Origin of the sequence: Caballeronia sp. LjRoot29 (assembly GCF_964252755.1) — a bacterium.
Classification (GTDB): domain Bacteria; phylum Pseudomonadota; class Gammaproteobacteria; order Burkholderiales; family Burkholderiaceae; genus Caballeronia.
The window spans coordinates 1-114,697 of sequence record NZ_CAXUPU020000013.1; the positions used below are offsets into that span (position 1 = coordinate 1).

101 protein-coding genes, 3 tRNA genes and 2 pseudogenes are annotated in these 114,697 nt (G+C 60.1%); 66 read left to right on the forward strand and 40 right to left on the reverse strand.

All coding sequences use genetic code 11. From position 1 onward, the window contains the following. Positions 1 to 364: pseudogene (locus ACSQ83_RS16105) on the reverse strand (hypothetical protein); the annotation flags it as partial. 450 nt (positions 365 to 814) lie between these two features. Between ACSQ83_RS16105 and ACSQ83_RS16110 the strand changes: the two are divergent. Then, complete coding sequence (locus ACSQ83_RS16110; RefSeq protein ID WP_436228854.1) at positions 815 to 1,372, forward strand: GNAT family N-acetyltransferase; 558 nt, start codon at positions 815 to 817, stop codon at positions 1,370 to 1,372. Between the two features lie 15 nt (positions 1,373 to 1,387). Here ACSQ83_RS16110 and ACSQ83_RS16115 read toward each other — a convergent pair whose 3' ends face one another. After that, the gene (locus tag ACSQ83_RS16115) at positions 1,388 to 2,029 is read right to left on the reverse strand and encodes an SCO family protein (RefSeq protein WP_436228855.1); all 642 of its coding nucleotides are present in this window, start codon (positions 2,027 to 2,029) and stop codon (positions 1,388 to 1,390) included. Between the two features lie 369 nt (positions 2,030 to 2,398). On the opposite strand from ACSQ83_RS16115, the gene otsB reads away from it, so the two are divergent. Together otsB and otsA are read left to right on the forward strand one after the other, a co-directional pair. After that, positions 2,399 to 3,169 (forward strand): trehalose-phosphatase, encoded by a 771-nt coding sequence (gene otsB / locus ACSQ83_RS16120; RefSeq protein WP_436228856.1) that lies wholly within the window; start codon positions 2,399 to 2,401, stop codon positions 3,167 to 3,169. Continuing rightward, on the forward strand, positions 3,166 to 4,545 hold the full coding sequence (gene otsA, locus ACSQ83_RS16125; protein WP_436228857.1) for an alpha,alpha-trehalose-phosphate synthase (UDP-forming): 1,380 nt from the start codon (positions 3,166 to 3,168) through the stop codon (positions 4,543 to 4,545). Before otsB ends, otsA begins: the two co-directional genes overlap by 4 nt. A gap of 81 nt (positions 4,546 to 4,626) precedes the next feature. On the opposite strand, the gene ACSQ83_RS16130 is transcribed toward otsA, so the two are convergent. Then, positions 4,627 to 6,465: an ABC transporter ATP-binding protein gene (locus ACSQ83_RS16130; RefSeq protein ID WP_414949044.1), complete on the reverse strand. Its 1,839-nt coding sequence runs from the start codon at positions 6,463 to 6,465 to the stop codon at positions 4,627 to 4,629. A gap of 974 nt (positions 6,466 to 7,439) precedes the next feature. Here ACSQ83_RS16130 and ACSQ83_RS16135 point away from each other — a divergent pair. Further along, complete coding sequence (locus ACSQ83_RS16135) at positions 7,440 to 8,504, forward strand: glycosyltransferase family 4 protein (protein ID WP_414949046.1); 1,065 nt, start codon at positions 7,440 to 7,442, stop codon at positions 8,502 to 8,504. 330 nt (positions 8,505 to 8,834) lie between these two features. Then, the gene (locus tag ACSQ83_RS16140; protein WP_436228858.1) at positions 8,835 to 9,674 is read left to right on the forward strand and encodes a hypothetical protein; all 840 of its coding nucleotides are present in this window, start codon (positions 8,835 to 8,837) and stop codon (positions 9,672 to 9,674) included. 397 nt (positions 9,675 to 10,071) lie between these two features. Here ACSQ83_RS16140 and ACSQ83_RS16145 read toward each other — a convergent pair. The 4 genes from ACSQ83_RS16145 to ACSQ83_RS16160 all read right to left on the reverse strand — a co-directional run bounded on the left by ACSQ83_RS16145 (position 10,072) and on the right by ACSQ83_RS16160 (position 12,278). Next, positions 10,072 to 10,146, reverse strand: a tRNA-Val gene (locus ACSQ83_RS16145). Positions 10,147 to 10,225: 79 nt separating this feature from the next. After that, positions 10,226 to 10,963, reverse strand: a complete 738-nt coding sequence (gene dnaQ, locus ACSQ83_RS16150) for a DNA polymerase III subunit epsilon (protein ID WP_436228859.1) — start codon at positions 10,961 to 10,963, stop codon at positions 10,226 to 10,228. Between the two features lie 11 nt (positions 10,964 to 10,974). Then, positions 10,975 to 11,433, reverse strand: a complete 459-nt coding sequence (gene rnhA / locus ACSQ83_RS16155) for a ribonuclease HI (RefSeq protein ID WP_089159174.1) — start codon at positions 11,431 to 11,433, stop codon at positions 10,975 to 10,977. Next, positions 11,433 to 12,278, reverse strand: a complete 846-nt coding sequence (locus ACSQ83_RS16160) for a class I SAM-dependent methyltransferase (RefSeq protein ID WP_414953878.1) — start codon at positions 12,276 to 12,278, stop codon at positions 11,433 to 11,435. The genes rnhA and ACSQ83_RS16160 overlap by 1 nt, the downstream gene beginning before the upstream one ends. An 18-nt stretch (positions 12,279 to 12,296) precedes the next feature. On the opposite strand from ACSQ83_RS16160, the gene gloB reads away from it, so the two are divergent. From gloB to ACSQ83_RS16195, 7 genes are all read left to right on the forward strand, one after another. Continuing rightward, positions 12,297 to 13,100 (forward strand): hydroxyacylglutathione hydrolase, encoded by an 804-nt coding sequence (gene gloB / locus ACSQ83_RS16165; protein WP_436228860.1) that lies wholly within the window; start codon positions 12,297 to 12,299, stop codon positions 13,098 to 13,100. Positions 13,101 to 13,257: 157 nt separating this feature from the next. Next, a complete protein-coding gene (locus ACSQ83_RS16170) occupies positions 13,258 to 14,928 on the forward strand; it encodes a transglycosylase SLT domain-containing protein (protein ID WP_436228861.1) in 1,671 nt (556 codons plus the stop codon). 107 nt (positions 14,929 to 15,035) lie between these two features. Continuing rightward, on the forward strand, positions 15,036 to 16,271 hold the full coding sequence (locus ACSQ83_RS16175; RefSeq protein ID WP_436228862.1) for an MFS transporter: 1,236 nt from the start codon (positions 15,036 to 15,038) through the stop codon (positions 16,269 to 16,271). Between the two features lie 364 nt (positions 16,272 to 16,635). After that, positions 16,636 to 17,775: a glutamine-hydrolyzing carbamoyl-phosphate synthase small subunit gene (gene carA / locus ACSQ83_RS16180; RefSeq protein ID WP_436228863.1), complete on the forward strand. Its 1,140-nt coding sequence runs from the start codon at positions 16,636 to 16,638 to the stop codon at positions 17,773 to 17,775. Positions 17,776 to 17,841: 66 nt separating this feature from the next. Beyond that, the gene (carB, locus tag ACSQ83_RS16185; RefSeq protein WP_436228864.1) at positions 17,842 to 21,096 is read left to right on the forward strand and encodes a carbamoyl-phosphate synthase large subunit; all 3,255 of its coding nucleotides are present in this window, start codon (positions 17,842 to 17,844) and stop codon (positions 21,094 to 21,096) included. A gap of 153 nt (positions 21,097 to 21,249) precedes the next feature. Beyond that, positions 21,250 to 21,726 (forward strand): transcription elongation factor GreA, encoded by a 477-nt coding sequence (greA, locus tag ACSQ83_RS16190; protein ID WP_414953872.1) that lies wholly within the window; start codon positions 21,250 to 21,252, stop codon positions 21,724 to 21,726. Next, positions 21,726 to 22,247 (forward strand): DUF4149 domain-containing protein, encoded by a 522-nt coding sequence (locus ACSQ83_RS16195; RefSeq protein ID WP_436228865.1) that lies wholly within the window; start codon positions 21,726 to 21,728, stop codon positions 22,245 to 22,247. Before greA ends, ACSQ83_RS16195 begins: the two co-directional genes overlap by 1 nt. Before the next feature lie 70 nt (positions 22,248 to 22,317). Here ACSQ83_RS16195 and ACSQ83_RS16200 read toward each other — a convergent pair whose 3' ends face one another. After that, on the reverse strand, positions 22,318 to 22,872 hold the full coding sequence (locus tag ACSQ83_RS16200) for a YhbY family RNA-binding protein (RefSeq protein ID WP_414953870.1): 555 nt from the start codon (positions 22,870 to 22,872) through the stop codon (positions 22,318 to 22,320). 395 nt (positions 22,873 to 23,267) lie between these two features. Between ACSQ83_RS16200 and ACSQ83_RS16205 the strand changes: the two genes are divergently transcribed. The 11 genes from ACSQ83_RS16205 (at position 23,268) to phoR (ending at position 35,794) form a co-directional block, all read left to right on the forward strand. Next, positions 23,268 to 23,930 carry an RlmE family RNA methyltransferase gene (locus tag ACSQ83_RS16205; RefSeq protein ID WP_089159164.1) on the forward strand — a complete coding sequence of 221 codons (663 nt, stop codon included), beginning with the start codon at positions 23,268 to 23,270 and terminating at the stop codon, positions 23,928 to 23,930. A 197-nt stretch (positions 23,931 to 24,127) separates the two neighbouring features. After that, positions 24,128 to 26,023 carry an ATP-dependent zinc metalloprotease FtsH gene (gene ftsH / locus ACSQ83_RS16210; protein WP_414953868.1) on the forward strand — a complete coding sequence of 632 codons (1,896 nt, stop codon included), beginning with the start codon at positions 24,128 to 24,130 and terminating at the stop codon, positions 26,021 to 26,023. Positions 26,024 to 26,238: 215 nt separating this feature from the next. Next, positions 26,239 to 27,177 carry a dihydropteroate synthase gene (gene folP, locus ACSQ83_RS16215; RefSeq protein WP_436228866.1) on the forward strand — a complete coding sequence of 313 codons (939 nt, stop codon included), beginning with the start codon at positions 26,239 to 26,241 and terminating at the stop codon, positions 27,175 to 27,177. 75 nt (positions 27,178 to 27,252) lie between these two features. Next, the gene (glmM, locus tag ACSQ83_RS16220; protein WP_436228867.1) at positions 27,253 to 28,611 is read left to right on the forward strand and encodes a phosphoglucosamine mutase; all 1,359 of its coding nucleotides are present in this window, start codon (positions 27,253 to 27,255) and stop codon (positions 28,609 to 28,611) included. Between the two features lie 378 nt (positions 28,612 to 28,989). Beyond that, positions 28,990 to 30,021, forward strand: coding sequence for a phosphate ABC transporter substrate-binding protein PstS (gene pstS / locus ACSQ83_RS16225; RefSeq protein WP_436228868.1), 1,032 nt, complete (start codon positions 28,990 to 28,992; stop codon positions 30,019 to 30,021). Positions 30,022 to 30,105: 84 nt separating this feature from the next. Continuing rightward, complete coding sequence (gene pstC / locus ACSQ83_RS16230; protein WP_414953864.1) at positions 30,106 to 31,089, forward strand: phosphate ABC transporter permease PstC; 984 nt, start codon at positions 30,106 to 30,108, stop codon at positions 31,087 to 31,089. Then, a complete protein-coding gene (pstA, locus tag ACSQ83_RS16235) occupies positions 31,086 to 31,982 on the forward strand; it encodes a phosphate ABC transporter permease PstA (RefSeq protein WP_414953863.1) in 897 nt (298 codons plus the stop codon). The genes pstC and pstA overlap by 4 nt, the downstream gene beginning before the upstream one ends. Positions 31,983 to 32,135: 153 nt before the next feature. Beyond that, on the forward strand, positions 32,136 to 32,891 hold the full coding sequence (pstB, locus tag ACSQ83_RS16240) for a phosphate ABC transporter ATP-binding protein PstB (RefSeq protein WP_031363387.1): 756 nt from the start codon (positions 32,136 to 32,138) through the stop codon (positions 32,889 to 32,891). Positions 32,892 to 32,929: 38 nt separating this feature from the next. Continuing rightward, positions 32,930 to 33,634, forward strand: a complete 705-nt coding sequence (gene phoU, locus ACSQ83_RS16245) for a phosphate signaling complex protein PhoU (protein ID WP_414953862.1) — start codon at positions 32,930 to 32,932, stop codon at positions 33,632 to 33,634. Positions 33,635 to 33,694: 60 nt separating this feature from the next. Beyond that, complete coding sequence (gene phoB, locus ACSQ83_RS16250; RefSeq protein ID WP_299718529.1) at positions 33,695 to 34,405, forward strand: phosphate regulon transcriptional regulator PhoB; 711 nt, start codon at positions 33,695 to 33,697, stop codon at positions 34,403 to 34,405. A gap of 75 nt (positions 34,406 to 34,480) precedes the next feature. Continuing rightward, positions 34,481 to 35,794 (forward strand): phosphate regulon sensor histidine kinase PhoR, encoded by a 1,314-nt coding sequence (phoR, locus tag ACSQ83_RS16255; protein WP_436228869.1) that lies wholly within the window; start codon positions 34,481 to 34,483, stop codon positions 35,792 to 35,794. A 48-nt stretch (positions 35,795 to 35,842) separates the two neighbouring features. Here the strand turns inward: phoR and ppk1 are convergent, their stop codons facing one another. Then, a complete protein-coding gene (gene ppk1, locus ACSQ83_RS16260; RefSeq protein ID WP_436228870.1) occupies positions 35,843 to 37,906 on the reverse strand; it encodes a polyphosphate kinase 1 in 2,064 nt (687 codons plus the stop codon). 342 nt (positions 37,907 to 38,248) lie between these two features. Here ppk1 and ppx point away from each other — a divergent pair, with 342 nt between their 5' ends. After that, the gene (ppx, locus tag ACSQ83_RS16265) at positions 38,249 to 39,766 is read left to right on the forward strand and encodes an exopolyphosphatase (protein WP_414953859.1); all 1,518 of its coding nucleotides are present in this window, start codon (positions 38,249 to 38,251) and stop codon (positions 39,764 to 39,766) included. 189 nt (positions 39,767 to 39,955) lie between these two features. On the opposite strand, the gene ACSQ83_RS16270 is transcribed toward ppx, so the two are convergent. Continuing rightward, positions 39,956 to 40,789 (reverse strand): GNAT family N-acetyltransferase, encoded by an 834-nt coding sequence (locus ACSQ83_RS16270; protein WP_414953858.1) that lies wholly within the window; start codon positions 40,787 to 40,789, stop codon positions 39,956 to 39,958. Positions 40,790 to 40,985: 196 nt separating this feature from the next. After that, positions 40,986 to 41,444: a phosphohistidine phosphatase SixA gene (gene sixA, locus ACSQ83_RS16275; RefSeq protein ID WP_414953857.1), complete on the reverse strand. Its 459-nt coding sequence runs from the start codon at positions 41,442 to 41,444 to the stop codon at positions 40,986 to 40,988. A 143-nt stretch (positions 41,445 to 41,587) separates the two neighbouring features. Here sixA and ACSQ83_RS16280 point away from each other — a divergent pair. The 3 genes from ACSQ83_RS16280 (at position 41,588) to ACSQ83_RS16290 (ending at position 42,621) form a co-directional block, all read left to right on the forward strand. Continuing rightward, positions 41,588 to 41,664: transfer RNA gene (locus ACSQ83_RS16280), tRNA-Pro, on the forward strand. A 32-nt stretch (positions 41,665 to 41,696) separates the two neighbouring features. Then, the gene (locus ACSQ83_RS16285; RefSeq protein WP_436228871.1) at positions 41,697 to 42,017 is read left to right on the forward strand and encodes a hypothetical protein; all 321 of its coding nucleotides are present in this window, start codon (positions 41,697 to 41,699) and stop codon (positions 42,015 to 42,017) included. Positions 42,018 to 42,081: 64 nt separating this feature from the next. Beyond that, positions 42,082 to 42,621 carry a transcriptional repressor gene (locus tag ACSQ83_RS16290; protein ID WP_436228872.1) on the forward strand — a complete coding sequence of 180 codons (540 nt, stop codon included), beginning with the start codon at positions 42,082 to 42,084 and terminating at the stop codon, positions 42,619 to 42,621. Positions 42,622 to 43,185: 564 nt separating this feature from the next. Here ACSQ83_RS16290 and ACSQ83_RS16295 read toward each other — a convergent pair. From ACSQ83_RS16295 to ACSQ83_RS16305, 3 genes are all read right to left on the reverse strand, one after another. Next, positions 43,186 to 43,461, reverse strand: coding sequence for a hypothetical protein (locus ACSQ83_RS16295; protein WP_414953882.1), 276 nt, complete (start codon positions 43,459 to 43,461; stop codon positions 43,186 to 43,188). Between the two features lie 128 nt (positions 43,462 to 43,589). Further along, positions 43,590 to 44,288: a peptidoglycan DD-metalloendopeptidase family protein gene (locus ACSQ83_RS16300; RefSeq protein WP_436228873.1), complete on the reverse strand. Its 699-nt coding sequence runs from the start codon at positions 44,286 to 44,288 to the stop codon at positions 43,590 to 43,592. Between the two features lie 175 nt (positions 44,289 to 44,463). After that, entirely contained in the window at positions 44,464 to 45,366 is a 903-nt protein-coding gene (locus ACSQ83_RS16305) for an aldose epimerase (protein WP_436228874.1), read from the reverse strand. Between ACSQ83_RS16305 and ACSQ83_RS16310 the strand changes: the two genes are divergently transcribed. The 4 genes from ACSQ83_RS16310 (at position 45,365) to ACSQ83_RS16325 (ending at position 46,937) form a co-directional block, all read left to right on the forward strand. Beyond that, positions 45,365 to 45,718 (forward strand): hypothetical protein, encoded by a 354-nt coding sequence (locus ACSQ83_RS16310; RefSeq protein ID WP_414953852.1) that lies wholly within the window; start codon positions 45,365 to 45,367, stop codon positions 45,716 to 45,718. The genes ACSQ83_RS16305 and ACSQ83_RS16310 overlap by 2 nt on opposite strands. A gap of 7 nt (positions 45,719 to 45,725) precedes the next feature. Then, positions 45,726 to 45,992: a hypothetical protein gene (locus ACSQ83_RS16315; protein ID WP_436228875.1), complete on the forward strand. Its 267-nt coding sequence runs from the start codon at positions 45,726 to 45,728 to the stop codon at positions 45,990 to 45,992. Next, on the forward strand, positions 45,943 to 46,773 hold the full coding sequence (locus ACSQ83_RS16320; protein ID WP_414953850.1) for an undecaprenyl-diphosphate phosphatase: 831 nt from the start codon (positions 45,943 to 45,945) through the stop codon (positions 46,771 to 46,773). Before ACSQ83_RS16315 ends, ACSQ83_RS16320 begins: the two co-directional genes overlap by 50 nt. 87 nt (positions 46,774 to 46,860) lie before the next feature. Further along, a tRNA-Arg gene (locus ACSQ83_RS16325) sits at positions 46,861 to 46,937 on the forward strand. A 108-nt stretch (positions 46,938 to 47,045) separates the two neighbouring features. Here the strand turns inward: ACSQ83_RS16325 and ACSQ83_RS16330 are convergent. Beyond that, positions 47,046 to 48,032: a sulfonate ABC transporter substrate-binding protein gene (locus ACSQ83_RS16330; protein WP_436228876.1), complete on the reverse strand. Its 987-nt coding sequence runs from the start codon at positions 48,030 to 48,032 to the stop codon at positions 47,046 to 47,048. 174 nt (positions 48,033 to 48,206) lie between these two features. Next, entirely contained in the window at positions 48,207 to 48,494 is a 288-nt protein-coding gene (locus ACSQ83_RS16335; protein ID WP_414952239.1) for a hypothetical protein, read from the reverse strand. Between the two features lie 313 nt (positions 48,495 to 48,807). Between ACSQ83_RS16335 and ACSQ83_RS16340 the strand changes: the two genes are divergently transcribed. Both ACSQ83_RS16340 and ACSQ83_RS16345 read left to right on the forward strand, forming a co-directional pair. Continuing rightward, positions 48,808 to 49,215, forward strand: a complete 408-nt coding sequence (locus ACSQ83_RS16340; protein ID WP_414952240.1) for an RT0821/Lpp0805 family surface protein — start codon at positions 48,808 to 48,810, stop codon at positions 49,213 to 49,215. 62 nt (positions 49,216 to 49,277) lie between these two features. Further along, the gene (locus ACSQ83_RS16345) at positions 49,278 to 49,730 is read left to right on the forward strand and encodes an NUDIX domain-containing protein (RefSeq protein ID WP_414952241.1); all 453 of its coding nucleotides are present in this window, start codon (positions 49,278 to 49,280) and stop codon (positions 49,728 to 49,730) included. 25 nt (positions 49,731 to 49,755) lie between these two features. On the opposite strand, the gene ACSQ83_RS16350 is transcribed toward ACSQ83_RS16345, so the two are convergent. Further along, the gene (locus tag ACSQ83_RS16350; RefSeq protein WP_436228936.1) at positions 49,756 to 50,649 is read right to left on the reverse strand and encodes a transporter substrate-binding domain-containing protein; all 894 of its coding nucleotides are present in this window, start codon (positions 50,647 to 50,649) and stop codon (positions 49,756 to 49,758) included. 103 nt (positions 50,650 to 50,752) lie between these two features. Then, on the reverse strand, positions 50,753 to 52,462 hold the full coding sequence (locus ACSQ83_RS16355) for a glutamine--tRNA ligase/YqeY domain fusion protein (protein ID WP_436228877.1): 1,710 nt from the start codon (positions 52,460 to 52,462) through the stop codon (positions 50,753 to 50,755). 347 nt (positions 52,463 to 52,809) lie between these two features. Here ACSQ83_RS16355 and ACSQ83_RS16360 point away from each other — a divergent pair, with 347 nt between their 5' ends. From ACSQ83_RS16360 to ACSQ83_RS16410, 11 genes are all read left to right on the forward strand, one after another. Continuing rightward, entirely contained in the window at positions 52,810 to 53,031 is a 222-nt protein-coding gene (locus tag ACSQ83_RS16360) for an ornithine acetyltransferase (RefSeq protein ID WP_436228878.1), read from the forward strand. Between the two features lie 629 nt (positions 53,032 to 53,660). After that, positions 53,661 to 56,285, forward strand: a complete 2,625-nt coding sequence (gene alaS / locus ACSQ83_RS16365) for an alanine--tRNA ligase (protein WP_436228879.1) — start codon at positions 53,661 to 53,663, stop codon at positions 56,283 to 56,285. A 229-nt stretch (positions 56,286 to 56,514) separates the two neighbouring features. Beyond that, positions 56,515 to 56,751, forward strand: coding sequence for a hypothetical protein (locus ACSQ83_RS16370; protein WP_414952246.1), 237 nt, complete (start codon positions 56,515 to 56,517; stop codon positions 56,749 to 56,751). 128 nt (positions 56,752 to 56,879) lie between these two features. Beyond that, positions 56,880 to 57,914, forward strand: a complete 1,035-nt coding sequence (locus ACSQ83_RS16375) for a threonine aldolase family protein (protein ID WP_414952247.1) — start codon at positions 56,880 to 56,882, stop codon at positions 57,912 to 57,914. A gap of 135 nt (positions 57,915 to 58,049) precedes the next feature. Further along, entirely contained in the window at positions 58,050 to 58,580 is a 531-nt protein-coding gene (locus ACSQ83_RS16380) for an NUDIX domain-containing protein (protein WP_414952248.1), read from the forward strand. A 101-nt stretch (positions 58,581 to 58,681) separates the two neighbouring features. Next, entirely contained in the window at positions 58,682 to 59,836 is a 1,155-nt protein-coding gene (locus tag ACSQ83_RS16385; protein WP_436228880.1) for an iron-containing alcohol dehydrogenase, read from the forward strand. 3 nt (positions 59,837 to 59,839) lie between these two features. Then, on the forward strand, positions 59,840 to 60,277 hold the full coding sequence (locus tag ACSQ83_RS16390; RefSeq protein WP_414952250.1) for an acyl-CoA thioesterase: 438 nt from the start codon (positions 59,840 to 59,842) through the stop codon (positions 60,275 to 60,277). Between the two features lie 19 nt (positions 60,278 to 60,296). Then, complete coding sequence (locus ACSQ83_RS16395; RefSeq protein ID WP_436228937.1) at positions 60,297 to 61,250, forward strand: branched-chain amino acid ABC transporter permease; 954 nt, start codon at positions 60,297 to 60,299, stop codon at positions 61,248 to 61,250. Next, positions 61,243 to 62,418, forward strand: a complete 1,176-nt coding sequence (locus tag ACSQ83_RS16400) for a branched-chain amino acid ABC transporter permease (RefSeq protein WP_436228881.1) — start codon at positions 61,243 to 61,245, stop codon at positions 62,416 to 62,418. Before ACSQ83_RS16395 ends, ACSQ83_RS16400 begins: the two co-directional genes overlap by 8 nt. Then, positions 62,415 to 63,155 carry an ABC transporter ATP-binding protein gene (locus ACSQ83_RS16405; RefSeq protein WP_436228882.1) on the forward strand — a complete coding sequence of 247 codons (741 nt, stop codon included), beginning with the start codon at positions 62,415 to 62,417 and terminating at the stop codon, positions 63,153 to 63,155. Before ACSQ83_RS16400 ends, ACSQ83_RS16405 begins: the two co-directional genes overlap by 4 nt. Next, positions 63,152 to 63,853 (forward strand): ABC transporter ATP-binding protein, encoded by a 702-nt coding sequence (locus tag ACSQ83_RS16410; RefSeq protein ID WP_414952253.1) that lies wholly within the window; start codon positions 63,152 to 63,154, stop codon positions 63,851 to 63,853. The genes ACSQ83_RS16405 and ACSQ83_RS16410 overlap by 4 nt, the downstream gene beginning before the upstream one ends. A 1-nt stretch (position 63,854) precedes the next feature. Here the strand turns inward: ACSQ83_RS16410 and iolB are convergent, their stop codons facing one another. The 7 genes from iolB to ACSQ83_RS16445 all read right to left on the reverse strand — a co-directional run bounded on the left by iolB (position 63,855) and on the right by ACSQ83_RS16445 (position 72,745). Further along, positions 63,855 to 64,664 (reverse strand): 5-deoxy-glucuronate isomerase, encoded by an 810-nt coding sequence (gene iolB, locus ACSQ83_RS16415; protein ID WP_436228883.1) that lies wholly within the window; start codon positions 64,662 to 64,664, stop codon positions 63,855 to 63,857. After that, positions 64,661 to 65,566, reverse strand: a complete 906-nt coding sequence (gene iolE, locus ACSQ83_RS16420; RefSeq protein WP_436228884.1) for a myo-inosose-2 dehydratase — start codon at positions 65,564 to 65,566, stop codon at positions 64,661 to 64,663. The genes iolB and iolE overlap by 4 nt, the downstream gene beginning before the upstream one ends. 3 nt (positions 65,567 to 65,569) lie before the next feature. Beyond that, entirely contained in the window at positions 65,570 to 67,432 is a 1,863-nt protein-coding gene (iolD, locus tag ACSQ83_RS16425; protein ID WP_436228885.1) for a 3D-(3,5/4)-trihydroxycyclohexane-1,2-dione acylhydrolase (decyclizing), read from the reverse strand. Next, positions 67,429 to 69,423 (reverse strand): bifunctional 5-dehydro-2-deoxygluconokinase/5-dehydro-2-deoxyphosphogluconate aldolase, encoded by a 1,995-nt coding sequence (locus tag ACSQ83_RS16430; protein WP_436228886.1) that lies wholly within the window; start codon positions 69,421 to 69,423, stop codon positions 67,429 to 67,431. The genes iolD and ACSQ83_RS16430 overlap by 4 nt, the downstream gene beginning before the upstream one ends. Positions 69,424 to 69,475: 52 nt before the next feature. Continuing rightward, on the reverse strand, positions 69,476 to 70,294 hold the full coding sequence (locus tag ACSQ83_RS16435) for an ATP-binding cassette domain-containing protein (protein ID WP_436228887.1): 819 nt from the start codon (positions 70,292 to 70,294) through the stop codon (positions 69,476 to 69,478). 37 nt (positions 70,295 to 70,331) lie between these two features. Next, entirely contained in the window at positions 70,332 to 71,534 is a 1,203-nt protein-coding gene (locus ACSQ83_RS16440; RefSeq protein WP_436228888.1) for an ABC transporter permease, read from the reverse strand. A gap of 158 nt (positions 71,535 to 71,692) precedes the next feature. Next, positions 71,693 to 72,745, reverse strand: coding sequence for a sugar ABC transporter substrate-binding protein (locus tag ACSQ83_RS16445; RefSeq protein WP_414952259.1), 1,053 nt, complete (start codon positions 72,743 to 72,745; stop codon positions 71,693 to 71,695). A 223-nt stretch (positions 72,746 to 72,968) separates the two neighbouring features. Here ACSQ83_RS16445 and ACSQ83_RS16450 point away from each other — a divergent pair, with 223 nt between their 5' ends. The 4 genes from ACSQ83_RS16450 to ACSQ83_RS16465 are packed head-to-tail and all read left to right on the forward strand — an operon-like array spanning position 72,969 to position 76,151. Then, a complete protein-coding gene (locus tag ACSQ83_RS16450; protein WP_414968396.1) occupies positions 72,969 to 73,865 on the forward strand; it encodes a MurR/RpiR family transcriptional regulator in 897 nt (298 codons plus the stop codon). After that, on the forward strand, positions 73,855 to 74,853 hold the full coding sequence (iolG, locus tag ACSQ83_RS16455) for an inositol 2-dehydrogenase (protein ID WP_436228889.1): 999 nt from the start codon (positions 73,855 to 73,857) through the stop codon (positions 74,851 to 74,853). Before ACSQ83_RS16450 ends, iolG begins: the two co-directional genes overlap by 11 nt. Beyond that, positions 74,850 to 75,869 carry a Gfo/Idh/MocA family oxidoreductase gene (locus ACSQ83_RS16460; RefSeq protein ID WP_436228890.1) on the forward strand — a complete coding sequence of 340 codons (1,020 nt, stop codon included), beginning with the start codon at positions 74,850 to 74,852 and terminating at the stop codon, positions 75,867 to 75,869. Before iolG ends, ACSQ83_RS16460 begins: the two co-directional genes overlap by 4 nt. A 54-nt stretch (positions 75,870 to 75,923) precedes the next feature. Further along, positions 75,924 to 76,151 carry a sulfurtransferase TusA family protein gene (locus ACSQ83_RS16465; RefSeq protein ID WP_031360613.1) on the forward strand — a complete coding sequence of 76 codons (228 nt, stop codon included), beginning with the start codon at positions 75,924 to 75,926 and terminating at the stop codon, positions 76,149 to 76,151. A gap of 100 nt (positions 76,152 to 76,251) precedes the next feature. Here the strand turns inward: ACSQ83_RS16465 and galU are convergent, their stop codons facing one another. After that, positions 76,252 to 77,133 (reverse strand): UTP--glucose-1-phosphate uridylyltransferase GalU, encoded by an 882-nt coding sequence (gene galU, locus ACSQ83_RS16470; protein WP_414952264.1) that lies wholly within the window; start codon positions 77,131 to 77,133, stop codon positions 76,252 to 76,254. Positions 77,134 to 77,348: 215 nt separating this feature from the next. Continuing rightward, a complete protein-coding gene (locus ACSQ83_RS16475; RefSeq protein ID WP_436228891.1) occupies positions 77,349 to 80,231 on the reverse strand; it encodes a valine--tRNA ligase in 2,883 nt (960 codons plus the stop codon). A 221-nt stretch (positions 80,232 to 80,452) separates the two neighbouring features. On the opposite strand from ACSQ83_RS16475, the gene ACSQ83_RS16480 reads away from it, so the two are divergent. The 5 genes from ACSQ83_RS16480 (at position 80,453) to ACSQ83_RS16500 (ending at position 86,746) form a co-directional block, all read left to right on the forward strand. Beyond that, positions 80,453 to 82,813 (forward strand): UvrD-helicase domain-containing protein, encoded by a 2,361-nt coding sequence (locus ACSQ83_RS16480; protein ID WP_436228892.1) that lies wholly within the window; start codon positions 80,453 to 80,455, stop codon positions 82,811 to 82,813. Continuing rightward, complete coding sequence (locus ACSQ83_RS16485) at positions 82,810 to 83,601, forward strand: 5'-methylthioadenosine/adenosylhomocysteine nucleosidase (RefSeq protein ID WP_436228893.1); 792 nt, start codon at positions 82,810 to 82,812, stop codon at positions 83,599 to 83,601. Before ACSQ83_RS16480 ends, ACSQ83_RS16485 begins: the two co-directional genes overlap by 4 nt. Before the next feature lie 382 nt (positions 83,602 to 83,983). After that, positions 83,984 to 84,205, forward strand: coding sequence for a hypothetical protein (locus tag ACSQ83_RS16490; protein ID WP_436228894.1), 222 nt, complete (start codon positions 83,984 to 83,986; stop codon positions 84,203 to 84,205). Positions 84,206 to 84,279: 74 nt separating this feature from the next. After that, positions 84,280 to 84,705 carry a hypothetical protein gene (locus tag ACSQ83_RS16495; RefSeq protein ID WP_436228895.1) on the forward strand — a complete coding sequence of 142 codons (426 nt, stop codon included), beginning with the start codon at positions 84,280 to 84,282 and terminating at the stop codon, positions 84,703 to 84,705. A 76-nt stretch (positions 84,706 to 84,781) separates the two neighbouring features. After that, complete coding sequence (locus tag ACSQ83_RS16500) at positions 84,782 to 86,746, forward strand: propionate--CoA ligase (protein ID WP_436228896.1); 1,965 nt, start codon at positions 84,782 to 84,784, stop codon at positions 86,744 to 86,746. 10 nt (positions 86,747 to 86,756) lie between these two features. On the opposite strand, the gene ACSQ83_RS16505 is transcribed toward ACSQ83_RS16500, so the two are convergent. The 3 genes from ACSQ83_RS16505 to ACSQ83_RS16515 all read right to left on the reverse strand — a co-directional run bounded on the left by ACSQ83_RS16505 (position 86,757) and on the right by ACSQ83_RS16515 (position 88,950). Beyond that, entirely contained in the window at positions 86,757 to 87,281 is a 525-nt protein-coding gene (locus ACSQ83_RS16505) for a helix-turn-helix transcriptional regulator (protein WP_436228897.1), read from the reverse strand. Then, positions 87,260 to 87,565 (reverse strand): hypothetical protein, encoded by a 306-nt coding sequence (locus tag ACSQ83_RS16510; protein WP_414968406.1) that lies wholly within the window; start codon positions 87,563 to 87,565, stop codon positions 87,260 to 87,262. Before ACSQ83_RS16510 ends, ACSQ83_RS16505 begins: the two co-directional genes overlap by 22 nt. Positions 87,566 to 87,705: 140 nt before the next feature. Continuing rightward, a complete protein-coding gene (locus ACSQ83_RS16515) occupies positions 87,706 to 88,950 on the reverse strand; it encodes an MFS transporter (RefSeq protein ID WP_414952272.1) in 1,245 nt (414 codons plus the stop codon). Between the two features lie 297 nt (positions 88,951 to 89,247). On the opposite strand from ACSQ83_RS16515, the gene ACSQ83_RS16520 reads away from it, so the two are divergent. Beyond that, the gene (locus ACSQ83_RS16520) at positions 89,248 to 90,903 is read left to right on the forward strand and encodes a methyl-accepting chemotaxis protein (RefSeq protein WP_414952273.1); all 1,656 of its coding nucleotides are present in this window, start codon (positions 89,248 to 89,250) and stop codon (positions 90,901 to 90,903) included. Positions 90,904 to 91,112: 209 nt separating this feature from the next. Further along, positions 91,113 to 91,562, forward strand: a complete 450-nt coding sequence (locus ACSQ83_RS16525) for a hypothetical protein (protein ID WP_436228898.1) — start codon at positions 91,113 to 91,115, stop codon at positions 91,560 to 91,562. Positions 91,563 to 91,614: 52 nt separating this feature from the next. On the opposite strand, the gene ACSQ83_RS16530 is transcribed toward ACSQ83_RS16525, so the two are convergent. Further along, a complete protein-coding gene (locus ACSQ83_RS16530) occupies positions 91,615 to 93,090 on the reverse strand; it encodes an HDOD domain-containing protein (RefSeq protein ID WP_436228899.1) in 1,476 nt (491 codons plus the stop codon). 230 nt (positions 93,091 to 93,320) lie between these two features. Next, positions 93,321 to 95,420, reverse strand: coding sequence for a putative bifunctional diguanylate cyclase/phosphodiesterase (locus tag ACSQ83_RS16535; RefSeq protein ID WP_436228900.1), 2,100 nt, complete (start codon positions 95,418 to 95,420; stop codon positions 93,321 to 93,323). Positions 95,421 to 95,957: 537 nt separating this feature from the next. Here ACSQ83_RS16535 and ACSQ83_RS16540 point away from each other — a divergent pair. The 3 genes from ACSQ83_RS16540 to ACSQ83_RS16550 all read left to right on the forward strand — a co-directional run bounded on the left by ACSQ83_RS16540 (position 95,958) and on the right by ACSQ83_RS16550 (position 98,463). Continuing rightward, complete coding sequence (locus tag ACSQ83_RS16540; RefSeq protein WP_436228901.1) at positions 95,958 to 97,289, forward strand: EAL and HDOD domain-containing protein; 1,332 nt, start codon at positions 95,958 to 95,960, stop codon at positions 97,287 to 97,289. 105 nt (positions 97,290 to 97,394) lie between these two features. Beyond that, positions 97,395 to 97,958 (forward strand): peroxiredoxin, encoded by a 564-nt coding sequence (locus ACSQ83_RS16545; RefSeq protein WP_414952278.1) that lies wholly within the window; start codon positions 97,395 to 97,397, stop codon positions 97,956 to 97,958. Between the two features lie 28 nt (positions 97,959 to 97,986). After that, positions 97,987 to 98,463 (forward strand): hypothetical protein, encoded by a 477-nt coding sequence (locus tag ACSQ83_RS16550; protein WP_436228902.1) that lies wholly within the window; start codon positions 97,987 to 97,989, stop codon positions 98,461 to 98,463. 76 nt (positions 98,464 to 98,539) lie between these two features. Here the strand turns inward: ACSQ83_RS16550 and cydB are convergent, their stop codons facing one another. Beyond that, a complete protein-coding gene (cydB, locus tag ACSQ83_RS16555) occupies positions 98,540 to 99,547 on the reverse strand; it encodes a cytochrome d ubiquinol oxidase subunit II (RefSeq protein ID WP_436228903.1) in 1,008 nt (335 codons plus the stop codon). Further along, entirely contained in the window at positions 99,544 to 101,019 is a 1,476-nt protein-coding gene (locus ACSQ83_RS16560; protein ID WP_436228904.1) for a cytochrome ubiquinol oxidase subunit I, read from the reverse strand. Before ACSQ83_RS16560 ends, cydB begins: the two co-directional genes overlap by 4 nt. Before the next feature lie 471 nt (positions 101,020 to 101,490). Here ACSQ83_RS16560 and sugE point away from each other — a divergent pair, with 471 nt between their 5' ends. From sugE to ACSQ83_RS16600, 8 genes are all read left to right on the forward strand, one after another. Next, entirely contained in the window at positions 101,491 to 101,811 is a 321-nt protein-coding gene (gene sugE / locus ACSQ83_RS16565; protein WP_436228905.1) for a quaternary ammonium compound efflux SMR transporter SugE, read from the forward strand. Positions 101,812 to 102,273: 462 nt separating this feature from the next. Further along, a complete protein-coding gene (locus ACSQ83_RS16570) occupies positions 102,274 to 102,915 on the forward strand; it encodes a DUF4126 domain-containing protein (RefSeq protein ID WP_165092081.1) in 642 nt (213 codons plus the stop codon). Between the two features lie 107 nt (positions 102,916 to 103,022). Further along, positions 103,023 to 105,527, forward strand: coding sequence for an ABC transporter permease (locus ACSQ83_RS16575; RefSeq protein ID WP_436228938.1), 2,505 nt, complete (start codon positions 103,023 to 103,025; stop codon positions 105,525 to 105,527). A 63-nt stretch (positions 105,528 to 105,590) separates the two neighbouring features. Then, the gene (locus ACSQ83_RS16580) at positions 105,591 to 105,998 is read left to right on the forward strand and encodes a group II truncated hemoglobin (RefSeq protein ID WP_436228906.1); all 408 of its coding nucleotides are present in this window, start codon (positions 105,591 to 105,593) and stop codon (positions 105,996 to 105,998) included. 263 nt (positions 105,999 to 106,261) lie between these two features. After that, the gene (locus ACSQ83_RS16585; protein ID WP_436228907.1) at positions 106,262 to 106,564 is read left to right on the forward strand and encodes a helix-turn-helix domain-containing protein; all 303 of its coding nucleotides are present in this window, start codon (positions 106,262 to 106,264) and stop codon (positions 106,562 to 106,564) included. Then, complete coding sequence (locus tag ACSQ83_RS16590; protein ID WP_436228908.1) at positions 106,561 to 107,784, forward strand: type II toxin-antitoxin system HipA family toxin; 1,224 nt, start codon at positions 106,561 to 106,563, stop codon at positions 107,782 to 107,784. The genes ACSQ83_RS16585 and ACSQ83_RS16590 overlap by 4 nt, the downstream gene beginning before the upstream one ends. Positions 107,785 to 107,926: 142 nt before the next feature. Next, positions 107,927 to 108,658 (forward strand): alanyl-tRNA editing protein, encoded by a 732-nt coding sequence (locus ACSQ83_RS16595; protein ID WP_436228909.1) that lies wholly within the window; start codon positions 107,927 to 107,929, stop codon positions 108,656 to 108,658. After that, positions 108,658 to 109,248, forward strand: coding sequence for a DUF924 family protein (locus ACSQ83_RS16600; RefSeq protein ID WP_436228910.1), 591 nt, complete (start codon positions 108,658 to 108,660; stop codon positions 109,246 to 109,248). The genes ACSQ83_RS16595 and ACSQ83_RS16600 overlap by 1 nt, the downstream gene beginning before the upstream one ends. 4 nt (positions 109,249 to 109,252) lie before the next feature. On the opposite strand, the gene ACSQ83_RS16605 is transcribed toward ACSQ83_RS16600, so the two are convergent. The 6 genes and pseudogenes from ACSQ83_RS16605 to ACSQ83_RS16630 all read right to left on the reverse strand — a co-directional run. After that, on the reverse strand, positions 109,253 to 109,999 hold the full coding sequence (locus tag ACSQ83_RS16605; protein WP_436228911.1) for an SDR family oxidoreductase: 747 nt from the start codon (positions 109,997 to 109,999) through the stop codon (positions 109,253 to 109,255). Positions 110,000 to 110,021: 22 nt separating this feature from the next. Next, positions 110,022 to 110,606: a TIGR00730 family Rossman fold protein gene (locus ACSQ83_RS16610; protein ID WP_436228912.1), complete on the reverse strand. Its 585-nt coding sequence runs from the start codon at positions 110,604 to 110,606 to the stop codon at positions 110,022 to 110,024. Further along, a complete protein-coding gene (locus ACSQ83_RS16615; RefSeq protein WP_414952290.1) occupies positions 110,606 to 111,322 on the reverse strand; it encodes a TetR/AcrR family transcriptional regulator in 717 nt (238 codons plus the stop codon). The genes ACSQ83_RS16610 and ACSQ83_RS16615 overlap by 1 nt, the downstream gene beginning before the upstream one ends. A 165-nt stretch (positions 111,323 to 111,487) precedes the next feature. Beyond that, entirely contained in the window at positions 111,488 to 111,985 is a 498-nt protein-coding gene (locus ACSQ83_RS16620) for a diacylglycerol kinase (RefSeq protein WP_436228939.1), read from the reverse strand. A 303-nt stretch (positions 111,986 to 112,288) separates the two neighbouring features. Continuing rightward, a complete protein-coding gene (locus ACSQ83_RS16625; protein WP_436228913.1) occupies positions 112,289 to 113,320 on the reverse strand; it encodes a glycosyltransferase family 4 protein in 1,032 nt (343 codons plus the stop codon). A 51-nt stretch (positions 113,321 to 113,371) separates the two neighbouring features. Beyond that, positions 113,372 to 114,208: pseudogene (locus tag ACSQ83_RS16630) on the reverse strand (UDP-2,3-diacylglucosamine diphosphatase); the annotation flags it as partial. Between the last annotated feature and the right edge of the window lie 489 nt (positions 114,209 to 114,697).

Below are 114,697 nucleotides of genomic sequence, written 5' to 3' on the forward strand. Positions count from 1 at the left end.
CGTTAACTCCCATCACATTGTGGAGATCAAGCGCACCATAATCGATGTCATTGACCGATGGACCCGTCGCAATCAAATGGCAATCGCCTGTCTGAGAGGCGAGCAGGTCGTCCGGATTTTCCACCAGCAAATCGTGGCCTTCAATTGACATCTGTTTCAGAAAGCCGTGTGAATCTCGCTTAATCGACACACCGTGCCACAAGCGCTCGTTGTGTCGAAACGCACTTGAATGGGACCAACGATAAACAAGTTTGAAAAACGTGTTTGACAGACGTTGTGTCGGCTTGGGCCATGCATATTCATGCACTATCGACATCTCGCTTGCGGCGGATTGGGATGGCCGTATCTGGTCTACCGAAATCATAGAGCGCATCACTCCAGAAATGTGACGGGAAAAGAAGCGCCCGACGGGGTGACGAGTAGTCTAGTTAAACGTCCTCCGCTCTGCGTTACAGTCGATCCCACAACAGTTACACCTTGTTACGAGTTCGTTAAAGTTTTGTTTAAGTTGAATGGGGTGTGGTGGTCCTGATTTACTTGGCTGAAACGCTTTGACAGAGGATGGCGCAGCAAGAGTAGGATGCTTTAATAAAAACGTAATAATTATGTTGGTAAGGATTGATGGTTGTCGGACCATGCTATTAGTTATTGAAACCGCCGCATGCGCTTTCGCAAACCAGGACTTTCTTCCTGCGCCCGGCTTCGGCGCGCCGACGCGCCGCTTGCCTCACACGGCATAATCACGGATTCAGACCTGCCAGCATCTTCACTTTCACGATGCTCATCGCAGGAGAATTCCATCGAAAAAAATCCCATGACTGAGCCGCGCATCGAGCCACTTACCGACCCATTTCACGACTTTGAATGGTGCTGGAAGCCATTCGACGACCTGAGCGCACTCGACGTTTACACCATGCTGGCTGCGCGCAGCGAGGTGTTCGTGGTGGAGCAGCAGTGCGTGTACGGCGATGTCGACGGACAGGACGCCGATGCCTGGCATTTGCTTGTTTATGGGCGTTGGGCGGATGCACGGCCGGCCCTCGCCGGTTATTTGCGAGTCCTGCTTCCGAACTCGGCAGACGGCGCGAAAGGATCAGAAGGAACAGAAGGAACAGAAGGATCAGAAGGATCAGAAGAGTCCGATATCCGGATTGGCCGCGTGCTGACGATGGCCGGCTTTCGCGGTATCGGATTGGGCCAGGCGATGCTCGAACGCACGCTGGAATTCATACGCGAACAATGGCCCGGCCAGCCGATACGCCTGCATGCCCAAGCGCGGCTAGAACGCTTTTATGCGGGCTTTGGCTTCGAGCCAATCTCCGAGGTTCACATCGAAGACGATATTCCGCACATCTGGATGCGCCGCGTATAGAAGAACGGGAGAAACTCAGGAACTGGTCGAGTCGATCACGCGGCGTAGATCGTGCGTGATCGTATCGATAGAATCGCTCTCGGTGGCGAGGAGGCGCGCGTGGCCGTGGGTATCGAAGATATACACGGCTGAACTATGCGTGACGTCGTACGCGCCGGAAGGGTCGCGTTTTTCCATCTGGTACGCCACACGGTAGCGCTTGGCAATGCTCTCGATCGCCGCGTCCGTGCCGGTCAGGCCGACCGCGTGCTGAGCGTCGAACGCGCGCACGTAGTCATGTAGCGCGGCGGCGGTATCGCGGGCGGGATCGACAGTGATAAACACAATGCGCGCGTTTTTCGCGTCGGGTCCAAGTTGCTGCATGACTTGAATCAGCCGGGCCATGGTCTCCGGACACACGTCCGGGCAATGCGTGTAGCCGAAGTAGACCAGCGTGGTTTGGCCCAGGAACGACTGACCGGTGACGGGCTTGCCGGTATCGTCGATAAGCCTGAAGTCGAGGTCGGGCAGATGGCCGCTGACATCGGTCAGTTTCCAGGGCGTTGTATCCGGCCGCGAACACGCAGCAAGCCCCGCGCTCAGGATCAAGGCGGTGGTTAACGCGGTGAGTACGGCGGCGAACCGGCCCTTGGATTGAAAACTGAACCAGGAAGACATTTTGCAACTCGGACGAGGGTAGGGTGCATCAAGGCAGCAACGCGGACGAGTGACAAAGAAACCGTCCGCGAAGCCATCCGGGTGTCGACTCTATCTCAGAATAGAACCTTACGCCGGGCTCACGGCCGCGCCGTTACGTGGCCGAGTCGTTATGCCGCACGCCTCTAGCACGCCTCTAAAATAAGGGCGAAAGGGCGTCGAAGCAGGTTCGAAAGCTGCGTGAGGGGATAAGCGGACATAGCATCGGCTGTTGGCTTGCCGCATGAGCGTGCAACGACGAGTCCAGCGCCGCTTTCCCGGACGGGGTTACAAAGCGCGGTAACATGCGCACACTTTTCCGGTCTTTCTCCGGCTGAAAGGCAGATATAGATGCAAAAGCTCCCAGACAATTTTCCGCTTGCCACTACCGCTTTTTTCTTCGATTTCGACGGCACGCTCGTCGAACTTGCCCCCACGCCGGACGGCGTCACCGTGCAGCCGGCCGTGCCGGCCATCGTGAGTGCCTTGCGCCGCGCGACCAACGGCGCGGTAGCAATTGTGTCGGGACGCGGGATTGACAGCATCGACTCGTTTCTTTCGATGCCCGACCTCCCCGTGGCCGGTTTGCACGGCGCTGAGCGGCGCGACTCGAACGGCGATGTCCTGCGCGTCGGTTTCAACGACGAGCGCCTGCTGCGCATGGAACACGTGCTCGAAGGCACGGTGACGGCCAATCCCGGCATGCTGCTCGAAATCAAGGGCGCGGCGCTCGCGCTGCATTACCGCAACGCGCCGGAACGCGGCGCGGCGGCGCGCGAGGCGACCGAGAAACTCGTCGCCCAATACGCCGATGCCTACGTGCTGCAACCCGGCAAGATGGTCTACGAAATCAAGCCAAAGGACGTCGATAAAGGCCGTGCAGTGCGAGCCTTCCTCAATGAACCGCCGTTTGCGGGCCGCCGGCCCGTGTTTATCGGCGACGATCTGACGGACGAGAAAGGCTTCGCCGTGGTGAACGAGCGCAACGGCGTTTCGATCAAGGTCGGCGCCGGCGACACGCTCGCGCATTCACGCGTGGAATCGGTTGGCGCACTGCTCGAATGGCTGGAGCGTATAGCGGGAATTGAAGGTGTAGACGGTTCTCAAGGGACGCGTTCGTGAGCAGGCTGATCATTGTTTCGAACCGGGTCGCGCCAATCTCCGAAGGCGGCCCGGCGGCGGGCGGTCTCGCGGTTGGTGTGTACGACGCGCTCAAGGAAACCGGCGGCATGTGGTTCGGCTGGAGCGGCGATGTGGTCGCCGAGCCGCCCGAAGGCATCACGCTGGAGGAACGTGGACGCGTGACGTTTGCGACCATCGGCCTGGCGCAACGCGACTATGACCAGTACTACCGCGGCTTTTCGAACGCCACGTTGTGGCCGGCGTTTCACTATCGGCCGGACCTGATCCAGTTCGACCGCGATGAATTCGATGGTTATTGCCGCGTGAATCGCTGGCTCGCCAAACAACTGGCGCCGCTGCTGAAACCCGACGACGTCATCTGGGTCCACGACTATCACCTGATCCCGTTCGCCCAGGCGCTGCGCGATGAGGGCGTAACGAACCGCATCGGCTTTTTCCTGCACATTCCGTTTCCAGCCGCGCAGGTTCTGCTCAGCGTGCCGCGCCATCGCGTGCTGGTCGAGGCGCTGTGTTCCTTCGACCTGCTCGGCTTCCAGACAGCGCCCGATCTGCGCGCGTTTTGCGATTACATCGAAACGGAAGCGAATGGCTCGGTCGTACGTATTGCCGGCGAGCCGAATGCGGTGAGCGCGTTTGGCAAGAATTTGCGGGCGGCGGCTTATCCGATCGGCGTGTACCCCGATGAAATTGCCTCGCTCGCCAAAGACGGCGAAAGCGGGCGCGAAGTGCAGACCGTCAAGACGACGCTGCGGGACCGCAAGCTGATCATGAGCGTTGATCGGCTCGATTATTCGAAGGGGCTGGTCGAGCGTTTTCGCGCGTTCGAAAAGCTGCTGGAACATCAGCCAGCGCAGCGCAACAACGTCTCGTTCGTGCAGATCGCGCCGCCCACGCGCGCCGATATGGACACGTACAAGGAGATCCGGTTGCAGCTCGAAGGGGAATCGGGGCGCATCAACGGACGCTACGCGGAACTCGACTGGACGCCGATCCGCTATATCCATCGGCAATATGAGCGGCCTGTGCTTGCCGCGTTGTTTCGCGCGTCGCATGTGGGCTTCGTCACGCCGTTGCGCGATGGCATGAACCTGGTCGCGAAGGAATACGTGGCGGCGCAAGATCCCGACGATCCCGGCGTGCTCGTCCTGTCGCAATTCGCGGGCGCGGCGCAGGAATTGAATGGGTCGCTGATCGTGAATCCGCTCGATATCGACGGCATGGCGGACGCATTGGCCACGGCCCTCGCCATGCCGTTAAATGAGCGAAAGGCCCGTTACACGGATATGTTCGCGCAGCTTCGCGAGAACAACGTCTCGGTATGGCGCGACAACTTCATGCGGGATCTGCAGGCGTAGAAACGTGCAGGGGTAAAAAAGCCGCTTCTGTCTGACGAAACCGAAGCGGCTTTTTTTCGTTCGAGTCACGACAAAACCAACTCAGGTCGATTCAGCCTTCGCCGCCAATTGTTGCGAGGGCATGGTTGTCGGCGGCAACTTGCCGTGCTGCTTGGACAGCAGTTCCCGATACAGCCCCGGCCGATTGCGCAACTGATCCGGCGAGCCGTCGTCGATCACCTTGCCGGCGCTCATCACGATAATCCGGTCGAATCCTTGCAGCGTGGACAACCGGTGCGCAATCGCGATCACCGTACGGCCGACCATCAGCCGGTCGAGTGCTTGCTGAATGGCTTCTTCCGACGAGCTATCGAGCGCCGACGTGGCCTCGTCGAGTAGCAGGATAGGCGCGTTCTTCAGGATCGCGCGCGCAATGGCGATGCGCTGACGTTGTCCGCCCGATAACTTCACGCCACGATCGCCCACGATGGTGTCGAACCCTTCCGGCATTGCGTCGATGAAATCCGAGCAGCGCGCCTCACGTGCGGCGGCGAGCACTTCTTCACGCGACGCGTCTGGTCGGCCGTACGCAATGTTCTCGTACACGGTCCGATGAAACAGCGAAATGTCTTGTGGCACGAGCGCAATCGACAACCGCAGGCTGTCCTGCGTGATCAGCGAGATATCCTGCCCGTCGACCTTGATCGAGCCGCCCTGCGGTTCGTAGAAACGTTGCAACAGCGCGAGCACCGTCGATTTCCCGGCGCCTGACTTGCCGATCAGCCCGACACGCTGACCCGGCTCGATGTGCAGGTTGAATTTATCGAGGATTGGACGGCGGCGCGGATACGCGAACGTGACTTCCTCGAAGTCCACGCGGCCGCCTTGCGGCACGAGTTCCGTTGCGTCGGACCGGTCGGGCATGCCGTGCGGCTCAAGCAGCGTTTGCACGGCTTCCGCCAGACGCGCGACGTGCTGGGTGACATCCACAAGGGCAACGGCCAGATCACGTGTGCCGTGCAGAATCGTGAAACCGAGTGAACTGACCAGCACGATATCGCCTGACGTTGCTCGCCCCTTCGACCATAGCCACAACGCCCAGCCAAGCAGTCCAGCCGAAAGAATTGCGGTGACGACAGCGTGGAAAAGCCGCAGCTTCTCGAGGTACAGCAAGCTCTGCTGACGCGCGACCATTTCGGCTTTAACCGTCGAGCCGAAACGCTTTTGCTCGCGAAAGGTCATACCAAACGCCCGCACGAGAGCCATGTTGCCGATCACGTCGACCAGTTCGCCATCAACCGATGCCGCTTTCGTCGCAAACGTGTGATGCCGTGCCGAGCCGCGTCCGGCGAGCCGGTAAAGCACCAGCGCAAGAATGGCCGAGGCGAGCATCAGGCAGCCGGCCATCAGCGGATTCACGGCCACGATCATCACAATGGCGCCGATCACCGCGATGCACGGCGGCAACACGTTCCACGCCATGGTGTTTTCGGCGGTGTAAATCGCATTCGATGTCGCCGTGATCCGGCTCGCGAGCATGCCGGGCTGTTTCTCCGAGAAGTACGTCGGAGAATGGCCGCTGAGGTAGGAGAACAAGTCGCGCCGCAAGTCGCCCGTCACCACGACGAACGCGTGCGCGCCGACCCAGCCGCCGACTCGCCACAGCATGTTGTCGGCGGCAATCAGGCCGACCAGGATCATGAAGGCGGCCCAAAGCGGACCGGGATGGCCGCGCCCTTGGCCGAGTACATCGATCAGATGTTTGATCGCGTACTGCGAGGCGAGCGCGCAGCCGACGGCGGAAAGCACACTGACCAGCACGATGGTGTGTGCGACCGGGTGCCGGCGGATGTAACGGAACAGGAAGGCCAACGGGCGATTTGCATAGCTCGCGAGCTTCGCGTTGTGTACGTTACGCTGAGAGACAGTGAGTTGGTCCAATGGTCGTTTTCGTTCGAGTAGAGCGGTTGAGCGCGATGCTTCGCCGTGAGTCGCCAAGCGCTGCGCTTCTGGCCAGCGAGGCAATGATGTGCCAATGGCGTGCAGCACCGATTGCTGAATTGTAGCGAGTGTAGCGAGCCAAATCGTCTCGCATCATGCTTTCCGTGCCGCATATTCATCAGTCGACGCTGATTTTTAGCAAAAGTGCGTTGTCTGCGCACTGTCTAAATTGGGCAATCGATGCCTGCTGGTGAGGCGTTGTGCACATTTCACTGTCCGCCCGGTGCTGGTCGCGGTACGTCGACATGAACTAGCCTCAACTGGAAACTTCGCCCTTGGCAGGGTGAAAGCACGTCGCGGTCCCGCTACCTGCAGAGCGGCGCTTAATGGCAAATCCGGCAGCGGCAAATAAATGTCAGATAAGTTCTGGCAGGTTCTGGCGCACGCGGATTTGAAGAATTTCGCAGCGCCCTCACATTCCGAGCGTGGCTACGATCGATTTAGGCCATGAGTGCGTCCAAGTGGTCAGCGTAGAACAGCCTTGATAAACAAGGGCTTGCAAAGTGTATCGACGGTGTAACAACGTAAATAAGTTGAAATGTAAGGTTGGAAACCTTGTAAAAACCGGGATACTGCACCCCGGGTTTCCCCTTAGGTGTTTTGATAGGTAGTTGTAGGTTCCGGTCAACGACTCCGCAGGTTCTGCGTTTATGGCTGGGTGCGTTGCATTTACGAGATGGAATCGATCTTGCTCTGCCTGATCGCGCTCTGAATCAGACGCCCCGGTACCCAAAGAAGCAGCAACGCAGTAGCAACACCCAAGCAACAGCGAAGCATCGCGATTTTTTCTCGTGCTATCGGCCATTCCGCTGGAGACACCAGCACCGTGCCGAGTCCGGGTAGGGCGATTCGCTTGATTAACGACCGATGCCAAGCGCATCAATTTTTGCCTGACATTATTAGGAGTTTCCGACATGCGAATCGCTCAAATCGCGCCTCTTCACGAAGCCGTCCCCCCGAAGTTCTACGGCGGCACGGAGCGCGTGGTGTCCTATCTGACAGAAGCGCTGGTTGAGGCCGGCCATGACGTCACATTGTTCGCGAGCGGTGATTCGCAAACGTCGGCGAAGCTCGAAGCCTTCTGGCCCCAGGCGCTGCGCCTCGACCCGACCATCCGTGACACGATGGCGCCCCACATGCTGTTGCTGGAAGAAGTCCGCCGCCGCGCTGACGAATTCGATGTGCTGCACTTTCACATCGACTATTACCCGTTTTCGCTGTTCTCGCGTCAGCCGGTGCCATTTCTGACGACGATGCACGGCCGCCTCGACTTGCCGGAATTGCAGCCGATCTTCAGCACGTTTAACGACGCGCCGGTTGTTTCGATCTCCGACAACCAGCGTCAGCCGCTGCCGCAAGCCAACTGGCTCTCGACCGTTTATCACGGCCTGCCGGAAAACCTGCTCACGCCGATCCCGAATGTTGAACCGGGTTACCTCGCGTTCCTCGGGCGTATTTCGCCGGAAAAGCGTGTCGACCGGGCAATCCGCATTGCTGGCGCGGCGGGCATGAAGATCAAGATCGCGGCAAAAATCGATAACGCCGATCGTGCGTATTACGAAGAGCAGATCAAGCCGTTGTTCGCGCTGCCGCATGTGGAATACATCGGCGAGATCAACGAGCAGCAAAAGACCGAATTCCTCGGCAACGCACACGCGCTGTTGTTCCCGATCGACTGGCCGGAGCCGTTTGGCCTGGTGATGATCGAAGCCATGGCGTGCGGCACGCCTGTGATCGCGTTCAACCGCGGTTCGGTGCCGGAAGTGATCGAAAACGGCGTGTCGGGTTTTGTCGTGGAAGACGAGCTGAGCGCGATCGCCGCCGTGAAGCGCCTCGACATGCTGCCGCGCGCCAAGGTGCGTCAGGCATTCGAAACGCGTTTTTCGTCGAAGGTCATGGCGGCGCGTTACGTCCAGACGTATGAAGAGCTGCTGCGTGCCAAGCGCCGTACCGTTCTGCGCGAAGTCAACGCGGGCTGATTTTTAGGTTCTAGAGATCTTGCGGATCCCGCCTGATCGCTAGGTTGCCGATTCAGCGGAAACAACGCCCCGTGCGCCTCTGGCGCGCGGGGCGTTGTTGTTTTGACACACTGCGGCGGCAAGCTTCAGGCGTTATCGTCGGGTTGAGCCTGCCAGGCCGATGCCGTTTTCGACATTCTCCCTATAATGTGCGGGCTCGTGAAATGCAGTGCAGCATGTGCGCGAACGTGTGGGCAGGCGTGGAAGTCTCTCGAAAATCGCATCGTGCGACGGGAGGAACTTACCGCGCTTGCCGGACTATTAAGGACAGTTGTGAACAGGAGCGAAGTTTTGGCGAGAACGAAGCAGAGTAGCGCGAGCCCGGCACCCGGTGCTGGCACCGTGTTCGCGCTGCGCGCGATCGGACTCGTGCTGGCCGCGCGCTGGTTGCTGTCGATGTCGCAGATGGGCTACCTCTCTTCAATGCGCGCGATGACTTCATCGCCGTGGGCCTGCGTCACGATCGTCCTCTTGTTTCTGCTGCTGTTCCTTCCGGGCGCCCGGGCGCGCGCGGAAAGGCCGCTGCATCCGCTGCCGCAATGGTTGCGGCAAGCGCTGCGGCTGCTCGCGCTACTGAGTTTCGTGTTCGCGGTGTGGTCGGTCGGGTTCTTCACATGGACCGCCGGCTGGAAAAATGCCGTGCACGCACTCGGCGAAACCAATGGCTGGCTGCTTGTCGCGCCCGCGCTTTATGCCGTGGTGCTGTGGATTTGCCGTCCGCGCGCGCTGTGGCGAACGAATATCGCGGCACGGCGGTTTGCTATCGGGCGTTACGCTATTTCCATCGATACCACCACGCGGACCGCTGTCGTCTGGGCCGAAAGCCGCAAGCTTGGTCAGTACGATGCGCGAGAGTTATCGGTGAAATGGCCTGACGGGATGGCCTCCGATTTGGGTTCCGCGGGCTCGGAAAGTACCGCTACCTTTGCGTCCGCCGACGTTGTGCCGAAAAAGCGTGGTTTGTGCGGCCGGGACGCGCGTCCCAAGATGGAATTGCTGTGGGATTCGCCCGCCGCCGCCGGACATAATCGTAAGACTGTCTTTCGCACTGCGCTGACAAGCGAAGGCGACCGGGACACGGCGCGCGCGCTCGACATGTCGTTGCGGCATAGTGCGAGCGTTGGGGCTTGAACCCCAGGTGTAGGCACTGACAACGAACGAAGCCCTCACGTATTCATTGAGGGCTTTTTTATTCGTCTCTATCCCCTCATTTGTTAATTCGTATTCCTGATTATTTTCGGCCTCCACGCGCTAATGTGTATTTGCCCTTCGTTGACGTGGTCGGCACCCTCCGTCTATTCTAAATTTATTTGAGAGGCACTGTCTCTTATGGAGAAACACCAACAAAAGAGAGACGGAAGAAGGTTCTGGGGTGCAAGTATCGGAACAGACGTGACCTTTGGGTCGTTTCGGAAAACGGTGGCGGAATTAGGCCAGTGCTATCCGTCTTGCAGGCACAAAAGAAAAAGGCCCTATGGCTTTCGCCGTAGGGCCTTGATTCTTCTGGGCTTTCACGTACCAAAAATTCTGGTGGGTGGTACAGGGATTGAACCTGTGACCCCTGCCGTGTGAAGGCAGTGCTCTACCGCTGAGCTAACCACCCGAAGAGCTTTGGATTATGTCAGAGCTTCTCGATTTCGTAAAGAGAATCTTGAGCATTTCAATAATCGCATAGGCTCCAATCAAGGAGCTGCTGCAACCTCAACCTCGATCACCGTCTCGATCCGCCACACGCTTGTGCCCTTGACGGCCCTATCGAGATCGTCGAGAACCGCGAGATGCGCGCTCAATTCTTCCTCCGATGCCACCAGCACCGGCAATTGCAAATCATCGAGCGCAATACGCGGCGCGAAACCTTCGCCCGTCGACTGCGCTTCGCCGAGCATGTCGATTACCAGGCTTTCCTGGCCACGCGTCATCGCCAGATAAACTTCCGCCAGCAATTCCGAGTCGAGCAGGGCGCCATGCAGCGTCCGATGCGCGTTGCTGATCCCAAACCGGTCGCACAGCGCATCGAGCGAATTGCGCTTACCGGGGAACATCTGCTTCGCTTGCACCAGCGTATCGATCACGCCACCGCACACTTCCTTCACGCCCGGCATGCCGACCAAACCAAATTCCACGTCCATGAAACCGACGTCGAACGGTGCGTTGTGAATGATCAACTCAGCGCCCGCCACGAAGTCGCGCAGTTCGGTGGCAATATCGGCGAACTTGGGTTTATCGCTGAGAAATTCGGTGGTCAGGCCGTGCACCGCGAGCGCGCCCGGATCGCTGTCTCGCCCGGGATTCACATAAAAGTGCAGGTTATTGCCGGTGAGCCGTCGATTCACAAGCTCGACGCAGCCGATTTCGATAATACGGTCGCCCGTGCGGGCGTTGAGGCCGGTGGTTTCGGTATCGAGTACGAGTTGGCGCATAGAAATAAAAATTAACCTTCGGCGAGTGAAGTGACGCCGCGATTCGCGAGCGCGTCGGCGCGTTCATTTTCCGGGTGGCCCGAATGGCCTTTCACCCAACGCCATTCAATCTGATGCTGGACGACTAACGCATCAAGCCGCTTCCAGAGATCCGCGTTCTTGACCGGCGTTTTCGCCGCCGTCATCCAGTTCTTCTTTTTCCAGCCGTGAATCCACTCGCTGATGCCCTTCTGGACATATTGCGAATCGGTGTGGATGACCACGCGACACGGCCGCTTGAGCGCCTCAAGCGCCGAAATCACGCCCATGAGCTCCATGCGATTGTTGGTCGTCGGCGTTTCGCCGCCGAACAATTCCTTTTCCTGATCGCCGAAACGAAGGAGGGCGCCCCAGCCGCCGGGGCCGGGATTGCCTTTGCAGGCGCCGTCGGTATAAATGTCGATTACTTTGTCTGTGGTGTCTAAGGTCATCAATGCTCGTTGCGTGTATGCGGCGTGGCGACCGGGGCGAGGCCCGGTGCGAGGGCAGGTTTTTTCAGCTTGCGCGGCCCGATCAGGCGCATGCCGCGCACGCGCTTGATGGCCGTGATCATGTAGGCAGCGCCGAAGATCGGCCACCAGCGGTCGCCGGCGGCTTCCATGAACTGATAGCGCGCCAGCCATTGTTCGGTCAGGAGAGGCGGACGATAGCAGCCGAAGCGCCCGCGTTCAAGGTCGAATCCGAGCAGCTTGATCCAGTCCTTGATCCGCGTGAACGCGATCATTTCGTGCGCGGACGGGACAAACGGCTTGCCGGCAACCTTGCCGAGCGATTGCCGCGCACCCCACAGGCTCAGGGAATTAAACCCCAGGATGATCAACTGTCCTTCAGGCACCAGCACGCGTTCGGCTTCTCTCAACAACCGATGCGGATCGCTCGTGAATTCGAGCGTATGCGGCATCACCAGCAAATCAACGCTTTGCGCCTCGAACGGTAAATCGAGCAGATCGCACCACACGGCGCTGCGTCCTTCCGGCGCGTGCAGGCCGCGGCTTGCCGACGGGAGCGACGTCACGCCCGGCCGCGCGTCGGCTGAAACCGGCGGGGGCAGCGTGAAAGGCGCGCTGGCGGCGCTGGCCGTATCGAGCACGAGGCCTCGATACGGCATGCGATTCTCGCGCAAGGCGTCAAGCCCGGGCAGGCCGAGCTGCAGCGCGTGATAGCCAAAGATGTCCGACACTACGCGGTCGAGCTGCGCCTGCTCCCAATCGAGCACATAGCGGCCGGGCGCGGAAAGTGTCCAGGCGGGCCAGTCTATAATTGTTCGCTCTGACATGTTCGGGTGAGTCGCCTTATGAAAACGCTTGAGTACGTGCCGGTTCCGGCGTTCGAAGACAACTACATCTGGCTGGTGTCGGACGGTCACAATGCCGTCGTGGTCGATCCTGGCGACGCCGCGCCCGTGGAAGCCTATTTGACGAAACGCGGGTGGCGGCTGACCGCTATTTTACTCACGCACCACCATCACGACCACGTCGGCGGCGTCGCAAAACTGCTCGTTAGCCAATCAGCCGATGGCGAAATCCCGGTGATCGGCCCGGCTGGCGAGGCTATCGAGCATCTGACGCGGCGTGTGAAGCAGGGCGATCACGTCAGTATCGCGAGTCCGGCGCTGGAATGCTCGGTTATCGACGTACCCGGGCATACCGCCGGACATATAGCGTACTTCCAGCCGGCTGATCCGCAAGGCATGCCGCATCTTTTTTGCGGCGACACCCTGTTCGCCAGCGGCTGCGGCCGTCTGTTCGAAGGCACGCCGCAACAAATGCTGACTTCCCTCGACGCGCTCGCCGCGCTCCCCGACGCCACGCTGGTTCACTGCGCCCACGAATATACGCTGTCGAATATCCGTTTCGCCCGCGCGGCCGAGCCCGATAACGCGGCGCTGGCGCAATGGCAGAAGGAAGCGGAGAGCCTGCGCGCGCGCAACCAGCCGACCATTCCGACCACGCTCTTGCACGAACGAAACGCGAATCCGTTCCTGCGCGCCGGCGAAAAAAGCGTACAGGCCACGCTCGCTGCGCAGTTCGAGCGTCCGGTGCGCGACCGGCTCGACGCTTTCACGCTGCTGCGCGGCTGGAAGGATAAATTTCGCTAACCCGTTGCGGCCTGCGGTTATCTTCATCTGAAACGTTGAAAACCCTTGCAGGCCCCGGATTTTGCTGAGTTTTTTGCATTTATATTGACGTGGTGAGTGCGGTTCCGTACTATCGGGTCCAAATTTCCAAGCACATTTTTTGGAATCCGAGACGTTCATGCGATTGATTTTAAGCGCGCTCCTCGTCCTGACATTGGCTGCATGTGCCAGCCAGGGACCGACAGCGACCAACTCCCTTTCTTCACTCCCTTCCGCTCAGAATCAGCAAGCCGTAGCAGACACCATCCGCAAGACTGCCGCCGCCAAGGAAACGATCAACGTCGACAAGACCTCGCTCGATTCACTTAGCGGACCCGACGGCGATTTGTGGGGCCGTATCCGCCGTGGTTTCCAGATTCCCGATCTGCAAAGCGACCTCGTCGATATGCAGGTCAACTGGTACGCCCAGCGCCCGGATTACGTCGAACGCATGACGGGCCGCTCGCAAAAATACCTGTATCACATCGTCGAAGAGCTCGAACAGCGGCACATGCCGACCGAACTCGCGTTGCTGCCGTTTATCGAATCGGCCTATAACCCGCAGGCGCTGTCGGTCGCGAAGGCCGCGGGCATGTGGCAGTTCGTGCCGGGCACGGGCCGCGACTACAACCTGAAACAGAACATGTTCCAGGATGAGCGGCGCGACGTGCTGGCGTCGACCAGCGCGGCGCTCGACTATCTTTCGCGTCTCCACGATATGTTCGGCGACTGGGATCTGGCGCTCGCCGCGTACAACTGGGGCGAAGGCAACGTGCAGAAGGCGATCGCGAAGAACGAGGCGATGGGCCTGCCGACCGATTACCAAAGCCTGCGGATGCCGAACGAGACGCGCAACTACGTCCCGAAGCTGCAGGCGGTGAAGAACATCGTCGCCAATCCGCAAATGTATGGGCTCACGCTTCCAGACATTCCTAATCACCCGTATTTCGTGACGGTCACCACGTCGCGCGACATGGACGTGACCATGGCCGCGAAGCTCGCGGGCATGACGGTGGAGGAGTTCCGCTCGCTGAATCCATCATTTGCGAAGCCGGTCATTCTCGGCGCAACGAGCCCGCAGATCCTGCTTCCCTTTGACAATGCCAGCGCGTTCCAGAAGAACCTGAAGTCATATTCCGGCCAGTTGTCGTCGTGGACCACGTATACGGTGAGCGAACGGGCAACCCCCGCAGTCATCGCGCAGAAAATTGGTGTCGACGCGGATACGCTCATGTCGGTGAACCGCATTCCCGCCGGCATGCGGCTGAAAGCGGGCTCGACCATCGTGGTGCCGCGCAGCGATGACGACGATGAGGACATCAGCGCTGACGTCGCCGAAAGTGCGATGCTGGCCGTCGAACCCGACGTTCCCGATACCCGCAAGATGCTGATCCGCGTGCGCCGTGCGCAATCCATGTCGACCTTCGCCGATCGCTACAACGTGTCGATATCGCAGGTTAAAAGCTGGAACCGTACTCATCGTGACTCCGTCATGCCTGGTCAGTTGATTGTGCTGCATGTGCCGGTCGGGCGTGCTGTCCCGGCCGAACCTGGTCCGGTGCGCGTGGAAACGGTCGCCGTGTCGAGCCGGAACAGAGGCGGTGTGACGAAGATCGGCACGCACGTGCCGGAATCGAAGAGCGTGTCGAAGAGCGCGGCGCGCGGCGGTAAAGCGAGCGCCCCCGCGGCCAAGGTGAAGGCGACGCGGGTAAGCGAGAAATTCGACGCACCGTCCAAGGCAGTCAAGCCTGTTGCAGTAGCCAGGACCCCGAAATCAACCAAGTCGACTGATAAAAAGAAGAAGCAATAACCTGTCTACGCGGTCAAGAATCCACGCCGTCACCAAGGTGACGGCGTTTTCATTTAAGCGCGCGCGTTAAACTGCCGCTTCATACAAAAGAGGCCCTTGCGCCGCACATGACGTCCTCCGTTCGTCTTCGCGTGTTCTTCCTGTTTTCCGCCGGATATTTCGTCTCGTACGTATTCCGCGGAGTCAATCTCGGCTTTGCGCCCTATATCACGCACGACCTGGGTTTGTCGGGCGCGGATCTTGGTTTGCTCACGTCGCTGTATTTCCTTGGTTTCGCGGCGGCGCAAATTCCCGTGGGCATGTTGCTCGATCGCTTCGGCCCCCGCCGGGTGACCGCAGGCATGCTGTTGTTCGCGGCGCTTGGGATCGGCGTATTCGGGGCGGCGCACGGCATTGGCGCGATGATGCTGGGGCGGCTGCTGATTGGCGTGGGCGTGTCCGTCTGCATGAGCGCGGCGTTCAAGGCGCTTGCGCAAATCCTGCCCGTCGCACAATTGCCGATGGTCAACGGCCTCGTAATGGCCGTGGGTGGTCTGGGCGGCGTGGTCGTCGGCTCGCCGCTCGCCATCCTGCTCGGCGTGACCGACTGGCGCAACATCTGTTTCGGACTGGTGGCCATGACCCTCGCGGTCGCGGCGGCCATTTTCCTTTTTGCCCCGGAACATCGCGATGGCGTGCATCGAAAAGCCGACATGCTCACGCAGTTCAAGGGCACGTGGCACATCCTCGGCAGCGGCGCGTTCTGGAAGATCGCGTCGTTTTCGGTCGTGACGCAAGGCGTTTTCTACGCGATGCAATCGCTATGGATCAGGCCCTATCTGCTCGATGTCATGGGCCTGAGCGCTCAATACGCCGCGGTGCTGGTATCGGTGCTCGGTATCGCGATGATGATCGGCTGCGTCGGTTTTGGCGTAGCGGCGCGCGGCCTGCAGAAACGCGGAGTGACGGTGTACGCGTTCTGCGGCTTCGGCATGGGGCTGTTTGTGCTCGTTCAAGTGCTGATGCTCGTGCGCGCGCCGATTGCCCCGGCGTTACTGATCGCGAGTTACGGTGTGTTTGGCGGAACGGGCATCCTGAGCTACGCGGTGATGGCCGAATATTTCCCGACGCACATGATCGGCCGCGCGCACAGCACGCTCACGCTTGTCCTGTTCATCCTGATCTTCGGATTGCAGGTGGGCATAGGCGCGATGCTGTCGCGATGGCCAACCCAGGGCGGCCATTATCCCGTTACGGCGCACCTAAGTGTCTGGGGTGCGCTGATCGCGATGCAAATTGCTAGCGCCATCTGGTATGTCCTGCCGAGCAGCGTTCTCGAAAAGCGCGGCGGCGTGGCGTCATGATGGCCGCAAGCCCGCCGGATAAGGCTTGCCACGATTAACCTGGAACGCGTCTTGCGTGTTGCGCGTCTCAAATTTGGAGGGAAGGGCGTTTTACGGCTATAATTCGAAGGTTTGAGCAAATCAACCTACACCCTAGCGCCTACCTCCCACTCACCGTTCATCCGCCGCGCCTTGCACCACGCGCGCATCCCGCCAAACGCCTGATTCGCGCGTCCAGTCATTGGAGCCCGAACAGCGAAACCGGCGAGGCTTGTGCCCGATGCAATCGAACGCGATGCGGGTCTGCGCGCGCCACTTCTCGGCCGCGCGCGACCCCACGGTCGGATGACAGGTCGGCAAACAGGGTGTTCCAAAGGAGCCTCCCGTGTTGCCGTCATTCTCTCCCGCAATCCTCGCACTCGCCGACGGCACGGTCTTTCGTGGTCACTCGATCGGCGCGTCCGGTCACACGATCGGCGAAGTGGTGTTCAACACCGCTATCACCGGTTATCAGGAAATCCTGACGGACCCAAGCTACGCCCAGCAAATCGTCACCCTGACGTATCCGCACATCGGCAATGCCGGGGTGAACGCTGAAGACGTCGAATCCACCAAAGTCCATGCCGCCGGCCTGATCATTCGAGATCTGCCGGTGCTCGCCTCGAATTTTCGCTCCGAACAATCTCTCGCCGACTATCTGAAAGCGGAAAACGTCGTCGCCATTTCGAACATCGATACCCGCAAGCTCACGCGAATCCTGCGCGACAAGGGTGCGCAAAACGGCTGCATTCTCGCCGGCGACGACGAAGTCAAGGCTTTGGAACTCGCGCGCTCGTTCCCGGGTTTGTCGGGGATGGATCTCGCCAAAGTCGTGTCGACGAAAGAAAAGTACGAATGGACGCAGTCCGAATGGCGTCTGGAAAGTGGCTACGGCGAGCAAAAGGCGCCGCAGTACCGCGTGGTCGCGTTCGACTACGGCGTGAAGTACAACATCCTGCGCATGCTGGCCGAGCGCGGTTGCCACGTCACCGTGCTGCCGGCTCAGTCCACCGCTGAAGACGCTCTTGCGCTGAACCCCGACGGCATCTTCCTCTCGAACGGCCCCGGCGACCCGGAACCGTGCGATTACGCGATTGAAGCCACGCGCGAATTCATCAAACGCGGCATTCCGACGTTCGGCATTTGCCTCGGGCACCAGATCATGGGCCTGGCTGTCGGCGCGAAGACATTGAAGATGAAGACCGGCCATCACGGCGCGAATCATCCGGTCAAGGATCTGGAAAACGGCCGCGTGGTGATCACGTCGCAGAATCACGGTTTCGCCGTCGATGCGACCACGCTGCCCGCCAACGCAAAGGTCACGCATACCTCGTTGTTCGACGGCACGCTGCAGGGCTTCGCGCTCACCGACAAACCCGCGTTCTGTTTCCAGGGCCATCCGGAAGCATCGCCGGGACCGAACGATATTGCGTACTTGTTCGATCGGTTCGTCGGCCTGATGGAAGCGCAAAAAGAAGCGGCTTGAATATAGGCGCGCAGACACGCCAGACACGCAAAGACAGAACACGCAACACAATCATTGAGAGCAGTTATGCCGAAGCGGACAGACATCAAGAGCATCCTCATCATCGGCGCGGGACCGATCATCATCGGTCAGGCGTGCGAGTTCGACTATTCGGGCGCGCAGGCTTGCAAGGCGCTGCGCGAGGAAGGCTACAAGGTCATTCTCGTCAACAGCAATCCCGCGACGATCATGACCGACCCGAACACGGCCGACATCACGTATATCGAGCCGATCACGTGGGAAGTCGTCGAGCGCATCATCGACAAGGAACGCCCGGACGCCATCCTCCCGACCATGGGCGGACAAACCGCGCTGAACTGCGCGCTCGATTTGTTCCACCACGGCGTGCTGGAAAAGTACAAGGTCGAGTTGATCGGCGCGTCGCCGGAAGCTATCGATAAAGCCGAAGACCGCCAGAAGTTCAAGGAAGCGATGACGAAGATTGGCCTCGGTTCGGCCAAGTCGGGCATCGCGCATTCCATGGAAGAAGCGTTGCAGGTGCAGGCGGAAATTGCCGCGCTGACGGGCAGCGGCGGTTATCCGACGGTGATTCGTCCGTCGTTCACGCTGGGTGGATCGGGCGGCGGGATTGCGTATAACAAGGAGGAATTCGAAGAGATTTGCAAGCGCGGGCTGGATTTATCGCCGACGCGTGAATTGCTGATCGAAGAGTCGCTGCTGGGCTGGAAAGAGTTCGAGATGGAAGTGGTCCGCGATACAAAGGACAACTGCATCATCGTGTGCTCGATCGAAAACCTGGACCCGATGGGCGTGCATACCGGCGACTCCATCACCGTCGCGCCGGCTCAAACGCTGACCGACAAGGAATATCAGATCCTGCGTAACGCATCGCTTGCGGTGCTGCGCGAGATTGGCGTGGACACGGGCGGTTCCAACGTACAGTTCGCGATCAACCCGAAAGACGGCCGCATGGTGGTCATCGAGATGAATCCGCGCGTGTCGCGTTCGTCGGCGCTGGCATCGAAGGCGACGGGTTTCCCGATCGCCAAGGTCGCAGCGAAACTGGCCGTGGGCTATACGCTCGATGAACTCAAGAACGAGATCACCGGTGGTCAGACGCCGGCATCGTTTGAGCCGACCATCGACTATGTGGTTACCAAGATTCCGCGTTTCGCGTTCGAGAAATTCCGCGAAGCCGATGCACGCCTGACAACGCAAATGAAGTCGGTCGGCGAAGTGATGGCCATTGGCCGCACGTTCCAGGAATCGTTCCAGAAGGCGTTGCGCGGACTGGAAGTGGGAGTGGACGGTCTCGATGAAAAGACCACCAGCCGCGACGAAGTGATTCGCGAAATCGGTGAGCCGGGTCCGGACCGGATCTGGTTCCTGGGCGACGCATTCCGTCTTGGCCTGACCGCTCAGGAAATCTTTGAAGAGACATCGATCGATCCGTGGTTCCTCGCGCAAATCGAGCAGATCATCCAGAAGGAAAAGGCGCTCAGCGGCCGCACGGTCGATAGCCTGACCAAGGATGAAATGCTGTATCTGAAGCAGAGCGGTTTTTCGGATCGACGCCTCGCCAAATTGCTTGGGTCGGATCAAACGGCTGTGCGCAAGCATCGTCACGGGTTGAAGGTGCGTCCTGTCTACAAGCGCGTGGACACGTGCGCCGCCGAGTTTGCAACGAAAACCGCCTACATGTACTCGACCTACGAGGAAGAGTGCGAAGCGAATCCGACCGATAAAAAGAAGATCATGGTGTTGGGCGGCGGCCCGAACCGGATCGGGCAGGGCATCGAGTTCGACTATTGCTGCGTGCATGCAGCCTTGGCGATGCGCGAAGACGGCTATGAAACCATCATGGTCAACTGCAATCCCGAGACCGTGTCCACCGACTACGACACGTCCGATCGTCTGTACTTCGAGTCGCTGACGCTGGAAGACGTGCTTGAAATCGTCGATCTGGAAAAGCCGGTTGGCGTAATCGTGCAGTACGGCGGACAGACGCCGTTGAAGCTTGCGCTGGACCTCGAGGCGAACGGCGTACCTATCGTTGGAACGTCGCCGGACATGATCGACGCCGCCGAAGACCGCGAGCGTTTCCAGAAGCTGCTGCAGGACCTGAACCTGCGTCAACCGCCGAATCGCACGGCACGCGCCGAAGACGAAGCGCTGCGCCTCGCCGAAGAAATCGGCTATCCGCTGGTCGTGCGTCCGTCGTACGTGCTCGGTGGCCGCGCAATGGAAATCGTCCACGAGCCGCGTGATCTCGAACGCTACATGCGCGAAGCCGTGAAGGTTTCGCATGATTCGCCCGTGTTGCTCGACCGCTTCCTGAACGACGCCATCGAATGCGATGTCGACTGTATTTCCGATGGCGAAGCGGTGTTTATCGGCGGCGTGATGGAGCACATCGAACAGGCGGGCGTGCATTCCGGCGACTCGGCATGTTCGCTGCCGCCGTATTCGCTGTCGCAGGAAACCATCGACGAACTCAAGCGCCAGACCGGCGCCATGGCTCGCGCGCTGAACGTGATCGGCCTGATGAACGTGCAGTTTGCGATCCAGCAAGCGGTACAGGAAGACGGGTCGAAGAAGGACGTGATCTACGTGCTCGAAGTGAATCCGCGCGCTTCGCGGACGGTGCCGTATGTATCGAAGGCGACGGGTTTGCCTTTGGCCAAGATCGCCGCCCGCGCGATGGTCGGTCAAAAACTCGCCGATCAAGGCATAACGAAGGAAGTGATCCCGCCGTATTTCAGCGTCAAGGAAGCGGTGTTCCCGTTCGTGAAGTTCCCGGCTGTCGATCCGGTGCTCGGACCTGAAATGCGCTCGACGGGCGAAGTAATGGGCGTGGGCCGCACGTTCGGCGAAGCGCTGTTCAAGTCGCAACTCGCGGCCGGTTCGCGCTTGCCGGAAAGCGGCACGGTCCTGCTGACGGTCATGGATGCCGACAAGCAAAAGGCCGTGGAAGTCGCGACCATGCTGCACGAGCTGGGCTACCCGATCGTGGCGACCAAGGGCACGGCGTCGGCTATCCAGGCCGCGGGCGTGCCGGTTAAGGTGGTCAACAAGGTGAAGGACGGCCGGCCGCACATCGTGGACATGATCAAGAACGGCGAGATTGCGCTGGTCTTCACCACCGTCGATGAAACCCGCGCCGCGATTGCCGATTCCCGCTCGATCCGCATGAGCGCACAGGCCAACAAGGTCACGTACTACACGACCATGTCGGGCGCGCGCGCGGCGGTCGAAGGACTGCGATATCTGAAGGACCTGGAAGTCTATGATTTACAAGGACTCCATGCTCGCCTAAACTAAGGTTTCTGATTCGAGTCTCTGCAGTATCAGCAGTCTCCAAATGAAGTCTAAGTTTCAAGGGCCGCGGTTAAGCGGCGTCTTCCTTTTTTACCGGGAGATGCACTTAACCGCGGTAATTTTTTTACGTCTGCATCTTTGCGTAATGAGTTGTTTATGAGCACAGTTCCTTTGACTAAACGCGGCGCGGCAATGCTCCGCGACGAATTGCAACGCCTCAAATCCGTGGAGCGCCCGGCTGTCGTGAATTCGATCTCCGAAGCCCGCGCGCAGGGCGACTTGTCCGAAAACTCCGAATATGACGCGGCCAAGGAGAAGCAGGGCTTTATCGAAGGCCGGATTGCCGAGATCGAGTCGAAGCTGGCCGGGGCGCAAGTGATTGACCCAACGACCGTGGAGGCTGACGGGCGCGTGATTTTCGGCGCGACGGTCGAACTGGAAGAGACGGCTACGGGCGACACGGTCACTTACCAGATCGTCGGCGACGACGAAGCGGACATTGACCACGGCCTGGTCTCCATCAGCTCGCCCATCGCCCGTGCGCTGATTGGCAAGAGCGAGGGCGACGTGGCGTCGGTCCAGGCGCCGAGCGGCGCGCGCGAGTACGAAATCATCGCGGTCAAGTACGTCTGATGGCCCATCGATTTTTTCGGATTATCGCCATGATCTGGGTCGGCAGCGTGCTGACGCTCGGGTACGTGGCGGCCCCGGTGCTGTTCAGCATGCTTGACCGGACGTCGGCGGGATCGGTTGCTGCGCAACTGTTTCGCATCGAGGGATTTCTCGGCGTGATCTGCGCGCTGCTGCTGCTGGTGTTGGCTAACCGCCTCGTTCGAACGGGTTTCGCCGAATACAAGCGGACCCGTTGGGTCATCGCGGGCATGTTGTTGTGCGTGTTGATCGGGTATTTCGCGCTGCAGCCATTCATGAATGCGCTGCGCGTGGCGGCCCAGGAAGGCGGGATGGAACTCGCGCAATCGCCGAATGCAAGCCGCTTTGGCATGCTGCACGGCTTCTCCAGCGCGTTCTATCTGGTGGAGAGCGTGCTCGGATTGTTGTTGTTCTGGCGCCTGCCGCCTGCAAAATTTCCAGCGCAATCGGTCATTCCGAAGGGAAAAACGGCTAGCGTCGCGGCACGTCGCGCGCGCGGTTAAAAAAAGCCGGTTATGCCCGAGGGTATCGGGCGTGACCGGCTTTTTGCTTTCCAGACGAACCGGAACAGGCTTATTTCGACGATTGATGGTGCCGCTTGGCGCTCGGCAGACGCTTCTTTGCGCGTTTGACGTTGCCGCCAGCGGTCACACGTTCGTTGCCGCGAACCAACAGTTTTTGCTTCTTCGGCTTGCGGACCACAGGCGCGTCACGCGTGATCTTGACGACCTTGACCACGCGCGGCGCACGTCCCTTCGACGAGGTCTCAGCGGCGGCTTCGCCGGCGCTCGGAGGCGCTATGCGGTTGGCGCCGCGGACACCGGCAACGCGCGACGGCTTGGGCGCTTGGTCGCTTTCCGGCCGCCATACCACGAGCAACTTGCCGATTTGCTGGACCGGCGCGGCATCTAGCTTGTCGCAGATCTCGGCGTAGGCGGCGACACGGGCTTCACGGTCGTCGCCGAACACGCGGATCTTGATGAGCTGATGTGCAGCAAGGTGCACCTCGATCTCGGCCAGAACGGCCTCGGTCAGCCCGTCACCGCCAACGAGTACGACGGGCTTGAGCGCATGAGCTTGGGAGCGCAGGTCGGCGCGTTGGGCGGGAGAAAGTTTGAGAGCTGACATGAGAAGTAACGGACTCGACTAAAATGAGAGGCGCCGTAGCGTAAAAGTGGCTAAACGGTCGCGATTGCAAAACAAAGACGGGCAGGGCAGGAGGCCTTGCTCAAGAAAATGACGGACGGCGCGAGGCGATGCGGCGAGCAACGGACTTGATTTTAACGAATCTTTAATCGCCGGAGCTCGGACGCCGCCCCTTGCCAGATAAGCCCGAAGCACATTATCAGCTTCGGGTCTCCGGCAAACGTCGCTGGCAAACACAGGGCGCAACGGTGTCTGAGTCGGCTAGCTACTTCGGCTGTCCACATCGACGAAGGCTGCCTCATAAATGAGCAGCAGCCCGAATTAGACGCGTATTATCCGCTAAAAGCACAGCTTCACGCAGCAAGAGTTCATTCTTAATGGCAAAAAACCGCTTCAATTACTCGTGGCTGCACGACCACATCAACGACCCATACGTGAAACTCGCGCAGCGCGAGGGCTATCGGGCGCGCGCGGCATACAAGCTGAAGGAGATCGACGAGCAGGATAAGTTGATCAAACCGGGCCAGATCATTGTCGACCTTGGCTCGACTCCGGGGAGCTGGAGCCAATACGCGCGTAACCAATTGGCTAAAGGGTCCAAGCGGGGTGAAACGCGCGAAGGCGGGATCGATGGCAAGATCATCGCGCTCGACCTGTTGCCCATGGAGCCGATTGCCGACGTGATTTTCATCCAGGGTGATTTCCGCGAAGACTCGGTACTGGACCAGTTGAAGGAAATCGTGGGCGACCATCAAGTCGACCTTGTAATTTCTGACATGGCCCCCAACCTCTCAGGAGTTGCAAGCGCGGATGCGGCGCGAATGGAACATCTGTGCGATCTGGCGCTGGACTTCTCGCAAAACCATTTAAAGCCGGAAGGTGCCTTATTGGTCAAATGTTTTCACGGCAGCGGCTATAGTCAAATAGTGGAGAAGTTCAAGCATCAATTCAAAATCGTCGCGCCGCGCAAGCCAAAGGCATCGCGCGACAAATCGTCCGAAACGTTTATTTTGGGCAGGCAACTCAAGCGTCGGGATTGAGAGTTGCAGGTGGAAGCGCCGCCGGGGACCGGGTGTCCCGACGGTTGATTTGCCGAATATGTCCAAACAATCGGGTCCCGGCCGCTATCTTCGTGCTAGCTAAAGGTTATAGCAGGGGTTTGCGGTCTGGATTAGAATGCTTTGGTGGTGCCGCAAGGCGAATGTAGGCGCCCGTCTATGAGTGAAGGAGTGGTGCTTTGAACAACAATATGTTCTCTAAGGCAGCGGTGTGGCTGGTTATCGCACTGGTGCTGTTCACGGTGTTCAAGCAGTTCGACAAGCCCCGCGTCCAGGAAGGTGTTTCGTATTCGCAATTCATGGACGACGCGAAGTCCGGTAAGGTCAAGACAGTTACCGTTCAGGGCCGTAATCTCACCGTTACTCCCGCAGACGGTCAGAAATATCAAATCGTGTCGCCTGGCGATATCTGGATGGTCGGCGACTTGATGAAGTACGGCGTCCAGGTCAGCGGCAAGGCTGATGACGAACCGAACGCGCTCGTTTCCGCGCTGTATTACCTCGGACCGACGATCCTGATCATCGGTTTCTGGTTCTTCATGATGCGGCAGATGCAGGGCGGCGGGAAAGGCGGAGCATTTTCGTTCGGCAAGTCGCGAGCGCGGCTGATCGACGAGAACAACAACGCGATCAATTTTACCGACGTCGCAGGCTGTGACGAAGCGAAGGAAGAGGTCTCCGAGCTAGTCGACTTTCTGCGCGATCCGCAGAAATTCCAGAAGCTGGGCGGGCGTATCCCTCGCGGCGTATTGCTAGTCGGGCCTCCGGGTACGGGTAAGACGCTGCTGGCGCGCGCCATTGCAGGCGAAGCGAAAGTACCGTTCTTCAGCATTTCGGGTTCGGACTTCGTTGAAATGTTCGTTGGTGTGGGCGCGGCCCGGGTGCGCGACATGTTCGAGCAGGCCAAGAAGCACGCGCCGTGTATCGTGTTTATCGACGAAATCGATGCCGTGGGCCGTCATCGCGGCGCCGGCATGGGGGGCGGTAACGACGAGCGCGAACAGACGTTGAACCAGATGCTCGTGGAAATGGACGGGTTCGAGGCGAACTCCGGCGTGATCGTGATCGCTGCAACCAACCGTTCCGACGTGCTGGACAAAGCGTTGCTGCGTCCGGGCCGTTTCGACCGTCAGGTGTACGTGGGCTTGCCGGATATCCGCGGCCGCGAACACATCATGAAGGTTCATCTGCGCAAGGTGCCTATTTCGAACGACGTCGATGCTTCGGTGATCGCACGCGGCACGCCGGGCTTCTCGGGCGCCGATCTGGCGAACCTTGTGAACGAAGCAGCGTTGTTTGCAGCGCGTCGCGGCAAGCGGATCGTCGAAATGGCTGACTTCGAAGACGCGAAAGACAAGATCTTCATGGGTCCGGAACGTAAGTCGGCCGTGATGCGTGAAGAAGAGCGTCGCAATACGGCTTACCACGAGTCGGGTCACGCGGTGGTGGCGAAGCTCCTGCCGCACGCCGATCCGGTTCACAAGGTCTCCATCATGCCGCGCGGCTGGGCGTTGGGTATCACGTGGCAGTTACCGGAGCATGATCGGGTCAATCTGTATCGTGACAAGATGCTCGAGGAAATCGCCATCCTGTTCGGCGGCCGTGCAGCGGAGGAAGTGTTCCTGAACTCCATGTCCACGGGTGCTTCGAATGACTTTGAGCGCGCGACCAAGATGGCGCGTGACATGGTGACGCGTTACGGCATGTCGGATGTGCTCGGCACGATGGTGTATGTCGACACGGAACAGGACGGCGTGTTCGGCAAGATGGCGTCGAAGACGGTGTCCGAAGCCACGCAGCAAAAGGTCGATGCTGAAATTCGCCGGATTCTTGACGATCAGTATGGTCTTGCCCGCAAGCTGCTGGAAGACAACCGCGACAAGGTCGAATCCATGACGAAGGCGCTGCTGGAATGGGAAACCATCGACGCGGAGCAGATTAGCGACATCATGGGCGGTCGTCCGCCACGTCCGCCGAAGAATCTGCCGCCGCCGTCGGGTGATCCGTCGTCGGGTGGTGGAAATGCCGGCGCGGAAGTCAAACCGGGTAACGCCACGGCTCCTGCTTCAGCCTGACGCGATCCTGAAGCAAGTCAGAAGGGGCTGGTGTGATTTCACACCAGCCCCTTTTCCGTTGTGGTTCGCTTTTTGAGGTATCCAAGCGGAGGTTCACCGGCTTGGAGCGGCAATTATTGTTTGAACCTGGCCGTATGGACGTCGAACGGCGGACCGATCGGCGTACTCGGCGTACTAATAGCAACGTAGCTCCTTCATCGTCTGGCCTGACCACTATGCAGTCTTCACCTCTCCCGAACGGGCATCGCGCCATTGCTCAGCCGCTTCAATGCGGCCGGTTCACGCTGACTTTCGAGCGCCCGTTGATCATGGGCATCCTCAATGTCACGCCGGATTCGTTTTCTGATGGCGGCCGTTTCGTCGCGCGCGACGCCGCGCTCGTGCAGGCCACTGAGATGATTCGCGACGGTGCCGACATCATCGATATTGGCGGCGAGTCGACCCGTCCGGGCGCGCCGCCAGTCCCGCTGGACGAGGAGCTTGAGCGCGTGATCCCGGTAATCGAAGCGTTGCGTTCGGCGGGCGTGCCGCTTTCCATCGATACCTACAAGCCAGCGGTCATGCGCGCCGCGCTTTCCGCCGGCGCGGATTTGGTCAACGACATTTGGGGCTTGCGTCGTGAAGGCGCGCTTGAGGCTGTCAAAAACAGCACGTGCGGACTCTGCGTCATGCATATGCTTGGCGAGCCGCAAACCATGCAGATGCATGAGCCTGTGTATCAGGACGTCGTGGCGGACGTGCGCGAATTCTTCGAGAAACGGCTGCTTACGCTGACGGCGGCCGGAATCAGCGCGGAGCGAATCTGCCTCGATCCCGGTTTTGGATTCGGCAAGTCTGTGATCGATCATAATTACACTTTGCTGGCGCATTTCGCCGAGACCCGGCCTGCGAATTCGCGCGTCCCGTTGCTGGCTGGCATGTCGCGCAAGTCGATGCTCGGCGCCGTGACAGGGCGAACGCAACCGGCCGGGCGTGTGGCGGCGAGCGTGGCGGCGGCGGTTTGTGCGGCTGAGCAAGGCGCGGCCATTGTGCGCGTGCATGACGTCGCGGCGACTGCCGATGCATTGAAGGTTTGGCAGGCGATGCATGCTGCCGACCGTTCAAGTCAAAGCACGAGTCCGCTTGACTCAATGACCGACATGACGAAGGCATAGCCATTGCGGTTGGCCCAACACATTTGAAGTTCACAGTTCGCGCTCAATTTTTTGCGCAAGGATAAAAACGAAACGATGGCACGTCGATATTTTGGAACAGATGGTATTCGGGGGAAGGTCGGCGAAGCTCCGATCACGCCTGATTTTGTGTTGCGGCTGGGCTATGCAGCCGGGAAAGTGCTGGCGGGCGCCGATCGATGGGCGCAGCGCGGCAGCCGTCCGACGGTGCTGATCGGCAAGGACACGCGGGTGTCGGGGTACATGCTGGAAGCAGCGCTGGAGTCGGGTTTTTCGGCCGCAGGCGTCGACGTCATGCTGGCCGGCCCGATTCCGACGCCGGGCGTCGCGTACCTGACGCGGGCCTTGCGCCTCGCGGCGGGCGTGGTGATCAGCGCATCGCATAACCCGTACTACGACAACGGCATCAAGTTTTTTTCCGCCGATGGCAACAAGCTCCCGGACGAAGTCGAGTTGCAGATCGAGGCGCAACTTGACGAACCCATGTCCTGCGCACCGTCCGAACTGCTGGGCAAGGCTCGCCGGCTGGACGATGCTCGCGGCCGCTACATCGAATTCTGCAAGAGTACGTTCCCGGCCAGCTTCGATTTGCACGGTCTCAAGCTGGTGGTTGATTGCGCTCACGGCGCTGCGTACGACGTCGCGCCGCAAGTGTTCCACGAGCTTGGCGCGGAAGTGGTGACGATCGGCGTGTCCCCGAACGGCTTCAATATCAATGATGGCGTGGGAGCAACCGCGCCCGACGCGTTGGTGCGAGCGGTCAAGGAGCATCGTGCGGATATCGGTATTGCGCTCGATGGCGATGCGGACCGCCTGCAGGTCGTCGATGCCTCAGGACGGCTCTACAACGGCGACGAACTGCTGTACGTGCTGGTGAAGGATCGTATTGCGACGGACGGGCGCGTGGACGGCGCCGTCGGCACGTTGATGACGAACATGGCGGTCGAGGTCGCGCTGAAGCAGGCGGGCGTGCAGTTCGTGCGCGCCGCCGTGGGCGATCGCTATGTACTCGAGAAACTGCGTGAGAACAACTGGATGCTGGGCGCGGAAGGGTCGGGGCATATCCTGTCGCTTGACCGGCATTCCACGGGCGACGGCATCGTTTCGGCGCTCCTCGTGCTCGCGGCAATAAAGCGCGGCGGCAAGCCGCTCGCCGACCTGCTCGACGGCATCAAGTTGTTCCCGCAGAAGCTCATCAATGTGCGCATGAGTCCCGACGCCGACTGGAAGAGCAGCAACACGATCAAGCAGGCGATCAAGGACGCCGAGCGCGCGCTCGAATCGCATGGCCGGGTGCTGATCCGCGCGTCGGGAACGGAGCCGGTGCTGCGCGTGATGGTGGAAGCTGCGTCGGAAGAGGACGCGGTCGCGCACGCAGAAAGCATTGCGAAGGTAGTGAAGGACGCGACGACTTAAGCGTCGCAAACGATTGAAGCACGACCAAAGTACCGAAAACGCCACGGTTTGCGCCGTGGCGTTTTTTTTGCATTCAAGTGATTGCGGATGCCTGTTCCAGGTATCGACGTATTTAAAAGAACGAGCGATCCAAAAAATCGCGTCAATCGGATCGCAAGATTACGCGGCATTGTGCAGCTGAAAAAATAATTGAAAGAAACATGGCCGAATCGGCTCAACAGCCGTCCCATCAAGCCTTGGTGGGCTAACTTCTGAACTTTAAACTTTCGTTACCGTAAGCACGTTGTCACGCTGGCTTCATCATTCGTCATCGGACTGTCACATTGAGCCCCTATCCTTCGCGGTGTCGAGCCACTTGCTCACAACCCTGGAGATCACATGAAATTGATGCACACCGCGCTTGCAGGCATCGTCGGCGCAATGTTTGCGATGTCAGCTCAAGCTGCGGACATCACCGGCGCGGGCAGTACCTTCGCTGCACCGATTTACACGAAATGGGCCGATACGTACCAGAAGTCGGGCGGCGGCAAGGTTAACTACCAAGGTATCGGTTCCTCGGGCGGCATCAAGCAAATCATCGCGAAGACGGTGGATTTCGCTGGCTCGGACGCACCGCTGAAGGACGACGAACTGGCCAAGCAGGGGCTTTTCCAGTTTCCGACAGTGGTTGGCGGCGTAGTCCCGGCGATCAACGTGCCGGGTATCAAGGCAGGTGAGATGACGCTGTCGGGTGAAGTTCTCGGCGACATCTACCTCGGCAAGATCAAGAAGTGGAATGACCCGGCTATCGCCGCACTGAATCCGAAGCTGAAGCTGCCGGATACGGACATTGCTGTCGTGCGCCGCGCTGACGGTTCGGGCACGAGCTTCATCTGGACGAACTATTTGTCCAAGGTGAACGCCGAGTGGAAGAGCAAGGTCGGTGAAGGTTCGACGGTCAACTGGCCGACAGGCACGGGCGGCAAGGGCAACGACGGCGTCGCCGCGTTCGTTCAGCGTCTGCCGGGTGCTATTGGTTATGTGGAATGGGCGTACGCTAAGCAAAACAAGATGACGTACGTCGACTTGAAGAATGCAGCGGGCGCAGTGGTCGAGCCGAAGACGGAAACGTTCAAGGCTGCAGCAGCGAGCGCAGATTGGTCGAAGTCGTTCTATCAAATCCTGACGAACGAGCCGGGCAAGGACGCATGGCCGATCGTAGGCGCAACCTTCGTGCTGCTCCACACGACGCAGGACAAGGAAGCACAAGGCGCGGAAACGCTGAAGTTCTTCGGCTGGGCGTTCAAGAACGGCGCGCAAGCAGCGAACGAACTCGACTACATCTCGTTGCCTGATTCGGTCGTTGCCGAAATCGAAACGCAGTGGAAAGAGAAGGTCAAGGACGCGTCGGGCAAGGCAGTCGCGCAATAAGTTTAGTAGCACGTAACCAAGCTTCTGGCTTTTCTGTCCGTATTGCCGCGCGGCATCCGCCGCGCGGCCCTTCCGAAGGTTCCCATGTCGGACATCAACCTCGCATCGACTCCGCCCGCCAGCCGCGCTCAACGCGCTCCGGGTCGTCTCGGTGATATCGTTTTCGGTGGGCTGACACGGCTTGCCGCCGTCGTCACGCTGCTGCTGCTGGGCGGCATTATTGTGTCGCTGATCATAGCGTCACTGCCTACGCTTCAAAAATTTGGCCTCAGTTTCCTGTGGCGTTCCGATTGGGATCCACAAACCGATAGTTTCGGCGCGCTCGTGCCTATCTACGGCACCATCGCTACGTCCATCATTGCGTTGATCATCGCCGTGCCCGTGAGCTTCGGCATTGCGCTGTTCCTGACCGAGCTCGCGCCCGCGTGGCTGCGCCGGCCGCTCGGCGTGGCAATTGAGCTGCTGGCCGCGATCCCGTCGATTGTGTACGGCATGTGGGGCCTGCTGGTGTTCTCTCCCATCTTCGCAACGTATTTCGAAAAGCCGCTGGGCAGCGCGCTCGGGAACGTCTGGTTGATCGGCCGCTTTTTCCAGGGACCGCCTATTGGCATCGGCATTTTGTGTGCCGGTGTGATCCTGGCGATCATGATCATTCCGTACATCGCGGCCGTGATGCGCGACGTGTTCGAAGTCACGCCCGTGCTGCTGAAGGAATCGGCATACGGCATTGGCTGCACGACCTGGGAAGTGATGTGGAAGATCGTGTTGCCGTTCACGCGAACCGGTGTGATCGGTGGCGTGATGCTCGGCCTTGGCCGCGCACTCGGTGAAACCATGGCGGTGACGTTCGTGATCGGCAATACCAATCTGCTCGATAACGTCTCGCTGTTTTCGCCAGGCAACAGCATTACCTCCGCGCTTGCGAATGAGTTTGCTGAAGCGAGCCCGGGTCTGCATACCTCGGCGTTGATGGAACTGGGCTTGATCCTGTTCCTGATTACGTTCATCGTCCTTTCACTGTCCAAACTCATGTTGCTGCGCCTCGAAAAGTCGGAGGGTGGCAAGTGAACCGGTCAACTACTCCATTCCCCGGTTCCGGTAATCCGGAGCGGGAAGAAGCCACGCGCATCAAGTTGCAACGGCGCCGTCGTGGCAAAAACGTGGTCGCGCTGGTGTTGTCGCTGGCGGCCATGGCGTTCGGCTTATTGTGGCTCGTGTGGATTCTGTTCACCACGGTCAAGCTCGGCATTGGCGGTATGTCGATCGAACTGTTCACGCAGAACACGCCTCCGCCCAACACCGATGGCGGCGGTTTGCTGAACGCGATTGTCGGCAGCTTGATGCTCGTGCTGCTCGCAACTTTTATTGGCACGCCGCTTGGGATTCTCGCGGGCGTTTATCTCGCCGAATACGGCGACAAGCGCTGGCTCGCCAGCGTGACGCGCTTCATCAACGACATCCTGTTGTCGGCGCCATCGATTGTGATCGGCTTGTTCGTGTATGCGCTGGTAGTCGCGCAAATGGGGCGCTTTAGCGGCTGGGCCGGCGTGATCGCGCTCGCTTTGCTGCAGATTCCCATCGTGATTCGCACGACGGAAAACATGTTGCGGCTCGTGCCGAACGCGCTGCGTGAAGCGGCCTTCGCACTCGGCACGCCGAAGTGGAAGATGATCTGTTCGATCACACTGAAGGCGTCGGTGAGCGGCATTGTGACGGGCGTCTTGCTCGCCGTTGCACGCATCACCGGTGAAACGGCGCCGCTGCTCTTCACGGCGCTGTCCAACCAGTTCTTCTCGTGGGACATGAATCAACCGGTGGCCAACCTGCCCGTCACGATCTACAAGTTCGCGATGAGCCCGTTCCCACAATGGCAAGCGCTCGCGTGGGCCGGCGTGTTCCTGATCACGCTTGGCGTGCTCGGTCTGAACATCCTGGCACGCACGATCTTCTCGAAAAAATAAGGCGGAAATCATTCCATGAACACAGTCGCAAGCGATGTAAGCGCTAAAAGCGCTAATCCGGCCGCCGGCAGTGACAATTCCGGCGCCCCAGTCGAACGCGGTGCAGCGCCCGGCAGCTTCAAGCCGACCCATCACGCGCCGCCGGTCGGATCGATGAAACCGAAGATCGAGGTGAACAACCTCAACTTCTTCTATAACAAGTTTCATGCGCTGAAGAACATTAACCTGCGGATTCCTGAACATAAGGTGACTGCGTTCATCGGTCCGTCGGGATGCGGCAAGTCCACGCTGCTGCGCACGTTCAACAAGATGTACGCGCTGTATCCGGAGCAGCGCGCGGAAGGCGAGATCCTGATGGACGGCAACAACCTGCTCGATACGAGCCGCGATATCTCGCTGCTGCGTGCACGCGTGGGCATGGTGTTCCAGAAGCCGACGCCGTTCCCCATGTCGATCTACGACAACATTGCGTTTGGCGTGAAGATGTTCGAGCAACTGTCGCGCTCGGAGATGGACGACCGCGTGGAGTGGGCGCTGACGAAAGCGGCGCTGTGGAACGAAGTGAAGGACAAGCTGCAACAAAGCGGCTATGGCCTCTCGGGTGGACAACAGCAGCGCCTGTGCATTGCACGCGGCATTGCAATTCGCCCGGAAGTGCTGTTACTCGACGAACCGTGTTCGGCGCTCGACCCGATTTCGACGGGACGCATTGAAGAATTGATCGCCGAACTGAAGGACGATTACACGGTCGTGATCGTCACGCACAACATGCAGCAGGCGGCGCGTTGTTCGGACTACACTGCTTACATGTATCTAGGCGAATTGATTGAATTCGGCGATACGGAAAAGATCTTCATCAAGCCGTCCCGCAAGGAAACGGAAGACTACATCACTGGCCGGTTTGGTTGAGAGCATAACGGGCTAAAAAAGGACTTCAGGGAGCACATATGTCCGATAAACATTTGTCGAGCCAGTTCGACGCCGATCTGAATGCGGTGTCATCGAAGGTGCTGGAAATGGGCGGTCTGGTCGAGTCGCAAATCATCCAGGCCATGCAGGCGCTCAATACGTTCGACATGGATATTGTCGAAGCGGTGGTGCTCGCCGAGACGCGCCTGAATACCATGGAAGTCGAGATTGACGAGGAATGCAGCAACATCATCGCGCGCCGTCAGCCGGCTGCGCGTGACCTGCGTTTGTTAATGGCAATTTCGAAAACGATTACGAATCTCGAGCGTGCCGGCGACGAAGCCGAGAAGATCGCCAAGCGTGTGCGACGCATTAATGAAGATGGCATGGGGCGTAACGTCAATATCGCGGAGATCAAGTTGTCGGGCGAAATGGCGGTATCTATCTTGCGCCGTGCATTAGATGCATTCGCGCGTCTGGATACGGTCGCCGCTGCACAAATTGTTCGCGACGACAAAGCCATCGACGAAGAATTCCGTGCGTTCGTGCGCAAGCTGGTCACGTACATGATGGAAGATCCGCGCATGATTTCGGCGGGCCTCGATTATCTGTTCATCGCTAAAGCGGTCGAACGGATTGGCGATCATGCAAAGAACATTGCGGAGTTCATTATTTACATTGTGAAGGGAACGGATGTCCGCCATGTGTCGCGCGATCAACTCGAACGCGAAGCACTGAGCTGATTCTTTTCTGATTCCAATGTTGGTTGTTTAACTTACGCGAAGAAGGTTACAGAGGTGCCGATGCCCAGCAGCATTCTCGTTATAGAAGACGAACCCGCGATTTCCGAATTGATTTCGGTGAATCTGCAACACGCGGGCCACTGCCCCATTCGTGCTTATAACGCGGAACAGGCGCAAAACCTGATCAGCGATGTCTTGCCCGACCTGGTGCTTCTCGACTGGATGCTGCCGGGTAAATCCGGTATCGCCTTTGCGCGGGAATTGCGGGGCAACGAACGCACGAAACATATTCCGATCATCATGCTTACTGCCCGCGGCGACGAGCAGGACAAAGTGCTCGGACTAGAGATTGGTGCGGACGATTATGTGACGAAGCCGTTTTCGCCGAAAGAATTGATGGCACGGATCAAGGCGGTATTGCGCCGGCGCGCGCCGCAATTAACGGAAGACGTGGTCGCAATCAATGGCTTGCGTCTCGATCCGGCCACTCACAGGGTGGCGGCGCATTCAAACGGTCATGGCAGCGACGATATCAAGCTCGATCTCGGACCGACCGAGTTCCGCTTGCTGCATTTCTTCATGACGCACCCCGAGCGCGTGCATAGCCGCACACAATTGCTGGATCAGGTGTGGGGCGATCACGTATTCGTGGAAGAGCGGACGGTGGACGTGCATATCAAGCGTCTGCGCGCCGCCCTGAAGCCCGCGGGTTGCGATGCTATGATTGAAACGGTTCGTGGCAGCGGTTACAGGCTAGCCAAGAGCGCTTGATAGAGTGCACGACAAGAGTCAATGAGACCCGCGACCAATCGTGGTCGCGTGGTAATAATCTCGATCCGCTAATTCATGAATATCATCTGGACGCGTTCTCTCGTGTCCCTCGCGTTGCTCGCGGTATTGAGCGGGATCGTCGGCGCGCTGTTCGGCGTGCGCGCCGCACTTTGTTTCGCGCTGGTCATGCTGGTTCTTCAAACCCTCTTCACCACCTTTCATACGCAGCGCCTGTGGCGCTTGCTGGATGCGCCCGTGTATGGCGAAGTCCCGAGCGCACCGGGCGTGTGGGGCGAGATTTATTATCGGCTGCATAAGCTTGCGAAGCGCTGGCATGCCCAGGTGCGTCAGGTCGAGCAGCAGCATTCACGGTTTATCCAGGGTATCCAGGCGTCGCCGAATGGCGTGGCCATGCTCGATGACAGCGACCAGATCGAGTGGTGCAACGCCATTGCGGAAACCCATTTCGGGCTCGATGCAAAACGCGATTTGCGCCAGCACATTACGCATCTCGTGCGTCAGCCCGATTTCGTTCGTTATCTCGCTTCGCAACATTATGAGTCGGTGCTGGTCATGCGCGGTATGGGGCTGAACCGGCAGCATGTATTGTCGGTGCAAATATTTCCCTACGGCGAAAACCGCAAACTGATTCTGACTCAGGACATAACGGAACTGGAAAGAACCGATTCCATGCGCCGCGATTTTGTCGCGAACGTTTCGCACGAGTTGAAGACGCCGTTGACGGTGTTGTCCGGCTTTCTCGAAACCATGCGCGAGTTGCCGCTAAATGAATCCGACCGGGCGCGATATCTGGAGATGATGGAGCAGCAGTCGTCGCGGATGCAGAACATTGTGCGCGACTTGCTCGTGCTTGCGAATCTGGAAGGCGATGTCAAACCGCCGAGCGACGATGTTCTCGATATGCGCGCAGTGCTGCGCCATCTTGAAGAGGACGCCGATAATCTTTCGAATGGCCGGCATCGAATCACATTCGATGTTGATGAAGCGTTGACGGTGTCCGGTTCGGAAACGGAAATTGTGAGCGCGCTCGCGAATCTGGTGACGAATGCAATTCGTTATACGCCGGATGGTGGAACGATTGATGTCTCGTGGCAGCGCGTTAAAGATCGCGCAGTGTTTTCAGTGCGCGATAGCGGACTCGGTATTCCGCCCGAACATATTCCCCGTTTGACCGAACGGTTTTATCGTGTGGATAGAAGCCGCTCGCGCGATACCGGTGGTACGGGCTTGGGGCTTGCAATCGTCAAGCATGTATTGCAACGCCATCTGGCCGATCTCGAAGTCAAGAGCGAGGAAGGGCGGGGAAGCACCTTCTCGGTCAAGTTTTCGGCTGCCCGTACGGCGATGAGAAAATCGATCGCGGCTTGAATCGCGGCTTCAAGGGGAAGGCGGCTTATAACGCCGCCAGTCAGTGCATCAAGGGCAGAACTTCGCGAGCAGGCCCAGTTGAGCATTGCGCATCGACTTGCCCGGACGTCGCCGCTTGTAATGCCCATCGCTTTGCATGAGCCACGCCGACTGGTTGTCGCCGAGAAATACGGACAACCCTTCCGCAATCACGCGCCGTTTCAGGCGCCGGTCGTTCACCGGAAACGCCACTTCAACGCGCCGGAAGAAGTTGCGGTCCATCCAGTCCGCACTCGACAAATACACCTTCTCTTCTCCGCCCGCGTAAAAATAAAAGATGCGGTGATGTTCGAGAAAGCGTCCAACGATAGATCGCACCGTAATGTTCTCGGAGAGATCTTCCACACCGGGTTTTAACGCGCAGACGCCACGCACGATCAAGTCGATTTTCACGCCGGCTTGCGACGCTTCATACAACGCGATAATCACGGTTGGTTCGAGCAACGCGTTCATCTTCGCGACAATCCGCGCTTTCTTTCCCGCGCGCGCGTTGTCGGCTTCAGCACGAATGGCTTCGATCAAATTCGGATGCAGCGTAAAAGGCGCTTGCCAAAGCTGATGCAGGCGTAATTCGCCGCCGATGCCGGTGAGTTGCTGGAACACGTGATGCACGTCTTCGCAGACTTCCTGATCCGAGGTCATCACGGCGAAATCGGTATAAAGACGCGCCGTACGCGGATGATAGTTTCCCGTCCCCAGATGCACATAACGCCTGAGCACCATCTTGCCGTGCTGCGAGACACGCCGCACGATCAGCATCATTTTCGCGTGGCATTTGTGGCCGACCACGCCGTACACCACATGCGCGCCCACCGCCTCAAGTTGCGACGCCCAGCTGATATTGGTCTCTTCGTCGAAGCGCGCGAGCAATTCCACCACGACGGTCACTTCCTTGCCGTTGCGCGCGGCTTGCATCAGCGCGTCCATCAACGGGGAGTCCGTGCCGGTCCGATAGATGGTTTGCTTGATCGCGACCACCTGCGGGTCCTTGGCCGCCTGCAACAGCAATTCGAGCACGGGCTGAAAACTCTCGTACGGATGATGCAGGAGGATATCGCCCTGATCGATGGCATCGAACATGTTCGACGCTGCTGCAATCGCCTTCGGCACCGCTGGAATGTGCGGCACGAACTTCAGGTCCGGCCGGTCGACCATCTCGGGCAACGGCATCAGGCGCACGAGATTCACGGGCCCGTTCACGCGATAACAATCGCGGTCGTTCAGTTCGCTCTCGTCGAGCAGGCGCCGGATCATGTGCGGCGGCGTTTCCGCCGACACTTCCAGTCGCACCGCATTGCCCAGATGCCGCGCGGGCAGTTCGCCCTGCAGCGCCACGCGCAGGTTGGTGATTTCGTCTTCATCGACGAACAATTCGCTGTTGCGCGTGATGCGAAACTGGTTGCAACTGCGCACCATCAAATGCGGAAACAGCGCGTCGACAAAACGCTGCATCAGCGAGCTCAACAGCACAAAACCGTGCGGATAGCCCGACAGCGCCTCGGGCATGCGCACGAGCCGGGGCAGCGCGCGCGGCGCCTGCACGATGCCCATCATCGCCTGACGGCCGAACGCGTCCTTACCTTCCAGCTCGACCACGAAGTTCAGGCTCTTGTTCAGCACGCGCGGAAACGGATGCGCGGGATCCAGGCCGATAGGCGTGAGCACCGGCAGCAACTCGTTCTGGAAATAATCGCGGGCCCAGTCGGTCTGCGCCTCGCTCCACGATTCCACGCCATGAAAGTAGATTCCTTCGCTTTCCAGCGCCGGAAACACGGTGCTCTGAAGCATCACGTATTGCTGATGGACCAGTCGATGCGCACGTTCGACGACGAGGTCGTACACATGCTGCAGCGACATGCCGTCAGGCGAAAGCGAGCCCGGGTTATCGCGCATCTGTTCCTGCATGCCGGCCATGCGGACTTCGAAGAATTCGTCCAGGTTGCTGCTGGTAATACAGATGAAGCGAAGCCGTTCGAGTAACGGAACGGCGGTATCGGCGGCTTGCGACAATACACGTTCGTTAAAACCCAGAATGCCCAGTTCGCGATTGAGAAGGGGATAGCGTAAGGACATCGATAGTATTGGCAGTCAAAAAAACAGAATGTGCAAGGATCGCTCGGAATGGTTCACAGTATGATGACGTTTTTGTGAAATCGCCGTGTCATAAATCTACCGCAGGGCTCAGGTAAGGTTGATTCTGGCAAGGTTCGCCCTGCGTTGCGTCCTGTTTCGTATAACAATCGAAAGCGGATTCATCGGCGCAGTTTGCTGCACTGGATTGTTTGCAAGACCAGCACAGTCGTCCGCTTGGACTTAAAATTGGCGCGCTGCTGCGGCGCGGCGTGTTCAAATGCTGCCCGACCGTTGGAGCGATAAGACGCCAGCGGGCACAACCCTACGGAACCTGGAAAATCGATGGTCAACCCCCCTCATCTTTTGGCAGCCGTAGATCTCGGATCGAACAGCTTCAGGCTGATCGTCGGTCGCGTCGAGGAGACGCCTTCCGGCAGCCCGATCTATCAGGTCGACGCGCTACGTGAACCCGTGCGGCTTGCGGCGGGATTGTCACGGGACAAATTCCTTGACCGGGCCTCGCAACTGCGCGGCTGGGATGCATTGAAACGGTTCGGCGAACGGCTGCGGGACTTCCATCCCGACCACGTGCGCGCGGTCGCGACCAATACATTGCGCGTCGCCAAGAACGCCGACGAATTCCTGGCCGAAGCGCAGAACGCGCTTGGTTTTCCTATTGAAGTGATTGCCGGCCGCGAAGAAGCGCGCCTTATTTATGCGGGCGCTGCGCATTCAGTGCCGGCAAGCGCGGGCAAGCGGCTGGTGGTCGATATCGGCGGGGGATCGACGGAATTTATTATCGGCTCGCACTATACGCCCATCCATATGGAGAGCCTGTATATAGGCTGCGTGAGCCATAGCCGGCAGTTTTTTGCAGCCGGTAATGTTGATGAATATTCCATGCGGCAAGCCGAACTCGCCGCCAAGCGCGAAATCGAGATTATCTCGAGCGAATACAAACAGACCGGCTGGGATCAGGCAATTGGATCGTCGGGTACGGCGCGCGCGCTGGCCGAGTTGATCGAAGCGAATGGTTTCAACGATCCCGGCATCACACACGGCATTTCGCGTGGCGGCCTGGAACGGCTGAAAAGAGCGCTGATCAAGGCCGAGAACGTGAACCGGCTGAAGTTGATCGCGTTGAAGGCTGACCGGATTCCGGTACTCGCGGGCGGCTTGTCGATCATGCTCGGCGTGTTCGAAGAACTGGGCGTTGATTATGTCGATACCACCGACGGCGCGTTGCGACTCGGCGTGCTCTACGACCTGCTGGGACGCACGCAGCACCAGGACATGCGCACGGTCACGGTGGAAGGTTTCAAGCGGCGCTATGCGGTGGACGGCGAGCAATCAAACCGGATTGCCGAGCTGGCAATCAGTTTCTATGAACAACTCGAAGGCGGCGATACAGATCCGGAACGGCGGATAGAAAATCGCATGTTCCTCGGATGGTCGGCGGCATTGCACGAGATCGGGCTTTCTATCTCGCATAGCGCTTATCACAAGCATTCCGCGTATATCGCGAGTCATGCGGATATGCCCGGGTTCTCGAGAACCGATCAGGCCCGGTTAGCCGGCCTGGTGCTGGGGCATGTCGGCAAGTTGGGCAAGCTTTCGCAGGCTCGCGATGTCGACTGGACTTTGCTGTTTTGCCTGCGGCTTGGGGCGCTGCTTTGCCGGCGGCGGGCCGATGTCGGGTTTCCGGCTATCCAGGTCTCGCAAGCCAACGGCGGGTTCGATGTGCGCCTGCCCAACGCGTGGGTCGCACTGAATCCGCTCACTGACTACAGCCTCGTTCAGGAAGCGGCTGAGTGGGAGAAGATCGGCAAGCCGTATCGGGTGGTATATACGGGTGTTTGAGCGTTCCTGAGATGAGGCGATGGCTTCTTTAGGTCATCGCCTTTTTTAGCGCCTAAGTAGTACGGACTTCGAAGCTTTTTCTTGCGCTTGAATACTTGAATAAAAGCGCAATCGCGCCAGCAGGGTTGGTTGATCGGTATATCGCTGGCGCGCCTGGTCTCTTCTGCTGTCTATTGCTCGTCGACGCTGTCAGTCGGCCATGAAGTGGCGCGCGTAACGATCCCCAATCTCCGATATACGCAGCAACGTCAAAAAGTCCGCCGTGTTGAAATCGGGATCCCATGCCGGCGCGCCGCAGATTTTCGCGCCCAGGCGCAAATAGCCCTTCAGCAAAGGCGGTGGCGCTACCGTGGCGCCGGTCCGCAGTTCCTGCACCGGCAACGGCGTATGCGCAAATGCCCGGTATTCCGGCGATGTCAGCGCTTCCTTCTCCAGGCCCTCGTACAGATCTGCAGCGTAATGCCCGCCGTCCGCCATCGCGACGCTGGCGCAACCCAGCATGGTCTCGTAGCCGTTCTGCTTCATGTATGCGGCCAGGCCGCCCCACAACGACATGATCACGCCACCGCTGCGGTAGTCCGCATGTACGCACGAGCGGCCGAGTTCCACCAGCTTCGGGCGCAAGTGCGCGAGACGGGAGACATCGAATTCGCTCTCGGCATACAGGCGTCCGGCGCGCGCCGCCTGATGCGGCGGCAGGACGCGATACGTTCCCACTACCTTCAACGTGTTCAGGTCGCGGACCAGCAAGTGGTCGCAATAGGCATCGAATGCATCGACGTCCAAGCCCGCCGGACCCTTCAGTTGTGCGCCCATTTCGTCGGCAAACACGCGGTACCGAAGACGCTGCGCTTCACGCAATTCAGCTTCGGAATGCGCCCACGATACCCGCAGCCGATGTTGCCCCGTTACCGTCTCCGCCGCGCTCGGCAAGTGCCGGCAGAATTCGCTAACGTTCGAGCCACCAGACCCGCTCAGTCCATTCGATGTGCTCAATGAAGCGAGCGTCGTCGATTTCTGCATTGGCAACCCCCAAGTGGATTTGGCTGACGTATTAATGTCAGCCAATGTAAGTATTCCGAATGACGCTCGCATGGCGCGACCATGACGATTCAATGAAGCGTCACCGCGAAGCCACGGGTTTGCCGCCTTGGGGGGGCTGTTTCTGCTGTTGCTGCTCTTGTTTCGGTTGTTACTGTCGACTAGCTACACGCTACATCTACAACAAGTCGGGGCTTGTCACTGCACGCAGCACGACTTGATCGTCGCCCGCGCGGGAGCGTTGCTGGAACCACCAGATGCCGCTTTTCTTCAGGGTCCATTCGGCTTCATGGCCGGTCATCAGCGATGCCGCGACGCGCCCGAGAGTCGGTTGATGTCCGACGACAACCACCGTTTCCGCGACGCCGCGCGGCCACTCCGCTGCATCCAGCACGGCCTGGGCGCTGCCGCCCGGCGCCAGTTCCTTCACTACTCGATACTGGTCGCCGAAAGCTTCCATCGTCTGGATCGTGCGGGTGGCGGGGCTGACGAGAAACACTGCATCGTCGCCTAAGCGGCTCTTCAGCCACTTCGCCGCCGCCTGAGCCTGCTTCATGCCGCGCGGCGTCAGTTGGCGGGCGAGATCGCTCGCCGCCTGGTCTTCTGCTTCGGCGTGACGCCAGAGAATGAGGTCCATCGAATGTCTCCTTTTGGGTGGTGCGTAAGATTTGCAATGTGGACTGGTCGCCGCTGCGAACGTGCTATGGCGTTGGGTTCAACATGGCATCCAATAGTTTCGATTGCGCGGGTTCAGGTAAAACGCTATCATCTCGTTCTTGTCGGAGCGTAGCGCAGCCTGGTAGCGCATCTGATTTGGGATCAGAGGGTCGAAGGTTCGAATCCTTTCGCTCCGACCACGTTTCAAATGAAGGGGTCACGAGTTTAACTCGTGACCCCTTTGCCTTTTCTGGCGCGGCTTTTATGTGCCAAGGGCATGGCCGCCCAGCGTTGCCGTTCCGTCGCAAATTCCCGATATCGTTTAATCTTCTGCGTTCCCCCTTCGTCTTTGTACCTGAACTTTATTTCCGGGCCGTCCATGCCGCGTCTTGCTGCTTTGCTACTCTGCTCCCTGGTTTTGTCTGCTTGCGCCGACGCAACCGTGCCTCACCACTCACCACCGCAAGATCCGCCCGATTACAAAGGCGTGCCCACCGATACCACGCCGCCCGTCATGATCATCGCGCCGGCCGCGCCTGAACAGCCGCAATAACGCTGTATTCAGCCGCCACGATGGGGCCCGGCTTGGTCCTCATGCCGCAGCGTATAATCCGCCTATGAACACGCCCGCCAACGACACCCCGTCTCACGCCCATTCGTCCGCCGACGCGCTTCAGGCGGCGGTCACGATGGCCGACGATTATTGTCGCGAGCGGGGTCAGAAACTCACGCCTATTCGTCGCACCGTGCTTGAATTGCTGCTGGCGTCGGGCCGCGCGACCAAAGCTTATACACTGCTCGACGAAATGCGGGCAGCGCATCCGAACGCGTCGCCTCCGACGGTGTATCGGGCGCTGGATTTCCTGCTGTCGGCGGGGCTGATTCATCGGATCGAGTCGATCAACGCGTTCACCGTCTGTCACGACCTCACGCATTGTCAGCACGGCGTGCTGATTGTTTGCCAGCAATGTGGCCGCGTGACCGAGTTGCAGCAGCAAAAGCAGTTGCGTCAGAGCCTAATGTCGCAGGTCGAGGCGAGCGGGTATCGGCTGGCGGGGGACGACATTGAGTTGAAGGGGATTTGTCCTGCATGTCAGGCCGCTGAAGATCCCAGCGCGCATCAGCACGACCACGATCACAATCACGCATCACATTGATTTTCACGCACGACGTGTAAAACCGCAGCGCGCAAAAAAGGCCGTTTCCAACTCCAATTGGAAACGGCCTTTTTTATTATGTCTGAGCGAAGCTCCGATGCGGGCACACCGGGGCTTCTGACCCACGAAGACTGTTCGCGCAGAAAGTCGCAGGCTGAACGTATTCTAGAGCGCACCAATCGGGCTGATTGTGATCACTTGTATCAACGCGTAACCCAATGTGCACAGGGCGTTTCAAGGGATCAAGCCTGTCTGGTCAACGAAGGCCACGGCACGTAATTACTACGCAAACGACCAACATGCCGGCGTATTAAGCGAACTTCTTGCCGCAAAGGTATGATCCCAATTCCTGAGTTCGATTCCCGATCATGACCTTGTTCTGGATTTTCCTCGCCATCTGTCCAGTTGCGCTGGGTTCGCTGCTCGTGTTTTCCTCGCATATCGACCCGTTGTCCGGTCGGTGGCGCGGCGCACAGCTGCTGGGTTCGCTGGATCCGCGAACAAACCTAGCGGTGGGTGAACAACTGGCGCGCGTTGGCCGTTCGATCAAGAAACACACAGACGTTATTGCTTGCAGCGAATCACCATCGACCGGTTCTTGACGTTCGCGCCGAAAATCCCGGCCACTGTTCCACCCGATGTCGCGCCGTTGTCGACATCCTTCGACACCACGTCGTAGCCGTACGAACCGCACATCTCGCCCGCCTTCTTGTAGCATTCTCCCCAGCTTGTACTCGCGTCGCCGCCGCTGCAATTGATCGCAAAGCCGGTGTCGCCGGACGGCAGATAGGTCCTCTTCGCCGAGTCGGCGCAGCCAGCGAGCGTCAGCGCAGCCGCCATCACCGCAACCGTCGCGGCTACTTTTCCAAGCGTCGTGGCGCAAACTTGTAATTTCATCGATTCTTCCCTGTGTTTAGTTGGGCACGCCCGTGTTCGTCGAGCGTGCCCGTGTTCAATTGAGCGGCGCGTCAGCGGGCCGGCAGGTAGCGCGATGGGTCGATCGAACTGCCTTTGTAGCGCAATTCAAAATGCAGCATCACGCGGTTCGTGTCGGTGTCGCCCATTTCCGCGATGGGTTGCCCTTGCGTAATGCTCTGGCCCTCCTTCACGAGCAGCGCGCGGTTATGCGCGTAGGCGGTCAGGTAGTCGGCGTTGTGCTTCACGATCAGCAGGTTGCCGTAACCGCGCAGCCCGTTCCCCGCATAAACGACCGTTCCAGCAGCCGCCGCGACGATCTGCGTCCCGGCCGTGCCGGCAATGTCGATACCCTTCGAACTCTTGCCATCGAAACCGCGGATCACGCTGCCTTGCGTCGGCCAGATGAGCGAAATGCTGCTGGCCGGCGTCACCAATGCGGACGACGATGGCGACGAATCCGATGGTTCCGCGCTGCTTGTGCGGGCCGGCGGGGCCGACGTCCCGGCCGGCGTCACGCTTCCCGCTGGGGGCGCCACACGCAACACCTGGCCGACTTCGATCGCGTTCGGGTCGGTGAGATTGTTCCAGCGCGCGATGTTCGATACCGATGTCCGGTTCGCCCGCGCCACCTTCGACACCGTATCGCCCCGTTCAACTCGATAAAACCCTGGTCCGACCGGCGCGGAGCCGCACGCGGCGAGCACGGCGACCAATGACACGCAGGTCAGCCGTCGAATTATTTTTAGCAAACCCAAAACCTCGTAAAGCGCCGCACAAACCGACAACGCTGCGGCAAACAAACCAGGACGCGTATCGGCGAAATGTCCGATTTTACCGTCCCGGCGTCGCTGCCCTCAGAAGCGGCCCACGCGGCCGGCTAGTCGCCGCTGGCTGAACGGCTTTCTGAGCTGCTTCTTTCCCGTCTCAAACCGGCGAAATGGTCATCCGCAGTGACGCCGTTTCGGTCTTTCCCGGCGCGAGCCACCGCAATCCGCGGCCGTTGTGGATGGCATCGGGAAGGCCGACCCACGGCTCGACGCAGTAGAAATCCGATGTGGGCGCTTCCGTCCAGGTCGTCACCGAATACCAGGGTACCGAGTCGGGGCGCTGCAAGTCGAAATTCACCGCGCGCCTCAAACCGGGCGTGACCAAGCGAACCGGGTGATCGGACGGACCGGTAAAACAATGGAATCGATCCAGGATGTTCGCGTCGTCCAGCGCATAGCGCGCCGCGCCCGCTTGCGAGTCAGAAATGGCGCCGTCGTCGAGTTGCCGGCAAATCTCCGTACGCGGCAATTCCAGGCTGCTGATGCCGCGCTGGTCGTGCGGCAGGACAAAGTAGAAATGATGACCCGCGTAGTAGGGCAGCGGCACCTCGCCGGGATTCGACGTGGTGAGCTCGACGTCTAGCGTCACGGCGTCGACCAGCCTGTATGCCGCCTCGAAACGAAACGCGAACGGATAACCCTGGCGCGTGAAATCGTTGTCCACGAGCGTCATGCGCACGCCGTGGCCGTCGGCGTCTTTGCGGTGCTCGAATGGCAGGTTGCGCGCGAAACCGTGCATGGGGAGGTCGTGCACGACGCCTTCCGGATCACGCCACTTACCGATCTCGCCATCGACGAAATGGCGGCCGAGAAACGGGAACAACAATGGATTGCCGCCGCGGATCTTGACGAAGTTGGACCAGTCCGGCGCGGCAGGCCAGAAAATGACGGGCTCGCCGCCGACGCGCCACGTCATCAGCCGTCCGCCCGCGCGCGGCGCGAGTTCGAGAGCGGCGTCATCGAACGTGATTTCCAGGATGTCTTCAGGCTGGGATGACATGTCGATTGTCTCCTTGATTAATCGGCAAATTGCGGTGGGCAAACTGGGTGGACGCAGAGTATTCGAATGTGCAACGAACAAACGGTCTGCTGCAACGGGCGGCTCAATTCTACGGGGAAACCCTTTTGGGGAAATTGCGACTGACACAGCTGCTTTCATTGCCTTGATAATGCAAGCACGATGTAACGCGCATGAAACATCTTTCGACCTTGACGTGTCTGTGTCTCACACCGATCAAGTGGCCCTGCCGAACGACGAGGATGATATGGATCTGGCGATGATGTTTGGAGTGTTTATTTTCGGCACGTTCGGCGCCGGTACGCTGCTGTTTTTATACAAGGTGCGACCGTGACGCGGATGTGAAGCAGTCAAATAAAAAGCCCGTTCTTACAACGGGCTTTTTTTATTATTACAGATATATTGTTTTATCCAAACGATTTGCTTTCGATAACGAAAGGCATTACGCAAAGCTTGGCGCTGCTTTTGGTGAACGGCATAATCGGCCCGGTTTGCTTGGGGCGTTGCTGCACCGCCGCGGCTATGTGCCTGTCGCCAATAACGAAAGAGGATCGACGCGTGACTTTGTGGTTTCTGATTTTTCTGAGCGTACTCCAGGGTGTGACTGAATTGTTCCCGGTCAGCAGTCTTGGACATACGCTCCTGGTGCCCGGCCTGATCGGGATGCACATCGATAAACACGCGCCGCAGTTGTTGCCGTTCCTGGTCGCGTTGCACCTGGGCACGGCGCTCGCGCTGCTGTGGTATTTCCGCAAACGCTGGATTGCGCTGATCAAGGGGTTTATCGGCTCGTTGCGCGGACGCCAGAACGCCGATGGTCACATGATGTGGGCGCTGATCATCGGCACGATTCCGACGGGCATCGTCGGACTGGTGCTTGAAAAGCGGCTTGAGGCGCTGTTCCACGATCTGCGGATCGTCGCGGCGGCGTTGATGGTGAACGGCGTGCTGTTGTGGGTCGGCGACCGGTTGACGCGTGCGCGTGCCGAGCGTGCGCCTGAAGACCTCACGTTCAAGCAGGCGTTCCTGGTTGGTCTTGCGCAGATTGGCGCGCTGATCCCAGGATTTTCGCGCAGCGGCTTGACGATTATCGCGGGCGTCGGCGCTGGAATGAGTTCCGAGAAAGCAGCGGAGTTCTCATTCTTGCTGGGTACGCCGATCATCTTCGCGGCTGGCGTGCTTGAATTGCCGAAGCTGTTCCACGCACCGGATCAACTCTTCGATGCCCTTCTAGGCGGCGTGTTGACGGGAATCGCGGCGTACTTGAGCGTGCGTTTCCTGATGCGTTACTTCGAAGGCCGCGGCCGCCTGGCGGCTTTTGGGCTGTATTGCGTGGTCGCGGGCGCGTTCTGTCTTGGCTGGTTCATGCTGCATCAGCAACCGGTTTAAGGGTTTTAAAGCGCGTTGGAGGATGCGAGGCCCCGGAATGAGGCCTCGCATCCTTTCGATGAGGTAAAATCCCGGATCATCTGCATTGCGGCAGTAGCTCAGCTGGATAGAGCATCGGCCTTCTAAGCCGAGGGGCGGGGGTTCGAGTCCCTCCTGCCGTACCAGGACCTCGGGTTCGTCTCAACGCCTCGGGCGTGCGAAACCGAAGCATCGCGTGATGTTTAGCGGGGCGTGCTCATACGATCACGCCATCGCTGCAAAAGACATTTCGCCTATCGCGCAGTCAGCGCGTTCTGGTCCTGCCACACGTTGTCCTTCACCGTCACCGCCTTCGGAATCAGCTTCGCGCGATAGAACGCGTCCGCCACACCCTGCTGAGTCGTGACAATCTTCTCGTCGATCGGCGTCGCGGCATACGGCACCCGGCGTATCCACGTTTCCACCAGCGCTTCATCCAGTCCGACTTTCGGCGCCAGCAACGCCGCCGTGTCCGCGGGATGCTGCGTGACCCACGCACCGGTCGTTCGCAACTGATCGATCACGGCACGCACCGCCTGTGGATTTTGGGTGGCGAAACTACGCGTAGCTTCGTAGAAATTGAACGGCTTCGGCAACCCGGTGTAGTCCGCAAGCGTGCGCACGGACAACGCTTTCTGCGCGGCGGCATAGTATGGGTCCCAGACGATCCACGCATCGACATCGCCGTTTTCGAAGGCCGCCCGTGCGTCTGCGGGCGCGAGATAAACCGGCTGGATATCGTCGAGTTTCAGGCCCGCTTTCTGAAGTACCGCCAGCAGCAGGAAGTTCGAACTTGATCCCTTTTGCAGCGCGATGCGCCGGCCTTTTAGCTCGGCCAGCGAATGAACGGGGGAGTTGGCTTTCACGAACAGCGCCTCGTTGGTTTCTCCTCCCGGCTCCGCGCCGACATACACAAAATTCACACCCGCGGCCTGCGCAAAAATGGGCGGCGGCGCGCCGGTGTAGCCAAAATCGATGTTGTTCGTATTGAGTGCTTCAAGCAGTTGCGGCCCGGCGGGAAACTCGTACCAGCTGACCGTATAGCCGAGCGGCTTGAGCTTTTGTTCGAGTGAACCCTGGGCCTTGAGCACGGCTAGCAAACCGGCTTTCTGAAAACCGATCCGCAATTGCTTTGCAGGTGCATTCGCCGCATCTTGCGCCGACGCAGACAATGGCAACAAAGCGAACGCAGAGGCGACCCATAACCCTGATAACGACGACAACAAACCCAGCTTTTTCATGGAGATTTACGTGGAAGAAGAGATACCGTCGACCATAGCGGCGATGGGTTTGTGCGTCGAATAAGCGATGCTTCGAAGCTAATGACGGTTTGCGAAAAACGGAAATGCGAAACTGTTCGACAATAGAAAAAGGCAGCCGAAGCTGCCCTTGATTCATGTCGGATTGCGAGAAGACTAGGGAGTGAGTTGCTGGCATAAAATCACCAATGTGAGCAACGCGCCAATCCAGAACGCGCCGCCTATGGCGGTCATCACGCGCGGCCAGATTGACGGCCGTGTTGCTGCGCCACGTGGGTTGGGAACGTAGGAGCAGCCTGACCACTCGGACCGCTCCGGCCGTCTGGCCAGCATCCGGTCCATTGCTATGAGGCCCCTGGGCATCGTGATTGCACACGCGATAATGGCGATGCAAAGCCACTGGTAGAGCGTGGGAGTCTGAGCGGTGGCGAGGAGGAGGTCCATGATCGGAATCGAGGCGTAATCAACAAGCCTTCGATCTTAGTTTTCCGTCTCAAATTCCAATATCAGACACTTCTGAGATAGTCGTCGTTTGCTCTGAAAATCACAGCGCATGGCCATTTGGCGGACGTTGGACGCTTGCAAAGTCCGTATGTCCTCATGCTATCCTCGACGCCAGATGATCGTGTTTTATCAGTTGATCCCGACTGTTTCGGATTTTTTTGAAACGCGATGATGGCAATGGTCGCGAATAATGCAGTCACGCTGTCTGATACCCGCGAAGCTCAATATCAATACCAACGAGGGAGAGTGTTTCATGTCATATCCATCTAGCGCGCTAAAGCGCGTCTCCGTGAAACTTGCTGTGCAACTGATCGCAAGCTGTGTCGTGCTTGCCAGCGGTGCGGCGCACGCGGCCAACCTCGGGTTTCTCAACAACACTCCGATCACCTACATGAAGCAGCGCGACTTGCAGGCGCTCAACAACGCGGCGCACTCGGCGCTCGACACCAAACAAGACGGCGAGTCGCTCGACTGGAATAACGAAGGCGCAGGTAATTCAGTTGCCATCAATGGCACGATCACGCCGTCGGATACGAAGAAGGACGGCGATCGTACGTGCCGCAAGCTCACCATGGTGGCTCACGCCAAGGGGCAGACGCAGACCTGGGCGCCGACCGCTTGCAAGACGGACGGCGGTAAATGGGCATTGTTGAAACAGTGACCTGTTTTAAACATCTCGAAGTCTCCCGTCGCGGGGTATCGCCAATCTGGAAGGCCGCTTAAATGACCGACCGGACAGTTTCGTGCGGCATTGTGATTCTTAACACACAAGGCGACGTGTTGCTTTGCCACGCGACCGAGACCTCTCACTGGGACATCCCGAAAGGCCAGGGTGAGGTGGACGAACAACCCGTGGAAGCGGCGTTGCGGGAACTCGTGGAAGAGACGGGCATCGTGATGAAAGCAGAGCGCTTGAAGGATCTGGGGCGGTTTGTTTATCGCCGCGACAAGGATCTGCATCTGTTCGCGGTGCGAGTGACCGACGACGAAGTGAAGCTCGAAGAGTGCGTCTGCGAATCGTATTTCCCGCGTCGTCGGGACGGTGTGATGATCCCCGAAATGGACGCGTACAGATGGGTTACGCCGATCGACGTCGATCAGTTCGCAAGCCGGAGCCTCGCGCGCTTATTCCAGACAACGCTGTCGCTGACTGAACTGCACCAGACGCTTGCCTGAGCCGGAAGGCTGGCGGCTTGACCAGCTAGTCGTCGGAGCTGTGATCGTTGGGATTAGCGAACATCGCTTTCATTTCCGGCGACAAGGGGAACCGCAGGTTGATGTTGTCGGGGGGAATGGCCTGCATGAACCACCGGTCGTAGAGCCGTTCGGCTTCGCCTGAGCGCTCCATGCCGGCAATCACGTCATCGGCCAGTTTCTTGAAGATTGGGTCTCCCTTGCGCATCATGCATGCGTAGGACTCGTGCGCGAGCGAGTCGCCCGTGACCATGTACTCGTTTTGAGCCGGACCTTCCTGGGCGATCTTTCCGTAAAGCAGCGGATCGTCCATGACGAACGCTACAGCGCGGCCGGTTTTCACGGCATCGAACGCTTCTGCATGGTCTTTCGCGCTGAAGATCTTCAGATCCAGTTTCCGGTTCCGTGACAGTTCCCGTAGAAGCTGTTCATCGGACGTGCCGGCTGTTGTCGATACGGTCTTGCCGGTGAGATCGTCGTAGTTGCGGATGCCGGATTTGCGCTTCACCACCATCCGGATGCCGTAGCTGAAGATGCTGTTCGAGAACGCGACCAATTGCTCTCGATCACGAATATGAGCGGTCGATCCGCACTCCAGGTCAATCTGGTGATTCACCACATACGACAATCGGTTCGCCGACGTAACCGTCACCGTGCTCACGGCGAGCCGGGGTGTTTGCAGGCGAAGCCGGACTTCGTCGACGATCTTGAGTGCAATAGCCTGCGAATAGCCGATGGAGTGCCCGTTCGCGTCGAGATACGAGAAGGGTACCGACGACTCGCGCACGCCGAGAACAATCGCGTTGTTCTCGGCGATCTTGCGTAACGTGGGCGAGGACTGGTCGACATTGCCCGCGAAAGCGGTTTGCACCGCCCCGATTAGCAGCACAAAGGAACACAACGCACGCGACGCGCGCAACGCGCGGACGAACGACCTTGGCAAGCTGCGTTGCAAAGCATCCCCCACAACAAGTGTGAGCGTCCGACGGGACGCGCCGATGGTTTTAAGCCGGCTTGGTCCAGCTATCGCGCAGGCTGACAATGCGATTGAACACCGGCGAGCCGGGTTTCGAATCGATACGGTCAGCGACGAAATAGCCGTGGCGTTCGAACTGGTAGCGATCTTCAGCGTTTGCCTGACGCGCGCCCGGTTCGAGATAAGCGCGCACGATGCGCTTCGAGTCCGGGTTCAGCGCATCGAGAAATTCCGCGCCGCCAGCACCGGGTTGCGGCTCTTTGAAGAGGCGGTCGTAGATCCGTACCTCGGCTTCATACGCGCCTTCTGCGCTGACCCAGTGAATGGTGCCCTTGACCTTATAGCTGTTCGCGCCTTCCGTGCCCGACCTGCTGTCGGGGAAATACGTGCAGTGCACGGCCGTGATGTTGCCGTTTTCATCCTTGTCCGCGCCGGTGCACTCCACGACGAAGCCGTACTTCAGCCGCACCTTGTTGCCTGGGAACAAACGGAAATAGCCTTTCTTCGGCACTTCCTGGAAGTCCTCGCGCTCGATCCACAACTCCCGCGAAAACGGAAATTCGCGGGTGCCACGCTCGGGATGATGCGGATGAACCGGCGCGCTGCACATTTCGCTCGTGCCTTCCGGATAGTTGTCGATGATCAGCTTCAGCGGGTCCAGCACCGCGATTGCGCGGGGCGCCTTTTCGTCGAGATCATCGCGTAACGCGCCTTCCAGCACGCTCATGTCGATCCACGAATCCACCTTCGTCACCGCCACGCGATCGCACATGAGCCGGATGCTTTCGGGCGTGAAACCCCGGCGCCGAACGCCTACGATAGTCGGCATGCGCGGGTCGTCCCAGCCATCGACATGATTTTCCGTCACGAGCTGCAGCAGCTTGCGCTTGCTGGTGATCGCGTAGGTCAGGTTCAGGCGGGAGAACTCGATCTGCTGCGGCAGTGGACGGGTGAACTTGCCGTCATCGGCGAGTTGATTCAGGAACCAGTCGTACAGCGGACGATGATCTTCGAACTCGAGCGTACACAGAGAATGCGTGATGTTTTCGAGCGCGTCCGACACACAGTGCGTGTAGTCGTACATGGGGTAGACGCACCACGTGTCGCCGGTCCGGTAGTGATGCGCAAAACGAATCCGGTAGATGACTGGATCGCGCATGTTGAAATTCGGCGACGCCATGTCGATTTTCGCGCGCAGCACGTGCTCGCCTTCCTTGAACTCGCCCGCTTTCATGCGGCGGAACAGGTCCAGGTTTTCTTCCGGCGTGCGGTCGCGGAACGGCGAATTTTTGCCGGGTTCCTGGGCCGAGCCGCGCGTCAGGCGCATCTCTTCGGCCGATTGGCTGTCGACATAAGCCTGGCCGCGTTCGATCAGCAGTTCGGCGAATTCGTAGAGCTTGTCGTAGTAGTCGCTGGCGAAGTACAGGTGTTCGGTGCCGTCCTTGTTCCAGTCGAAGCCGAGCCACTTGACGGCGTCGATGATGGAATCGACGTATTCGACGCTTTCCTTTTCCGGGTTTGTGTCGTCGAAACGAAGGTGGCAGACGCCGCCGTAATCACGCGCGATCCCGAAATTGACGCAAATGCTCTTCGCGTGACCGATGTGCAGATAGCCGTTCGGCTCGGGTGGAAAACGAGTTTCGACCCGCTGCGACCATTTGTCGTTGCGATTGTCTTCGTCAATGATATTGCGGATGAAATTGTTTACCGCCGGGGCGTCGTTGCGATCGGTGTTCATGCGAGAAAGAGAGAGCGGACGAGGGCGCTAGCGTTGAAGACGTGCGGCTTGCGTTCGGTAAGACTTATCTGGTCTTTCGATTCTACCTTAGCGAGAGGGACAGGACAGCGCAGGCCGGGATTTAGCCGCGATGTGCGGCGCGGCTGCGACATCCGGACGACACGCGCCGTCGTTGAGCGGTTGTAACGAGATCATGGCGGTTTCAATACAGCATGTATTCGGCGTAACGGGACGTAAATCGAATTGTCGGCATCGACGGGAGGATTTTAAGATAGCCTCGCGTTCCGAAATAATGAAATTGAAAGGTTCGGGGTGTGGGTGGTATTGACGACAAAAAGGAAAATTTCATGATGAACAAGATCACGCGGGTTTCTTTTCGGGTTGCACGGGTTGCGGCGATTGGCGTGTTTGTCGCTTCATTTTCCGCGTGCGCGATGAACCGCACGCAGGCGCACGCGGGCATTGGAGCGGCCGCCGGCGGCGCTTTGGGTTACGTATTGACGGGCGGTCCACTCGGAACGGTGGCGGGCGCGGCGGCGGGCGGGCTGATTGGGGCAGGCGTGAGGTAAGAGGAGGCTCGTGCGCTCCGACAACCGTCCTCGGCGGTTACACGACCGAACGGATTGAGCACAGCGAGCGCATTGAGCAGATTCGGCGAAGACTGAACCAGCGAGAAGGATCCTGGACGGAAACGGTGAGGCCGTGCGGGTTTCAGGGCGAATGGTGCTTGCCCGAGCGCGTACGGGGCAAAGCGTGTCCGTGTCAGGATTCGCGAGAAGGAGGGTTTCACACATCCGGGGTTCTAGCGAGCACCGTGCTTTTCGGGTACCAATGAATCAAAACTGCACGCTGTGGACACTTAATTTTTAGAGAGGTGAAAGCGTTTTCTTTGCTTCGTTTATTTGTCGCTTTGGACAAAGAAACGAAGCGCCGCCACGCGCAGTGGCTAATAGTGATAAAGAAAACAGCTAACGTTAAACGCGCGAAGACCTGAAAAGCAGCACCAACCCGGCACTGATCCAACCCCACAACCACATCAACCCCATCACCTTGCTACACACGCCGAAACCCACCCCCGTCCGCCGGCGCGAGCGAAAACCCCACCCAAACCCCGTATAATCGACAATCCCATTTTGGCACCCGGCATCGTCCCTCAAGCGAGAGCGACCAACCGTACAAAACAGCAGACCTGAACGCCATGAAAGCCGCCGACATCCGCGAGAAATTCCTCAAGTTCTTTGAATCGAAGGGCCACACGATCGTGCGCTCGTCCAGCCTTGTGCCGGGCAATGATCCCACGTTGCTTTTCGTAAACTCCGGCATGGTTCAGTTCAAGGACGTTTTCCTTGGCACGGAGACCCGCCCCTATTCGCGCGCCACGACCTCACAGCGCAGCGTCCGCGCCGGCGGCAAGCACAACGATCTCGAAAACGTCGGCTACACGGCCCGTCATCACACGTTCTTCGAAATGCTGGGCAATTTCTCGTTCGGCGACTATTTCAAGCGCGACGCGATCCACTACTGCTGGGAACTGCTCACCAAGGTCTACGGCCTGCCCGCGGACAAGCTCACCGTCACGGTCTACCAGGAAGACGACGAAGCATTCGCCATCTGGGAAAACGAAATCGGCGTGCCGAAAGAGCGAATCATCCGCATCGGCGACAACAAGGGCGCGCGCTACGCATCGGATAACTTCTGGACCATGGGCGACACCGGCCCGTGCGGCCCGTGCTCGGAAGTGTTCTACGACCACGGCCCGGAAGTGTGGGGCGGCCCGCCGGGATCCCCGGAAGAGGACGGCGACCGCTTCATCGAGATCTGGAATCTCGTGTTCATGCAGTTCAATCGCGACGTCCAGGGCAACATGACGAAGCTGCCCAAGCAGAGCGTGGACACCGGCATGGGCCTCGAACGCCTCGCCGCCGTGCTCCAACATGTGCACAGCAACTACGAAATCGACCTGTTTCAGACGCTGATCAAGGCCGCCGCCCGCGAAACGGGCACGGCGGATCTCACCAACAATTCGTTGAAGGTGATCGCGGACCACATTCGTGCTTGCTCGTTCCTGATCGTCGATGGCGTGATTCCAGGCAACGAAGGCCGCGGTTATGTGCTGCGCCGGATCGTGCGCCGCGCTATCCGCCACGGCTACAAACTCGGCCGCAAAGGCGCGTTTTTCCATAAGCTCGTGGCCGATCTGGTCGAGGAAATGGGCTCGGCCTATCCGGAACTCAAGGACGCGCAAACCCGCGTCACGGACGTTCTGCGGCAGGAAGAAGAACGCTTCTTCGAGACCATTGAACACGGTATGTCGATGCTTGAAACCGAACTTGCCACGCTCGACGCCAAGGGCTCGAAGCAGCTGGACGGCGAACTCGCGTTCAAGCTGCACGACACCTTCGGTTTCCCGCTGGACCTGACCGCCGACGTTTGCCGCGAGCGCGGCATCACCGTCGACGAAGCAGCGTTCGACGAAGCCATGGCGCGTCAACGCGAACAAGCGCGTTCGGCCGGCAAGTTCAAATCGGCGCAAGGCCTGGATTACGCGGGTGCGAAAACCACGTTCCACGGCTACGAAGACCAAATTTTCGACGACGCCAAAGTGGTCGCGCTCTACGTTGACGGTACATCGGTGAAAGAAGCGCAGGTCGGCCAGCAGGCCGTCGTCGTGCTCGATCACACGCCGTTCTACGCCGAATCGGGCGGCCAGGCAGGCGATCAGGGCGTGCTCGCGAACGCCGCGGTGCGTTTCGCGGTTGCCGACACCCTCAAGGTTCAGTCCGACGTCGTTGGCCATCACGGCACCGTCGAGCAGGGCACGCTGAAAGTGGGCGACGTGGTGAAGGCGGAAATCGATACGGTTCGCCGTCTTCGCACCGCCCGCAATCACTCGGCGACGCACTTGATGCACCGGGCGCTGCGCGAAGTACTCGGCAGCCATGTGCAACAGAAGGGCTCGCTCGTCGATCCGGACAAGACGCGCTTCGACTTCGCGCACAACGCGCCCATGACCGACGAGCAGATTCGTCGCGTGGAAGAAATCGTCAACGCGGAAGTGCTGGCAAACGCGCCGGGTATCGTACGTGTCATGCCGTACGACGAAGCCGTGAAGGGCGGCGCAATGGCGCTGTTCGGCGAAAAATACGGCGACGAAGTGCGTGTGCTCGACCTCGGTTTCTCGCGTGAGCTTTGCGGTGGCACGCATGTGCAGCGCACGGGTGACATCGGCTTGTTCAAGATCGTGATGGAAGGCGGCGTCGCGGCCGGGATTCGCCGCGTGGAGGCGATCACCGGCGACAACGCCGTGCGCTTTGTGCAGGAACTCGATGCGCGGATCAACGCGGCATCGGCCGTGCTTAAGGCGCAGCCGTCGGAACTTACACAGCGCATCGTGCAGGTTCAGGATCACGTGAAGGCGCTGGAAAAGGAACTCGGCGCGCTGAAGTCGAAACTTGCTTCGAGCCAAGGCGATGAACTCGTGTCGCAGGCGCTCGAGATCGGCGGGGTCTTCGTGCTGGCGGCGCAACTGCCGGGCGCGGATAGCAAGACGCTGCGCGAAACCGTCGATAAATTGAAGGACAAGCTGAAGAACGCAGCCATTGTTCTGGCAGCCGTCGACGGCAACAAGGTCAGCCTGATTGCGGGCGTGACGGCGGAGGCATCGAAGAAGGTGAAAGCCGGTGATCTGGTGAACTTCGTCGCACTGCAAGTCGGCGGCAAGGGCGGTGGACGGCCCGACATGGCGCAGGCGGGCGGCACGGAGCCGGAAAACCTGGAAGGGGCACTGGCTGGTGTAAATGACTGGGTGAAGAGCAAGCTTTAAGCGTTCAGCCGGTCAGTCGCTTCAACCGTTAAAAAGCCCGTTCTGAGTGACAACAGGACGGGCTTTTTTGCATCTGCGCTAAGTTGCTCATGGTCTGAGGCGAACCAGATCACGCCGACCTGATTCCACCATCAAAAGCCGCAAGCAAAATGACAGGTACGCGGCTTGCCCTTTCTATGTCAGCGCAGGCATGCAGCTCTGCGCGTTGACTACAAAAGGAACCTGTCTCATGAAACGAACTCTCGTCACACTCGTCGCCGCTTCGTCCATGTTTTTCGCCACGGGTGCCGTCTATGCCAAAGGATGTCTTGAAGGTGCGGCAGTAGGCGGCGTGGCGGGCCATATGGCAGGCAAGCACGGCGCGGTCGGCGCCGCCGGTGGATGCGCGGTCGGTCACCACGAAGCAAACAAGAAAGACAAGAAAGCGCAGCAGGCCGCGGGAACCGATCAAAACGCCGGAAAATAAGTCGTAAGGCGGTCGGTGGACGAAGGGCGAACTGGTACGAGCGTGGCAGTTATTGACGTCTCCGCGTCTTCAAGCGCGAAACGCTAAAATAACCGCCACATTCACCATCGCCCCGGCCCCCTGACCGCATGCAACATTTCGCCTCCGATAACTACGCCGGCATTTGCCCCGAAGCGCTCGCCGCGCTGATCGAAGCCAACAATAGTGGCCACGAGCCGGCTTACGGCGACGATTCCTGGACGCAGGGAGTGTGCGACCGCATCCGCGACCTGTTCCAGACCGACTGCGAAGTTTTCTTCGTCTTCAACGGCACGGCAGCCAATTCGCTGGCGCTCGCGTCGCTCTGCCAGTCATATCACTCGGTGATTTGCCACGAGCTTGCACACATCGAAACGGATGAATGCGGCGGCCCCGAATTTTTCTCGGGCGGATCGAAGCTGCTGACGGCGCCGGGTATCGACGGGAAGCTGACGCCGGATGCCATCGAAGCTATCGTCACGCGTCGCGCGGATATTCACTATCCAAAGCCCAAGGTCGTCACGCTTACGCAGTCCACCGAAGTGGGCACCGTCTACAGCGTGGAAGAAATTCGCGCCATCGCGGCGATCGCGAAGCGCCGCCATCTGAAAGTGCACATGGACGGCGCGCGGTTTGCGAACGCGGTTGCGTCGCTGAATGTGCATCCGTCGGAAATCACGTGGCGCGCGGGCGTCGACGTGCTGTGTTTCGGCGGCACGAAGAACGGTCTGCCGGTCGGCGAAGCAGTGATCTTCTTCGATAAGGCGCTGGCCGTCGACTTTGCGTATCGGTTGAAACAGGCGGGGCAACTGGCGTCGAAGATGCGTTTTATCTCGGCGCCCTGGCTCGGTTTGCTCAACAACGATGTATGGCTGCGCAACGCGCGGCATGCAAACGCGATGGCGCAACTGATGGCCGAGCGGCTGGAAGGCATACAAGGCGTGAAGGTCATGTTCACGCCGCAAGGGAACGCGGTGTTCGCCGAGTTGCCGCCGGCGGTTGCGCAGGCGCTGCGTAATAAGGGCTGGAAGTTTTATCAGTTCATCGGCTCGGGCGGCTGCCGGCTGATGTGCGCGTGGGACACGCTGCCGGAAACGGTGGAGCAGTTCGCCGCTGAAGTGCGCGCGCTTAGCACCGCTCTCTAACTCCTCTCTAACCCCTCTCTAACCCCTCTCTAACCCCTCTCTAACCCCTCTCTAACCCCTCTCTAACCCCTCTCTAACCCCTCTCTAACCCCTCTCTAACTCTTGTGACCTTTTTGGATGCTCTGACCCACGACCATGATCGACTACCATTTCTGTCCACGCGATGCCAACAAGCTGGTCGAACGCACCGATGCAAGCCACGAAGGCGGGCGCGTGCGGCTCGCGTGTCCGGACCCGGAATGCGGCTTCGTGCACTGGAATAATCCACTGCCGGTGGTCGCGGCGATCGTGGAATACGAGGGCAAGATCCTGCTCGCGCGCAACGCGGCGTGGGTCGAGGGCATGTTCGCGCTGATCACCGGTTTTCTCGAAAACGGCGAGACGCCAGAAGAGGGCATCGCGCGGGAAGTGCTCGAAGAGACATCGCTGGTGGCGCAATCGGTGGAACTGGTTGGCGTGTATGAATTCATGCGCAAGAACGAGCTGATCATTGCGTATCACGTGAAGGCGAACGGGACGATCAACCTGTCGCCGGAACTGCTTGAATATCGTCTGGTCGAGCCGGCGAAGCTCAGGCCCTGGCGCGCGGGAACGGGTCACGCCGTGGCGGAATGGATGCGTCGACGCGGTCTCGCCGTGGAGTATGTGGACCGTCCCGGGCAATAAGCGTTTGCTGCTACATGGCGTCCGCGCCGATTGACGGACTCCCGCTGGACTCCTAACATACCTGACGCTTCACTTAACTGCGTCAACTGCGGATACTCGTCATGGCCTTCATCTTCTACGTTACCCACATCCATCTCGGTTACGACGCGCTCGCTATGCTCGACAGCGAATGCACGCGCGTCGGCATCAAGCGGCCATTGATCATCACCGACAAAGGCGTGCTGGCCGCAGGGCTGGTGTCGCAAACCGTCCAGGCGCTGGACCTGGATGCGGGCGCTGTTCCCATCTTCGATGAAACCCCGTCGAACCCGACCGAAGCCATGGTGATGAAAGCCGCCGCGCTGTACAAAAGCGAAGGCTGCGACGGTTTGATCGCGGTGGGCGGCGGTTCGTCGATCGACCTGGCGAAAGGTGTCGCGATCATGGCGACCCATCCGGGTACGCTGACGGAATACGCGACCATCGAAGGCGGCAGCAACAAGATCACCGCCGACGCCGCACCGCTGATCGCCGTACCGACGACCTCGGGCACCGGCAGCGAAGTGGCGCGCGGGGCGATCATCATTCTCGCAGACGGCCGCAAGCTCGGCTTTCACTCATGGCATCTGTTGCCCAAGTCGGCCGTGTGCGATCCGTCGCTGACTCTCGGCTTGCCGGCCATGCTCACCGCTGCAACGGGCATGGACGCGATCGCGCATTGCATCGAAACGTTCCTTGCACCCGCGTTCAATCCGCCGGCGGACGGCATCGCGCTGGATGGACTCGAGCGCGCTTGGGCGTCGATTGAACGGGCGACGCATGACGGTCAGGATCGCGATGCGCGCCTGAACATGATGAGTGCATCGATGCAAGGCGCCATGGCGTTCCAGAAAGGTCTGGGATGCGTGCATTCGCTGTCGCATCCGTTGGGCGGACTGGTCGTGAACGGGCGCACCGGGCTCCATCACGGCACGCTGAATGCGGTTGTTCTGCCGGCCGTCCTGCGCTTCAACGAAAGCGCGCCGAGCGTGGTGGCCGACAAGCGTTTTGCACGCATGCGCCGCGTGATGAATCTCGCCGCCGACGCCGATCTCGCGCAAGCCGTCAACGACATGACCGGGCGTCTCGGCCTGCCGACGCGCCTGTCGCAAATGGGCGTGGAGCAAGACATGTTCGATAAGGTGATCAAGGGCGCGCTTGCCGATCATTGCCACAAGACGAATCCGCGCGAGGCGAGTGCGGACGATTATCGGCGGATGCTGCAGGAGTCGTTCTGATTCATGAGCCGCCCTGTCCCCACGACGCGCGCGGAGTATCCGCATTTCCTGTCGATCGATACGCGCTGGTCCGATAACGATCTCTACGGCCACGTGAACAATGTGGTGTATTACAGCTACTTCGATACGGTGGTGAACGAGTATCTGATCCGGCACGGCGCGCTCGATCTGAAAGCCGGCAAGACCATCGGGCTGGTGGTGGAAACACATTGCAGCTACTTCGCGTCGCTGGCGTTTCCTGAACGTATCGATGCCGGTCTGCGCGTGGCACGGCTTGGCACGACGAGCGTGCATTACGAAGTGGGTATCTTCAATGCGGAGTCCGAGCAACCCGCGGCGCAAGGGCATTTCGTGCATGTCTATGTCGATCGCGAGTCGCGCCGTCCGGTTCCTTTGCCCGAGACGCTCGTTGCAGCACTCAAGCCGCTTGTGAACGGTTAGTTAGGATAGCGTGGCATCTGTGACCTCGTTCGTTCAGTGGCTCGCGATCAACCTTCTGAACGGAGTGAGTGTCGGGTTGTTGCTGTTCATGCTGTCAGCGGGATTGACGCTGATCTTCAGCATGATGGGCGTGCTCAACTTCGCTCACGCGAGCTTTTATATGCTCGGCGCGTATGTGGGTTACGCGCTCGCGGCGCACGGGGGCTTCTGGTTTGCGTTGATCGTTTCACCTCTGCTCGTGGGCGCTCTCGGCGGCTTGTTCGAGCGGCTTTTATTGCGCCGGATTGAAACGCGCGGTGCGCTTGCCGAGCTTCTGCTGACGTTTGGCGCGGCTTATCTGATTGCCGAGGTCGTGAAGCTGGTCTGGGGTCTTGCGCCCATTAGCGCCGTTGTACCTCCTGCTCTCGATGGCCCGTTGTTCACGCTCTACGGCGCCGCATTCCCGCGTTATCGCGCATTCATGATGGGTGTATCGCTGGCCATGCTGCTGGCTTTGTACGCCGTGCTGCGGGTCTCGCGGATAGGGCTCGTGGTGAGAGCTGCGCTCACGCATGCGGCGACTGTCGAGACGCTTGGTCACAATGTGCCGCGTGTCTTTACGCTCGTCTTTGCGACCGGCACGGCGCTCGCGGCGCTGGCTGGTGTGATCGGCGCGCCGTTGTTCGTGATCGAACCTTCGATGGCCGAGAACATCGGACCTATCGTGTTTGTTGTCGTGGTCGTCGGTGGGCTGGGGTCGGTGGGCGGCGCGCTGGTGGCATCGCTTCTGATCAGCTGCGTGCAGACGTTTGCCGTCGGCACTACGTTGTCGCTGGGGGGCATTGCCCAGCTTGCTGGCGCCGTGTTGCCGCCTGCGTGGGCTTCGTTGAGCGTCGCGCAGATCGCGCCCGTGCTGCCATATGTGCTGCTCGTCGCGATGCTCGCGCTGCGGCCTCGCGGACTGTTTGGCCAGCGTGGCGACGACGATGCTTAACGCACCTTTCTCTTTGCGTCGGGCGCTTCCATGGCTGCTGCTCGTGGCGGGTCTTGCGTTACCGCCAGTCTTCACATCGCAGAGCTGGCTGCTCGCCTACCTCGCGCAAACCGCGACCATGATCGTGTTCGCGCTCTCGTTCAATCTGCTGCTCGGCGAGACAGGATTGCTGTCTTTTGGTCACGCCGTATATGCGGGTCTTGGCGCGTTCGCCGCTGCGCAAATCTTCAATCGATACCCCGTGCCGCTGCCTTTGTTGCCGTTGATCGCGGGCGTATCGGCGGCGCTGGTTGGCGTTGTGTTCGGCTTCTTTTCGACGCGTCGTGCTGGTACGACGTTCGCAATGATCACGCTGGGTATTGGTGAGCTCGTCGCGGCGGGCGTGTGGCTTGTGCCGGGATGGTTCGGTGGCGAAGGCGGTGTTCCTATCGATCGTGCGAGTGGTCCAGTCATCTTCGGCTTGAACTTCGGGCCTTCGATCCAGGCTTACGCGTTGATCGCCGGATGGTGTCTGCTGGCGTGCGTCGCGATGTTCCTTTTCTCGTGCACGCCGTTTGTGCGCGTGGCGAATGCGGTTCGCGATAACCCCGTGCGCGCGGCGGCTATCGGCTTCGATCCGCGCCGTGTGCGCTTCATGATGGTGATCGTCGCTGCGTTTTTTGCGGGCGTGGCGGGCGGCCTGGGACTGATCAATGTGGAGCTGGCATCGTCGGAAGGGGCAGGGCTCGCGCGCTCGGGAAGCGTGCTGATCGCGGCGGTGATCGGCGGGACCGCAGAATTCTTTGGGCCCGTGTTAGGAGCCGTGGTGCTGACGTTTTTCAGCCTGGCGGTGGGAAATGTATCGTCGGCGTGGGTGGCGTATCTTGGGCTGTTTTTTGTTTGGGTCGTCGTGGTGGCGCCAAAGGGTTTGGTGGGATTTATCGCTGCGCTTTCACGCAAGAGTTGCGTGGTTATCGCGCTCTCATTGTGTGCGGCTGTCGCTTGGGTGCTGGCCATTGCAATAACGATGGAAATCGCCTACGCACTGCAGTTCGATAGTCACGGCGACGGCCTTGCGCACATCGCTGGTTTCCTTCTTGATGGCCGGCGTGCGGCTCCCTGGTGCCTGGCGTTCTTCAGCGCCGCGATTGCTGTCCTGTTCACCCGAAAAGCCCGGAGCGCCCGATGAACACTGCGCTCGAACTAACGCAAATCACGAAGCGTTTCGGTGCAACGCAGATACTTCGCGGCGTCGATCTGAGCATTCGCGAAGGCGAGCGTCATGCGTTGATCGGCCCCAACGGTGCCGGCAAGTCCACTTTGTTCGACCTGATCGCGGGACGCACGCAACCAACGAGCGGGCACGTTGCGTTGAACGGCATCGACGTAACGGGAATGTCGGCGCATCGGCTGGGACGCAAAGGCCTTGCGCGCAGCTTCCAGATCACCAGCGTATTCACGGGTCTCACCGTTCACGATAACGTCCGTTGCGCGGTGCTCGGATCACGCGCGGCGACGTGGAAGGATCGATGGTTCCGTTCGAGCGTGATTGACGAGGCGGCGTATCGGGTGATCGAGGCTATCGGCTTGCTTGATCGTAGCGATGCGCTCGCCACAAGCCTCAGCTACGCCGAATCGCGTTCGCTCGATCTGGGCCTTGCATTGGCCACGGGTGCGTCCGTATTGTTGCTCGATGAACCCACCGCCGGCATGAATCGCGCCGAAGCCGCGCGAGCGCTCGCGTTGATTCGCGAGACGACGCAGGGCAAGACATTGTTGATCGTCGAGCACGATATGGAAGCGGTGTTCGCACTCGCCGATCGCATTTCAGTGCTTGTACAAGGCCGTATTATCGCAACGGGAACGCCCGCTGACATTGCTGCGGACCCCGTGGTTCGCTCAGCTTATCTTGGCGAAATGTCATGACGGCGCTGCTTGAAATCGACAACCTGAACGCCGGATATGGCGCGAGTCATGTGCTGCATGGCGTGAGTCTACGTATCGGCGAAGGCGAGATCGTGGCCTTGGCCGGACGCAACGGATCGGGCCGTTCGACGCTCGCTAAAGCGCTGATGGGACTGGTGGCCGCGCAGGGGATAGCAGATTTTCGCGGGGTATCGATGCTCGGAAAACGCCCTTATGAAATCGCGCGCATGGGCGTGGGATACGTGCCGGAACAACGCGATGTTTTCCCGACGTTGAGCGTGCGAGAAAACCTGCAGCTCGGAACGAAGCGGGGCGGATCACGTTTCACCATCAACGACGCGGAGCAGCTTTTTCCCGTGTTGAAAGAACGCACTGGCGTGAAAGCCGGGATGTTGTCGGGAGGCGAGCAGCAAATGCTTGCGCTGGCTCGCACGTTGATGGGCGATCCGTCGTTCGTCATCGTCGACGAACCTACTGAAGGGCTAGCGCCACAGGTCGTGGCGCAAGTTTCTTCATGCTTGGCCAGTTTGCGGGACCGTGGCGTGGCGATTCTGTTGATCGAGCAGCGCATGAGCATGGCGCGTGATCTGGCGACGCGCGTTGCCGTGATGGGTCATGGCAAGATCGTTTTCGACGACACGCCCGCCGCGCTTGCAGCGAACGAGCGTGTGATCAACGAATGGCTTTCAGTGGGTTAGCTCAAGAAGCCTTGCTATCCCTCTCCACGATCCATTCGTGCTTCGGATCATTTTTAAAGTGCCAGGTGCGTTTGTCGCCCGCCATGACGTTCAGGTAGTAGTTGTCGTAACCATACGGCACCACGACAGGGTGATAACCGCGCGGCACCATGACGACATCATGATCTTCCACGGCCATGGTTTCATCGAGATCGCGTTCGTCGGTGTAGACGCGCTGGAACGCAAACCCTTGCGGCGGGTTCAGCCGATGGTAGTAAGTCTCTTCAAGCGAACTCTCCACCGGCACATTGTCCCTGTCATGCTTGTGCGGAGGATAGCTTGAGGCGTGACCGCCGGGCGTCCTTACCTCGACTACGAGCAAGCCTTCCGCAGGTTCTGTTTGCGGAAGAATATCGCAGACGTATCGCGTATTCGCGCCTTTGCCGCGGGTTGAGCGTTTCATCTGCGAAGGCTCGATCAGCCGCGCCGGATACTTGCCCGTAGCGGGCGCACTCGCCACACCGACCTCCGCTTCGCGATCCGCACGAATAGTCGCGGCAAGCTTGGGCGGCAGATAAACGGCGTAGGGCGCGGTCTCTTCGAACACGCTGTCGCGCGAGCCGAGTTTCTCCCATTTATGCTCACCCGCTTCTATGCTCACCGTCCCCGACAACACGACGATGCACACCTCGCGCTTCGCTTCATGCACATGCACGACATCACCCGTTTCCAGCCGATAAGCGGCGAAACCAACGTGTTTCCATAACGCAGTTTCGGGCGTGACGCGCGCGATAGTCTGGCCTTCGCGCGATGCCTTGACGAGCAGGCTCATGCTGCCTCCTGAAGTGTTTGATCGACCAGCGCGCGCAGCGTCTTGTAGCCTTTTTCGGCGTACGCATAGCTGGTCGCAATAACGGGATCCTGCTCGGCCTCAACCACGAGCCAGCCGCGATAACCGTGCTGTTTCAACCGGGCGATGATCGATGGAAAATCTACTGTACCGTCACCCGGAACGGTGAACGCCCCGTTGATCACGGCTTCCAAAAAACTCCAGTTCCGGTTCCGCGCAAGCTTGATGATTTCCGGCCTGACATCCTTGCAATGCACATGGAAAACGCGTTCGATGTGCTTGTTGAGCATCGTCATCGGATCGCCGCCCGCGAACGTAATGTGACCGGCATCGAAGAGCAGGCCCACGGCTTCATTGGTGAGGCTCATCAGGCGATCGACGTCGGCAGGCGTCTCCACATACGCGCCCATGTGATGGTGATAAGCCACGCGAACGCCGCGCGAAAGCGTGTATTCAGCGAAGGTGTTCAAGCGTGTTGCGTACTCGTTCCAGCGGTCATCGGAGAAGAAACGCGGTCGTTGATACAGCGGTCGCGGCGCGCCCTGGATCGAGTCCGATACTTCGCCGTAGACCATCACCGTCGCGCCGTTTTTTGCGAGCAGGTCGAGATGCGGACCTACAGCCGCGATCTCGTCTTCGGCGCTGCGTTCGGCGAGCCGCCCCGAGTACCAGCCCGAGACAAGCGCGAGGTCGTATCCGGCGAGCAGCGTCTTCAACGCTTCGGGTTCGCGTGGAAATTTGTTGCCGAGTTCAAACCCTTCGTAGCCGATCTGTTTGCCTTCGGTCAGGGCAACGCTTAGCGGCGTCTCACCGCCGAGCGAGGGCAGGTCGTCGTTCATCCAGGACAGCGGATTGATGCCGATCCGTACATCGAACGTGCTCATCGGTTATTCCTTCGTGCGCTTCGAACGCGCCGTGATTTCGTGTTCATAGTTTGCGCGCGCCGAGCGCACCGCTTCACGCGACGACACTTCAGGCACCGCGACTTCCCACCACCAGCCGCCTTCTTCCGTGGGACGCGCCGGATCGGTGTCGATGCTGATCAGATACGAGCGAGTAGAGGCCCGTGCACGTTGCATCGCGGCTTCGAGTTCGTCGATATTCGCCACGTGCTCGGCGCCCGCGCCGAGCGAGCGCGCATGCATCGCAAAGTCGATAGCAGGTGCGCCTTCGGGACCTTGGCGGCAATCGTCGATCAGGTTGTTGAACGGCGCGCCGCCGCATGCCTGCTGCAAGCGATTGATACAGCCATATCCGCGGTTATCGAGCAGCACGACAATCAGCTTTGCCCCAAGCATGACGGACGTAGCCAACTCGCTGTTCATCATCAGATAGCTGCCATCGCCGACAATCACGATCACTTCACTCTCCGGCCGTGCGAGTTTCGCGCCGAGCCCGCCGGCAATTTCATAGCCCATGCACGAGTAGCCGTATTCGACGTGATATCCGCCCGGTGTGCTCGTGCGCCAGAGCTTTTGCAGATCGGCCGGCAGCGTTCCCGCAGCGCAGACCACCACGTCATGCGCCGCCGATTGCGCGCTGGAGCGCTGGACGGCACCAATCACATCGGCTTCGCGCGGCAAGGTGTTGTCGTCTTGAGGCGCGTTCGTCACCTGGTCGACGGTGGCACGCCAGCTATCAGCAAGTTCATGTGCGCGTGCGGTCCATGGCGGCGACGCACGCCAGTCGTCGAGCGCGGCGCTCAATGCATTAAGGGCAAGACGTGCATCGGCTTCCACCGATAAAGCGCCTTGTTTCAGGGCGTCGAATGCATTTGCATTGATACCGATGATTCCGGCCTGAGCGAACAGCGTGTTCGATCCGGTCGTGAAATCCTGCAGCCGCGTTCCGACCGCGATCACGCAATCGGCGTCGTGCGCGAGTTCGTTAGCCGCCTCCGATCCCGTCACGCCGATACCGCCAAGATTCAGCGGATGGTCCCATGCAAGCGCACTTTTTCCGGCTTGTGTTTCGGCAACGGGGATGCCGTGGCGCTCGGCGAAGGAGCGCAATGCATCGGTCGCCAGGCCGTAGAGCACACCCCCGCCCGATACGAGCAACGGCTTTTTAGCCGCGCGCAAAGCGGCGGCGGCCTGCGCAATTTCTTCATCGATGGGCGAGGGCGCGTGGAACGGAACCACACGCGGCTCGAAGAACGACGCCGGATAGTCGAAGGCCATCGCCTGCACATCTTGCGGCAGCGCGAGCGTCACCGGTCCGCACAATGCGGCGTCCGCCAGTACACGCATCGCGCGCGGCAACGCGGTCAGCAATTGGGCCGGATGAACGATGCGATCGAAGTAACGCGAGACGGGTTTCAACGCATCGTTCGCGGAAATGCCGCCATCGGCGAAATCTTCTACTTGCTGCAAGACGGGATCGGGGGCGCGTGACACGAACACATCGCCGGGCAGCAACAACACCGGCAGCCGGTTCACGTGCGCGAGCGCAGCGGCCGTAACCAGGTTCGTCGCACCGGGACCAATGGACGTGGTCACCGCCATCATGCGGCGCCGGAAGTGCGCTTTCGCGTACGCAATAGCCGCATGTGCCATCGCCTGCTCGTTATGCGCTCGATAGGTCGGCAACGTCTCGCGATGCGCGTACAACGCCTCGCCAATGCCTGCCACGTTGCCATGCCCGAAGATCGCGAAGACGCCGCCGAACAGCGACTCGCCATCAGGCGTTTGCTGTGCGGCGAGATAGCGGACCAGCGCTTGCGCGGTGGTTAATCGAAGCGTGCTGTTCATGCTGCCTGCTCCTGCGTATGTGCTTGCGTGGCGTTCTTTGTCCGTGCCTCGCGCCATGCATCGATCAGCGTTTCGAACGTATGCCTGACGCGCGCGATGAGTTCGGCGTCGTCGATGGAACCCGCCAGCCACGCGTGACTCGGCTCATGGAAGATCGTCCTGCCGACAGTAAATCCACGACACGTTTTCGACAATGCCGCCGCCTTGAAGCCCTCGCACAGTTGATCGACGGCGGCGGACAAGCCGAGCAGAACAACGCCGCGGCATGCCGGATCACGCTCGGCAATCAGTGCATCGACCGCTTGCCACTGCGTCGCGCTCATGGGTTCGAGCTTCCACCACTCGGGATAGATGCCAAGGTTGTAGAGGCGTTTCAACGAGCGCAACACGGTATCGTCCACGATCGGCGGTCCGTTCTTTGGCGTGATTACTTCGAGCAATAGTTCATGCCCGCTGGCCTGAACCGCATCGTATAGCGTGCGAATCTGCGCTTCCTGTTCGAGGCGAAGATCGTGAGGATGATCGGGGTGATAGTGAACCAGGCACTTCGCCACGTGCTCGCGCGGCCACTCGATCAGCGTCGTGCCGATAGACCGGCCATGATCGAAAACAAGCGGCATCGAGCCGGGCAATTCCACCGGGCGGCCGATCCACCAGCCACGTCCCGTTGCCGCGTTCAACGCATCCTGACCATAGCGGTCATCGATCAATACGCCGATGCGTCCTTCGAGTCCGCGTTCCTTTTCCGTCTGCGCCACGGCTTCCACGAACAAGGCCTTGAGGGCGGCGATACGCGTTTCATCCGCGCCGGTTTGCTGCGCGAGATCGAAGAACTGGTTGCGGTGATCGAAGGCAAAACCGAGCACTTCGTCCCATGTTTTACGAGCGGGCGTCACACGATGCAGGCGCGCGAGCGTGGCATCACGATCGGGCCTGCGCATGCGGACAGGATCGGCTTGCGCGGCATCGAGGAAATAGCTGAGTTCGGCAGGCGTTGGCATGGCAGGCGCGCAACCATGACGCGATACAACCAGTCCACCGCACGCATTCGCCGTGCGCGCACAGACTTCCAGCGGCTCGTCTCGCAGCCACCCGGCGAGGAAGCCGGACGCGAAGGCATCGCCCGCGCCGAGCACATTCAGCACTTCGACTTCAACGCCGCGATAGACCGGCGCATCGTCGATGGAAACCGGCACATCGGCATCGATGATCGAGCAGCCCATCGGTCCACGCTTGACCACGAGCATGGCGTCCGTCACCGCGCGCACGGCCGTGAGCGCATCGATCATCGTGTCCTTGCCGCCCGCAATCCGAAACTCTTCTTCCGTGCCGATCACGAGATCCATCAACGGCAAGATGCTTTGCAGATGCGCGGTCACGCCCTCGTTCGCGATGAACCGCGTCTCGCCGTCGGCTTTACCGGTGAGCCCCCAAAGTACCGGCCGGTAATCGATATCGAGCACCGTGCGAACCTGGTTGCGGCGCGCGTAATCGAGCGCGCGGCGGCTCGTGCGATTGACCTGGTCAGTGGAGAAATGCGTACCCGTAATCAGCAGCGCTTTCGATGAAGCAATGTACGCTTCGTCGAAGTCGTTTTCATCGACGGCCATGTCCGCGCAGTCATCGCGATAAAACACGAGCGGGAACGTATGGCGGTCTTCCAGGCCCAGCAAGACCAGACCAGTCAGCCGAGCGTGATCGATCCGAACGTGACTCGTATCGCAGCCCTCGCGCTCCAGCGTCTCGGTGAGAAAACGGCCCATGTGGTCGTTGCCGACACGCGAGAGCATCGCGGATTTGAGGCCGAGCCGCGCGCATCCGAACGCGATATTCGCCGACGATCCGCCGAGATATTTTGCGAAGGTCGACACATCTTCGAGCCGCGCGCCGACTTGTTGCGCGTAGAGATCGACCGCGAGCCGCCCGAGGCAAACGATGTCGCGGGTTCGCCCTGTTGCAAAGCGCGATCCGGTTGATGATTGCAATGCCATGTTCGATCCTGTTCTGTAGATGACGAATACTGCGGTGGCCGCGCGTGCCGGCTCAAGCCGGCGCGTCTTCCAGTTCGTTCATCATTTGCTGCATTTCGGCGCCGCCCGCCATCATGTCGAGGACTTCGTTCTTGGTGATCGTGTCTTTCGTGAACGTACCCATCGACTTGCCGCGATTGAGCAGCGTGAACGAGTCACCGATGGGATACGCGTGGTGTACGTTGTGCGTGATGAAGATCACGGAGATGCCCTTCGCACGCGCGGTGTGGATCAGCTTGAGCACGTTGAAACTCTGCTTCACGCCGAGGGCTGCCGTGGGTTCATCGAGGATCAGCACGCGCGCGCCGAAGTGAATCGCCCGTGCAATCGCGAGACATTGCTTTTCACCGCCTGACATCGTGCCAATAGGCTGGTGCGCATCCCGCACGTTGATGCCCATTTCGGCCAGCCGCGCACGCGATGTTTCTGCGGCGAGGTCCAGGTCCATCACGTTGATAAAGCCAAAACGTTTTTTCTGCGGCTCGCGTCCCATGAAGAAGTTGCGCGCCACCGACAGCAGCGGCACGAGCGCGAGATCCTGATAGACCGTTGCAATACCCAGGTCGAGCGCTTCTTTCGGCGAGCCGAAACGGACCGGTTTGCCATCGACGAGATACTCGCCGGAGGAGGGCGCATGGACACCGGCGAGCGTCTTGATCAGTGTCGATTTACCTGCGCCGTTGTCGCCGAGCAGGCAGTGCACTTCGCCGCGTCGCAGGCGCAGCGTGACGCCGTTCAGCGCGATCACCTTGCCGAAAAACTTGCTGACGTTTTCCAGCGCGAGGATGGTGTCGGCGGGCGCGGGCGGTGCGCTCTGGATCGAATCAGACATGGTTCTTCTCCTTATTGAGCCTGTTTATTGGGCTTGTTTATTGAGCCTGTGATACCCGACGGCGCACGTAGTGATTGAACAGCACGGCGATCAGCAGCATCATGCCGAGGAATACGCGGAACCAGTCAGAGGGCACGCTGGTGTAGCCAATGCCAATCTGAACCACGCCGAAGATGAGCGCGCCGAAACACGCGCCGACTACGGAGCCATAACCGCCGGTCAACAACGTGCCGCCAATCACTGCGGCGATGATCGCCTCGAATTCCTTTTCAAGGCCCCGGTCGGCCGCTGCCGAACCGATATCGCACACTTGCAATACAGCGAACAGGCACGCACAGAATGCGGTCAGCACGAACAGCGAGATCTTCACGCGCCGCACCGGCACGCCGACGTTCTTGGCCGCTACCGCATCGCCGCCGGCTGCGAAAATCCAGTTGCCGAAACGGGTCTTGGCGAGAACGAACGCGCCAATGGCGGCAAGCACGACCCACCAGAGGATCACTTTCGGAATGCCCGGTACGAGCGGCTGGCCGTTATCGAGCATCTTCAGGATTCCTACGTGGCCCAGCCACACGAATAAATCTCGCAGCGCGACACCATGGAAAAGGGTATTCGCAAGCCAGTCTTTCGCGGCAATGTCGCCTACGCCGGAAACGATGGTCCGGTCGGCGAACATGATCGAAAGGGCGAGCGTCAGGCCGCGCAAAATAAACAAGAAAGCGAGCGTGACGATGAACGATGGCAGCCGTGTGCGCATGACGATATAACCGTTCAACGCGCCAAGCAGCATGCAACCCGCGAACGCGAAAATGATCGCGAGCCAGATCGGCCAGTGGAAATAGACGCTAGGAATGGCGACCATCATCCCGGCAAAGCCGATCATCGATCCGATCGAGAGGTCGAACTCGCCGGCAATCATCAACAGGCAGGCGCCGACGGCGAGGATGCCAAGGTAAGCGGACACCTGCGACCAGTTCATGATGCCGTCGAGATTGAACATGCCCGAGCTGCCGGCGGCGACTCCGAACACGACAAAGACAAGCACGGCGCCGGAGATCGCGGCGAATTCCGGCCGATTCAGGATGTGCCCGAAACGGGATTCGCGGCGGACGCGTTCGTCGGCGGACGCGGCTGCGGTGACGGTGGATGAACTCGATGTCGCGGCGCCGTCAGACGGCTTGCGATGTCCCGAGAGAATAGGTTTTCCGGCTACGCCCATGATGTCTCCTTCGTCTTTCATTCGCGATGCGGCGTGGGTTCACAGGGCGAACATGCTGATGCGCGAGCGATACAGGTGAATGGTGCGGATGACGTGATGAATGCCTGAAGGTGTGTTCGAAGATGGCGGCGCGGCTTTGCTACATGCTTGAGGTCAGGCTGACCGCGCCGCCATCGGGTTCATCTGTACTGACCTGCGTACTTGAGTACCTTGTCGACGTTGTCCTTGGTGATAAAGCCCGGACCGGAGCCGATATTGCGCGGCCCGTAGGACGGTGCGAGCCCGTAGGTTGCCAGCCGTTCCTTGAACTTCGGATTCGCTTCCAGGGCCTGGCGAATCTTGACCGGATCGGTCGTGTGATCCTTCTTCACGATAGCCAGTACCGCGACCGGGATATAACCCTGCAAGTACGGCTGCTGGTCGATGGCGAACTTGATCGTGCCATCCTGGATCGCCTTCGCGATGTCGCTATCGAAGTCAAACGTCGCGAACCAGAGCTTGCCCGCCACGCCCATCTGCTTGAGCGCCTTGATGGTCGGGTCCGCCGAGAGCGGGCCGAGTGCGAGCACGGCCTGCGTATCCGGGTGATTACGCAAATACGCGCTCACCTTGGATTGCACCGTTGTCGGATCCTGGCCTGCGTCCAGCGTGGACGCCTTGAAATCGACGCCAAGCGCTTCGGCGAAACCCCGGCAACGCTCGAACGACGCCGGATTCGTCGCATAGTGGTTTACACACAGGAACGACTTGATGCCCGCCGCCTTCGCCTTCTCGCCGGCCGCTTTACCCGCCGTGTATTCAGGCTGGCCGACGTGCATGATTGCGCCGAGCTGCGCGCTTTGCTCTTCGGTGCCGGAGTTGATCGTGACGAGCGGGATGTGCTTCGCGGTGACTTTGGAGATCGACCCCTTCAGAACGTCGAAGTCGGCAATCGTGACGATCACGCCGTCATAGTTGCGTGCCGCAGCTTGTTCGATCAGGCGCGCCATATCGGCAATATCGCCGTTGGGCGGGTTGCGGTAATCCGTCTGGACATTGAAGTCCTCGTCCGCCTGTTTGATGGCGTTCTTGATCGTGTTCCACCACGAGTCCGAATCCGGCGCGTGGCTGATCAAAACGAAGTGGCCGTCAGGGGCGGCGTGCGCTGCCTGACCGCTCAATGCCGCTGCGCCGCACAACGCAGCGGCAGCCGCGAGCGCGCGCAGAGCGCCTCGGCGATTGCTAAGTTTCATTGTCTCCACCTATCACGGTTGTTGTTCTGAATGAGCATCCGGTGTCTTGCGTACGGCGCTTATCGCCGTTCGACGTCCCTTGGCTCAGGACCAAGATTAGGACAAGTTTCGTCGCTCTGCAATAGGAAGTTTAACTAGCCGAAGTTTGGAAAATTAATTCCATTTGTTCGTTCTGGTATCTATAATCGGTTGCATCGAATACAGAACCAACCACGAGCGCGGCATGCAGGAAGACACGCAAGACACGCAACAGACGGCTGAAATCCCGACAGTCGATGAACTCATGCAGCGGATCGCCGAAGCCTACGACGCGTTGCCGCGCCAGCTGAAAAGCGTGGCGACGTACATCGAACAACATCGCAGCAACGTGATGATGGATCGCACTGGCGACATCGCCAGCGCGTGCGGCGTGCATCCCTCGGCTGTCGTGCGCTTCGCGCAGCGCTTCGGTTTCTCGGGCTTCTCCGACCTCCAGGCAATCTTCAAGCAGGCCTACACGGGCCAGAACGGTTCCGCGCAGAGCTATCAGCAGCGCATCCGCAAACTCATCGATGAAAAGCCGGGCAAGTTGTCGGGCGGATCGGTGGCGCGCGAATTTATCGCGGCGAGCCGGAGCGGGCTGGAGGAACTCGAAGCGGGTCTCGACGACGTCCAGTTCGAAGCCGCCGTGAAGATGCTGGAGCAGGCCGAGAACATCTACGTGATCGGCGTGCGGCGCTCATTTCCGGTGGCGAGTTATATCGTCTACGCGCTGCAGCACACGGCTAAGCGCGTGCATCTGGTGTCGGGTTTCGGCGGCATGTATCGCGAACAGATCCGCAGCGTGAAGAAGGGCGATGTCGTGGTCGCAATCAGCTTCGCGCCGTATGGCAAGGAAACGCAGTATTGCGTGCGCGCCGCGCAGCATCACGGCGCCAAGACATTAGTGATTACCGATGGCCAGCTTTCGCCGCTCGCGCGTCACGCGAGCGCGCATTTGTTCGTGAAGGAAGGCAGCGCGTTTGCGTTCCGTTCGCTCACGAGCACGATCTGCTTGTGCCAGGCGCTGTTTATCGCGCTTGCGTACCGGCTTGAACTGAACGTAGAAGAATCAAGGGAGACAGGCGGCTATGACGATTGATGTGGCGGTGTTCGGAGCAGGGCGGATCGGCAAGATCCATGCGGCGAATCTGGCGAAGCAGTCGGGTGTGCGCCTGAAATACGTAGTCGATGTCAACAAGGAAGCCGCTGCGGCATTGGCCGCGCTTCACGGCGCGCAAGTGGCCGATGTGGAAGGCGCACTCGGCGATGCATCGATAGGCGCAACCGTCGTGTGTTCAAGCACGGACACGCACGCTGACCTGATCCTGAAATCGGCGGCGCAAAAGAAGCACGCGTTCTGCGAAAAGCCCGTGGACCTCACGCTCGAACGGGCACGCGCGTGCGCCGATGCCGTCGCGAAAGCCGGCGTGGTCTGCATGATCGGCTTCCAGCGCCGCTTCGATCCGACCTTTGCGGCATTGAAGGCGCGCGTCGAGGCGGGTGAGATCGGCGATCCGGAAATGCTGGTGATCACGAGCCGCGATCCGGGCGCACCGCCGGTGGAATACATCAAGCATTCGGGCGGCATTTTCAAGGACATGCTGATCCACGATTTCGATATCTTCCGCTGGATGCTCGACGATGAAGCCGACACCCTGCACGCAACCGGAAGCTGCCTGACGGATCCGGCGATTGCGGAGGCGGGTGATATCGATTCGACGGCTGTGACGATCCGCACTAAACGCGGCCGTTTGTGCCAGATCAACACGGCGCGGCGCGCGGCGTACGGATACGACCAGCGCTTCGAACTGCTTGGCAGCCAAGGCATGCTGCAGGCCGGCAATGTGCGTCCGACTGAAGTCACGGCGTATTCGAAGACCGCTGTATCGAATGACGTGCCGGAAGCGTTTTTCCTCGAGCGTTATCGTGCGGCGTACGCACTGGAAATCGCTCATTTCTTCGATGCCATCCAGGAAGGAAAGCCGGTTCGCACGACGGTCGCGGACGGCCTGAAGGCGTTGGAACTCGCTGAGGCGGCTACGCGGTCCTGGCGTGAGGGAACGATCATCAAGCTGGGGGCGGCATGAAGGCGCCTGTGCGAATTGGGATTGTCGGATTGGGACGATTGGGCCAGCGCCACGCACGAAATCTCGCGTGGCGCGTGCCGGGCGCGACGCTCGCGGCGGCGTGCAGTCCGGTCGCGATGGAACGCGAGTGGGCGGCGGAGAATCTGCCCGAACTCAGGCTCTACGACGACTATGAATCGATACTAAAAGACGCATTGATTGATGCCGTCTGGCTCGTTACGCCGACATCGCTGCATGCCGACCAGATCATCGCCGCGTTGCGCGCGGGCAAGCATGTGTTCTGCGAAAAGCCGTTGTCGCTGGATCTGGAACAGTGCGATCGCGTGATTGAAGAGAGTGCGCGCTTTCCGCATCCGCACGTGATGATCGGCTTCGTGCGCCGTTTCGACGCCAGTTATCGCGACGCCTTCAACAAGATCAGCGAAGGCGCGATCGGCCGGCCGTTCATGGTCCGCTCGCAGACCGTCGACAAGAACGATCCCGATGGCTTTTTCGTGCGATTCGCCCCGACATCGGGCGGACTGTTCCTCGATTGCAGCGTCCACGACATCGACCTCGCGCGCTGGATGCTGGGCAATCCGCGCGTCACGCGTGTCTTTGCGAGCGGCACGATCGCAATCCACGAAGGGCTGGCGGAATGCGGCGATATCGACAACGGTGTCGCTATCTGCGAATTCGAGGGCGGCCGGATCGCGGTGTTCCAGGCATCGCGCACCAGCGCCCACGGTCACGATACGCAAACGGAAGTGGTCGGAACGGGCGGGGCGTTGTCGGTGGGGCATAATCCGCGGGCGAATCGGGTAGAAATCTACGATGCCGGCGGCGTGCGCAACGAATGCACGCCAACGTTCTTCGAGCGCTTCGAGCACGCGTTCCTGCATGAAGCCGAGGTGTTCGTGGCGTCGCTGAGCGGAGGCCCCGCTACGGGTCTGACGCTTGACGACGCGCGCGAGGCTACACGTATCGGGATTGCGATGCGGGAGTCCCTCGCTAAAGGCCAAGCGGTGAATCTTTAAGCACTGGGGTAAAATCGAATCCTCAATAAGCGGGTTCGAACAAGGCTCAATCTGATGGAAGTGCACAAGGAAGTCGATGCGCGCGGGCTCATGTGCCCGCTGCCCATCTTGCGGGCGAAGAAGGCGCTGTCCGATATGCAAAGCGGCCAGATATTGAAAGTGCTGGCGACCGACCCGGGTTCGCAACGCGACTTTGCCGCGTTTTCGAAGCAAACGGGCAATGAGCTGGTGGAATCGACCTCGCACGACAAGGTGTTCACCTTCCTCATGCGCCGTCGCTGATCGACTGAAGGCCAAACAAAAATGCCCATGATTTTAATCATGGGCATTTTTTTCGGCCGCAAAACCGCGCGCTGGCGGCTTAGGGTTTGAGCATTGGCATTTAGCCGACCAGGTGCGGCGAACGCGTGTTCAGATATTCCTGGAAATCCTTGGCCACTTCCGGATGGCGCAGCGCGAATTCCACCGTCGCCTTCAAATAGCCCAGCTTGCTGCCGCAATCGAAACGCGTGCCGTGGTACTTGTACGCGAGCACTTGTTCGTCAGCGAGCAACGACTGGATAGCATCCGTCAGTTGCAATTCGCCGCCGGCGCCCGGCTTCAATGCACGGATGTGATCGAAGACGCGCGGTTTCAGCACATATCGCCCGACTACGCCCAGGTTTGACGGCGCATCGGCGGGTTCCGGCTTTTCCACAATGCCCGACAGCTTGAAAATATTATCTTCCCATTCTTTCCCGTCGATCACGCCGTACGACTTGGAATCCTGAGCCGGAATCTCCTCCACGCCAATCACCGAGCTGTGATAGTGGTCGAAGACTTCGATCATCTGCGTCATCACCGGCGGCGTGCCGTACAACAAGTCATCGGCGAGAATCACGGCGAACGGGTTGTCACCCACGAGCTTTTCCGCGCACAGCACGGCGTGGCCGAGACCGAGCGCTTCGGCCTGACGCACATAGAAACAATCCACGTGGCTCGGTTTGATGCTGCGCACGAGATCGAGCAGCTTTTGCTTGCCGCGCGCTTCCAGTTCGGCTTCGATCTCATACGATTTGTCGAAGTGATCCTCGATCGCGCGCTTGCTGCGGCCCGTCACGAAGATCATCTCCGTGATGCCGGCGGCCATGGCCTCTTCGACCGCGTACTGGATCAGCGGTTTGTCGACGACGGGCAGCATTTCCTTCGGGCTGGCCTTGGTCGCGGGGAGGAATCGGGTACCGAGACCCGCAACCGGGAAAACCGCTTTCGTAACTTTTAGCATTTGATGACCCTGATCCTCGTATCGTGTTTAAACGTCAAGCCTGAAACGTTGGGCATGGAAGCAGATGCCATGATGCAGGTTGATGCGTTGATAAAAAAGTGCGGCGAAATTAATTCTTCAAGCATAAATACGCACTTTGCTATAAGTCGGAACAAGCAATCGGTTGTTTTCAGGGTTCAGCCGAGCGTATTTGGCCGGCTCAACCCCTCGAAGGCCTATGCCGGAAGCCGCGACAACTGCGCTTTCAACTTGTCAGAAGTCGATTCGAATTCCGCCAGCCGCTTGCGCTCCTGCTCGACCACCGCGGCGGGCGCGCGCGCCACGAAACTCTCGTTTTCCAGCTTCACGCGGGCTTTCGCGATCTCCTGCGTCAGTCGATCCACTTCCTTCGTGAGTCGTTCGCGCTCAGCCGCAACGTCGATTTCGACCTTCAACACCAGCTTGTTCGTTCCTACGATAGCAACTGGCGCGCCACTTGCCTCCGCATCGAGCGCGGATTCGTCGGAAATGATCTTTACCTCAGACAAACGCGCCAGCGCCTGCACATAAGGCGCGAATGACTTGAGCCGTGCTTCGTCACCGGTTGCCAGCAGCGGCACTTTGACCGCCGGCGACAGATTCATTTCGCCACGCAGATTACGACATGAATCGATGATCGCCTTCAGTTCGGCCGCCCACTGTTCAGACGATTCATCAATTTTAGATGGCTCCGCGACAGGGTATTGCTGAATCATGATCGACGCGGTTTCCTCGCCTTGAGCGGCTTGCGGATACCGGTCGGTCAGCGGCGCAACCTTCTGCCACAAGGCTTCCGTGATGAATGGAATCACCGGGTGCGCCAAGCGCAGCACAGTTTCCAGCACGCGAAGCAGGGTGCGGCGAGTCGCGCGCTGCTGCTCGGGCGCGCCGGTCTGGATCTGCACCTTGGCCAACTCGAGATACCAGTCGCAATACTCGTCCCAGACGAATTTGTAGATGGCGCTTGCTACGTTGTCGAAACGGTAATCGGCGAAACCCTTCTCCACTTCGGCTTCCACGCGCTGCAACAGCGACACGATCCAGAAGTCCGCCTGGGAGAAATGGAGGTATCCGCCCGGTCCGCAATCGCCTGCTTCGCATTCCTCCGGCTTACCGAAACCACAATCGTGGCCCTCGGTGTTCATCAGGACGAAGCGGGTAGCATTCCACAGCTTATTGCAAAAATTACGATATCCCTCGCACCTTGCCAGATCAAAATTGACATTGCGACCGAGCGTTGCCATGGACGCCATCGTGAAACGCAGCGCGTCGGTGCCGAACGGCGGAATTCCATCCGGAAACTCCTTGCGGGTCTTTTTCTCGATCTTTACGGCTTGCTTCGGGTCCATCAGGCCGGTAATCCGCTTCGAAACGAGCGTTTCCAGGTCGATTCCGTCGACGATATCGATGGGATCGAGCGTATTGCCCTTGCTCTTCGACATCTTCTTGCCTTCCGCGTCACGCACGAGACCGTGGACGTAGACCGTGTCGAAAGGGACCTTGTTGGTGAAATGCGTGGTCATCATCACCATCCGGGCAACCCAGAAGAAGATGATGTCGAAACCCGTCACGAGCACCGACGAAGGCAGGAAGTGCTTGAGTTCCGGCGTTTCGTTCGGCCATCCGAGGGATGAAAACGGCACGAGCGCCGATGAAAACCACGTGTCGAGCACGTCGTCATCGCGTTTGAGCGCGCCGGTATAGCCTTTTTCCGCAGCTTCCGCGCGGGCTTCTTCTTCGGTTTTCGCGACGAAAATTTCGCCGTTATCGCCGTACCAAGCGGGGATTTGATGGCCCCACCAAAGTTGCCGCGAGATACACCAGTCCTGGATGTTTTCGAGCCACTGGTAATAGGTCGTCGACCAGTTTTCCGGGACGAACTTGATTTCACCGTTGCGGACCACGTCCAGCGCGGTTTCGGCAATCGATTTACCCGGATGGAACGTGCCTTCCGGCGCCGGCTTGCTCATGGCGACGAACCATTGGTCGGTGAGCATGGGTTCGATCACCGTGGCGGTGCGGTCGCCGCGCGGCACCATCAGCGCGTGCGGCTTGACGGATTCGAGCAGGCCGAGCGCTTCCAGATCGGCTACGACTTCCTTGCGGGCGACGAAACGATCCATGCCGCGATACTTTTCCGGCGCGTTGCCATTGATCTTGGCGTCGAGCGTGAGGATCTCGATCATCGGCAACTTGTGGCGCAGGCCGACCTGATAGTCGTTGAAGTCATGCGCGGGCGTGACCTTGACCACGCCGGTGCCGAACTCGCGATCCACGTAATCGTCGGCGATCACCGGGATTTCCCGGTTCGACAACGGCAGCACGACCGTCTTGCCGATCAAATGCGCGTAACGCTCGTCGTCCGGGTGCACCATCACGGCGGTGTCGCCGAGCATGGTTTCCGGGCGCGTGGTGGCAACCGTCACGTGGCCGGAGCCGTCGGGCAGCGGATACTGGATGTGCCACAGGCTGCCGGCTTCTTCTTCGCTGACCACTTCCAGGTCCGAGACGGCGGTGCCCAGCACCGGGTCCCAGTTCACCAGCCGCTTGCCGCGATAGATCAGGCCTTGCTTGAACAGCGTGACGAATACGTCGATAACAACGGGCGACATCTTGTCGTCCATCGTGAAATATTCCCGCGACCAGTCGATGGACGCACCCAGGCGGCGCACCTGGCCTGTAATGGTCGAACCGGATTGCTGCTTCCATTCCCAGACGCGTTTCAGGAATTCCTCGCGGCCGAGATCATGACGCGATACGCCTTGTGCATCGAGCTGGCGCTCCACCACGATTTGCGTAGCGATTCCGGCGTGGTCCGTTCCAGGCAGCCACAGCGTGTTTTCGCCGAGCATGCGGTGATAGCGCGTGAGGCTATCCATGATGGTCTGGTTGAACGCGTGACCCATGTGCAGCGTGCCGGTGACGTTCGGCGGCGGGAGCTGGATCGAGAAATCTTTTTTGCCTTCGATCAGGGTCGGCGCAGCGTAGCCGCGCTTTTCCCATTCCGGGCCCCAATGGGACTCAATGTTCTGGGGCTCGAAACTCTTCGCAAGCGTGTTGTCAGTCGTGTTGTCACTCATGGGGTGGAATCTGCCGAAAAATGCGTAAGAAAGAAGCGGGGGTCGGGGAATTATAAGGTGTTGGAGGGTGGGGCCGGCGCGAAGGCGCTTCAATCGCACACGGGATTTGTTCGAGGGGAGGTTCGGCGGGAAGTTGGGGCGAGCGACCCTGTCCCCAACCCAAGTGCCAACGACCGCTTCCCCGCCGTTTTATAATACCCGTCCCACCGGAAAACTCCCCCATGCCCGATCTGCTCGCCAATCTGAACCCCGAACAACTTGCCGCCGTCACGCTGCCGAACGAGCCGGCGCTTATTCTCGCGGGCGCGGGCAGCGGCAAGACGCGCGTGCTCATCACGCGTATCGCCTGGCTGATCCAGCAAGGATTCGCGTCGCCCCCGACCATTCTCGCCGTCACCTTCACGAACAAGGCCGCCAAGGAAATGATGGCGCGTCTGACCGCGATGATGCCGATCGACACGCGCGGCATGTGGATCGGCACCTTTCACGGCCTGTGCAACCGCATGCTGCGCGCGCATTTTCGCGACGCCGGGCTGCCGCAGACCTTCCAGATCCTCGATACCGCCGACCAGTTGTCCGCCATCAAACGGCTGATGAAGGGCTTGAATATCGACGATGAAAAATATCCGGCCAAGAATCTCCAGTACTTCATCAACAACGCCAAGGAACAAGGGCTGCGCCCGAAAGACGTCGACGCGACCGATTCCTTCAACATGAAGTTCGTCGAGTTGTACGCGGCCTACGAGCAGCAATGCCAGCGCGAAGGCGTGGTCGATTTCCCCGAGCTGCTGCTGCGCTGCTACGAATTGCTCGCGCACAATCCGCCGTTGCGCGCGCACTATCAGGCGCGGTTTCGCAACATCCTGGTCGATGAGTTCCAGGACACGAACAAACTGCAGTACGCGTGGCTGAAAATGCTGGCCGGAGAGCACAACGCGATCTTCGCGGTCGGCGACGACGATCAGTCCATCTACGCGTTTCGCGGTGCGAATGTCGGCAACATGCACGACTTCGAGCGCGAGTACCACGTGCGCAACATGATCAAGCTCGAGCAGAACTATCGCTCGCACGGTCATATTCTCGATACCGCCAACTTCCTGATCGCGAAGAACTCACGGCGGCTCGGCAAGAATCTTCGTACCGACGCCGGTCATGGCGAACCGGTACGCGTGTACGAGGCCGCGACCGATACGCAAGAGGCGGCATGGATCGTCGAGGAGATCAAGGCGATGATCCATGCCGGCGCGACGCGCGGCGAGATCGCCATTCTGTATAGAAGCAACGCGCAGTCGCGGACCATCGAACACACGCTGGTGAATTCGGGCATTGCGTATCGCGTGTATGGCGGCTTGCGGTTCTTCGAGCGCCAGGAAGTGAAGCACGCGCTCGCGTATCTGCGCCTGATCGACAACCCGAACGACGATACCGCGTTCGCCCGCGTCGTGAATTTTCCGACGCGCGGAATCGGTGCAAGGTCGATCGAACAACTGGCCGACGCCGCGCGCCTCTACAACTGTTCGATGGCCGCCGCCGTTCCCTACGTGATGGGCAAGGCGGGGTCGAGCATCGGCGCGTTTGCGCAACTGATCGCCAAGATGCGCGCTGAAACGCAGCAGATGAGCCTGCCGGAAACCGTCGAATACGTGGTTCGCGCGAGCGGTCTTGCCACGCATTACGAGAACGAGCGCGAAGGTCAGGATCGGCTGGAGAACTTGCAGGAAGTGGTGAATGCCGCGGCGGCGTTCGTGCAGGAGGAGGGCTACGGGCTCGATACCCCCGCGCGTTCCATTCCGCTTCGTCCGGGCGCGACGAACGCGCCGGAGATTGGCTTGGCGACCGGCGATCCGGCCGTCGATGTGCTCGACCCGGAGAGCCCCGCCGATCCCGCGCAAAATCCCGACACCATGACGCCGCTGGCCGGGTTCCTGTCGCACGCATCGCTCGAGGCCGGCGACAACCAGGCGCAAGCCGGCCAGGACGCCGTGCAACTGATGACGGTGCACGCGGCCAAGGGTCTGGAATTCACGGCGGTGTTCATCACGGGCCTAGAGGAAGGCCTGTTCCCGCACGAGAACAGCGCTCAGGAAAGCGACGGGCTCGAAGAAGAGCGGCGACTGGCGTACGTGGCAATCACGCGGGCGAAGGAGCGGTTGTATCTGTCGTTTGCACAGAGCCGGATGTTGCACGGCCAGACGCGTTACAACATCCGTTCCCGTTTCTTCGATGAACTCCCGGAAGGCTCGCTCAAGTGGCTCACGCCGAAGGTGGAGGCGGGCGCACGCTGGGGCGGCCGGTCGGATAACGCCGGCTGGGGCCGCGACTGGTTCGCACGGCCCGACAAGGAACGCGCCGCGTACGCCGATCCCGATGCTGGCAAGCCGTTGCCCGCGTTCGCGAACAATCAACGCGCCGCCGACACCGGTTTCAAGGTCGGTCAGCCCGTGTTTCATAACAAGTTTGGCGAAGGCACGGTGATCGGACTCGAAGGCACGGGCGCCGATGCCCGCGCGCAAGTCCGCTTCAAACGCCACGGGGAGAAGTGGCTCGCGCTGGCGGTGGCGAAGTTGCAGGCCGTGGAATGAGCGCGGACGTGAAGCGTCTTGGCATCATGGCCGCGTTGCCGCAGGAACTGGGCGATCTGATCGAATCGATGCGCGCGGCCGGTGAGGTGCGCACTGAGACCATCGGCCGGCGCGAATATCACGTCGGCATCGCGCATGGCGTGCCGTGCGTGGTGACGCTAGCGCGTGTCGGAAAAGTGGCCGCGGCCGCAACGGCTAGCGCATTGATCCATCTGTTCGGCGTTGACGCCATTGTGTTCACGGGCGTGGCCGGTGGCGTTCGCGCGGACGTGCAAGTAGGCGATATCGTGATTGGCGACACGCTGATGCAGCACGATCTCGACGCCTCGCCGTTATTTCCGCGTTTTGAAGTGCCGTTGCTGGGCATGTCTTGTTTTCCCGGCGATGCCACGCTGAATGCCGCCTTGGCAGATGCATGCAAGGCATTTCTCGCCGATGAACATGCCGCATTGGAGAGCCGGTTTAGCGTGCATCCGCCACGATTGCATCGCGGGCTGATCGTGAGCGGCGACCGGTTTGTATCGAGTCACGACGAGGTGAACGCGCTGCGTGCGGCATTGCCCGACGCGCTCGCGGTCGAGATGGAAGGCGCGGCGCTCGCGCAAGTGTGTTTCGAACACGGTGTTGCATGTTCGGTCGTGCGCACGGTCTCGGACACCGCCGACGCGGACGCGCCCGAATCTTTCCTCGAGTTCCTGCATGCGCTGGGCGGCGCGTATTCGTCGGGGATCTTGCGACGGTTTTTGTCCGCGTGGGGTTCCACGGGCGACGTACGTAGTCCTTCCTGAGCATCGCTTTCGTCAGCGCACGGCTATTCGTCGGGCATTCGGCGACTGTCTCCGGCCGCGTGGGCTTGCATAGGCGACGCGCGCCTTTCCTTACTGAAAACCGTCCCCTTTAGCGCCCGGCAGTTTTTTAAGCCCAGCGGCGCGTTCTGCCTCCGTTCTGCACTGAAAGTAACAGCGAAACTTGTAGCGGCCTTTTGAAACTTGTAGCGGCCTTTTATATGCGTCGCGTCGCCGCAGCAGGGCGAGCGCCCCGTGCCGTTTCTCCACACCCTCGTTTTCATCGTCCGCATCTCTTCTATCTTCCCCGGTTTGCTCCCCAAAATTCCCCCTTGTAAGTGAGAATGATTCGCAATTACAATGTTCGCGACGACAGGAGGTCCACATGACCGAAACGACGCCCGGCTCCAGCCGGGCACAGCGCGCAATGTCCGCGAACGCCGCACGGGTGATCGAGACCACGCGCCGCGCATGGCTCGCCGGAGCGGCGCAGCCCATCAGCGATATCGCCGAGCCCCGACTGTCCCGGCCACCTCGGTTTTCACGGCGTCCGATAGTCGCAAACCTTGCATTAGCCATGAATTTCTGGAGCACGAGACCGCTGTGATTGCTACCCCATCTCTGTTGGCCAAGTCCGTCGTTATTGGCGCGTCCGTCGCGTCAGATCTACCCGATCCGCGCATGCACGATGCCAGCCGCTTTCCGCTCGTGCGCTTGCGCCGGCGCGCGGTGCAGCCGGGCTATGCGTTCGGCTGGGGCGCTGAGATGCAGCGGTTGTTATCGTTGAAGACGCCGTTTGTGATCGTGTCCGACCATGACGCCGATGAAACCGCCGACGACACGCGGCTGCGCAGCGCATGGCTACGTTCCCACCGCGAAACGCTCGCCCTTTTTTGCCGCGGATTCATTGTGATCGAGCCGAGGATCGAAGCGCGGGCGTCGACGCGGGAAGCCGTTCGCGCCGCGACCGAGGGCAGCGGCGTGCGAATGGTCGTGGTGTCCAGCATGCGAGTGGCCGGCGAACTCACGCCGGTGCTGCTTAAACATTCGGCAACCGATCTGCAGAAATCCGTGCCAACCGACAAGCCGCGTTTGCAGATGCCTTAACGAGGTGTCGCGACCTGTCCCGGCCTGCCGTCGACTCAGGGCCGTCCCTCTCTAGCAGCGCCCCACGGGCTGAACTATGCTCAGGAGCAATTCGTCCGCGCCTGAACCTGATTCAGGCGTGGCGTTCCGCTACCAGACAGGGGTTCGAATGCCGACTTATCGTGAAGCTCATCGCCGTTCGATTGAAGATCCGGAATCATTCTGGGGCGAGCAGGCGGGGCGTATTCATTGGGAAACGCCGTTCAAGCAAGTGCTTGAACGCAGCAATCCGCCATTCGCGCGCTGGTTCGTCGGCGGCAAGACCAATCTCTGCTACAACGCCGTCGACCGGCATCTCGCCGCGCGCGCTCAGCAAAATGCGCTGGTGTATGTATCGACGGAAACGGGCATCGAGCGCCGCTACACCTATGCCGAACTGCACGCTGAAGTGAACCGCATGGCCGCTGTCATGCGCTCGCTCGGCGTGAGCCAGGGCGAGCGCGTGCTGATCTATTTGCCGATGATCCCCGAAGCCCTGTTCGCGATGCTCGCATGCGCGCGGCTCGGCGCGATCCATTCGGTCGTGTTCGGCGGCTTCGCCGCGCCGAGCCTGGCGGCGCGCATTGATGACGCCACGCCCGTGCTGATCGTTACCGCCGACGCCGGTGCGCGGGCGGGCAAGGTGATCGATTACACGCCGCTTGTGGACGAAGCGCTGGCGCGCGCCACGCACAAAGTGCCGAAGGTATTGTTGATCGACCGCCAGCTCGCGCCGGAACGGTTGCAGGCGCCGTATCTGGTTTCCTACGAGCCGTTGCGCGAACAGTTCTTCGACGCTCACGTCCCTTGCGTCTGGCTCGAATCGAATGAACCGTCGTATGTGCTTTATACGTCGGGGACGACCGGCAAGCCGAAGGGCGTGCAACGCGACGTGGGCGGATACGCGGTGGCGCTGGCGGCATCGATGGAACATATCTTCCAGGGCAAGCCGGGCGACACCATGTGGACCGCGTCGGACGTGGGCTGGGTGGTTGGGCACAGCTACATCATTTACGCACCGTTGATTGCCGGACTGACAACGGTCATGTACGAAGGCACGCCGATTCGCCCCGACGGCGGCATCTGGTGGCGGATCATCGCGCAGCACAAGATCAACCTGATGTTCACCGCGCCGACCGCGTTGCGCGTGCTCAAGAAGCAGGACCCGAAGCTGATGGAGCAGGCGGATCTGTCGAGTCTGCGCACGTTGTTCCTGGCGGGCGAACCGCTGGATGAACCCACGGCGCAGTGGATTCAAGGAGCATTGGAAAAACCCGTCGTGGATAACTACTGGCAGACCGAAACCGGTTGGCCGATGATCGCGATTCCTCGCGGTATTGAAGCATTGCCGCCGAAGCTAGGATCGCCGGGCGTACCGTCGATGGGCTTTGACTTGACCGTACGCAACGAAGCCACTGGCGAGATCTGCGCGCCGGGTGAGAAGGGCGTGATCACAATTGGTTATCCGCTGCCGCCGGGCTGCATGCAGACGGTGTGGGGCGACGATTCGCGCTTCGTCAAGACGTATTGGGAAAGCGTGCCGGGGCAGCAACTGTATTCGACCTTCGACTGGGGCGTGACTGACGAAGATGGCTATGTCTCCATCCTCGGACGTACCGACGACGTGATCAACGTGGCGGGACATCGGCTGGGCACGCGTGAGATAGAAGAGGCGTTGAGCAGTCACCGGGCCGTGGCTGAAGTGGCGGTGGTGGGCGTCGCCGATTCAGTAAAAGGGCAAGTCGCACTGGCCTTCGTGGTGGTGCGCGATGCCCAGGCGTTGGAAGCAGAAGGTGCGCGTGAAAAGCTTGAGGCCGAACTTTGCCGCAGCGTGGATGCGCATCTGGGTGCAATCGCCCGGCCTGCCCGCGTTCATTTCCTGGCGATGCTGCCCAAGACGCGGTCGGGCAAGTTGTTGCGGCGGGCGATTGCTGCGTTGGCCGAAGGGCGCGACCCCGGCGATCTGCCGATGATCGAGGATGCCGGGGCGCTTGTTCAGGTGAAGGAGGCTTTGTCGCTTTGACGGCTGATTTCTATTTCACCAAAGCCGGTAACTCACGCTCCGCCCGGGGCGTGATCCGCTGCGCCTCTCTGGTGAGATTGACCTGCATGGTGGTCTCCGCGACTTCATGAACCGCTTGCTCAAGCTGGTACGTGCCTTTCGCTTTAAGCCAGTCCATGACTTCCGCCAGATGCCAGATGGCGGTGCTGCCCTCGTGCACGGGCGACGGAAAAGTGTCCGAGTTCGTGAGCATTAACTTGCGCATGTTCTGACGCGTGACGCCGATGGCGTCGGCGACGTCGGTCAGGCCGACAAAGTCCGGCGATGCTTCCACCAGCGATGCTGACGGAACGGCCGACTTGACGTCCTTCAAGGCGCTCATTAATGCCGCTTGCGCGCTGTCCGCTTCCCGCGTAAATGCCAGCGCAATGCGACCTGGCTGACCAACACCGATCAATGCGTCGTCGCATCCTGCCGCGCCGAGGCGTCCGATCAAAGCTTCATGATCGCAGTCGCTTTCCGACAACCGGTACTTCAATGTGAACGTGTATTCCATGGTGTTACCTTGATTGAGACCGCTGTTTGACCGGAAACCTTTTTTGACTGAAACGTGCAGTTGTCGACCACGCGCTTGATGGCTCGCGCATGATTCACCGCATTTTTCGGCGTGCTCCACACACTGGTAATGCAGAATTCGCCGCAGCGGCACTCGGCCGCGTTGTAGGGGCAATAAATCCGGCCCCACGCATGGCTTCCTCCCTGTTCGACGCGCCAGCCGTGCGTTTCTGCATGCCGCAGTGCTTCTTCAATTTCCTTCTTCTGATGCTGTGATCGAGTCATCGTTAGCCCCATAGTAGAGGCGCCCCACAAGGTTGTCAAGTGACAACCTTGTGGGGCGCCTGGAACGTCGAAACGAAAACTCGTTTTAGAGTTGCGCGTTCGTCGGTCGACTGTGTGTCCTGCTCACATGACCGTGATCATCACGTTTTGGCCGTTACCGTTTTTTCCTTCGCATCCCGGGTATTCGGCAGCAGGATCGTCAGGACTCCGATCAGCGGCAGGAACGAACAAACCTTATAGACATAGTCGATGCTCGTCGCGTCAGCCAGATGGCCAAGGACTGCGGCACCGATGCCGCCCATGCCGAACGCAAAACCAAAGAACAACCCCGCCACCATGCCGACCTTGCCCGGCACCAGTTCAGTGGCATAGACCAGGATGGCCGAGAAAGCCGATGCCAGGATCAGCCCGATCACCACGGACAACACGCCGGTCCAGAAGAGGTTTGCAAACGGCAGCATCAGCGTGAATGGCGCAACGCCCAGAATGGATACCCAGATCACAACCTTGCGCCCGATCTTGTCGCCCACGGGACCGCCCACGATCGTGCCCACCGCCACTGCCGCCAGGAACCAGAACAAATGAACCTGCGCGGTTTCCACCGGCAAATGAAACTTGCTGATCAGATAAAACGTGAAGTAGCTGCTGATACTCGCCAGATAAAAGTACTTCGAGAATACGAGCAGCATCAGGACCGTCATCGCCATCAGGACTTTATTGCGCGGCAATGCCGAGACCGTCGCTGAAGCACGCGCCTTCTTTACCGCCGGGTGACGCTGGTACCAGCGGCCGATGTTAGCCAACACGACAATAGCGAGCAGCGCCGCCGCCGAGAACCACGCAATGCTGCGTTGTCCATGTGGCATCACGACCAGAGCGGCCAGCAACGGCCCAAGGGAACTGCCCGCATTGCCGCCGACTTGAAATACCGACTGCGCAAGCCCGTGGCGTCCGCCCGACGCCATGCGCGCCACGCGCGAAGACTCGGGATGGAATATCGACGATCCGCAACCGACCAGCGCCGCGGCGACCAGCAATACTGGAAAGCTTCCGGCCATCGACATCAGCAACAGGCCGCACAGTGTAAAACCCATGCCGACCGGCAGGGAATACGGCTTCGGATGTTTATCGGTATATAAGCCGACCAGCGGCTGAAGCAACGACGCCGTGATCTGGTAAGTCAGCGTAATCAAGCCGATTTGCCCGAACGACAGCGAAAACTCGCTTTTGAACATCGGGTAAATGGCGAGGATCAGCGACTGGATCATGTCGTTGAGCAAATGCGCAAAACTGATCGCGCCGAGCACGGAGAAGGCGGTGCGCGAAACGGCAGGGCTCAAGGCGGGTGCGGCGCCGAGCGCGTTTTTATCGATACTTGTCTGCATGATGATGGCTTGAAGTTGTCTCTCTGAGTGCGTCAAAGTGCCACGGATGCGCGGTGTGCAGATAATTTTAATGTGTCCTCTACGCATTGTCCGGCCAAATTTTGTCGCGAAACGGACATGCGGCTGCCCACACCTGGCGCATGTACGCCCGCTTTTGGTGACGTCAACGCTGGTTTCCAACATGTGGGGAAAACACATCTAAAGAAGCGCGATTTCCCGCCGTAGACCATTGATGTAGCCGTGCGGCCCGCCCAAGAAGCAGCCCGCGCGATGCCAATCAAACTGGGAATTCAATAGATGAAACCGTTTTCGCTGCGGGGCAATCCCGGCGCTGGATTTATTCCCGATGTCGGCGCCAAGGCCGCCGCCCGGACAATGGCCAAGATCGCCGCCACGAGCGGCCGTTCGTTATCGGTCAAGGCATCACTGCGCCTCGCGTTCGCGTTGTTGCTGGTCGGCACGCTGGTTATCGGCGTGATTGCGCTGACGCAGATCAGCCGGCTCAACGGCTCCACGGAATCCATTTATCGCGAGGGGTATGTCGCCAGCCGCGATGTTGAAGAGCTGCGCGGCGCCGTGCTGCGTGCGAGCCGCTCGCAAAAGATGCTGCTCACCGCGACCACCGCGAAAGAGCGCGACGAACTCGGCGCGGATATCGAACATGCGCTCGCCGATATCGGCCGCGGACAGCACAACCTGCAAAACTACGCGGACCCGACCGGCGACCAGAAGCGCCTGGCGACGGCGGTCGGCGCGTGGAGCACCGACCTGCGCACTTTCGTCAAACTCGTGAAGGAGCAACCGCTCGATTTGTCGCAGATGAACTGGCAGGTCGGGATCATGGATGTCTCGCTGCTGGTGGCAACAGGCAAGCTGGAAAAGCTCGTGAATGCGCTCATCGAACAGCGAGGCGCGACAGCCAAGGCGACGATTGATTCGGCCGCCGCCATTTATCACGCATCGTTTGTGATGGTGGCCGTGTTGACGCTCGTGCTGATCGTGCTGGCGTTCGCGGTAGGCGAATGGGTCGTGCGGCGGATCGCGAAACAGCTTGGTGGCGAACCTGTCTATGCGATGGAAATTGCGAGCCGGATCGCAGCGGGCGACTTGTCCAACCGCATCGCGATTGCGAAGCGCGACAACACCAGCATGCTCCACGCGCTTTCGGGCATGCAGAAGGATTTATCGGCGACGGTCGGAGAAATTGCGGCCAGCGCGGAAGCGATCGCGTCGGCGTCCAGCGAAATCTCGCAGGGCAACGTGGACCTGTCGCAGCGCACGGAGCAGCAGGCCGTCGCGCTGGAAAAGACGGCGTCGAGCATGGAAGAGCTGACATCCACCGTCCGCCAGAACGCCGAGAACGCGAAGCAAGCGAGTTCGCTGGCATACAACGCGTCGGAGATTGCGGAGAAGGGCGGCGTGGTGGTCGGACGCGTGGTCGCGACCATGGAACAAATCAATGCGAGCGCGAAGAGTATTGGCGACATTATCGGGGTGATCGAAGGGATCGCGTTCCAGACGAATATCCTTGCGCTCAATGCCGCCGTGGAAGCGGCGCGGGCGGGCGAAGAAGGGCGCGGGTTCGCGGTCGTCGCGGGCGAAGTGCGCAATCTTGCGCAACGCTCGTCGGCGGCGGCGAAGGAAATCAAGGGCTTGATCCACGCATCGGTTGCGCGGGTTTCCGATGGCTCGACCTTCGCTCACGAAGCCGGCTCGACCATGGAAGAGGTCGTGAAGGCAGTCAAGCGCGTGACGGACATCATGGGCGAGATTTCGGCGGCGTCGGCGGAACAGAGCAGCGGTATCGAGGAAATCAATCTCGCCGTCACGCAAATGGACGCGGGCACGCAACAGAACGCGGCGCTGGTCGAGCAGGCGGCCGCGGCTGCGCAGTCGCTGGATGATCAGGCGCATGCACTGAAACAGCTGGTCGGTAAGTTTCAGCTCGCGTGATCTCACGTAATGCAATGTGGTGTTGATGCTGATGACTGAACCTGGGCTTGCTGAACCGCAAGCCTTTGTTCTAGAATTCGCGACGGGCGCGGCAGGGCGCCCGGTCTCGCGAAAGTGAAAACACCTGTCACGCGTTATCGCTTCATCTGGATAAACCGCAACGTTGAACCTTTAGCCGCAGCGAGAACGGCGCAACAAGGAGAAACGTCATGTGGTCAACATCCTGTCCCCGCACTATCAATTCCGGACTCACCAATACCGAATTTCTCCGACGCCATGCGCGCCGGCTGCTTCGTCGCGCTCGTGCGGACGATACAAGCACGGCGATGCCCATCGCACGCCGTCTGCTAGCCGCCGGCGTAACCCGCGCGGAGACGCTCGCCGAGCTTCACAAAACGCGCACCGAGGTTCAGCTCAAGCACATATTGAACATGCTGGCGGTCGAGCTGGGTCATTTCGGCTGGGACGCTTGCAAGCCGGAACTCGATACGCGAGAGCCTGCCGTCATCGATCGATACCGCTTCGATGCAGGCGCTTTTGGTGACTACGAGAAGGTGTGGTTTGCCGGTGCCGACGCCGCGCGTGAATGGCAGCGCGAGCATGGCGGGTACATCGTGGAGTACGGCGATCAGGCGGTGGCGATACTTTGGCGCGAGTGAGGAGTTAGAGTGCGAGTTGCTCGCCGACGTGCAAAAAACCGCACAAAACAAGCTAAAGCAACTCCACTTCCTTCCAGTCCGCGTTAGAAAAAAACCGGCTCAGTTCGCGCATGAGTTCATTGAGCGCGGCCATTTCCGGCTGCGTGATCTTCCGTACGTGCTGCGCTTGCGTCCAGTCGCCGTAAAGCATGGCCACCGTCGAGCCGTTAGCCTTCACGGGCAGCAGCACGAACGCGTGGGCATCGCCGAATGAAGGTTTGAACCAGCGCGGCAAGCGCGCTTCAATCCGCGGATCGCGCGCATTTTCGATAAAAATCCCCACCGGGTTCGAGATCGCCAGATGGAACACGTCAGGCTCGAACGCCGCGGGAAACGTCAGCGACGGAAGCAGCGCCTCCACGCCCGTCCCGAGCCCGAGACGCGCGTGGAACTCATTGTTTGACTGGCGCACGAATACCACCGTGCGCGAAAATGCGAGTCCGGCCAGCACCGCTTCCGATGCCAGCGCAAGCACTGCGCTCAGCGCGTTCTTCGAGGGCAGCGAGCGCAAGTCCTCAAGCCCCGCAGCAATCCGCGCTTCCGCCGATACACCCGCGCGCGCGATGGCATCGGCGTCCGCGCGCAGTTCCACGATCTCGCGCATGACGCCATCGTTCGAGTCTTCGTTCGCGAGCGCGAGACTCATCGCGGCGAGCGTGGCGGCATCGGTCAGCAGCACGCGGCTGTAGCGGTTCGCGATATCCACGAGCGACGACTCGCGATAGGTTTCGTCGACATGCTGCGCGGTGAGCGCATCGGCGACTTCGGTCGAATAGTTGGTGACGGCCTGCAGCCAGCGCACGTGACGCGGCGTTTTTTCATCGATAGGGGCGAGTGGGTCGCGCGTCAGCATGCCGGTGCGGATGGTCTCCGGCAGGCGCCAGCGGTCCGCGGCTTCCATGCCGATTTCCTCGAAGGTGACGCCGAGCAACGTGCTGCACGCGACGCTGTCGCTGATCTGCTCGGCCGCAGCCTTGCGGCGCAACTGGTCCCATTCGGTCTCGAGATAGAACGCCACCAGCAGCTTGCCGATCTGCCGCATCAGCGTGCAAACCACGGCTTCTTCCGACGCCCGGAATTCGCTGTGCTCGGTCACTTGGCGCGCGACGGTGCCGGACAGCAGCGTGCGGTTGAGTTCGAGCTTGGCGTCGATGCGTCGCGGCGCGCTTTGATGAAAGTGATCGACCAGTTTCAGACCGACCACCAGATGGCCGACCGCGTCCATGCCGAGCACCATCAACGCGCGCGTCACGGTCGTGATATTGCCGCCGAATGAAATGTACATCGCGGAATTAGCGAGGCGCAGCACCTTCTGCGTGAGGCCGAAGTCAGACAGAACGACCTGGACCAGGGCTGTAAAGTCCAGGTCGTCGTCGCTCATTGCGGACACGGTGGTGCGCAGCGCCTGCGAGAGCATCGGAAAATCCCCGCGCTCGCTCATGCGGCCCCACAGCTTGTCCAGTAATTCGGCTTTGGAATTGCTTGCCATGCGATTGGTGTGAATGCCTTACACGTTCCCGACCGGGTGCCCGGAACGGCTTGAATCGTCGACCTGGGTCGAAGCGTAACGCGCGGAAAAAAGCCCGCTTAAACCCTGCATTTAACCCTGCATAACCTTATAACGGCGCGCACACGCAGAAGCTTTACAGCAGATCATTAATGAAACGCTGCAATAGCTCTGGTTTCTTGTCCCGATCAAGACAAAAACGTGACGGTATCTTATAAAGGCGCCTGGAGAAAGAGCGTTTTATCCTGAAAGCAACGCATCAGGTCGCTCGCGGGCAGGGCTTTGCTGATCAGCCATCCCTGGATCTGGTCGCAGCCCATCTCGATCAGCAGTTCGCGCTGCGCTTCGGTCTCTACGCCTTCCGCCACGAGTTCGAGCCCAAGCGATTTTGCCAGGCCCACGACGGCGGCCACGATTGCCCGGTTGTTGCGCGAGGTCAGCAGGTTTTCGATAAAGCTGCGATCGATCTTCAACTTCGAAAGCGGGAAGCGCTGCAGATAGGACAAGCTCGAATAACCGGTGCCGAAGTCATCGACGGCGAACGCAATGCCAAGCGCCGCCAGCGCCTCGAGCAAACGGGTCGCTTCTTCCGGATCGTGCATCAGCAGGCTTTCCGTGATTTCGAACACGAGCCTGCGTGGATCGAGCCCCGTCAGCTGCAGCGCCTCTTTCACGTTCTGCGTAAAACGCTTGTCGCGAAATTGCTGCGGCGAGACGTTCACTGAAACATAGTCCAGCACGAAACCTTCGCTGTCCCACTGCACCAATTGCATGCACGCGGCCTTGAGCACCCAGTTGCCCAGATAGTTGATCAGGCCGATCGATTCCGCGAGCGGAATGAAAGCGGCCGGCGGCACGAGGCCGTGCACCGGATGCTGCCAGCGGATCAGCGCTTCCACGCCGACCACGCCGCCGCCGCGGCTTTCGGTGATCGGCTGAAAGTGCAGCGAAAACTCGCCGTTGCGCACGCCTTCGTAAAGATCGGCTTCCAGGTTCAGGCGCGCGGCGTTGCGGGGGTCGTCGTCGGGAACATGGAACACGACGATATTGCCGCCCGATGTCTTCGCCTGGGCCAGTCCATGGTCGGCCATGCGCAGCAGGCTGCCGCTCTCTTGCTCGACTTCGTCGGGGAAGATGGCGGCGCCAATGCTCGCCGATAAATGCGTATGTTGTCCGCGATACCGGTAGGGCTGCGCAATCGCGCTCAATACACGCCGCGCGACATCTTCGGCCGCCGTGGTCGCTTCGGCCGAGGTGCCGGCCGACAGCAGCACGGCGAATTCATCGCTGCCGACACGCGCAACATGTTCGCCGGCGCGGGCTGCGTGCTGGATGCGGCGCGCGGTTTCGCGCAGCATGTCGTCGCCGGCGTCGTAGCCCAGCGCGCGGTTGATGCGCTGGAAGTTGTCGATATCCACCAGCAGCAGCGCGGCATGCGTGCCCGTGTGAACCGCTTCGGCCTGGGCGGCATCGATCGCGCTTTTCAGCGCTGTCAGGTTCTCGAGGCCAGTCAGCGAATCGTGATGCAGCGTGTGCTGCAGCGCGGTTTCGCGGTCACGCCAATGCGATACCTCAAACGCGGCGAGCGCAAAACCAGGCAGGTCTGGCGCGTGCGTGGCGAGGATCCGCAGTTCGACGAGGATCGGCGTGGTCAGGGACTTCAGCAGATGCAGCGTCGCGGTCTCCAGCTTGCCGCTTTGTTGTGCGCGCGCGACGAGCGCATCGAGTTCATCTGTTTCGTGCGAGGGCACGAGCTCGTGCAACGAGAGCGAGCTCAGATAGTCCCGGTGATAACCCAGGAACTCGATGCTCCCCGCCGATACATAGCAAAACCGCAGCGACGCATCCACTTGCGCGACGAAATCGACGGCAGCGAGGGTGGCTTCCGTGGCGACGCTTAAGGGCGGCTCAGCTTCATTCACCGCAGCCGCATGCAATAGATGAAGCGGCGCGGCCGAAGCCGGAACAGAGACGATCCGTCCTGCTTTTGTCCCTCGTCCACCGAGCGGTGCCGATCCGGAGACGGCGAGCGGCCGTGGCCGAGGGTCACGGCTACCTGTGGCCAGAACGGGCGCAGGCATGGCTTCGGCTGTGGCGAACCTGGCCATGCAGCCCGGCAACGCGGTGGCGATCAACGTCCTGACCGTCGCGCGAACGGCGACGCTGGTTTGGCCGGCGAGGGCGATCCATGCATTCAAGCGCTCGGCGGTGATCCGTTTTACTGACATGTTTCGGTTATAGCCTGTCTGATTGCATGCCGGGCCGATAGGGGCGCGGCGCACGTTGTCCGGCCAGCGCGCTGCATCGGGCATCGGCTGTCGATGGTCCGGTGATGCGGGCGGGCGCCACCGTAATATCCGGTAACCGCGACTCGGACGCGTTCTTTGCAAGTTAACGGTTATGTCCCGAAATTCTTTAGAGGAATAGCGGAGCGCCCGCAAGCCTTGGCCCCAGCGGGTTTCACGCAATTTGTCGGCGTCACGATTTGGGGTAGAGTGCGGCTGGATGGCTTGGGATTCTGAACTGGCCGGTGGTTCCGCCAAGCGTGATGTTGAGCTATGGTCTGGCTGCTGTCCGGGCTTGATAGTGCGCGTTCGTCGCTCTTTGAGTGTGTAAGCCGGATAGTCGAGCCGAATCCTTAAGCCAACCTCTCACGCTAATCGCCTGAGCTAACCCGCTGTCTGGTCGTCATTCAGTCAACACCGTTCCATTGCTGCACGCCATGATCGCGTCCCCAAGCCGATTGCCGGAGCTGGCCCTGAACACACGCATTGTGATGTGCGAGGCTTGGGCGACGGCCGCCCCTTGCATTGAGCCTGCGATCTCACGCCAACGCAGCCGGTCCATTCATGCCGCCAGTTGATCGGAACCGGCCCCGGCGCGCCGCGCACCACGCCGTGGGCACTCCCGCGGCGAAGACTGCCTCGCCCGTTCTTCGCGAGCCGGAAAGCGTTTATCTCGGCCGCCAGCCGATCATCGATTGCAACGGTGCGCTGCATGCTTACGAGCTGCTTTTTCGCGACAGCCCGGACAATCGCGCGCGCATTTTCGACGATGTGCAGGCCACTGCCCATGTCGTCGCGCGAACGGTGGGCGAGATCGGTTTGTCGGCGGTGCTGGGCGATCACCGCGGTTATGTGAACATGAACCGCGACCTGCTGTTCGATGACATCGTCCACATCATGCCGCCCGAGCGTTTCGTGCTCGAGATTCTGGAAACCGTCACCTTCGATGCCAGGCTTTTCAAACGCTGCGCCCAGTTACGCGCGGCCGGCTTCCAGTTCGCTCTCGATGACGTCGTGTCGCTCACCGATCCCTTGCACGAAGCGTTGCCTTACGTGGATTACGTGAAGGTCGACTTCCTTGCTACCCCGCGCGACGCACTGCCTGAACTCGCGGCCACGCTCAAGCAGCATGGCAAGACGCTGATCGCAGAAAAGATCGAGACGTATCAGGATTTCGAGGAAGCACGCAAGCTTGGCTTCGACCTCTTCCAGGGGTACTTCTTCGCCCGTCCGCAAGTGCTGGTCACGCGCCGCTCGAATCCGTCGCGTACGGCGTTGCTGCGCCTTCTGGGAGTGTTGTCGGGAGAGCCTGATATCGGTGAACTCGAAGCGGAGTTGAAGCTCAATCCGAACGTGGTTGTGCAGTTGCTGCGGCTGGCCAATTCGAGCGCGTTCAAACTGAGCCGGCCGGTGTCGTCGTTGCGCGAGGCCATTGCTGCGACCGGCACGCGGCAGATTTCGCGTTGGACCCAGTTGCTCCTCTATGCCGATGGCCGTCATTTGCCGTGGCGTTCGGACCCGCTGGTGCAACTGGTCGGGACCCGCGCGCGTTTCATGGAGCTGGCGGCGCGGACTATGTGGCCATCGAGTGAGGAATTCGCCGATGCCGCCTTCATGACCGGCATCTTTTCGCTCGTGCATGTAGTGGTCGATTTGCCGCCGGCCGAGATCATGGATTTGCTGAAGTTATCGAAAGAAATGGGTGCGGCGATCGTCGATGGCCAAGGTCCGCTCGGCGCGCTGTTGCGACTCTCTCAGGCGATGGAAAGAGGCGATGCGCCCGAGCTCGATTCAAGCATTGGTTCAAGCGTGGATTTCAAGGTGTTGACCCCCGCCGTGCTTGCCGACCTGCAGGTCGAGGCGGCCACGTGGTTTGGTGCGCATCGGGTGGAGTAGGGATTGGTGGTATCAGGTTTGCTGCGTTCGCTACGTTTCTTACGTGAGCGGAGCGGTTCCGAAGTTTGTCCTGTCGTGTGCGGGTCACGAAAATGGAGGAGTCTCATGAAGCGAAAGTTTGCTGGGAGAATGCTGGGGGTGTCGCTAGGCGCCGCGCTCGCGGTGTACGCACTGGTGGCTTATGCCACGCTCAAGCCCGGCGATCACGCGCCGGTGTTCACAGCGCAGGCGTCGCTGGGCGGCAACGTGTACGACTACTCGCTCGCGAACGAATTGAAGAAGGGGCCGGTCGTCCTGTATTTTTATCCGGCTGCGTTCACGAAGGGCTGCACGATCGAGGCGCATGAGTTCGCGGATGCCGTCGATGAATACAAGGCGCTGGGTGCAACGGTCATTGGTGTGTCGCACGACAATATCGACACGTTGAAGAAGTTTTCTGTGAGCGAATGCCGGAGTAAATTCCCGGTCGCCGCCGACGGTGATGCAAAAATCATCAAGCAATACGATGCAACCATGCCGCTAGTCAGTTCCATGGCTAATCGCGTGTCATACGTGATCGCGCCGGATGGCACCGTGATCTATGAATATACGAGCCTGTCGCCGGACAAGCATGTGGCGAACACGCTGCAGGCGCTGAAAGACTGGAACGAGAAGCATAAGACCCAATAACATGACCCGCCCTGTAAGGTTTTGATCGATGCCGATTATTGTTGCGCTCGTTGTCCTGGTTGCCGTGATCTGCGGCGCGTTTTGGTCGTTCCATGCGTTATCGGCGGCGTTCGGCGTGAGTGTTGCGATTGCTGCTGCGGTAATCGCGGCGCTGGTAGCGGCGGGCGTCGCCGTGTATTTCTGGCTGCGATGGAAAGAAGTCGCACCGAATGTCCACGATGGCGACTGGACGCACGAGCTCAAGCGGGATTGGGGCGGCGTGCGGCTCGCGGCGGCCAAGCGTTTGTGCGAGGTGCGCGTGGGCGGCCAGGTCGGCATGTATATTTTTGCGGACCTGCGTGGAGCGCGGATGGAGCCGGGTGTGTCTGGCGCTGCGAACCCATGGCAAGTGGCGCTGAATGTGAAGGATTCAACGCAGCCACGCTGGAATCTGCCCATGCAAGACCGGCGCGAAGCGCACAAGTGGAGCCGGATTTTGGAGAAGGCCGCGGCTCAGACTTTGTGACGGGTTGTCGTTCGCGTGAGCCGGGATACCATCCACGTTTGTCGGCAGTATCCGGGCTCGTTCCCCGCAGATCGAGCTACATGTGATACCCCATGTCGCCGCGTACCTTGCCGCGAAATACCCAATACGACCACACCACATAAAGCACGATAACGGGTAGCAGGAACATCGTGCCGATCAGCAGGAACTGTTGCGAAAGCGGCGTCGTGGACGCGTCCCACAGCGTTACCGACGGAGGCGCGATAAAAGGCCAAAGGCTGATCACCAGTCCTGTGAAGGCCAAAAAGAACAAGCCAATCGAGCACATGAACGGGACCACTTCGCGGCGTTTCTCAAGCGATGTCCACAATGTCCAGATCAGCAGCGCCGTCAGCACCGGCACCGGCGCGAACACGAAGCTGTCCGGAAAACTGAACCAGCGCGCCGATATCCGCGCGTCCTTCAGCGGCGTCCAGATACTGATCAGCAAGATGAACGCGACCACGCCGAACACCACTTTCTTGGCCGTGCCACGCGCCCATTCCTGCAACTCGCCTTCCGTTTTAAGCACGAGCCAGGTCGTGCCCTGCAGCGCATAACCGAAGATCAGCCCGACCCCTGTCAGCAGCGGAAACGGCGCGATCCAGTCCCAGCTTGTACCGGCAAACACGCGTCCGTGAATGGGAAAACCCTGCATGAACATGCCGAGCACAACGCCCTGCGAGAACGTTGCGACCAGCGAACCGTACCCGAACGCGCTGTCCCAGATCCACTTGCGCGCGCCGACCACTTCGCGGAATTCAAACGCCACGCCGCGAAAGATCAAGCCGAGCAGCATCAGCAGGATGGGGAAATAAACCGCCGGAACAATGATCGCGAACGCAAGCGGGAAGACCGCGAGCAAACCGCCGCCGCCCAGGATCAGCCAGGTTTCGTTGAAGTCCCAGACGGGTGCGACCGAGTTGATCATCAACTGGCGTTCAACGGGGTCTCGACGCAGCAGGAAGACCATGCCCACGCCGAGATCGAAGCCGTCGAGCAGCACGTACATGAATACCGCGAGTGCGAGGATGGCGGCCCACATCGGTACGAGGTCGAGCATCATGATCTCCTGGAAGGGGGAACGACGTCGTCCGGGCCGACGGATTTGGCCGCGCTTGCGCTGCGCGCTGAGCCACCCGATGCACTAGCCGATGCCGCCGATAACGGCCGCGCCGCGCGCGTTTCCGGTTGCAGGAGGTCGTTGTCGGTATCGACGTGTTCATCGGCGGGGCCGATCCGCACGAGCCGCCGCAACAAGATAAAACCCGAGCCGAAGATGACGATATACGCGAGCACATAAAGCAGCCACGAGAGCCCGACATCGCCCGCTGTCAGCGACGGCGTGACCGAGTCCTTCGTGCGCATCAGTCCGTACACGGTCCAGGGCTGGCGACCGGCTTCGGTCGTCGTCCACCCCGCCAGCACGGCGATAAACCCCAGCGGCATGCCATACGTGGCGCATCGCAGCCAGCGGGTACTTGCCTCAAGCTTGCCGCGCGCGAACAGCACGATGCCCGAGAGCACGAGCGCGAACATCAGCAACGCGATACCAACCATGATCCGGAACGCGAAGAACACGACCGCCACGTTCGGCCTGTCCTCGCGCGGGAAGTCCTTCAGGCCGCGCACCGTGCCGTTCAGGCTGTGCGTGAGGTAGATGCTGCCGAGCACCGGTATCGAAATTTCGAAATCGTTGCGCTCGTTGGCCTGGTCAGGAATTGCGAAGATGGCGGCGGGCACGGGCGAACTGGTGTTCCACAGGCCCTCCATGGCGGCGACCTTGACCGGCTGATGTTCGAGCGTGTTAAGACCGTGCGCATCGCCGATAACCATCTGCACCGGCACCATGATCACCAGAAAGATCAGCGCCATCTTGGTCATCACGCGGCTTTCCTCGAGCGCGCGACGCTGCCGCAAATAAAGCGCGCCGACGCCGAGAATCACGAACGCGGCCGTCACCAGGAAGGCGCTGACTGTATGACCGAGACGATAAGGGAAGGAGGGCGTAAAGATGGCGTCGAAGAAACTCGTGACTTCGAAGCGGCCGTCGGGAAGGATCTTGTAGCCGGCAGGCGTCTGCATCCAGCTATTCACCGCGAGAATCCAGAACGACGAAATCACCGTCCCCGACGCGACGAAAACCGCTGCCAGCACGTGCGCCCATTGCGGTACGAGCTTGCGGCCGAACAGCAGGACACCGAGAAACGCCGCTTCGAGAAAGAACGCGGTCAGCACCTCGTAACCCATGAGCGGGCCGATCACGCTGGCGGTGGCATCGGTGAACCGGCTCCAGTTGGTGCCGAACTGGAACGGCATCACGATGCCCGACACCACGCCCATGCCGAATGAAACCGCGAATATTTTCAGCCAGAACGCGGAAAGCCGTCTGTATACATCCCGCTTGGTGATCCACCAGAGCAGTTCCAGCGTCGCGATAAAACACGATAACCCGACCGTGAAGGCCGGTAACAGGATGTGAAACGCAATCACCCAGGCAAACTGGAAACGCGAAAGCAAAACGGCATCTAACGCCATGAACACTCCCGGTGCGAAGTTTCAAATGGGTTGATTCTGCGGTGCACTGTCCGCGTCCGGACGCGCGAATCCAGCGCTGTGGGCGCTATGTTGTGCCTGGTCGCGGCAGTGTTTCACGCATCGACCGTTGCGTACTGGTTTAGATTAAAGCAGGTTTTGGTGAAAGGACATTCCTATTTCATGTCGTCATTCGATGATGCATTCACTGCTCGAACGGATTAACGCAGCGCATAAAGGTGTTGGCCGCAAGGCTGCTGCGGGTTATTTCAGCTTTTCGACCTTCTTATATCCCGATGTAAAACGCGGCGTAACACCGATTGAAACCGGCGCCAATGTGGATGAATTCGCCGGTAGCCGGCATGCGAACCATTCGTCGTATCAGTATAATTACGCTTTCATTACATGCCGCATGGACGACCTTGCGCGCCTCTGAACACATCGGGGACGGCCCCGTTTTAGACGGGAGTTTCCATGTCGTGGTTTCTATTGCTGATCGCCGGCCTGCTTGAAGTGGCGTGGGCCGCGGGTCTTAAGACCTCCGAAGGTTTCACACGGCTCTGGCCATCAGTGTTCACGCTGGTCACGGCCATTGGCAGTTTCGTGCTGCTCGCAATGGCGATGCGCCAGTTGCCGCTGGGTACGGCTTACGCGGTGTGGACGGGTATCGGCGCGGTCGGGGCATTCGTGTTCGGGATTGTCATGCTGGGCGAAGCGCTGACGGTTGCGCGAGTCGCGAGTGCCGTACTGATCGTGATTGGGTTGATCGGATTGAAATTGTCGTCGGGGCATTAAATCCGACAATTCAACGCACTGCAGCGGCCTTTTGTCGCGGACACATCGCGCGTGCTCATCGAGGCGCTCGTTAAAGGCGTCGCAAAAATGACCGTTATAGAGTGCATTGCAGGGTTCGGGACTGAGCGCGCCGCTGTTTAGGGATTAAGGGCTGAATCAGGAACGTTGGATGCCGCCCACGTTCACTTATGACGCGATGCATTACCACGCTGTGCGTGGCTATAATGACTTTCAGTTGTCTTGAAAATCCTGAGAAATTTGCCGGGTTCGGTAGCCCCAGTTTGGGCACATGAATCTGGAACAACGCCAGAATAAGGTGGGCCGGGTCAAACCTACCGGGCCGAATCCATTTATCCCCAGCCTGTCGGGCAGCTTGAGCGGCGGCTCAGGCATTCGTAGCCGGATGCGCCGGAATCTGCCCGGCGCTCGGGCGCGGGGCGAGCAGCGCGCAAGGAGACGGTCATGCTTGAAGCACTTTCGCTGGCAGCGGGTCTTTCGTGGGCCAGCGGGCTTCGACTGTACCTGACGGTGTTCGTCGCGGGGCTGTTCGAGCGCATGGGACTGGTTCATCTACCCGATACCCTCGCGGTGCTCGGTTCTCCGTGGGTAATCGGCGTGGCTGCAGCGCTCGCTGTAGTCGAGTTTTTCGCCGATAAAATCCCCGCCTTCGATTCCCTCTGGGACGCCATCCATACCTTCATTCGCATTCCGGCCGGCGCGGTGCTGGCCGTCGGCGCGTTTGGCCACGCCGATCCGGCGCTGCTGACCGTGGCCGCGCTCGCCGGCGGTACGCTCGCGGGCGCCGCGCATCTGGCAAAAGCCGGCACGCGCGCACTGATCAATTTATCGCCGGAACCGGTGTCGAACTGGGTGGCATCGGCGACCGAGGATTTCGGCGCGCTGCTCGGCATCACGCTCGCGTTGTTCGTGCCGTTGTTGTGCCTCGTGCTGATCATCGCGTTCCTCCTGTGTGCGGGCTGGGCATTGCCAAGGCTCGTGAGAGGCGTGCGTGGCGGCTTTGGGCGGATGGCCAAGCACATGGTGCCCAGCGTCAGCGCACGCGTGAATCCCGGCGTGGGCCGCTTCAGGAGCAAGCACGATTGAGTACGAGTAGCCTGGGCGGCGAGCTGAAGCAGGATCCGAAGCAAGACTCCAAGCAAAATTCGAGGCGAGGACTGAGTTTCGCGCAGATCGCGCGCCAGTCGCTGCGGATGACCGCCCGCGACTGGCGCGCGGGCGAGTTAACCATGCTCATCCTTGCGCTCGTGCTGGCGGTCGCCGCGCTCGCGAGCGTCGGCTTTCTCGGCGATCGGATGCGCCAAGGGCTGGAGCGGGATGCGCGGCAGATGATTGCTGCGGATTTCGTCGTGCGCGCCGATCATCCGGTCGATCCCGCGTTCGCCGCAGAAGCGTCGCAACTCAAGCTCGATACGGCGACCACGGCGATTTTCCCCAGCATGATCAGCGCGGGCGTTTCGGCGAATGGATCAAACCCGCCCGTCGCCCGCCTCGCCGCGTTGAAGGCGGTTTCCCCCGGATATCCGCTGCGCGGCGCGGTACGCACTGCAACGGCCGTCGATCAACCAGGGGCGCCCGCCACCACTATTCCTGCACCCGGCACCGTCTGGGTCGACCCCGCATTGCTCGATGCGCTGAAAGTGCCTGTCGGCGGCACGGTCCGCGTGGGTACGCGCACGTTCAAGGTCGCGGCGGTCATCACGCGTGAACTCGATCGCGGTTTTTCGTTTGTCAGCTTTTCGCCGCGCCTGATGATGCGTGCCGATGAACTCGCGTCCACCGGCCTCGTCACGTTCGGCAGCCGCGTGACTTATCGGCTGCTGGTGGCGGGACCGGATGCGCAGATCAAGCAGTTCGCCACGTTCGCCCGCGCCAGGGTGGATGACGGCAAGCTGCGCGGCGTCGCGCTCGAATCGTTGCAGGACGGCCAGCCGCAAGTGCGTCAGACCATCGATCGCGCCAGTCATTTCCTCACGCTCGTCTCGCTGCTCACCGCGCTGCTCGCGGCGGTTGCCATCGCCATGGCCTCGCACCGTTTCGCGCGCCGGCATCTGGACGGCTGCGCCGCGATGCGCTGCCTCGGCGTGAGCCAGGGAACGTTGCGGGCATTGTTTATCGGTGAGTTCCTGATGGTCGGATTGCTGGGCAGTGCGGTGGGCGTCGTGCTCGGCTTCGGCGGGCATCTGGTGCTGCTGGACTGGCTGGGAGCGCTCGTCGATGTCGAGTTGCCGCCGCCCAGCGTCTGGCCCGCGTTGCAGGGCATAGCGACCGGACTGGTGTTGTTGCTGGGTTTCGCTGTGCCGCCGTTGCTGCCGCTGACGCGCGTGCCGCCGGTCCACGTGATTCGCCGGGAGCTTGGCGATGCAGGCCGGGTCGCGTGGATCGCTTACGGCGTGGGCGTGCTGTTGTTCGCCGGCCTGCTTGTGCTCGCAGCCGGTGAGTGGAAGCTGGGCGGGATCGTGGCGGGCGGATTCGCGGGCGGCCTGGTGCTGTTTGGCGCTATCGCGCGCGTGGCGCTCTGGGGCGCCGCGCGGTTTGTGCGCAGCGAACGCGTGGGCGCGGGAGTGGGCTGGCGATACGCGCTGGCATCGCTTGAACGGCGCAGCGGCGCGAGCGCGCTGCAGATCACGGCGCTTGGCATCGGTCTGATGTGCCTGCTGCTCATTGCCATGACGCGCAGCGACCTGATCGCGGGCTGGCGGCAATCGACGCCGCCGGACGCGCCGAACGAATTTCTCATCGATGTCCAGCCTGACCAGCGCGCCGGCGTGACTGATTACCTCAAGCAGCACGGGCAGGGTGACGCGGTGTTGTCGCCAATGGTGCGCGGTCGTCTGATTGCCGTGAACGGCAAACCGGTCAGTCCCGACAACTACGAAAAGGCCGATGCAAAACGTCTGGTCGACCGCGAGTTCAACCTCTCGTACACCACCGAACTACCCAGCGATAACCGCGTGACCGGCGGCGACTGGTACGGCACGGAGGGCAAACCGCAGGTATCGATAGAAGAGGGACTCGCGAAGATCATCCACGTGAAACTCGGCGATGTAATGCGTTTCGACGTCGCCGGCATGCAGGTCGAAGGGCCGGTCACGAGCCTGCGCAAGGTCGACTGGAATTCGTTCAAGGTCAACTTCTTCGTGCTGATGCCGCCGTCGTCCATCAGCGATTTGCCCGCCACGTTCATCACGAGTTTTCATTTGCCGCCGGGACAACAAAGTTTGATCGATGGGTTGATCAACAAGTATCCGAGCGTGACTGCTATCGATATCGCGCCGATTCTCGCGCAGATCCAGCGCGTGCTGGAGCAGGTCATTGGCGCCGTGCAGTTCCTGTTTGTCTTCACGCTCGCGGCCGGCGTGCTCGTGTTGTACGCGGCGCTGGCCGGCACGCGCGACGAGCGTGTGCATGAGTCCGCGTTGCTGCGCGCGCTTGGGGCATCGCATAAACAGGTGCGCTCGGTGCAGACCGCGGAGTTCGTGGCCGTGGGCGCATTGAGCGGGCTGATGGCCGCGCTGGGCGCGCAGGGAATTGGCTATGTGCTGGCGACGCGCGTGTTCGAGTTTCACATCGATTTCAACCCGTGGCTGGTGCCCGCGGGGATTGTGGCGGGCGTCGTGTGTTCGGGCGTGGGTGGCTGGATGAGCTTGCGCCGCGTGCTGTCGCGGCCCGCGCTGCAATCGCTGCGGGATGCCTGAACGACCTGGAAAGCCCAAGGTTGTTCATTGCGCCAATGTCCCGATAACCCCCAAAGAAAACGCATGACCGACGCAAATATTGAACAAGCGCCGCAACCCACGGCATTTGAACTCGTTGGCGGCGAGGAGCGCGTACGTGCACTCGTCGACCGGTTCTACGACCTGATGGATCTCGAACCGGAATTCGCCGGGTTACGGGCGTTGCATCCCCCGACGCTCGAGAATTCCCGCGATAAATTCTTCTGGTTCCTGTGCGGCTGGATGGGCGGCCCGGACCATTACATCAGCCGCTTTGGACATCCGCGTTTGCGTGCTCGCCATATGAACTTCGCGATTGCCTTGCCGGAGCGCGATCAGTGGTTGCGCTGCATGGCGTGGGCAATGGAAGACGTTGGCCTTGACGCGCCCTTGCGTGAACGCTTGCTCACCTCCTTCTTCGATACCGCCGAGTGGATGCGTAACCGCCCCTAGGGTGTTGGTTCATTGCTTACAAACATGGCTTCAAACCCCTGCGTGTAGCGGGCGTAGGCGAGTCCGCAAGTAACCCGTCTCCGCACTGCCCGCATTGCCCATCGCCTCGGTTAATCGGTAGTTTTGAGCCGGTTATGATCGATATTCAAGGTTAACCGACTTTTCTATGCCGGTTAACCAAGATGACTGTATTTGACCAAGAAATCCATAAACGGTAAAATTATGCCGGTAGTTCCGTGTTTTAGCTGCTAACCGGCATAAAAATGCACTTTAATCTGTCTAACTCTCAAGAAGTCGTAGCGGAGTTGGGGCAACGTCTGCGCGCGCATCGGCTTCTGCAGAATCTTCAGCAGGACGAACTCGCCAGCCGTGCCGGAATCTCTGAGCGGGCTGTTCGCAATATTGAGCGTAGCGGGCGTGCCACGCTCGATAACTTCGTGAGGGTCGTCATGGCTTTGGGGCTGGTGGAGGAGTTGGGCGGAATTTTTGCGCTGAAGCCCAAATCCATCAAGGCGATGGAGGCGGTCAGCGTCAAGCGCCAGCGCGCTTCGCGAGCGACAGAATGAGGAAGCTGAGCGTGATTTACGCGGGTTGGGGTGAGCGCTTCGAGCTCGGCCAGCTGGCCGACGACGGCACTGACCTCCTGTTTGAATACTCCGCGCTCGCGCAGCAGCGCGGCTTGAATTTGTCTCCACTCAAGATGCCGCTCGCAGCGACAACGTATGGAGACTTCCCTGCGCATCAACTGCGACTGCCCGGCCTCGTGAGCGACTGCTTGCCGGACGGCTGGGGCATGCTCCTGGTGGACCGGTTGTTCCGGAAGCTTGGGCGGGATCCCCGGCTCGTGTCTCCGCTGGACCGGCTGGCTTTCATCGGCGAAAAAGCGATGGGCGCGCTCGTCTTTGAACCCAATGACGGCGAAGTGCTGGTTCCGGAGGATGTTCAGCTGCTTACGCTCGCTCACGAAGTCCGCCAGGTGATAACGGATGACAGTGAGGCGCTCTTGCGCGAGCTCGCGCTGATGGGCGGCTCACCGCACGGCGCGCGTCCCAAGGTATTGGTCAACTATGACCCGCATTCCGGCCGGATGTCGAACTCGGAGCAAGGACTCGGGACACCGTGGCTCGTAAAATTCCCGGCGCAGCACGATCACAAGGAAGTCTGTGCGGTCGAGGCAATGTATGCGGCGATTGCCGTGGCCTGTGGACTTCGGATGCCCGCCACCAATTACTTCGATCTCAGTCCCTCGCTGTCGGCGTTTGGCGTCGAGCGGTTTGACCGCTCCAACGGGATGCGTGTGCCGATGCATACGGCAGCGGGCGCGGCTCACTCCGACTTCCGCGTGCCGCAGATGGACTACATCACGCTGCTGCGGCTAACGCAGTTCATGACGCGGGACGCGCGCGAAGTTCAGCAGGCATTTGACCGATGTGTGTTCAACGTCGTGTTCAACAACCGCGATGACCACGCAAAGAATTTCTCATTCGTGATGGCCGCAGACGGCCGCTGGCAGTTTTCGCCCGCCTATGACCTGACGTTCAACGGGGGCCCGGGCGGTGAGCATCAGATGGACATTTGCGGCGAGGCAAGGGCGCCGGCGCGCGAGCATTTGATGAACCTCGCCAGCAAGACCGGCGTTGCATCGCGTATGGCATCGCAGAGCATCGAACGCATTGCCTCGGTTGCGTCCGGGTTCCGGCACTATGCCAACGGCTTGCCAATCACTGAGGAGACGCTCGTCATGATGGAGCGCACCGTCAGGGCGAATCAGTCGCGGATGGCCTGACTCTCCGCTCAACGAATGGCATATCAGTCCGTGCCCGGCAGCCAGACGAGAGAGTGCGCAACCGCCCGCGCGAAGGCGCCTTGGCCGCAGACCCGCATAATACGGGTTCATTTTCAGCCGGCGACAGACCAGGAGATTCCCTATGAGCACACGCGCGCTGTTTCGCGAAGACGCCTATTTGACGCGTTGCGAGGCGTTGGTAACGGCTATCGACGAGCTCGGTATCCATCTCGATCAAACCGTGTTTTATCCGCTGGGCGGCGGCCAGGCCGGCGACGCTGGATCGCTGACGCTGGCGGACGGCACGCGCATCGAAATAGCGGACACCCGCAAGGCCAAGTTCGAAGGCGCCACGCCTGATGATGCCGTCCATGTGCCCGTGCCGGATCAGGAGGCGCTGCTCGCCAAGCTGAAAGTGGGCGATCGGGTGACAGCTGAGATCGATTGGAAACGGCGTTACCGGCACATGCGCCTGCATACGGCTACGCATCTGTTGTGCGCGGCATTACCCTATCCCGTCGATGGTTGCAGCATCACCAGCGGTTATGCCCGCATGGATTTCGCGACGGTCGAACCCATCGAACGCGAGGAACTGGAAACGCGCTTGCGTGAGCTGATTGGCGGCGCGCATCCGGTGGCGACCGAGTGGATCACCGATCAGGAAATGGAGGAGCGTCCCGAGCTCGTCCGCACGATGAGCGTGAAGCCGCCGGCCGGCATGGGGCGCGTGCGGTTGCTGCGTATCGAAGGGATCGATCTGCAGCCGTGCGGCGGTACGCATGTGCGCAATACGAGCGAGATCGGTGACTTGAGGATTGCGAAAGTGGAGAAGAAAAGTGCACGCACGCGGCGTCTCGTAATCGAGTTCGCGTGATGCTCGACGCACGCGCTCAAGCGGTGCTGGACACATGGTTCGGTGCGCCGGATTCAGCGGAGTTCGGCCACGCGCGCAAGGTCTGGTTCAAGAAGGACGTCACCTTCGACGCCATGCTCCACGAGCGCTTCGGCGCTCTGCTCGAGGAGGCGTTGGAGGGGCGGCTTGCATCGTGGGCGGCTACGCCGCTTGGCGCGCTGGCGTTGATCGTGTTGCTGGATCAGTTCACGCGCAATTGCTTTCGCGGGACGCCGCGCGCATTCGCTGGGGACAACGAAGCATTGAAGCTGGCGGATAAACTGGTCGATACACACGGCGATCTCACGTTGCCGACGATTCATCATCGTCTATTCGTCGCCATGCCCTTCGAGCACGACGAGGCGTTGGCAAGCCAGCGCGAAGCCGTGCGTCTGCTTCAGGCACTCTTCGATGAATCCGGCGATAAGGACGTGCAAGATTCTCTGGGCTACGCGCATCGCCATGCTGAAGTGATCGAGCGCTTTGGCCGATTTCCACATCGCAACGTCATGCTCGGCCGCGAGACAACGGCAGAGGAACACGCATGGCTCAAGAAGAAGGGCGGCTTCTGACGTTCTAACGCCCGCCCGCCACATCGAGCAATGCGCCGGTCACGTACGCCGAAGCATCGGACAACAACCACACAATCGACTCCGCCACTTCATTGGCCGTGCCAGGCCGCCCCAACGGAGTGAGCACGCCCAACTGCGCCGCGCGATCCGGTTTGCCGCCGCTTGCGTGAATCTCGGTATCGATCAAACCAGGCCGGATGGCATTCACGCGCACGCGTTCCGGGCCAAGTTCTTTCGCGAGGCCGATCGTCATGGTGTCGACGGCGCCCTTCGATCCCGCGTAATCAAGGTACTCGTTCGGTGCCCCGAGCCGCGCTGCCGCCGACGACACATTGACGATCGAGCCGCCCCGTCCGCCACGTTTCGTCGACATGCGGCGCGCCGCTTCCCGCGCGCAGAGATACGCGCCGAGCACGTTGGTATCGAAGACGCGTTTCATGCGCGCGACGTCCATGTCCGCGAGCGCGGAACCGGGCGCGACAATACCCGCGTTGTTCACGAAACCATCGATCGGGCCGAAGGCGTTCAGCGTTGCATCGAACATCGCGATCACATCTGCTTCTTCGCAGACATCGCCCTGGATGGCGATTGCGCGGCCGCCAGCGGCTTCCACGCCGGCGACGGTTGCATCGGCGGCGCTGCGGTTGGTCGCGTAATTCACGCCGACCGACCAGCCGCGCGCGGCGCATAACAACGCGGCGGCACGGCCGATTCCGCGGCTGCCGCCTGTGATCAACACTACCTTCGACATCGTCGAATTCTCCATTGAGATATCAAACCGCGTCGCGTTTCTCAGGCCAGCGGTCCACCAGCGGCGGTGTATAGGCTTTCAGCGATTCAATCAGCTTCACGGGATCGGCGTTGACTTGCAGCATGTCGAGGTACGGCGCGCGCATGAAACCTTCTTCCACCGTATGGCGCAGCATGGCGAGCAGCGGATCGTAATACCCGTCCACGTTCAGCAACGCGACCGGCTTCTCGTGATACTTGAGCTGAGCCCACGTGTAGGTCTCGAACAGCTCTTCAAACGTGCCGACACCACCCGGCATCGATACAAATGCATCCGAGAGATCCGCCATTTTCTTCTTGCGCTGATGCATGTCGGGCACGACATACAGTTCCGTCAGACCTTTATGACCGACTTCCTTGTTCATCAGCAATTCGGGAATGACACCAATGGCGCGGCCACCCAGTGCGAGGACTTCATCGGCGATGATGCCCATCAACCCCACGCTGCCACCGCCGTAGACGAGCGCGAGATCCGCTTCCACCAATGCGCGGCCGAACGCTTTTGCCGCTTCGGCATAGACCGGTCTGGCTCCATTCGCGGAGCCGCAATATACGCAGACTGCTTTCATTAACTAGGTTCCTTAGGGGCGCCGTCTTCCTTCGGCGCGCGGTAATCGGCAAAGACGCGTTCCGGCATTTTGCCCGACACGAGGTCGTCGAAAATTTGCCGTGACCGCCCGCGGAGGTACGGCGCCATCATCGAGATGATATGCAGGCTCGCCTGATGCAATTCCGAGCGGATGGTTTCCTGCTCGTTGTATTTGCGCGGATTCATGACGAACTGATACGACAGCCAGTACGTCGCGATCACGCCCATGTTGGTCGCGATCACCTTGATTTCCGCGGGCGTCGCGACCATTTCGTGATCGGCTACAAGGGCATCGCACAGTTGCTGCGCGAAGTTGACCTTATGGGTGATGATCTGCTTGAAATGCGTTTCGAGCGTGCGGTTTCGCGCGAGCAAGTCGTTCAGGTCGCGATACAAAAACCGGTACTGCCACAGGAAATCCGCCATGTACTGCAGGTACGACCACATCTCGTCAATCGTCGGACGATGGTCTTCCGGAAAACGCAGGCGCTTTTCGATCTGCTGTTCGAACTGCGCGAAAATGCTGTTGATGATGTCGTCTTTATTGCGGAAATGGTAGTACAGGTTGCCTGGACTGATTTCCATCTCTTCCGCGATGGTGGTCGTCGTGACGTTCGGTTCCCCAATATCGTTGAACAGCTTCAGCGATAGTTCGAGAATCCGTTCGCGGGTGCGGCGGGGAGGTTTGGCTTCCATGTCGTCCGGACCTGGTTGACCGGCTCCGGGTGAGGGCGGCCTGAGGCGGCCTGCGTGACGACGTCACGAACCCGGAAATCGGTGGCTATCTTGAATATCGGACGATTATAAACGGCTGGAAGGGCGCGGGGTCCGCGGGGCCGGCGGTTGCGTAGCGAACGGCGTTTAAAACAGCATCAGCGCCCATCGCCACAGCAGAGGGCCGACTATCAGGCCCCACGTGAGCACGCAGACCAGCAAGGCGACCATCACGGCCGCGCTGCCGAAATCCTTCGCTCGTTTGGACAGTTCGTGCCGCTCCAGCGAAATCCGGTCGATTGCCGCTTCCACGCTCGAGTTAAGCAACTCCACCATCAGCACCAGCAGCACCGATGCCAGCAGCGCCGCGCGTTCAACCGGCGAGACCGGCACGAAGATGCCGCACGGCACCAGGATAGCCGCGAGCGTGAGCTCCTGGCGAAACGCACTTTCTTCACGGATCGCCACGCGAAAGCCGTTCAGCGAATTTTTCATCGCGTGCCAGGCGCGAGTCAGCCCGCGATTGCCCTTGTACGGATTGAACGGCAACGGAGCGAGCGAATCGTCGGCGCTCAAGGGCTCGCTCGGATGCGGCGGCGAGCTCTCGATGTCGTCGTCTTCGTTGCTGAAGGGTTCCCGGTGTATCAAGAGCAGGGATTTCGCTTGCACTGAAGGTTTGGCTTTCACATTGCGCTTCTTTGAAACTTGCTGTGATTGGTGTGACGCACGCTTCGGCGTACTCGCTGAGCCGCGCTCGACGCCAGGCCGCGGCGCAGAAGTGCAAGGCGAGTCCGCCGACGACTGGTTGCAATTACCGTTGCAGCTGGGCGCATCACATGTTGGCATCATCGGCCGATGAGTCCCGACCCGCGCAGCTTGCCGTGACACCGCCACGTTGCGCGAAGAGCGCGGCGTTCCATCATGCCGCAGCCCCGCGCTCAAGCCAGATTACGCCGTTGCTTGTTTCTGCGTCGCACCACGCGTTGCAAGCGGCTTCAGATTCGACGCAAATTGCTCCGATGCCGCCCGCCACGAGAATTTCTCCGCCCACGCACGGGCATCGGCGCGTTCAATCTTCAGCGCCCGCAAACATGCTTCGCGCAGGTCTTCGTCGAGCGCACCCGGGCCATCGGTACCGAGCACATCGATCGGACCCGTCACCGGGTACGCCGCGACTGGCGTGCCGCATGCCATCGCTTCGAGGAGCACGAGGCCGAAGGTATCGGTGCGGCTCGGAAACACGAATACGTCGGCGGCCGCATAGACCTTCGCCAGTTCTGCCTGCGAGAGCACGCCAAGATAGTTCGCATTCGGGTAACGCGATTTCAGTTCGGCCAACGCCGGGCCTTCGCCCGCGACCCACTTCGATCCGGGCAGATCGAGCTTCAGGAAGGCCTCAACGTTCTTCTCGACCGCCACGCGTCCGACATACAGAAAAATGGGCCGCGTCGTGTTCAGGACCTTCGAATCCATCGGTTGAAAGATATCCAGATCCACGCCGCGTGTCCACAGGACCACGTTCGTAAAACCGAACTTTTCGAGGTCGTTTTTCACGACGGGCGTGGGCGCCATCACTGCTTGCGAGGGCTTGTGAAACCAGTGCAAAAACTTATAGGTTGCGCCGAGCGGAATGTGGAACCGTGCCTGCACGTATTCAGGAAAACGCGTGTGGTACGCGGTCGTGAACGGCAGTTTGTTGCGCAGCGCGAATGAGCGCGCGGCCATGCCGAGCGGACCTTCCGTCGCAATATGGAGCGCATCCGGCGCAAACTCCTCGATGCGTTGCGCGACGCGGCGGCGCGGCAGCAGCGACAGGCGAATCTCGGGATACGTCGGGCATGCGATGGTCCTGAATTCGAGCGGCGTCAGCAATTCCACGCGATGTCCCAGCGCAGTCAGTTCGCGGCTGGTGCTTTTCAATGTACGCACGACGCCGTTGACTTGCGGTTCCCATGCGTCGGTAACGATCATGATTTTCATTCGATGGCCTCGATAAGTGAAAGCATTCAGGCGGTTGATCAAGATGCTTGATCAGGCAGTTGCCCCGGCCTTTTGCGAATGGTGTTCAGGAGAACGCAGGACCGTCCAGTAGATGATCTTCAGCTCGCCTTCGAACGTCTCGACTAGCGCAGACAAGCTTTCCACCCAGTCGCCGTCATTGCAGTACAGGACACCGTCGATATCGCGGATTTCAGCTTTATGGATGTGGCCGCAGACAACGCCGTCGCAGCCGCGGCGACGCGCTTCATCGGTCATCACGTGCTCGAACTTCGAGATGAAGTTCACCGCGTTCTTGACCTGATGCTTGAGGTATTGCGAGAGCGACCAGTAGTTCAGGCCGAGACGGCTGCGCACGCGGTTGAACCAGCGATTGAGCAACAGGATCAGCGTGTAGAGCGTGTCGCCGAGATAAGCGAGCCACTTGGCGTGCTGGATGACGCCGTCGAAGAGATCGCCATGCACGATCCACAGGCGCTTGCCGGCCAGCGTGGTGTGAAAGGCTTCCTGGCGCACGTGGATATCGCCGAAAGCGAGGTCGCAGAACTGACGCGCGGCTTCGTCGTGATTGCCCGGAATGTAGACCACTTGCGTGCCTTTGCGCGCTTTGCGCAGCACTTTCTGGATCACGTCGTTGTGCGCTTGCGGCCAGAACCAGCCCTTGCGCAGTTGCCATCCGTCGATGATGTCGCCGACCAGGTACAGGTACTCGGAATCGTTATGGCGCAGAAAATCGAGCAGATAGTTCGCCTGGCAACCGCCGGAGCCGAGATGGATATCGGAGAGCCAGATGGTGCGGTAGCGATGGTCGGCGGGTTCGTCGTCGGGGCGAGAGGTGGTGCCCGTAGCGGTGGGGGGAGTGAGGCTCGCGCCAGTAGTTTCAGGGGAAGGGGGAGGCGCAACGTCGGTGCGGAACGCGACGGCTTCGGCATCGCGGAGGGTAATGGCTAACAGGTGACTCGCAGACGATTTAGTGGCCATGGGCACGCGCAACGGGTTGCAGTGCGGCCATTGCGCCATGCACACGTGACCGAGCCATGACAGTCACGAAAACTTCTTATTACTAAGGGTTGCGAATGTGCGGTGAGGAAGGAAAAACGCCTCGAATTACCCCGTTATTCGGTGTCTTCTGCGGAGTTGTCCGAGGCGGTCCCGTCGGCGCTGCGGGCGTTTGGCGTCGCATGACAACACGCTCTGTCCAGGCGCGATCTCGTTCACGACCGGGCTCGCACAGTTAGAAATTCCTGCGAAGGAAAACGTTGCTGTGGAGCCACGGCTGCGCAAAAACTGAAACAATACAACAGGCGCGCCGAGCGTCTTCACCGCGTTGGCATAGCCTATACTTTCGAATTTACGATG

Bases quoted from the DNA above. Each gene is read 5' to 3' on its own strand.
- ACSQ83_RS16110 (WP_436228854.1), top strand. From the start codon at position 815: ATGACTGAGCCGCGCATCGAGCCACTTACCGACCCATTTCACGACTTT.
- ACSQ83_RS16115 (WP_436228855.1), bottom strand. From the start codon at position 2,029: ATGTCTTCCTGGTTCAGTTTTCAATCCAAGGGCCGGTTCGCCGCCGTA.
- otsB (WP_436228856.1), top strand. From the start codon at position 2,399: ATGCAAAAGCTCCCAGACAATTTTCCGCTTGCCACTACCGCTTTTTTC.
- ACSQ83_RS16135 (WP_414949046.1), top strand. From the start codon at position 7,440: ATGCGAATCGCTCAAATCGCGCCTCTTCACGAAGCCGTCCCCCCGAAG.
- dnaQ (WP_436228859.1), bottom strand. From the start codon at position 10,963: ATGCGCCAACTCGTACTCGATACCGAAACCACCGGCCTCAACGCCCGC.
- rnhA (WP_089159174.1), bottom strand. From the start codon at position 11,433: ATGACCTTAGACACCACAGACAAAGTAATCGACATTTATACCGACGGC.
- ACSQ83_RS16160 (WP_414953878.1), bottom strand. From the start codon at position 12,278: ATGTCAGAGCGAACAATTATAGACTGGCCCGCCTGGACACTTTCCGCG.
- gloB (WP_436228860.1), top strand. From the start codon at position 12,297: ATGAAAACGCTTGAGTACGTGCCGGTTCCGGCGTTCGAAGACAACTAC.
- ACSQ83_RS16170 (WP_436228861.1), top strand. From the start codon at position 13,258: ATGCGATTGATTTTAAGCGCGCTCCTCGTCCTGACATTGGCTGCATGT.
- ACSQ83_RS16175 (WP_436228862.1), top strand. From the start codon at position 15,036: ATGACGTCCTCCGTTCGTCTTCGCGTGTTCTTCCTGTTTTCCGCCGGA.
- carB (WP_436228864.1), top strand. From the start codon at position 17,842: ATGCCGAAGCGGACAGACATCAAGAGCATCCTCATCATCGGCGCGGGA.
- greA (WP_414953872.1), top strand. From the start codon at position 21,250: ATGAGCACAGTTCCTTTGACTAAACGCGGCGCGGCAATGCTCCGCGAC.
- ACSQ83_RS16195 (WP_436228865.1), top strand. From the start codon at position 21,726: ATGGCCCATCGATTTTTTCGGATTATCGCCATGATCTGGGTCGGCAGC.
- ACSQ83_RS16200 (WP_414953870.1), bottom strand. From the start codon at position 22,872: ATGTCAGCTCTCAAACTTTCTCCCGCCCAACGCGCCGACCTGCGCTCC.
- ACSQ83_RS16205 (WP_089159164.1), top strand. From the start codon at position 23,268: ATGGCAAAAAACCGCTTCAATTACTCGTGGCTGCACGACCACATCAAC.
- folP (WP_436228866.1), top strand. From the start codon at position 26,239: ATGCAGTCTTCACCTCTCCCGAACGGGCATCGCGCCATTGCTCAGCCG.
- glmM (WP_436228867.1), top strand. From the start codon at position 27,253: ATGGCACGTCGATATTTTGGAACAGATGGTATTCGGGGGAAGGTCGGC.
- pstS (WP_436228868.1), top strand. From the start codon at position 28,990: ATGAAATTGATGCACACCGCGCTTGCAGGCATCGTCGGCGCAATGTTT.
- pstC (WP_414953864.1), top strand. From the start codon at position 30,106: ATGTCGGACATCAACCTCGCATCGACTCCGCCCGCCAGCCGCGCTCAA.
- pstB (WP_031363387.1), top strand. From the start codon at position 32,136: ATGAAACCGAAGATCGAGGTGAACAACCTCAACTTCTTCTATAACAAG.
- phoU (WP_414953862.1), top strand. From the start codon at position 32,930: ATGTCCGATAAACATTTGTCGAGCCAGTTCGACGCCGATCTGAATGCG.
- phoB (WP_299718529.1), top strand. From the start codon at position 33,695: ATGCCCAGCAGCATTCTCGTTATAGAAGACGAACCCGCGATTTCCGAA.
- phoR (WP_436228869.1), top strand. From the start codon at position 34,481: ATGAATATCATCTGGACGCGTTCTCTCGTGTCCCTCGCGTTGCTCGCG.
- ppk1 (WP_436228870.1), bottom strand. From the start codon at position 37,906: ATGTCCTTACGCTATCCCCTTCTCAATCGCGAACTGGGCATTCTGGGT.
- ppx (WP_414953859.1), top strand. From the start codon at position 38,249: ATGGTCAACCCCCCTCATCTTTTGGCAGCCGTAGATCTCGGATCGAAC.
- ACSQ83_RS16270 (WP_414953858.1), bottom strand. From the start codon at position 40,789: ATGCAGAAATCGACGACGCTCGCTTCATTGAGCACATCGAATGGACTG.
- sixA (WP_414953857.1), bottom strand. From the start codon at position 41,444: ATGGACCTCATTCTCTGGCGTCACGCCGAAGCAGAAGACCAGGCGGCG.
- ACSQ83_RS16290 (WP_436228872.1), top strand. From the start codon at position 42,082: ATGAACACGCCCGCCAACGACACCCCGTCTCACGCCCATTCGTCCGCC.
- ACSQ83_RS16295 (WP_414953882.1), bottom strand. From the start codon at position 43,461: ATGGCGGCTGCGCTGACGCTCGCTGGCTGCGCCGACTCGGCGAAGAGG.
- ACSQ83_RS16310 (WP_414953852.1), top strand. From the start codon at position 45,365: ATGTCGATTGTCTCCTTGATTAATCGGCAAATTGCGGTGGGCAAACTG.
- ACSQ83_RS16305 (WP_436228874.1), bottom strand. From the start codon at position 45,366: ATGTCATCCCAGCCTGAAGACATCCTGGAAATCACGTTCGATGACGCC.
- ACSQ83_RS16330 (WP_436228876.1), bottom strand. From the start codon at position 48,032: ATGAAAAAGCTGGGTTTGTTGTCGTCGTTATCAGGGTTATGGGTCGCC.
- ACSQ83_RS16335 (WP_414952239.1), bottom strand. From the start codon at position 48,494: ATGGACCTCCTCCTCGCCACCGCTCAGACTCCCACGCTCTACCAGTGG.
- ACSQ83_RS16340 (WP_414952240.1), top strand. From the start codon at position 48,808: ATGTCATATCCATCTAGCGCGCTAAAGCGCGTCTCCGTGAAACTTGCT.
- ACSQ83_RS16345 (WP_414952241.1), top strand. From the start codon at position 49,278: ATGACCGACCGGACAGTTTCGTGCGGCATTGTGATTCTTAACACACAA.
- ACSQ83_RS16355 (WP_436228877.1), bottom strand. From the start codon at position 52,462: ATGAACACCGATCGCAACGACGCCCCGGCGGTAAACAATTTCATCCGC.
- ACSQ83_RS16360 (WP_436228878.1), top strand. From the start codon at position 52,810: ATGATGAACAAGATCACGCGGGTTTCTTTTCGGGTTGCACGGGTTGCG.
- alaS (WP_436228879.1), top strand. From the start codon at position 53,661: ATGAAAGCCGCCGACATCCGCGAGAAATTCCTCAAGTTCTTTGAATCG.
- ACSQ83_RS16370 (WP_414952246.1), top strand. From the start codon at position 56,515: ATGAAACGAACTCTCGTCACACTCGTCGCCGCTTCGTCCATGTTTTTC.
- ACSQ83_RS16375 (WP_414952247.1), top strand. From the start codon at position 56,880: ATGCAACATTTCGCCTCCGATAACTACGCCGGCATTTGCCCCGAAGCG.
- ACSQ83_RS16380 (WP_414952248.1), top strand. From the start codon at position 58,050: ATGATCGACTACCATTTCTGTCCACGCGATGCCAACAAGCTGGTCGAA.
- ACSQ83_RS16385 (WP_436228880.1), top strand. From the start codon at position 58,682: ATGGCCTTCATCTTCTACGTTACCCACATCCATCTCGGTTACGACGCG.
- ACSQ83_RS16390 (WP_414952250.1), top strand. From the start codon at position 59,840: ATGAGCCGCCCTGTCCCCACGACGCGCGCGGAGTATCCGCATTTCCTG.
- ACSQ83_RS16400 (WP_436228881.1), top strand. From the start codon at position 61,243: ATGCTTAACGCACCTTTCTCTTTGCGTCGGGCGCTTCCATGGCTGCTG.
- ACSQ83_RS16405 (WP_436228882.1), top strand. From the start codon at position 62,415: ATGAACACTGCGCTCGAACTAACGCAAATCACGAAGCGTTTCGGTGCA.
- ACSQ83_RS16410 (WP_414952253.1), top strand. From the start codon at position 63,152: ATGACGGCGCTGCTTGAAATCGACAACCTGAACGCCGGATATGGCGCG.
- iolB (WP_436228883.1), bottom strand. From the start codon at position 64,664: ATGAGCCTGCTCGTCAAGGCATCGCGCGAAGGCCAGACTATCGCGCGC.
- iolE (WP_436228884.1), bottom strand. From the start codon at position 65,566: ATGAGCACGTTCGATGTACGGATCGGCATCAATCCGCTGTCCTGGATG.
- iolD (WP_436228885.1), bottom strand. From the start codon at position 67,432: ATGAACAGCACGCTTCGATTAACCACCGCGCAAGCGCTGGTCCGCTAT.
- ACSQ83_RS16430 (WP_436228886.1), bottom strand. From the start codon at position 69,423: ATGGCATTGCAATCATCAACCGGATCGCGCTTTGCAACAGGGCGAACC.
- ACSQ83_RS16435 (WP_436228887.1), bottom strand. From the start codon at position 70,294: ATGTCTGATTCGATCCAGAGCGCACCGCCCGCGCCCGCCGACACCATC.
- ACSQ83_RS16440 (WP_436228888.1), bottom strand. From the start codon at position 71,534: ATGAAAGACGAAGGAGACATCATGGGCGTAGCCGGAAAACCTATTCTC.
- ACSQ83_RS16445 (WP_414952259.1), bottom strand. From the start codon at position 72,745: ATGAAACTTAGCAATCGCCGAGGCGCTCTGCGCGCGCTCGCGGCTGCC.
- ACSQ83_RS16450 (WP_414968396.1), top strand. From the start codon at position 72,969: ATGCAGGAAGACACGCAAGACACGCAACAGACGGCTGAAATCCCGACA.
- iolG (WP_436228889.1), top strand. From the start codon at position 73,855: ATGACGATTGATGTGGCGGTGTTCGGAGCAGGGCGGATCGGCAAGATC.
- ACSQ83_RS16460 (WP_436228890.1), top strand. From the start codon at position 74,850: ATGAAGGCGCCTGTGCGAATTGGGATTGTCGGATTGGGACGATTGGGC.
- ACSQ83_RS16465 (WP_031360613.1), top strand. From the start codon at position 75,924: ATGGAAGTGCACAAGGAAGTCGATGCGCGCGGGCTCATGTGCCCGCTG.
- galU (WP_414952264.1), bottom strand. From the start codon at position 77,133: ATGCTAAAAGTTACGAAAGCGGTTTTCCCGGTTGCGGGTCTCGGTACC.
- ACSQ83_RS16475 (WP_436228891.1), bottom strand. From the start codon at position 80,231: ATGAGTGACAACACGACTGACAACACGCTTGCGAAGAGTTTCGAGCCC.
- ACSQ83_RS16480 (WP_436228892.1), top strand. From the start codon at position 80,453: ATGCCCGATCTGCTCGCCAATCTGAACCCCGAACAACTTGCCGCCGTC.
- ACSQ83_RS16485 (WP_436228893.1), top strand. From the start codon at position 82,810: ATGAGCGCGGACGTGAAGCGTCTTGGCATCATGGCCGCGTTGCCGCAG.
- ACSQ83_RS16490 (WP_436228894.1), top strand. From the start codon at position 83,984: ATGACCGAAACGACGCCCGGCTCCAGCCGGGCACAGCGCGCAATGTCC.
- ACSQ83_RS16495 (WP_436228895.1), top strand. From the start codon at position 84,280: ATGCACGATGCCAGCCGCTTTCCGCTCGTGCGCTTGCGCCGGCGCGCG.
- ACSQ83_RS16500 (WP_436228896.1), top strand. From the start codon at position 84,782: ATGCTCAGGAGCAATTCGTCCGCGCCTGAACCTGATTCAGGCGTGGCG.
- ACSQ83_RS16505 (WP_436228897.1), bottom strand. From the start codon at position 87,281: ATGGAATACACGTTCACATTGAAGTACCGGTTGTCGGAAAGCGACTGC.
- ACSQ83_RS16510 (WP_414968406.1), bottom strand. From the start codon at position 87,565: ATGACTCGATCACAGCATCAGAAGAAGGAAATTGAAGAAGCACTGCGG.
- ACSQ83_RS16515 (WP_414952272.1), bottom strand. From the start codon at position 88,950: ATGCAGACAAGTATCGATAAAAACGCGCTCGGCGCCGCACCCGCCTTG.
- ACSQ83_RS16520 (WP_414952273.1), top strand. From the start codon at position 89,248: ATGAAACCGTTTTCGCTGCGGGGCAATCCCGGCGCTGGATTTATTCCC.
- ACSQ83_RS16525 (WP_436228898.1), top strand. From the start codon at position 91,113: ATGTGGTCAACATCCTGTCCCCGCACTATCAATTCCGGACTCACCAAT.
- ACSQ83_RS16530 (WP_436228899.1), bottom strand. From the start codon at position 93,090: ATGGCAAGCAATTCCAAAGCCGAATTACTGGACAAGCTGTGGGGCCGC.
- ACSQ83_RS16535 (WP_436228900.1), bottom strand. From the start codon at position 95,420: ATGCCCGATGCAGCGCGCTGGCCGGACAACGTGCGCCGCGCCCCTATC.
- ACSQ83_RS16540 (WP_436228901.1), top strand. From the start codon at position 95,958: ATGCCGCCAGTTGATCGGAACCGGCCCCGGCGCGCCGCGCACCACGCC.
- ACSQ83_RS16545 (WP_414952278.1), top strand. From the start codon at position 97,395: ATGAAGCGAAAGTTTGCTGGGAGAATGCTGGGGGTGTCGCTAGGCGCC.
- ACSQ83_RS16550 (WP_436228902.1), top strand. From the start codon at position 97,987: ATGCCGATTATTGTTGCGCTCGTTGTCCTGGTTGCCGTGATCTGCGGC.
- cydB (WP_436228903.1), bottom strand. From the start codon at position 99,547: ATGATGCTCGACCTCGTACCGATGTGGGCCGCCATCCTCGCACTCGCG.
- ACSQ83_RS16560 (WP_436228904.1), bottom strand. From the start codon at position 101,019: ATGGCGTTAGATGCCGTTTTGCTTTCGCGTTTCCAGTTTGCCTGGGTG.
- sugE (WP_436228905.1), top strand. From the start codon at position 101,491: ATGTCGTGGTTTCTATTGCTGATCGCCGGCCTGCTTGAAGTGGCGTGG.
- ACSQ83_RS16570 (WP_165092081.1), top strand. From the start codon at position 102,274: ATGCTTGAAGCACTTTCGCTGGCAGCGGGTCTTTCGTGGGCCAGCGGG.
- ACSQ83_RS16575 (WP_436228938.1), top strand. From the start codon at position 103,023: ATGACCGCCCGCGACTGGCGCGCGGGCGAGTTAACCATGCTCATCCTT.
- ACSQ83_RS16580 (WP_436228906.1), top strand. From the start codon at position 105,591: ATGACCGACGCAAATATTGAACAAGCGCCGCAACCCACGGCATTTGAA.
- ACSQ83_RS16585 (WP_436228907.1), top strand. From the start codon at position 106,262: ATGCACTTTAATCTGTCTAACTCTCAAGAAGTCGTAGCGGAGTTGGGG.
- ACSQ83_RS16590 (WP_436228908.1), top strand. From the start codon at position 106,561: ATGAGGAAGCTGAGCGTGATTTACGCGGGTTGGGGTGAGCGCTTCGAG.
- ACSQ83_RS16595 (WP_436228909.1), top strand. From the start codon at position 107,927: ATGAGCACACGCGCGCTGTTTCGCGAAGACGCCTATTTGACGCGTTGC.
- ACSQ83_RS16600 (WP_436228910.1), top strand. From the start codon at position 108,658: ATGCTCGACGCACGCGCTCAAGCGGTGCTGGACACATGGTTCGGTGCG.
- ACSQ83_RS16605 (WP_436228911.1), bottom strand. From the start codon at position 109,999: ATGTCGAAGGTAGTGTTGATCACAGGCGGCAGCCGCGGAATCGGCCGT.
- ACSQ83_RS16610 (WP_436228912.1), bottom strand. From the start codon at position 110,606: ATGAAAGCAGTCTGCGTATATTGCGGCTCCGCGAATGGAGCCAGACCG.
- ACSQ83_RS16615 (WP_414952290.1), bottom strand. From the start codon at position 111,322: ATGGAAGCCAAACCTCCCCGCCGCACCCGCGAACGGATTCTCGAACTA.
- ACSQ83_RS16625 (WP_436228913.1), bottom strand. From the start codon at position 113,320: ATGAAAATCATGATCGTTACCGACGCATGGGAACCGCAAGTCAACGGC.